The organism is Pseudomonas sp. BIGb0176, from assembly GCF_024810175.1.
GTDB classification, from domain to species: domain Bacteria; phylum Pseudomonadota; class Gammaproteobacteria; order Pseudomonadales; family Pseudomonadaceae; genus Aquipseudomonas; species Aquipseudomonas protegens.
Genome location: NZ_JANUEC010000003.1, coordinates 960,422 through 1,070,493 on the forward strand (window position 1 = coordinate 960,422; position 110,072 = coordinate 1,070,493).

A 110,072-nucleotide genomic window follows, 5' to 3' on the forward strand; every position below is an offset into this window, starting at 1 on the left:
GGGCGTGCTTGATGCCCAAGCCTTCCTGCCAGCTCTGCCCCAGGCCGCGGACCCGTTGCAGGGGTTGCAGCAGTTGCTGGGACTCGTGGCGGATTTCCTGGCGGTGCATTTCCATGCGCAGGCGGATCAGTACCTTGCGCATTTCCCGGCGTGAAGTGTTCTGCGGGACTTCAGGCAGTTTCATGGCAGGAGGCGCTCCCGATCATTGGCCAACTCTTCGAGGGTGGCGTGGAAAGGTGAGGATTCATCGAAGATCGCTGCCTTGAGGCGCAATCCGCAGAAGATCGCCGCCAGGGTGTAGAACACGCACAGGCCGATGATTCCAGCCAGGCGATAGCTGTCCCACAACAGGATCAGCACCAGTGCCGACAGCCCCACCAGCAACAGCAGGGCGAACACCAGGGCCAGCCCGGCGAACAGCAGCAGGCTCACGGTGCGTGCTTTCTGCTCCTGCAACTCGATGCCGAACAGCTCGACATGGCTGTGCAGCAGCCCCAGGACTGCCGCCCCCAGGCGCCGCGAAGACGCGCTCGGGCCGCTGCCGGACGAAGTGGATTCGCCGATAGCCATATCAGCGCCGCGTCGCCAGGAGGCCGATCAGGAAGCCCACGCCGGCAGCGATGCCCACCGATTGCCAAGGGTTGCTCTGCACATAGTCCTCGGCGGCGGTGACCGCTGCCTGGCCCCGCTGGCGCAGGGAGTCTTCGGTCAGTTGCAGGGTCTCCCGGGCCTTGAGCAGGCTGTCGTGGATCTGCTCGCGCAACTCGTCGGCCTGGTCGCCGGCCAGGGTCGCGGTGTGTTCCAGCAGACGCTCCGTGTCACTGACCAGTGCCTGAAAATCCGCCATCAGTACTTCTTGAGCCGTCTTTGCCGTTTTGCTGGCCATGGTTCCATCTCCGTTAGTTGCTTGTGTGAGCTATGAGTGTGAGCCCTGGGCGAAGGTTCACTGCAATTGTCTGGTACAGCTTTTGCTTTGTCCTGGTGCGCCAGGCCCCGGGCCTGCGCCGAAAACGAGCGAGGGTCGCGCTGTAGCCCGCGTAAACCCTGGCCAAGAAAACCATAACCTCAGGTCAGTCCTCACCCCGTGGTTTGTCGTGCCGCCCCCGGCGCGCCAAAACGGTTCACCGAATGCGTGCAATGGCGCGCCCGGGAGCCAACTTGGTGCAAGGAGCGGGGCGCCCTGCCAGGGAACGGCTGGCCGATTTCGGATCTGCCTACTCCATGGAAAATCTGCAAAGCGCTGTGGACACCCTGGTCCACGGTTCCAACACCCTGTTCATCCTGATCGGGGCGGTCATGGTCCTGGCCATGCACGCCGGCTTTGCCTTCCTCGAAGTCGGCACCGTCCGGCAGAAGAACCAGGTCAATGCGCTGTCGAAGATCCTCAGTGACTTCGCCGTCTCGACCCTGGCCTATTTCTTTATAGGCTATTGGATCTCCTACGGCGTGAGCTTCCTGCAACCGGCGGCGGTGATCAGTGCCGATCACGGCTACGGCCTGGTGAAGTTCTTCTTCCTGCTGACCTTCGCCGCGGCGATCCCGGCGATTATCTCCGGTGGCATCGCCGAGCGCGCGCGTTTTGTGCCGCAATTGTGCGCCACGGTGCTGATCGTGGCCTTTGTCTACCCGTTTTTCGAAGGGCTGGTGTGGAACGGCAACTTCGGGGTGCAGGCCTGGTTGCAGCAGCGCTTTGGTGCCGGCTTCCATGACTTTGCCGGCTCGGTGGTGGTGCACGCCATGGGAGGCTGGCTGGCCCTGGCCGCGGTGCTGTTGCTGGGGCCGCGCAATGGCCGCTACCGCGACGGCAAGCTGGTGGCGTTCGCGCCGTCGAGCATTCCGTTCCTGGCCCTGGGGTCGTGGATCCTGATTGTCGGCTGGTTCGGCTTCAACGTCATGAGCGCCCAGACCTTGCAGGGCGTCAGCGGGCTGGTGGCGGTGAACTCGCTGATGGCCATGGTGGGCGGTACGGTGGCGGCGCTGATCGTCGGCCGCAACGACCCGGGCTTCCTGCATAACGGCCCGCTGGCCGGGCTGGTGGCGATCTGCGCCGGCTCGGACCTGATGCACCCGGTGGGCGCCTTGATCACCGGCGCCATTGCCGGAGCGCTGTTCGTCTGGTGCTTCATCGCCGCGCAGAGTCAATGGAAGATCGACGACGTGCTCGGGGTCTGGCCGTTGCATGGCCTGTGCGGTGTATGGGGCGGCATTGCCTGCGGGATCTTTGGCCAGAGTGCCCTGGGCGGCCTGGGTGGGGTCAGCCTGGTCAGCCAGTTGATCGGCACCGGCCTCGGGGTGGCGGTGGCGCTGCTGGGCGGCCTGGCCGTGTATGGGGTGATCAAGGCGGTCTGCGGGCTGCGCCTGACCCAGGAACAGGAGTACTACGGCGCCGACCTGTCGCTGCACAAGATCGGCGCGGTGAGCCAGGACTGAGACGACGCCCCTGCTATTGATGACCCTGGGCGCTCGCCGCCCGGGGTTTGGTCTGGGTGGCTTCAACCGGCTTGCAGGCGTGCTTCGCAAGCCTCGATGGCCGCCTGCGGGCCGGACACCAGCACCCGGTCGCCGGCTTGCAGGCGCGGGCTGGGGTTCAGCGGCAGGTCGTTGCCATTGCGTTGCACCCCGCGTATATCCACGCCCAGTGCCTCCAGGCCCAACTCCTGCAATGGCCGGTTGCAGGCGTAGGCATCGGCGTCGAGGCTGACGGCGTGCATCTGCACCGCCGGCGGTTCGCGGTTGTCCTGGGCGCTGTTCTGGGTGCCGTGATAGAAGCCGTGCAACAGTTGGTAGCGGCTGTGGCGCACTTCATCCACGGTGCGCTGCACTCGCTGCTCCGGCAGGCCGAGCATGATCAGGGCATGGGAGGCGAGCATCAGGCTCGACTCCAGCAGTTCGGGCACCACTTCGTTGGCGCCGGCGGCCTTGAGTTCCGCCAACTGGCTGTCATCGCGGGTGCGCACCAGGATCGGCACCGTGCGGTCCAGGCGGCGCGCCGCCTTGAGCACCGTCAGCGCGATATCGCTCTTGTCCACTGCGATCACCAGCAGCCGCGCCCGTTCCAGGCCGACTGCGGCCAGGAGGTCGCCGCGCCGGCAGTCGCCGTAGTGCACGCAGCTTTCTCCCGCAGACGCTTCCTGGACCCGCACCGGATCATCGTCCAGGGCGATGTAGCGCAGTTGCTCGTGGCGCAGGAAGCGGCCAATGGACTGGCCGACGCGGCCATACCCGCAAATCAGTACATGGCCTTGCAGCTCGGCGTTCTGCGCGCTGATTTCCTCCAGTTGCGCGGCCTGGTTGGGCTTGCGGTGCAGGCGGGCGGTGATGACCGGCGCCGCTCGCAGCAACAGCGGGGTTACCAGCATCGAGCAGAAGGTGGCGGCCAGCAGCAGGCTGCTGATGTCGGGCGGGATCATCTGGCTGAGCTGCATCTGCGCCATCAGGGCGAAGCAGAATTCACCGCCCTGGGCCAGGGCCAGGCCGCTGCGCCAGGCGGTTTCGCCATCGCTGCCGCGCAGCTTGAGCAGGGTCGCCACCACCGAACCCTTGATCAGCAGCAGGGCCAGGGTCAGGCCGGTGATCAGCAGGGCATGGTCGATGAACAGTTGCAGGTCGATGAGCATGCCGATGCTGACGAAGAACAGCCCCAGCAGAATGTCGCGGAACGGGCGGATGTCGGCCTCGATCTGATGCCGGTAATGGCTTTCCCCCAGCAGCATGCCGGCGAGGAAGGCCCCCAGGGCCGGTGACAGGCCCAGCAGGTGGGTGAGCCAGGCGGTGAGCAGGACGATCACCAGGGCCAGCAGCACAAAGAGTTCGGCGGAGTGCGAAGCGGCCACTTCATGGAACAGCCGCGGCAACAGCCAGCGGCTGGCCAGCAGCAGGCCGACGAACAGCACCACGGTCTTGCCCAGGGTCGCCGGCAGGGCCCAGTACCAGGCGTGCTCGCTGCTGCCGGCGAAGACCGGCACCAGGGTCAGCAACAGCACCGCCACCACGTCCTGGAACAGCAGCACGCCAATGGCGTTCTGCCCGTGGCTGCTGAAGATCTCGCCAAGGCTGGTCAGTTCCTTGCTGACGATGGCGGTGGAGGACAGGGCCAGCCCGGTACCGAGCATCAGCGCTGCGGTCAGGGGCATGCCGAACAGGGCCAGGAGGACCCCGAGGATCAAGCCGGTGCACAGCACTTGCAGGCTGCCCAGGCCAAACACCACGTGGCGCAGGGCAAGCATCTTCGACAAGGAGAACTCCAGGCCCAGGGAGAACAGCAGGAATACCACCCCCAGTTCCGCCAGGTCGGGCAGGTCCTCACTGTCGTTGACCCAGTCCAGTGCGGTGGGGCCGACCATCAGGCCCACCGACAGATAGCCCAGCACCGGGGGCAGGCTCAGGCGCCGGAACAACGCAATCACCACCAGCGAGGAGGCAAGAATGATCAGCAGATTGGCAAACAACGGGCATCTCCGGACAGGGGGCGGGCAAGGCAAAGCCTAGAGGCAAAAAAAGGCGCGAGGATTACCCGGGCCGCAGAGAGTGACGCTGATTCAGGTCATTGTTTGTCGAGAATGTCTCATATTCATGAGCCTTCGCTATGCTCAGAAATTGTCGATAAAGGCGGTGCCCGGGTGACGGGGTTATCCACAGGACCCTGCCAGTGAGGTGTCGGAGAGGTGTATGGAGCGTCTGTATTCACTGCAAGGGTTGCGGGGCGCCGCGGTGTTGGGCGTGGTGCTGTTCCACATGATGTCGGTGGAAATCAAGTATTCGGGCGGTGACATCCTGCTGCCGGTCATGCTGAATTTCTTCCAGCTCGGGGTCGACCTGTTCTTTGTCATCAGCGGCTTCGTGATGGTCATCGTCAGTCGTGGGCGCTTTCAGAAAACCGTCGAGACCCAGCGCTTCCTGTTCAACCGCCTGTCCCGGATTTACCCCACCTACTGGCTGTATTTCTTCATCACCCTGGGGGTGTATCTGTGGCAGCCGGCGCTGGTGAACAGCTCCCACGGCGGCTCCAACCTGTGGATGTCCTTCCTGCTGCTGCCCAATGACCGGGTGCTGCTGGTGATGGTGGCCTGGTCGCTGCTGTTCGAGCTGTGGTTCTACCTGATGTTCACCCTGTTCCTGTTCTTCAAGGAAAAGCGCCTGCCGCTGATCCTGCTGCTGTGGGCGGTGGCGCTGGTGCTGTTCAACCTGCTGCAGAACTGGCAGGACTATTCCCCGGCGCTGAAGATCATCCTCCATCCCTACGCCCTGGAGTTCATTGCCGGCAGTGCCCTGGCGCTGTTCTTCTACGGACCCCATAGCGCCAGGGTGCCGACGGCGCTGGTCTGGGTCGCGCTGGCGGCGGCTCTGCTGGTGGGGTTTCCGCTGATCTACGCCTACCAGCTGTTCTTCACCGAGGGCTTGCCGAGGATGCTCGCGGTGGGCCTGACCTTCGGTACCCTGACCCTGTCCCTGGCCTTGCTGGAGCGGCGGCAACTGATCCGTATGCCAGGGTTTCTTACAGCCACCGGTGATATGTCCTACACCATCTATCTATCCCACTTACTGGTGCTGGGGGTCGTCGGCCGGGCCTGGCAGGTGATCGGCGCCTGGCCCGAGAGCTATGTGGATAACCTGGCCTTCATCGTGCTGATGATGACGGCGGTGGTCTGCTATGGCTGGGTTGGCTATCACTTTTATGAAAAGCCGATCCTCGATCGTGCCACGGCCTACTGCAAGCGCCGGTTCAGTACCGCCCCCCGTCGCAAACACTACGATCCGGTGTAGTCGTCCGGTCCTTCCTGCTTACTCGGGTAGCCATCGATGCCGAAAGTGCTCAACGCAAACCTCGACGCGCTGAAAGTCCTGCTGGCGGTGATGGTGGTGGCGCTGCACTGCAAGCTGCTGGGGGGCAATTACACCTGGGTCGGCTACTTGCTGTGCAACGGCCTGTTCCGGGTGGCGGTGCCGACGTTCTTCATCATCAACGGCTACTACCTCTTCCAGACCCTGGAGAGCGGCCACTCCTTCGCCCAGTGGTTCAAGCGCGGCCTTCTGCTCTACCTGTTCTGGATGCTGGTCTACAGCCCGCAGTACATCGACCCGAGCACGATCGCCAGCCTGGGCGGGGTGCTGGGGGTCGTGAAGAAGCTGCTGATCGGCTATTTCCACCTCTGGTACCTGGTGGGCATGCTCGGCGGCGCAGCGATGCTGCTGGTGCTGCGTCGCTGGCGTTCAAGTGCGCTGATCGGCCTGGCCCTGACGGCGTTCCTCATCGGTCTGGGCCTGCAGTACGCGCGGGTCTACTACGAACTGCCCAACGGCTTTCTCCAGCACTTCAATCAGAACGACTACACCGCGCGCAATTTCCTGTTCATGGGCTTCCCGTTCATGGCCATCGGCTTTCTTTGTGCCCGGCATCGCTTGGCAGAGCGGCTCAGCCGGCGCGGGGTGTGCTGCTGGCTAGTGCTGGGGTTGGGGCTGATCCTGGCCGAGGCGGCGCTGAACTTCGCCCTGCGCGCCGATGTAGAGCAGAATTTCGACTTCCTCGCCTCGTTGCTGGTTATTGCCCCGGCCCTGTTCCTGTTGCCCCAGGTGTACTTCCGGGCCTCCCGGAGCAACTTCGCGGCCAAGCTGTCTTCGGCGGTGTATTACGTGCATCCCTGGTTCATCTTCGGCGCCTTGTCCCTGGGCATGGCCTATGGCAACGGCATGGCCGGGCTGGTCCTGCTGCTGGCCTTTGGCGTTGCGCCGCTGTTGATCATGGCCAGTCGCCGGGTCCGTTTCATTCTCTGAGGGCGCTTGGTCGACGGCTTTTTCTCTCGGGCCTAGAATAGGCACCTGTTCTTTTTTGGTTGCCCAGTCATGCCCCCTGAATGCCAATTGTTCGGCACCCTTGGATGCCACCTGTGCGAACTGGCCGAGGCCGAGCTGATGCCCCTGGTGGAGCACGGCCTGATGGTCGAACTGGTGGATATCGCCGACAGCCAGCAACTGTTCGACAGCTACGGCCTGCGCATCCCGGTACTGCGCCGGGTGGATACCGGCGCCGAGCTGGGCTGGCCCTTCGACGCCGAGCAAGTGGTGGCCTTCCTGCGCTGATGCACCAGGGGGGGGCGGGCAGGGTTTCCGCCCGTCGCTCATCGTGCGAATTCATTGGCGAGAGCTCTCGATTGGTTTACTGTATGCATATACAGCTATCGAGGAGTCTCGCCATGTCTCTCACTTTCCTGACCGGTACCGAACGCTCGCAACCGATGCCAGCCCGCTTTGCGCCGCTGGGTGACAGCGAGCCTGCCGCGTTGGCCGATGGTCCCAGCGGCAGCGGTTTTTCCCTCGACCGGACCCTGGGCCTGGGCGCGCCGCAGATCCATGGCCTGCTGGTGGACGATGACAACCTGCTGGGGTTCGGCATCTACCCCGGTGACCGGTTGATCGTCGACCGCTCGGCCACTCCGGCGGTCGACCAGTACCTGGTGGTTCGGGCCCAGGGCGCCAGCGAATACTCGCTGCGCCTGCTGGCGCCCGATCCTCGTGGCGGCTTGCTGCTCAAGGCGGCGCGCCCTTCAATCCCCTCCATCGTTCTGGATGACCTGGGCTCGATCGAGATCTGGGGCGTGGTGTTGTGGGTGGTCAGTTATGTGGGGCGCAAGCAGCCCTGATGAGTGTGGTGGACGCTTCAAACCGTTAAAGGAATAGATGATGGTCAATGTCGAACAACTGAAAAACAGCGTGAACAGCATGCCCACCGATGTGGTGCGTGAAGCGGTGCTTGAGCTGCGCCTGGACGGGTTGGTCACCGAAGGCAAGACGCCCTTCAACAAGCTGCACTTCAACACCTGCTTTGCCGAGATCGAAGCCTTGTTCCAGCGTGCGGGCTACCACCGGCAACTGGACGTGGTGGGTTACCAGGGGCTGTTGTACGCCCTCTACGATCCGGGCCGCTGGGAGGCGGTGGATGTATTGCGCTGGCTCAAGGAGTTCACCGAGGCCGCGGCCCAGGCCAAGCAGTCCTGCGCCTGAAACCTCGGAAACTGTTCCTAGGTTCCTTGTGGCGGCTGTTGGATAATGCCGCCCTGCATTGATCCTTCGAGCTTTTTGTATGTCATCCGCACCTTTTTCCGCTGCACAGCATCAGGCCAGTACCCTGTACCTGCCCCCGGGCTCCTGGGCGACGGTGCTGGATTGCCTGTGTGATCACTTCAAGGCCATCAGCCGCGAGCAGTGGCTGGACCGTATCGCCCGTGGCCGGGTGCTGGACGGGCAGGGCCAGCCCATCAGTCTGGAGCTGGCCTATCGCGAAGGCTTGAGGATTCACTACTTTCGCGAGGTGCCGGATGAAAAGGTGATTCCGGTCGAGGAAACCATCCTCTACGCCGATGAGCATCTGGTGGTGGCGGACAAGCCGCACTTTCTGCCGGTGACCCCGGCAGGAGAGTACGTCGAGCAGACGTTGCTGCGGCGCTTGATCCGGCGCCTGGGCAACCCGCACCTGGTGCCCCTGCATCGTATCGACCGGCATACGGCTGGGCTGGTGCTGTTCTCCGCGAACCCAGACAGTCGCTCGGCCTATCAGTCGCTGTTTCCCACCCGCAAGATAGAAAAACGCTACGAGGCGATTGCCGCTGCCTTGCCGCAGTTGAACTTCCCGCTGCTGCGCAAGAGCCGGCTGGTGGACGGTGAGCCCTTCTTCCGCATGCAAGAAGCGCAGGGGCCAAGCAATACCGAAACAGCCATCGAGGTCAGGGAGAAACACGGCGAGCTGTGGCGTTACGCCCTGTACCCGGTCACGGGCAAGAAGCACCAACTGCGGGTGCATATGAATGCCCTGGGAGCGGCGATCTGCAACGATCCCTTTTATCCCGAGGTGCTCAAGGACATCGAGGACGACTATGCCCGGCCGCTGAAGCTGCTGGCCCAGGGGCTGCGTTTCATCGACCCGTTGAGCGGGCAGGAACGCGAGTTCGAGAGCCGCATCAGCCTGCAGTGGTGAATACCCAGGCGCAGAAACAATAAAACCCGCACCAGGCGGGTTTTATTGTTTTCAGGTCGACAACCGTCAGGCTTACAGCTCTTTGACGGTACGGACCTGATCCTTGTTGATGCGAGTCTGCTTGCCGTCCAGCTGTTCAAACTCGTAGAAACCGGAATCCTTGTCGTATTTAGGGGTATCGACGGCCTGGATTTCGCGACCGTCATTCAAGGTGATCACTGTCGGCGAGGCGCAACCGGCGAGAGTGGCCAGGCCCAGTGCGAGCATGAGAGTGGCGAGGGTCCGTTGAGTCATTGTGTGTCTCCGAAATGAGTACTTTTGAGTGCTGGTCTTCAGACGTATACAACGTCTGCAAGTTCCTTGGCCAGGGACATTCTGCCACGTTGCCGGGCAGATCGCAGGCGTTCGCCGCGGCAGATTAGCCGAGTTCGCAGCAGCGTCTACCCACTGGGGGCTATTGCCGAGGCCACAGCGGCGGCAGGCCGGAGCGCTGTGATATAACAACGGGCTGTTTCTCCTACCTTTGGATCGAGCCTATGAAAGCCAAGGCTGATGTACCTTTTGCGCCGCTGAACATTGCGGTACTGACTGTCAGTGATACCCGCACCCTGGAAACCGACACCTCCGGGCAGGTCTTTGTCGAGCGCCTGGGCGCCGCCGGCCATCGTCTGGCGGCACGGGTGCTGCTCAAGGACGATCTGTACAAGATCCGCGCCCAGGTCGCGACCTGGATTGCCGACGACGTGGTGCAGGTGGTGCTGATCACCGGCGGTACCGGCTTCACTGGCCGTGACAGCACCCCGGAAGCCGTGGCCTGCCTGCTGGACAAGCAGGTCGACGGCTTTGGCGAACTGTTCCGGCAGATATCGGTCGCCGATATCGGCACCTCCACTGTGCAGTCCCGGGCACTGGCAGGGCTGGCCAATGGCACCCTGGTGTGCTGCCTGCCGGGTTCCACCAATGCGGTGCGCACCGGCTGGGACGGCATCCTCGCCGAACAGCTGGATTCGCGGCACCGGCCGTGCAATTTCGTTCCTCACCTGAAACAGGCGGCACCCTGTGAATCCCGCGGGTAAGCCGGGCAAGCAGGGCGCCCTGATGCCGGTGGAAGAGGCATTGGAGCGCCTGTTGGCGATGGCCGGTTCGGCCCCCATCCTCGAGCGTGAGCGCTTGCCGTTGGCGGCGACTCAGGGCCGGGTGCTGGCCGAGGCGCTGATCTCCAGCCTGGACCTGCCGCCCTGGCCCAACAGCGCCATGGACGGTTACGCCCTGCGCCTGGAGGACTGGCGGGGGGAACCCCTGCCGGTCAGTCAGCGGATCTTTGCCGGTCAGGCGCCTGAGCCACTGCAGCCCGGGACCTGCGCGCGGATTTTCACCGGTGCGCCGGTGCCGGCCGGGGCGGACTGCGTCGAGATGCAGGAAAACGCCCAGGTCCAGGACGATCAGCGCGTGCTGTTTAGCGAACCTCTGCAACTGGGGCAGAACATTCGCCCTCAGGGCCAGGAAACTACGGTGGGCGAGCAGGTGCTCGCGGCTGGCACTCGCCTGGGGCCGATCGAGCAAGGCCTGGCTGCCTCCCTGGGCTGCGCCGAGCTTGAAGTGGTGCGCCGGGTCCGGGTGGCGGTGCTGTCCACCGGTGACGAATTGGTGGAACCTGGCCAGCCCCTGGGGCCGGGCCAGATCTACAACAGTAACCGGGTGGTGCTGTGCAGTTGGTTGCAGCGCCTGGGCTGTGAGGTGCTGGATGCGGGAATCCTCCCTGACGATCTGGCCGCGACCCGCCAGCGCCTGGCGGAACTGGGGGAGGTCGACCTGATCCTGTCCACCGGTGGTGTCTCGGTGGGAGAGGCGGACTTCCTGGGCATCGCTCTGCGCGAAGAGGGCGAGCTGGCCCTGTGGAAGCTGGCGATCAAGCCCGGCAAGCCGTTGACCTTCGGCCATTTTCGGGGTGTGCCGGTGATTGGCCTGCCCGGCAATCCGGCATCGACCCTGGTGACCTTCGCCCTGCTGGCGCGCCCCTACCTGTTGCGTCGCCAGGGCGTGCAGCAGGTGCAGCCCCTGAGCTTCCAGGTGCCGGCGGGTTTTGCCTGGCCCCAGCCCGGCAATCGCCGCGAATACCTGCGGGGGCGCCTGGAGAACGGGCAGGCGATTATCTACCGCAACCAGAGCTCGGGCGTGTTGCGCAGTGCGGCCTGGGCCGAAGGGCTGGTGGAGGTGCTTGAAGGGCGGACCCTGGTGCAGGGCGATCGGGTCAACTTCATTCCCCTGAGTGAAGTGCTGGATTGACCCCGGCAGCGCGGGCCCGACTGCCACCGGCCCGCGCCGAGCGGTTTAGCGCAGCAGCAACAGCAGCAACAGGCCGAAGCGGCTGTGCAAACCCCAGGTCACCAGGCCCGCCAGCAGTGCAGCGGCCAGTACCGCTCTGGCCAGGCGCTTGAGCCACGACAGGTGCCGACAATGACGCGGCAGCGGCTGCGAGGAGAGAGGCAGGTCGAGCTCCCGGGGGGAGCGGGCGGCCACCCAGGGCTGGCCCTCCAGATGCTTGAGCGGTGATCGCGCTTTCGGATAAAACTCCTTGTCTTTCATGACGGTGCACTTCCTTGTATGAGGCGTCAGTGCCTGACATGCACAGTCACTGATTGGCCCCGCAGGGTCAATTCAGGTGATTCTCTTTCTTCGGTCAGAAAATTCACTTTAGGCCTGGGGGCTCGGTTCAGGCATAGGGGCTGTCCCAATAGCGCTTGTACATGCCGAGCTTTCTTTTCAGGCCCAGGGGCAGGTAGCGCTCCTGCTGGCTGAGTTTGTAGGCGAAGAGCTTCACCGCGTTGCGCAGCAGCGACCCGGGCCATTGCCCCAGGCGCCCGGGGCCGAGGAAGCGCAGTTCGGACTGGACGTAGCGCAGGCCTTCGCCACCGGCGCCACCGAAGGCCTGGCGGATCCAGGGTTCCCGGGCATGGAATACGCCAATGTCGAAGTAGCGGCGGAACTCTTCCTTGAGGCTGTAGTTATGGGAGTGGCGGCAGCAGGCGCTGCCTTCATAGGCAACCTTCCAGCCGGCCAGCAGCATCTTCGCGCCCACATACATGTCTTCGGACAGGATCACGTGGTTGGGAAAGCCGCCGACCTGCATCAGCGCTTCGCGCCGGTAGGCGGAAAACGAGTTGGACATGAAGGCGGTCTTGATCCCCTGTGCCGGCACATCGGCCAGGCTTTTCACCTGGGAAGTCGGCGGGTAGTTGAACAACCGCGCATGGCTGGCCAGGGGGCTGGCATCGAGGTGCGGCAACTGGCGACCGCATACTGCTCCCACTTGCGGGTCGGCGAAGGGCGCGACGATGCGGGCGAGACCTTCGGCATCCTCCAGGTAGGCATCCTGGGTCATGAACACATAGAGGTCGTAATCGGCGTTGCGCTCCACCATCAGTTGCCGGGTGCCGCCGTGGTTGAAGTCGCGGCTGTCGATGCGCAGCACATTGGCGCAGCGTGCCAGCGCCAGCTCGTAGGTGCCGTCGCTGGAGCTGGAGTCGACGATCAGGGTATCGAAGGGCGCGCTCTGGATTTCCAGGGAATCCAGCAGCCGCGTCAGGTCCTGGCAACCGTTGTAGGTGGGAATCACACAGGCCACGCGCAGTGTCGACATTGTCCAAGCCTCCGGTTCAGGTCAGGTTCTGGCGCCAGGGCCGCAGCCAGGCCGCGAGGATCAGCAACAGCAGCAGGCCGCAGGCACTGCTCAGGCCCAGTTGCCACCAGATCGAGGTCAGCGGATGCAGGAACAGCGCCGCCAGGGCCATGCCACCCAGGCCGATCAGCCAATGACTGCGCCAAGGCACCAGCCCCAGCAACTGCTGGCGGCGCATCAGCAGCAGGCCGGTGAGGATCACCCCGCAGATTGCCGCCAGGGCGATGCCGATCAAACCGAGGAAATACGGCAGCGCCGCCAGCAGCAGGGCATTGAGCAGGCTGCCGGCCAGTTCGCAATTGAGCGGCATGCGGGTGTCGCCGGCGGCATAGGCGTAGCGCGCCAGCAGGGCGTTCCAGGCGCCGAACATCAGCGGTACCGAGAACCAGGCCAAGAGCTCCGGCAAGGGGCTGTCCGCCGCTTGATTGGGCAGCAGCAGGTGCACCAGCGCGGCGGCGGCGCCAATCAGCCCGACCACCGCAGGAATGGTCAGCAGGGTGGCGCTGCTCAGGCCTTTGCGCAGCAGGTCCAGGCGCTGTTCGCCGGAGCTGCCGCTCATCAGCCCGAGCAGCACCTGGTTGAGGCTCATCAGGGCGATCAGCGGCAGGTTGATCAGCTTGCGTGCCAGGTTGATCCAGGTAACCGCCCCTTCACCCAGCAATGAGGCCGCCATGCGCTCCAGCAGGGCCAGGCCCTGGCTGGCGAGGTTGCTGCTCAGCAGCGGGCCGATGCGTTGCAGCAACTCGCGCCCGGCCCCGGGCGCGGCCTGCATGCGCCAGGGCCGCCAGCCATCGCGCAGCAGGCTCGGCAACAGCACCGTTGGCATCAGCAGGCTGCCGAGCACACAGGCCGCGGCCAGCCCGGTGGGGGTGGCGGCATGGTGCAGGCTCGCCAGGTAGATCACTGGCGGCAGGTTGAACAGCAGCGAGCCCAGGCCCGCCAGGACAAAGCGGGCGCGAGCCTGCAGAGGGACGCAGAACAGGCCGTGGAGAATCAACCCCGGCGCGCACCAGGCCAGCCAGTGCAGGCCGCCGCTGGCCAGGGCATAACCGTCGCTGCCCAGGCCGGGGCCGATCAGGCGTACCCATAGCGGCGCGCCGAGGCTCAGCAGCAGCGCCAGCAGCAGCCCACACAGCAATAGGCGGGGGGCCAGGGCACTGAGCCAGGCCTGTTGCTCCCCGGCCGAGCGCTGCTGGTACAGCGGCAGCGCGGCGGCGCTCAGCAGGCCCGCAGCCAGGGCCATGCGCAGGGCCTCGGGCAGGAACATCGCCACCAGGAAACCATCGCTCTGGCCACCGGCGCCCCAGGCCGCCACCAGCAGCCATTCCCGGGCAAAGCCGGCGGCCAGCCCGGTCAGGGTGGCCAGGGTCAACCACAGCGTCGCGCCGAACATGGGCCGGGCTTAGTGGAACAAAGTGAACAGGCCTTTGCCGCCCACTTTGTAGTTGAGGTTGCGGCAGCGCTCGCCCTTGATCGCCGCGTCCGGCCCGCTGACGATGGCGTAGGGCGGTACCGGCTTGGACACCACGGTCTGCCCGCCGACCACCGCGCCTTCGCCGATCTCGGCGCCAAACGACAGCAGGGCGCGGCTGGCGATCCAGGCGTAGTCATGGATGTAGATCGGCCCGCCTACCGCCCAGAATTCCGGCTCCTTGAGGTCGTGGCCACCGGCGATGATCAGCACATGGGAGGCGATGGTCACATGGTCGCCAATGATCAGCCCGCCCCGGGCGTCCAACTGGCAGTGCCAGGCCACGGTACTGTCCTGGCCGATGCGCAGGCTGTCGACACCCAGCACCTCGGTATTGCGCCACACCGTGGAGCCCTTGCCGATCTTCGCGCCGCCAAGGCGCAGCCAGAACAGGCGCAGGGTGTGGCTGGGGATCTTGCAGATGAGGATGTTGTAGATCTGCTCCCAGACCCGAAGCATGCGGTCGCGCAGGGTCGGCCAGTTGATTCCGTACATGGGAATCAGCGCCCCCTTGAGTTCGCGGCCCAGCAGTTTGTAGAAGCGCCGGGGCAGGGGCGGCTCGATCTTCGATTCGATGTTCAGGTAGCTGATGTAGGTCAGCACGTTGCCCTTGAGCGGTTGCTCGAACACGACATCGTTCTCCAGCATCCACTGATAGGCCGCCTCCAGTTCTGCAAGGCTCACCCCCATTTTCTGCGCATAGTCAGGCAAGGCCTGTTTCAGGTTCTGCGAGTGGAAGAGGCGATGTTTCATGGCTGGATTCCTGAGGGTGGGGAGTCTGGAGTAACCCTGGGCGCCGCAGCGCCGGCCTTGAGTCGCAGGCGTCTGGCTTCATGCAGGTTCAGGCCCAGCAGCAGCCAGAACAGGGCGATCAACACCTGGGTGAAGCTGAAGTAATGGTCGAACAGGCCGCTGATCAGTGCGGCGCTGAGGCCGGCGCCGCTGCCCAGCCAGAGGGCGTTGTCCCGATTCAACTGGATGGCCACCCCGGGAACCCGGGTTTCCCGCCACCAGCTCCAGATCACCGCGACGAACAGCAGCATGCCGGGCACGCCGATCTTGTAGATGTAGTTCAGCCACAGGTTGGAAATCCCCCACAGGCCGGTGCCGGGCACGGGTGGGTCGACCTTGAAGCCGATGCCGAAGGGGAACATCGCCATGGCGGCGGGGAAATGCGAGTACTCGTCGACCCGCACGCTGGTGCTGGCATCGTTGGAGGTGAACAGGGTCAGCAGGCGGTCCTGCAAGGGCGGATAGGACATCAGCAGCAAGGCCCCGAGAACGAAGCCACCCATCAGCATGCGCCCGGTGTAGGGCACCCGCTGGCGGGCCATCCAGATCAGCACGATCAGCAGGCTGAGCAGGGCTCCGCGAGAACCGGAGAGCAGCAGCCCGGCGGCCCCCAGCAAGGCCACCGCCAGGCCGAGGTTACGCTGCCAGCCGCTGCGGGTCAGGCCGAAACAGAAGGCCAGGGGCAGCAGCAGGGCCATGGCGCCGCCGGTGACGTTGGGGTGCATCCACGGCGAGCCCATGCGATTGGCCAGGGCGCTGAGGCTGTCGCCCAGTACCGCGATGCCGCCGTAGCCGAGCTTTTCGAGGATCGGGGTCATGGCCGTGGCGCTGCCGTTCTTCAGAAACACCGGGATCGACAGCAGCAGGAGCAGCAGGGTCCCCAGCAACAGGCCACAGACCAGTTGCTCCCGGGCCTTGGCTTGCTGCAACAGGCGCCGCACCAGAAACAGCGCCGAGAGGTTGAGCAACCAGCGGACCCAGTTCACCGGGCCATTGCCATCGGCGTTCACCGTCACCTGGCCGATGATGAAGGGCAGGGCACTGAAGGCCATCAGGGCCAGCAGCAGCTTCTCGGTACGCAGCAGCCTGGGCGGCCGGGGCAGGTTGGAGAACAGCCCCTGGGCCAGGATGCTGGCCCAGACCAACAGCAGCAGGGCTTCGGAGACGGTGGTGCGCAGGCCGATCTGCACCGTCGAATAGGGCAGGAAGGTCGCCAGTACCGCGAACAGCAGCAGCCCGCGCATGGGCTGGCGGACCACGGTCACCGCCGCTGCGATGCCGACCATCAGCACCAGCACCTTGAGCGCTGGCAGCAACCAGATCAGCACGCCGAAAACCAGGCCGAAGATCAGCGCCAGCGGCAGGGCGATGGGCATTACTTGAGCTCCTCGAGCAATTCATTGAAGCGCTGGCGATAGGCATCCTCGGCGTAGCCGGCCGCCCAGGCCTTGAGGGGGGTGGGGTCTTCCGGCGGGGCGCTGGCCAGTTGCACCATCAACTGGCTCAGCGCGGCGCTGTCGGTGGGCGAGAAGCGCGGGCTGCCCGCCGGGGTGATCTCGTCCAGGGCCGAGCCGCTGGCCACCGCCACCGGAGTGCCGACACTCAGGGCCTCGATCACCGGCAGGCCGAAGCCCTCGGCGTAGGAGGGCTGCCACAGGCGCTGGGCCTGGCGGTACACCCCATGCAACTGGCTGTCGCTGAGGTCGCTGAGAAAGTGCAGGCCATGCACGGCGCGCAGCTCGCTGGGCAGGTGTTCCGGTGCGCCGATCAGCACCAGTTCCGGTACATCCGGGGATTGCTGGCGTGCGGCCTGCCAGGCAGCGACGAACCAGGGAATGTTCTTGCGCGGCTCGCGGGTGCCCACCGCCAGCCAGTAGCGCTCGGGCAGTTGCAGGTCGCGGATGTCGGCGGGTTCGCCCTGGAAACCGGTAACCAGGTTGGGCAGCACCCGGACCTTGTCCCGGGCCTGGGGAAAGAGCTTCACCAGTTCGTCGGCGGTGTACTGCGAAGGTGTCCAGATGCGGTCCGCCTGCTTCACCGAGTGGCCGATGGAGAGCTTGTCGGTGAGGCCATAGACCCGCTCCTTGAGCCGCGAGCCATGGCTGTTGGTCAGGGTCAGTTGGAACAGGTCATGCAGTTGCAATACATAGCGCAGGTTCTTAGGTTTCCTGCCCAGGGGCAGGCCCATGTTGAAGTTGCAGATGTACAGCTCCACCTCGGCCTCACGCAGGGCCCCGGGCAGAAAACCGCCCTCGAAGCGCAGCCGGTTCGGCAGGCGATGCACCCCCTGCAGTGGTGCGCCCCACCTGGGGCAATGCACCCGGCGGCGCAGCGGATGGTCTTCCGGGGCGACGCCGAACAATTGCAGGCTGACCTGCGGATTGGCGCGCAGGGCGTCTTCCAGTGCCAGGTTCTGCCGGCCGATACCACTGTTGCTGTAGCCCGCGGCGGGGCGGTAATCCAGACCTATGCGCATACGGACACTTCTTCTTTGTCAGAGGGGAGTTGGTGATAGACCGCTTCCAGCTGGGCCGCGGCGGCGCTCCAGTCATGGTGGGCCAGCACGTAGTCGCGCCCGGCGGCGCCGATGCGTTGCAGGCGCTCGGGGTCGGCCAGGGCCTGGGCGAGAATCTGCGCCAGGGCCCCGGGGTCTTCGCTGCCCAGGTAATGCTGGCCGTTCTCTACCTGCAGCCCGGAGCTGCCCTGGGCCGTGGTGACTACCGGCAGGCCGGCGGCCATGGCCTCCAGGACCTTGAGCTTGGAACCGCCGCCCTGGCGCAGCGGGGCGAAGAACAGCGCCGAGCGCCGTTGCAGGTCCCGCAGGTCGGGGACAAAACCCTGCCACTCGATGCGCGGGTCGGTCCAGCGCTGGCGGAAACTGTCCGGCAGGGCGTAGCCGCAGATGGCGAAGTGCACCTCGGGGTTGATGGCCCACAGGCGCGGCAGTATCTCTTCCAGGGCCCATTGCACCGCATCCAGGTTGGGGCTGTATTCGTAGTTGCCGATAAACAGCAGGCGCTGGCTGCCAAGGTCCGGTTGCACTGCGGCGTAATGCCCGCAGTCCACGCCGTTGACCACCACCGCGGCCGGTTTGCCACTCAGCCGGGCCAGGGTCAGGGCGTCCTGTTCGGTCACCGCGATGACCCGGGCCGCCTGCTGGAACACCCGGCGTTCCCAGCGCCGGTAGCGCCATTGGTCGTAACGGGTAAAGGGTTTCGACCAAGCCGGCAGGCGGTCGTAGCTGGCGGCACCGAGGGCCGACTCGACGTTGTGTTCGGTGAGGATGAACGGGCGCTGCAATTGCTTGAGCGGCTGTTCGAAGGGCTGGAAGCTGTAGCTGTGCTCGATCTGGATCACGTCCCAGGGTTCCTCCAACAGCTCGCGAAAACGCTGTTGCAGCGGCGCGGCCAAACCGTTGACGTCGGCCAGCATGGGGTAGGGCGCGAACAGCACCGAGAACAGGGTCTTGAGGCTGCGCAACGGCCGCCGCGGCAGCACGATCAGGCGTTCCAGCCAGGGCTCCAGGGCCGCGCGGGTGGCGTCGTCCAACGGGGTTTTCGATTGCACCAGCAAGGTGATGCGGTGCCCGCGGGCGGCCAGGGCCCGCAGCAGGTGGTATTGCCGGGTCTTGCCGCCGCTGGTGGCGGGCCAGGGCAGGTAGGGCAGGGTCCAGAGGATTTTCATGCTCACCACACCAACAGTTGCAGGCTGGTTTTCAACGGCACGCTCAGGCCCGCTTGCCCGCTCAGCTCGGTGCGGGTGCCGGTCAGCGGATCATGCAGCGTGGCCGCGTTGAGCCCGGGAACCTGCAGGCTGGCGCCGCTGGCGCTCCAGAACATCCAGACGTGGGAGCCGTCGGGCCGGGTCCAGGCGATGCTGTACAAGTCGCTCGGGGCGTTGCTCAGGCCGGGGGGATCAGCCGGGGCCAGGCTCGGCCCGGTGGTGTCGAGAAAATACTTGAGGGCGTTGTAGACCGGCTTGGGTTCGCCGGCCAGGTCCACCAGCCCGTAGGACTGGTCGCGGTTGCTGGCGCGGGCATCCAGGTCGCTGAGGTTGAACAGGAAGATCCGCTGGTAGTCCATGGCCGCCATCAGGGCCAGGCGGCGCAGGGTGTAGTCGGCCTGGCCGTTGACGCCGATCATCGCCTGCATTTCCCGGGCTCCGCTGGTGTAGCTCGACCAGCCCCACTCGGTGGCCCAGACCTGTTGCACGCCCTGGCTGTGCAGCGCGTTGTTGAGGAAGTTGCCGCGTACGAGGAAATCCTGGGCCGCGGCATCGTCGCCTTCCGGGAGCTCGGAATAGGGGTGGTAGGCGGCAATCAGGTTTTCCGTGCCCAGGCCCTGTTGCAGCAGGTCTTCGAGCATCAGCCCCGGGGTGCTGCGCATCTGGCTGTAGTAGGCCATGCCCGCGGTCGCTACAGGCTTGTCGGGAATCGCCGCGCGAATGGCGCTGGTGGTGGTCGTGAGCAACTGGTCGTAGGCGTCGGGGTCTTCCTTGGGCAGCCAGACGATGTTGGGTTCGTTCCACACCTGCCAGGTGTTCACCTGGGGATAACGCTGGGCGAGCATTTTCATGCGCTGGGCGAAGACGTTGAAGTCCTTGGGCGGGTACTGGTCGGAAGGGGGTGAGCCGCTGGGCACGTTGGCGGCGAAGGGCGCCGAACCCACCATGTAGGCCAGGACCCGGTACTGGCGGCCCTGCATGGCGTTCATCGCGGCGTCCAGGGTGTCCAGCTGCAGGTCATTCTCGCTGGGTTCGATCATGGCCCAGTGAATGGCCAGGCGGACCCAGCTCAGGCCCAGGGCATCGAGCCGGTCCATTTGCTTCTGGTAGACGCCGGGGGTGAAGTACTGGAACTGCGCGTTGACCCCGAGAAAATCCTTCCACACCACCGCTCGCGGCGCGCGCAGGGTGGTATCCGCCAGGGCGTTCCAGGACAGGCAGGCGAGCACTAGCAGGGCAATCGCCGAGCTACGTCGCATAGGCATGGGCCGGGCCTCCACAGGCATCGCTGAACACCCGGGCAAAGCGCTCGGCGGTATGGCTCCAGACCCGCCGGGAGCCGATCACCGCGGCGTGCTCGGCCCAGCGCTCCACCCGTTCCGGGCTGGCGCACAAGTGGCTGAGTTCGGCGGCCAGGGCGGCGACGTTGCCCTGGGGAAAGATCACGCCGTTGTCCTGGGCCACCTCTTCGGCGAAGGAGCGGGCGTCGGAGGTGATGGCGCCGCGGCCGCAGGCCACCGCCCAGGACAAGGCGCCGCTGGTCCCCCGCAGCGTGCCCAGGAGCTTGAGCTTGCTCGACTCGCGGTAGGGCAGGACCATCACGTGGTGGGCCTGGATCACCTTAGGAATGTCCGTGGCCGGCAGGTCCAGTTGCCAGTCGATGCTGTCCTGCAGGTTCAGGCGCTGGATGTGCTGGCGCAACTGGTCGAGGTAGCTGCCGGCGCTGCCGAAGGCCATTTCCGGTTCACTGCCCCCGGCCAGGGTCAGGCGCATGCGCTCGCGCATTGCTGGTTGCTGGGCGAAGGCCATGGCCAGTGCATCCAGCAGATCCTCGATGCCCTTGCCGCGGTAGATGAAGCCGAAATACAGCAGCCTCAACGGGCTCAGCGGCGGCAGCGGCCGGGCGGGGATGGCCAGGTTGCCGTGGGGGATCACCACCATCTGCTCCGCACGCAACCCCATGCGCTGGCGCAGGCAGGCGCCGCCGGCGTGGGTCAGGGTGATCAGCCGGGTGAGGCTGCGGGCCAGCTGCTTTTCTTCGTGCAGGCACAAGGGGTCGGTCAGTACCGTGGCGATCTGTGGCAGCGGTGAGGGCAGCCGCGTGGCCAGGGACAGCGGCCAGGGCAGGCTGGCCCGGCGCCAGACCAGGCGTTCGGGGTCGTGCACCGTGGCGCTCAGCGGCAGGCTGGGGAAACGCTCGCGCAACGCCTTGAGGGCATGAAACTCCGCCAGCCGGCCACCGCCCAGCTCGGCGTGCACCAGGTCGATCCCCTGCCAGTCACTGTGCGCCACCCGCTCGATGGCGCGTTGCGGGTCGTTGCCCAGCCCGGCCAGGGGCGTGCTGACTTTCAGCCCCAGGCCTTCCAGCGCGGCGCGCAGGTGCGCGGCGTAGTCGGCAATGCCGTTCTGCTCGGGAGGCATGGGTGCCAGCAGGGCAATGTGCATCAGTGGGGGCTCCTGATCCGCGCCAGGAAGTTCAGCACGTTCTCCGGGATGCCGAAGCGCCGGCGGTTGATGATGATGCCGTCGACCCGCTTGAAGGCGGTGGTGAGAATCGACAGGGCGTTTTGCAGCACGGGCACCGTGGTGGTTTCGGCTTCGACGATCAGGGCGATCAGGTCGGCCTCGCGCAGGCTGACGAAGGCTTCCTGGTTGGAGAAGAAGCCCGAGGCTTCCAGCAGGACGATTTCGCCGGGCACCGCGTTGGGTGCGCCATTGACCCGCACCACGTGCCCGCGCTCCTGGAGCAGGTCGCGCAGGTGCGCGGTGACGAAGCTCACGCCTTCGCCGCGGCGTGCCGAGGTCAGGCCGATCGCCAGCCCCTGCAGCGCCACCTGCTTGAGGGGCAGGATGCCGTACAGGCGGTAGAGGCTGGCGGTGAAGGCGCTGTTGCGTTGCGGCAGGTGGCTGTCGAGGTCCTGCAGGCTGGTCCAGACCTTGACCCCGAAGCGCTCCTCGATCTGGTCGCCGTCATGGATGCGCTGGTCCAGCAGATAGAAGAAGTACAGCGCCAGCAGGCCCACCGCCAGGCTCAGGGGGATGGCGGCGAGCAGCATGCTCAGGCTCTTGGGAAAGACCCGGCTGGGTTTGAAGGTGGCTTCTTCGATCACCGCGATGTTGCTGATCTGGCTCTGGTCCAGCTCGCGGTCGATGCGGGCTTTCTCGGTGCTGTCGCTGTACAGCGCGAAGCTTTTCTCCGCCGCGCTCAGTTCCCGTTGCAGGCGTGCCAGTTCAGGTTCCACGGCCAGCGCCTGGCGCCGTTCCTGTTCGAGCTTGAGCAACTGGGTTTCCTGCTGGGCGGCCTGGGTCTGCAGGCGGCTGAGGCTGGCCTGCTGGTCGGCGAAGCTGTTCTGCAGGCGGGTATAGACCGGGTTCGGGGCCAGGTTTTCGCTGCGTTGCACAGTGCCGCTTTCCGATTTCAGCAAGGCTTGCAGGTTGGCGATTGCCGCATCCATGGCGCGGACCGGAGGGGCGCCTTCCTTGAAGGTGCGGAGCATTTCCTGACGCTCGATCTGCTTAGCGTTGATCCGCTGCTGCAGGTCCTGGCGGTCCGGGTTGAGGCTCATCTGGCGGCCGATGCTGATTTCTTTCTTCATGCTGTTGAGCTGCTTCTGGATGGTCTCCAGGCCGCTGCGAGTGGACGCCACTGCTCGGGTGGTATTGAGGTGTTCGCCCTTGAGGTTGTTGAGGTTGCGCGAGATATCGTTCAGGCGCTCCTCGATGCTCACCGCCCCCAGTTGGTTCAGGTAGTCGGCGATCTGCTTCTTGTAGCCGAGGATGCGCTGGTTGGTGGCGCCACTTTCGGTTTCATAGAAGGCGTACAGGCTTTTGCGCCCGAGGGTTTGCGCGCGTTCCTGCTGGTACTGCTCGATCCAGCTCTTGACCACTGTCTGGGCCACTTTGGGGTCGTTCCAGGTAAAGCTCACTTCCATCACCGAGGAGCCTGCGGCGTGGGTCACGCTGAAGCTTTTCAACATGCGTTCGGTCAGGCGTTCCACCGGGGTCTGCTTCTCCACCAGGCCCACCAGTTGCAGGGCCCCGCGCAGCAGGTCGACGATGCCTTCCACCGCGCCTTTCACTGCGTTCTTGAGGGTGGCCAGGGCACCACTTGGTTGGGGCTGGCGGGACAGGTCGTCGAGGTACTTTTCCGCCACTTTGCGGGCGATGGGCTCGCCGCCGAGGATGCGCTCCTCATCGATGATCGGATCACGCTGGGCGCTGGGAATCACCACAGCCTGGCGATCGGCGATCTCGATCGGCAGGGTGCTGGTGTCGCGTCCGGGCTTGACCAGCAGCAGGGCGGTGGATTCGAAGCGGTTGGGCAGCAAGAAAGCCCCCAGCAGGATGATGACGAAGGTCACCAGGACGGTGATCTTGACCTCGCGCTTGAAGATGAAGAACAACCGCAGCAGATCGCGAAAGGAACGGATATTGATCATGAGTGCTGTCCTTGGCGATCAGTTGGCCGACTGGCGATTGATTTCGTAACTCGCCCCGATGCCGATCGACTTGGTGAACGGAATCAACTGGTTGAGGTACACATCCACCCATTCAATGCCGTTGCCGACGCTGGACTTGGGCACGAACACCACGTCGCCGCGTTGCAGCAGCACCGGCGCGGCTCCGGCGTTGCCGGCGATCATGAATTTTCGGTAGTCGAAAAAGTAGGTCTTGTAGCGACCGTCCTCGCCCTCGCGCAGCAGGGCGATATTGCGGCTGTCGCCCACCGACAGCAGGCCGCCAGCGCCGACGATCGCCTGCTCCAGGGTGGTGGTCACGGTCACCGGCAGGGACGCCGGGTTGCGTACCGAGCCGCCGACGAACACGGTGTTGCCCGGTGCCTGGTTGATGTTCACGGTCAGTGCCGAGTCCTGGTAGATGTTCTTCAGCTTGTTTTCCAGGACCTGGGTCAGTTGCTGCGGAGTCAGCCCCGCGGCCTTGACCTGCCCGGCATAGGGATAGGCGAAGGTGCCATCGTTGAGCACGGTGAACAGCGTGAGTTCGTAGATCGAGTTGGCGGTGAAGGCCGAGATCGATGGCGCCTCACCAGTGTTGCGGACGATGCGCAGGGTGTCCCCCGGGCGAATCCGCTGGGGCGGCAACGGCTGGCCGGCCAGGGCATCACCGGCCCGATGGGCGGCCTCCAGGTCCTGGCTGGGCGGCAGTTCCACCTTTGCCGGAATGGAGCAGGCGCAGAGCATGAGAACACTGGAAATCAGCAGGAGTCTTTTCATCGAGCGGTCTTCCTGGCGTGCATAGTCACAACTCCCTGTCGGGCCAGATTGCTGCTTGGAGCGTCAGTTCAGGTCTTGGCGGCTTCGGCGGGAGCCCGCCCGTAAATGTCGTTGAAGCGCACAATGTCGTCTTCGCCGAGGTACTCCCCGCTCTGTACTTCGATCATCACCAGGTCGATCACCCCGGGATTGACCAGGCGGTGAGTGCGGCCGGGCTTGATGAAGGTCGACTCGTTGGTATTGAGCAGGAATTCGTCCTCGCCATTGGTGACCAGGGCCATGCCGCTGACCACGATCCAGTGTTCGCTGCGGTGGTGGTGCATCTGCAGCGACAGCGAGGCATTGGGCTTGACCATGATGCGTTTGATCTTGAAGCGCGGCCCTTCCTCGAGCACGGTGTAGGTGCCCCAGGGACGGGTCACGGTGCGGTGCAGCTTGTAGGCGTCGTGGCCCAGGCGCTTGAGTTCCTGGGCGATCAGCTTGACGTCCTGGCTGCGGTTGCCGTCGGCCACCAGCAGGGCGTCCGGAGTGTCGATGATGATCAGGTTGTTCAGCCCGACCCCGCCCACCAGGCGCTTGCGCGAGTCGATATAGCAGTTGCTGACATCGTGCAGCACGGTCTCGCCGTTGCACTGGTTGCCATGTTCGTCCGCCGGGGTCAGCTCGCGCACTGCCTGCCAGGAGCCGATGTCGCTCCAGCCCAGCTGGCAGGGCACCACGGCGACTTTCTTCGAGCGCTCCATCACCGCGTAGTCGATGGAGATGTCCGGGGCCTGGGCAAAGCTGTCGCCATCCAGCTCCACTTGCAGTTCGTGCTTGCCCTCCTTGCGGTGGCTCTGCTCCAGGCAGTGTTCGACGGCGCTGACCACCTCGGGCACGAACTCGCGCAGTTCCTGCAGGATCACGTCGGCACGCATGCAGAACATCCCGCCGTTCCACAGGTGCAGGCCGCCATCGACATAACGCTGGGCGGTGGCGGCGTCGGGTTTTTCGACGAAGCGGCTGACCTGGAAGCTGTCCTTGTTCAGGCCCTGGCCTTTCTCGATATAGCCAAAGCCGGTCTCGGCGTGGGTGGGCACCAGGCCGAAGGTCACCAGCCAGCCTTGCTCGGCCAATTGCCGGGCGCTGTCCACGGCGTTGGCGAAAGCCTGCACATCCTTGATCAGGTGGTCGGCGGGCAGCACCAGCAGCTGTGCATCATCGCCATACAGGCGGCTCACGTGCAGGGCGGCGGCAGCGATGGCCGGTGCGGTGTTGCGCCCGAACGGCTCAAGGATGAAGTCCAGCTCCACCCTGGCCTTGTTCAGCAGGCGATAGTCGTCGAGGGTGCGAAAGAACACCTCGCGGTTGGTCACCGTCAACAGGCGGCCGACGTCCTTGAGCGCGGTGGCGCGCACGAAGGTTTTCTGCAGCAGGCTTTCGCCGTCTGGCAGGCGCATGAAGGGCTTGGGCATCGCCTCGCGGGATACCGGCCACAGGCGGGTGCCGGCGCCGCCAGCAATGATGCAGGGAATGAGTGTGCTCATTCAGAAGGCCTCGCGGGTCATGATCACGGACGGAACAGTGCGGAAGAGGATGTACAGGTCGAACCAGACCGACCAGTTTTCAATGTATTCCAGGTCGAACTCGACACGTTTCTCGATTTTTTCCAGGGTATCGGTTTCGCCCCGATAGCCGTTGATCTGCGCCAGGCCGGTGATCCCCGGCTTGACCCGGTGGCGCGAGGTGTACTCCTTGACCGCTTCTTCGAAGAGAATGCCGGCGGCCTTGGTCGCGGTGGCATGGGGGCGCGGCCCGACCATGGACATGCTGCCGCCGAACACATTGAACAGCTGGGGTAGTTCATCGAGGCTGGTCTTGCGAATGAAGCGCCCGACCCGGGTGATGCGCGGGTCGCCCCGGGTGGTCTGCTTTTCGGCATGGGCGTCGGCCATGTGCTGGTGCATCGAGCGGAACTTGTAGACCTCGATCAGCCGGTTGTTGTAGCCGTAGCGCTTCTGCTTGAACAGCACCGGGCCGCTGGAGTCCAGCTTGATCGCCAGTGCCACCAGCAGCATCACCGGCGACAGCAGCACCAGGGCGATGCTCGACAGCACCATGTCTTCCAGGCGCTTGAAGAACGGCGACCAGCCCCGCAACGGCACTTCGGAGGCGTTGAACATCGGCAGGTTGGCGACTTCGGTGATGCGGTTGTGGGCGTGCCGGAAGGCCACCATGTCGGGCACCAGCAGCACGTTCACCGGCAGCCTTCGCAGCTCGCGGATGACATAGGCCATGCGGTTTTCCGCCGACCAGGGCAGCGCCACCAGGACCTGGGTAACCTTTTCCTCGCGGATCAGCCGTTCCAGGTCGCTGGAGTTGCCCAGCAGCGGCAGGTTGCACAGGGTCTTGGGCAGGCGGCCGATGCGGTCGTCGATGAAACCGGTCACTCCGGAGCGGATGTCCTGATGCTGGGCCAGGTATTCGGCCAGGCGCTGGCCGTTTTCCGTGGCGCCGAGAATCACCGCGTTCTGCAGGAACACGCCGCGCTGCATCAACTGCTGGAACAGGGTCAGCAGCACCAGGCGCTCGATGCCGAACAGCACGAAGCTGCCGGCAAACCAGCCGAACAGCTCGGGGTTGCCGATGGTGTTGAACATCTGCATCGAGTGATGCATGAACAGCAGCACGCAAAAGGACGAGGCCCAGGCGAAGAGGGTCAGCTGGAAGCGCAGCTGGTTGCTGAAGATGGATTCGGCGTACACCCCCAGGGCCTGGAAGATCAGCACGCTGATGAGGGCGAAGAACACCAGCAGGGTCAGGTCGCTTTTCAAGGCTTCCTGGCTGTTGTTGGACAGCAGGATCAGCAACAGCCCGGGAAGGATTGCAGTCAGCCCATGAACCACACGGATGCCGAACAGGAAGTACTCGACCATGCTGGGGCGAGTCAGTAACAGGCTGTCTACAGGTTGCAACCGCATAAGATCAATTCCCTCGACCTAAGGCACACCGGTTGACTGGAGAGATCGCGAGGAAGTTCGCAATGTTTGCGACTTCCCATCGTCTGGTCCCGGCACCGAAAAAAGCCACGTCCCTTCATCCCCAGGCGTGGTCGGCATTCAAGTGGGAAAACCGTGCCCTCTGCGTATTCAGGTGGGGCCCCCGGCGCCGGTCAAGGTGATGACCTGCACTTCCTCATCTAAACGACAGGGGTCAGTAAAGCTCATGAAACAACGACCCGCTAATTGAAAGCCGGACCGTGCCGGACGAATCCCTGCCTCCCTGCGGCTAAGCTGCCGGATTGCCGGGGGGCCATGGCCAGACTGCTTCCGGCAAAAAAATAAATTCCGACGACAGACTTTTTCGGCGGGCGGCAGGGTCAACATCCTTCATGGAATCCATAACCGGAGTCAGGGCTGATGAGTGAGCGCAAGGCATTGTTGATACTGCACGGCAAACAGGCCCTCAACGAGGAGGTGCGCGCGGCCGTCGAGGCCCGGCGCGCCGCCGGCTGGGACTTGCAGGTGCGCCTGACCTGGGAGGCGGGGGATGCCCAGCGCCTGGTGCAGGAGGCATTGGCTGCCGGCCATACCCGGCTGATTGCCGGCGGCGGCGACGGCACCCTGCGGGACATCGCCGAAGCCCTGGCCAATGCCGACGCCCCGGCCAGCCTGGTGCTGTTGCCGCTGGGCACGGCCAACGACTTTGCCCGGGCTGCCGGCGTGCCGCTGACCCCGGCGGCGGCCCTGGACCTGCTGGATGTGCCGGCGCGGGCGATCGACCTGGGGGAGGTCGGCGGGCAGATGTTCCTCAACATGGCCACGGGCGGCTTTGGCAGCCAGGTCACCGCCAACACCTCGGAGGATTTGAAGAAGGTCCTGGGGGGCGCGGCCTACCTGTTCACCGGTCTGTCACGTTTTGCCGAGCTGAGCGCGGCCTATGGCGAGTTGCAGGGGCCGGGTTTCCACTGGCATGGCGAACTTCTGGCCCTGGGCATCGGCAACGGCCGTCAAGCGGGCGGCGGGCACGAGTTGTGCCCGGGGGCCCTGGCCGATGACGGCTTGCTGGATATCAGCATCCTGCCGGCGCCCCAGGAACTGGTCGGCACGCTGAAGAACCTGCTGGCGGGCGGGTTGGGGATCGACAATCTGTTTGTCCGGGCACGCCTGCCCTGGGTCGAGATCAAGGCGTCCCGAGGCCTGGACATCAACCTCGACGGCGAGCCGCTGCAGGGCGATACCTTGCGTTTCACCGCCCGTCCTGGCGCGTTGCGGGTGCATCTGCCCGAGGATTCGCCGCTGCTGGGAGGCGCCCGCTGAGTCAGTCGTCGAGGCTGATGATGCGTTCGCGCACGGCGAACAGCACCAGCCCGGCAACGTCGAAGATCTGCAGGCGCTTCATGATCTGCGAGCGGTGGGTTTCCACGGTCTTGATGCTCAGGCCCAGGCCCAGGGCGATCTCCCGGGTGGATTTGCCGCGCACGATCAGCCGCAGGATTTCCAGCTGGCGGGCCGTCAGGTTGTGGTTCTGCTCCGGTGGCGGAGGTTGCTTCTGAGCCCGGGTCAGGGCCTGGTTGATCACCGTGTGGGCGATGGCCGGGCTCAGGTAGCGTTCATTGTTGCGCAGGGCCTGGAGGGCGTGCTCGAGTTCTGTGGCGGTGGTGTCCTTGAGCAGGTAGCCGTGGGCGCCGCATTCCAGGGCCTGCATGATCAGGGCCGGGTCGGTGTGCATCGACAGGATCAGCACCTTGCTCTGCGGGTGGAGCGCCTTGAGCCGGCGCAGGGCGTCGAGGCCGCCGGTGTGTTTCATCGACAGGTCCAGCAGGATGATGTCCGGATGCAGCCTTTCGACCATTTCCAGCAGGAACGAGCCGTCATCCGCTTCACCGATCACCGCGTATCCGGGAATGTCCATGACCAGGGCACGCACGCCAGCCCTGATGAGCGAGTGGTCATCCACCAAGAGTAAATTACAGGTCAATGTAAAACCTTATTCGTGCTGGCCCGCTCCAGAGTGCGAGGGGCCCAGGGAAAGAGTGCTTCGATCTGTGTGCCTTGGTCGGCCTCGCTGGTGACCTTCAACAGGCCGCCCAACTGACTGATTCGTTCCTGCATTCCGGCCATGCCGCGCTGGCCCTGGGCGCCCGGGTCGCTGGCCGGTGCGAAACCCTGGCCATCATCGCTGATGAACAGCGACAGGCCTTCGGGCAGTCGTTGCAGGCGTACCAGCAGGTTTTTCGCCTGGGCGTGGCGCAGGATGTTGGTTACTGCTTCCTGGGTGATGCGAAACGCTGCGACGGCCATTTCCTCGGGAATGCCCGCCAGGCGCTGGTGGCACTCCAGGCTCCAGTGCACCGAGGTGTTTTCCAGGGTCTTGAGCAGGTGGGCGCGCAGGCTGGCTTCCAGCCCGAGGCTGGCCAGTTGCCGCGGGTTGAGGATGGCGGAGACGTCCCGCACCTTGGCCAGGGTCTCTTCCAGGGTGGTGCCCAGCACCGCGCAATGTTCTTGCAGTTCGTCCGGCAGGCGGCGCTTGAGCCAGTCGGTCTGCAGCTTGGCGGCGGTCAGCAGTTGGCCGATGTCGTCATGCAGTTCACGGCTCAGACGGTGCCGTTCGTTTTCCTTGACCTCCAGCAGGCGTTCGGCGAGTTCCTGGGGCTGGAAGCGGATGGATTTGCGCGAATAACCGTATTGCATCCAGATGCAGGCCAGCGCCGCCACGTTGATGACCAGCAACCCCAGAGGCAGAGGCCGGCCCAGCCAGTAGACCAGCACACTGGCCAGGGTCGAGCAGGAGCACAGCAACAGGCTGAGCCAGCGCAGGTGATCACGGGAGGGGGGCCAAGAGAAGAATGACTTGAGGCTGGCGTACATAGCGGATGGAGCCAATGGATGTTCGCTGCGAAGAGCCCGGTCAAGTATGGATGACGAGGCTTGTTTGGGAAACGGTGCTCTTTGAATACCCGGTTTCAATCAACGCTGTCTGTTCGTGTTGTACAGGCTGAGTAGTAACTGCCGCCATTGGAATCAATGTGCCATTAACTGTGTCCGTTTATGCGCCGCATAATACCACCGAAGATACCGTCGGTCGCGTTTATACGCTCAGTCATATAGGACTTCAGAGTCAGGAACTGGAGGGTAGCGGTACGTCGGTACCATTGGCGCCACGTGCGCCCGAACATCGCGCAAAGTGTGCTGGGGAGCGGGTTTGCCCGCATGCACAGCGCGTTGAACAGCAAGTCCCGGTGACCTTGCTAGTTGGCTTTATGGAGTGATTGATGTCGCTCTTGGGTATGAATTAATCAATAACGACCGGGTGCTTGGCAGTTGGCCCGATATTTTGTCGATGTTGTGCAGTAGGGCGGTGATTGGCGAGAGTTTTATCCGCTGCCCCGCCGGATAAATACAACTTCAGTGGCTGCAAGATGGATATGTGCAGTTACAGTTTTGTCCCACTTGCTCTGTCAGTTCTTCGATCAGCATGACTTGTTCGCTGTCGTCCAGATTGAGCTGGCCGTTGCGTGGGTCGATCAGTTCCAGTTGCCAGGCCATCAGCGTCAGGCAGCTCTTCAAGGCGTCGAGGATCGGATCGTTGAGGTCCAGGGGATGGGGGGTGCGCTTGAGCACGCCATGAATATGCAGGGAGAATTCGGCCAGCGGGCTGACTGCGTGGCGGGCCGCGGCCTGGGCCAGGCTCAGCAGGCTGGCGAGCAGGCAGTTGATGGCTTCTTCATCGTTTCTGATCAGGTGCAGGTGGCTCAGGCAGTCTTCCGATCTGGCCAGCAGGGCCTGGGCTTCAAGCAGGAACTCGGGCAGCGGTGTGGCGCACTCGTGGCCGTCCTTTAGCATGCTTATCTCCATGACTGCGTGTCCGATGGCTTGATAGGGCGTTGGCTGAACGGTTTGCAAGTTGGACGCGATAGGTGCAGCTGGATTGACGTTATAGCTGAATGCTTGCCTGCGGTCGCAGCCTGCCGAGCGAGTCGAGTGGCCTCGAACCCGGTCCGTGCGCGCATGCCGGCCACAGCAAGGCGGCGCAAGCGCGCTGGGGCAGGATGAGCGAGGGTAGTGGGGCTTGAAAGGGGGCCAAGCCACCTTTCTGCGATCAAAAACAAAAGCCTGACTCCGTTCATGCAATGAGAATGGCGTCACATTAATGGCTATTGGATATCGCGAATATCAGGCTGGTCCTGATTGTTGATAGGGGATTCCCCTAGGCACGGGAACCTTGCACCGAAATAGAGGTCTGGCCGGCGCAGAGGGTGGTGCTGAATTGACCGCGCCAGTAAAGCATGATGTTAATGTGACATCAACGGCTTTGTGTGGCAATTTGCATGCGGGTCAAGATACGGCAGACCCGGCCGATATCTGTCTTTAGTGAATTCATCAGAACAAGCCCAGGAGTCATTAATGGCCGGCATTCTCGACACGGTAGATCAACGCACGCAACTGGTGGGTGAGAATCGCCTGGAAATCCTCATGTTCCGCCTGGCCGGCCGGCAACTGTTCGCGATCAACGTGTTCAAGGTCCAGGAAGTGCTGCAACTGCCGAAGCTGACGCTGATGCCTCAGCGCCATCCCTTTGTCTGTGGGGTGGTCAATCTGCGCGGGCAGACCCTGCCGGTCATCGATCTGTCCCAGGCCATTGGCATGCGCCCGCTGGTCCCGGGCCCCAACAGCACCATCATCGTTACCGAGTACAACCGCTCGGTGCAGGCGTTCCTGGTCGGTGGCGTGGACCGCATCGTCAACATGAACTGGGAAGCCATCATGCCGCCGCCCACCAGCGCCGGGCGCCAGCATTACCTGACCGCCATCAGCAAGGTCGATGACCAGTTGGTGGAAATCATCGACGTGGAAAAGGTCCTGGCGGAAATCGTGCCCTACAACGCCAAGGTTTCCCGGGACAAGCTGGAAGATCCGGTGTTGGAGCGTGCCCGTGGCCGCGAAGTGCTGCTAGTGGACGACTCCAACGTGGCCCTCTCGCAATTGCGCGACACCCTCGGCCAGCTCGGGGTCAAGATGCACATCGCCAGTGATGGCCTCAAGGCCCTGAACATGCTCAAGGCCTGGGCCGACACCGACGTGGTGATGACCGACAAGCTGCTGATGGTGTTCACCGATGCGGAAATGCCGGAAATGGACGGCTACCGCCTGACCACCGAGATCCGCAACGATCCGCGTTTGCGCGGGCTTTATGTGGTGCTGCACACGTCCTTGTCCGGCAGCTTCAACGAATCGATGGTGAAGAAGGTCGGTTGCGACAACTTCCTGTCCAAGTTCCAGCCGGACAAGCTGGTGGACGTGGTCCGCCAACGGCTGATGCTGGACGAAGCCGACGCCTGACACGGGCCTTGCGCCGGCGCTCCTTTGTTTCGGCTAAATGCTGGTATAGGGTGAGCGCTTTTGCCCATACAGGGAGCTGGACATGCGTCTTAGCGCGCTTTACCGATACCCGTTGAAATCCGCCAGGGGCGAGACCCTGCAACAGATCGGCCTGGACAAGCTCGGGCTGCAAGGGGATCGCCGCTGGATGCTGGTGGATGAGGCCAGCGGGCGTTTCCTGACCCAGCGCGCCGTAGCGCGGATGAGTCAGCTGTCGGCCTTGTGGAATGACCAGGGTGGCCTGACCCTGAGCGCCCCAGGCCACTCCACCCTTGAAGTAGCGCTGCCGGGTGCGGATGCACCGTTGCGCGGCGTGACCATCTGGCAGGACACCTTGCGGGTTCCCGATGCGGGGGACGAAGCCGCGGCCTGGGTCAGCGAATTCATCGGCAAGCCCAGCCGCCTGGTGCAGGTTCCTGCGCAGCGGGCACGGAGCACCGCCGCCGGTTATGGCAGGGACGATGACCAGGTGGCCTTCGCCGATGGTTTTCCCCTGCTGCTGATTGGCCAGGCCTCCCTGGATGACCTGGTCGCTCGCGTGGGCCGGCCCCTGGAGATGCTGCGGTTTCGACCGAACCTGGTGGTCGAGGGCAGTGCGGCCTTTGCCGAGGACGACTGGAAACGCGTGCGTATCGGCGATGTCGAGTTCCGTGTGGTCAAGCCATGCTCGCGCTGCATTCTCACCACCATCGATCCGCAGACCGGCGAGCGCAGTGCCGACCGCGAACCTCTGGCCACCTTGCAGAAGTACCGGGCCCAGGCCGATGGGGCGATGTTCGGCCAGAACCTGGTCAATGATGGCAACGGTCGCTTGCAGGTAGGGATGGCGGTGACGGTCATCGAATAACCGGTGCCACCTCGAAAAATGCCCGTCTCCTGGGAGACGGGCATTTTTTATTCCGGGGTAACGCCGCGATGCTCGATCAGCCGCGGTATTCGCACAGGTAGGCGGTGTCCACTGCGACTTTGAGCTGGAACTTGCTGTTGGCCGGAACGTTGAACTGGCTACCGGCCGGGAAGGTTTCCCAGTCTGCGCTGTCTGGCAGGCGCACGGTAAGGGCGCCGGAGACCACGTGCATGATTTCCCGTTGTGCGGTGCCGAACTCGTATTCGCCCGGGGCCATGACGCCAATGGTGGCTGGGCCTTCGGCCGTGCCGAAGGCAATCGACTTGACGGTGCCGTCGAAGTACTCGTTGACTTTAAACATGGGCGATTCCTCAAGAAAGGGTCAAAAAGGGCGGCCAGTATGCACAAGGCCTTCAGGGCCGTCACCTGCCGCCGTCAAGGAAGAATCAGCGGTAATAAGCGTGCTGTATTGCGCGCATCTTCCAGGGCTCGATGCTGCTGGCCGGTAAACTGCATGCCGGCCAGTTGCAGGGCTGCATTGAGCCCCAGGGGCCGCTCCAGGCGCCGGGCCTTGGCGAAGCGCTGCTTGAGGTTCATGTGCGGCACCTCATTGAGCAGGCTGTGCAGCTGTTGGTTGTGCCATTCCAGCTGCAACTGCTTGCGGTCGTAGTCGCCCCAGCTGGCCCAGCCATCCAGGCGCGGCTGATGCTGGCCGAGCCAGCGCTCGAACAGGCCCCAGACCTCGCTCAGGGGCGCGGCGCTGTCGATATTGGCCTGGGTGATGTGGGTCAGTTCGCGGCAGAACGGCGTCAGCATGGGGCGCCGCAAGGGGCGGACGAAACGCTGGAAGTGGTCCTGTTCCCGGCCCTGACGGTTGACCAGGGTGGCGCCGATCTCAATGATTTCCATCTCGCTCACCGGCCAGCCCCCTTCATCCGTCGTGGCTTCCAGATCTATTACCAGCCAGTGGGGCATCACGAATTCCAGCCTTGAAACATCCTGAAGAGGCTTGAGCGTAGCCAAAGCCGAGGCATCCGCCTAGGGGGACGGCTGCTTGAGCGCATCGAGGGGGCATCGTCCCGACCGATGCCCCGTCTGCCTGGATCTGCTGGAAGGTGCCCGGGCTACTCCACCTCCACCAGTACCTGGCGGTTTTTCACCTGGTCCCCGAGGTTGACCTGGACCCGGGTGATCACTCCGTCGATCCCGGCCTTGAGCGGGTGCTCCATCTTCATCGCCTCCAGCACCAGCAGCAATTGGCCCTTGCTTACGTGCATGCCCTCACTGACCAGTACATCGACGATCGCCCCGTCCATGGGCGCCTTGAGCGTACCGCTGGAGGCAGTGTTCTGGCCCTGGGCCGGGGCATGGGTACGATCCACCAGGTGCAGGCTGCCCTTGGCGTTGCTCAGCCACAGCTCCCCGCCCTCCAGCCGATAGGCGCACGGGCGGCGAATGCCGTTGATCTCCAGGCTGGCCCGCCGGCCATCGGCGCTGCGCACCTTGAGCTCCAGCAGCCCATCGCCCTGGCGCACCTGCACAGCGCCCGAGGGCAGTGCGTTCAGGTGCAGCGACCATTGTCGGTCCTGCACCCCGAGCCGGTAGTCCAGGGGCACCCCGGCGTTGTTGCTCCAGGCATTGAGCGCCGGGCCATGGGCGCTGGCGCTGTGGTGGTGGAACAGCGCAGCGGCGATGGCCAGTTCCTCGGCAGTGGGCTCCTGGGGTTGCAGGCTCGGGTCCTGGGCAAAATGCTCGGCAATGAAGGCGGTGCTGAAGTGGCCGCTGGCGAACACCTGGTGGCGCAGCAGGTTGGCCAGCAGCCGGCGGTTGCTTTCCAGCCCCAGCAGCACGCAATCCTCGACGCCACGCAGCAGCTTGCGCCGCGCCTCTTCGCGGGTAGCACCGTGGGCGATCAGCTTGCCCAGCATCGGGTCGTAGAACGGGCTGATCCATTGGCCTTCCTGCAAGCCATGGTCGGTGCGGATCCCTGGTGCCGGCTCCCAGCGCAGGATCTGGCCGGTCTGCGGCAGGAAGTTCTGTGCCGGGTCCTCGGCATACAGCCGCACTTCAATGGCGTGGCCGTCGAGGCGCACCTGCTCCTGGCCCAGGGGCAGCGGCTCGCCGGCCGCCACTTGCAGTTGCAGGGCCACCAGGTCCAGGCCCGTTACCAGTTCGGTGACCGGGTGCTCCACCTGCAGCCGGGTATTCATTTCCAGGAAATAGAACTGCCCGCTCGCATCCAGGAGGAATTCCACGGTACCGGCGCCCACATAGTTCACCGCCCGCCCGGCCTTGAGCGCTGCCTCGCCCATGGCCTGGCGCAGCTCCGGGGTCATGACCGGGCAGGGCGCCTCTTCGATGACCTTCTGATGGCGGCGCTGGATCGAGCAATCCCGCTCACCCAGGTAGATCAACTGGCCATGCTCGTCGCCGAACAGCTGCACCTCCACGTGCCGCGGCTCGATCAGCGCCTGCTCCAGGATCAGTTCGTCGCTGCCGAAGGCGTGCAGGGCTTCGGAGCGGGCCGTGCGGATCTGCTCCAGCAACTGGCCGGCTTGGTGTACCAGGCGCATGCCACGCCCGCCACCGCCGGCGCTGGCCTTGATCATCAGCGGATAGCCGATGCGCTGGGCTTCGCGCTGCAAGGTGGCGTCGTCCTGTTCCGCCCCCTGATAGCCCTGGATGCACGGCACGCCGGCTTCGAGCATGGCGATCTTCGAGCGACGCTTGCTGCCCATCAGCTCGATGGCGGCAGCGCTGGGGCCGATGAACACCAGGCCGGCGCTTTCACAGGCGGCGGCGAACTCGGCATTTTCCGAAAGAAAGCCGTAGCCCGGGTGAATGGCGTCGGCACCGGTGCGCCGTGCCGCTTCCAGCAGCGCGGCGCCGTCGAGGTAGGACTGCTGTATCGCGGACGGGCCGATATGCACCGCTTCGTCAGCCAGTTGCACATGCAGGGCCTCGGCATCGGCATCGCTGAACACGGCCACGGTGCGATAGCCCAGGGCCTGGGCGGTACGCTGGATGCGGCAGGCGATTTCGCCACGGTTGGCGATCAGGATCTTGTTGAAATTGGGCATACAGGCTCCCGGGAATCGGTGGGGGGCGTTCGCCGGCAAGCCGGCTCCTACAAGGGCTCAGTTGGCCCAGGCCGGTTTGCGTTTCTGCACGAAGGCCAGGGTGCCCTCGACCCCTTCCTCACCCAGGACTGCATTGGCGAAGTCGTTGGCGGCCTGGTCCAGCAATGGCCCCTGCGGTTGGTCGACACTCGCCAGGAGCAAGGCCTTGGTCGCCGCGTTGGCCCCCGGGGCGCAGCGCAGCACCAGGGAAAGCTGCTGCTCCAGGCGTTCCTGCAGGGCCTTGGCATCGTTCTCGACAAAGTGCACCAGGCCCATGCGCTGGGCTTGGGCGCCATCGAAACGGGCGGCGGTCAGGGCCAGGCGCCGGGCCTGGGCCAGGCCGATGCGCTGCACCACGAACGGGGCAATTTGCGCGGGCAGCAGGCCCAGGCTGGTTTCCGGCATGCCGAACTGGGCCGAGTGCTCGGCGATGGCGATGTCGCTGACACAGGCCAGGCCGAAACCGCCCCCCAGCACCGCGCCCTGCAGCACACACACCAGCACCTGGGGCAGGTGCTGCGCTTCTTCCAGCAGGGCGCCGAAGGCCCGGTTCAGTTCACGGTAGGCGGCGCTGCCATGGGCACGGGCGCCGGCCATGTCCTTGAGGTCGCCACCGGCACAGAAGTGCTCGCCGGTGCCGCGCAGCACCAGGGCACGGATGCTGCGCCGGTCACGGACCGCGGCCATCACCGTGCGCAGTTCGGCGACCATCTGCAGGCTCATGGCATTGCGGTTTTGCGGGCGATTGAGGCTGATGAACAGTACGCCGTTGCGCGGCTCCAGCAGCAGGGTCTGGCAGGCAGGGAGCGGGTTCATTTCTTTTTCCCCGGCAGGATGCCCATGAGCTTGCAGATGATCCCCAGCATGATCTCGTCGGCACCGCCGCCGATGGACACCAGGCGCACATCGCGATAGGCCCGGGCCACCGGGTTGTCCCACATGAAGCCCATGCCGCCCCAGTATTGCAGGCAACTGTCGCTGACCTCGCGGCCCAGGCGCCCGGCCTTGAGCTTGGCCATGGAAGCCAGCCGGGTCACGTCCTGGCCGCGTACATACTGCTCGGTGGCCTGGTAGACCAGGGCCCGCAGGCACTCGATCTCGGTGGACAGCTCGGCCAGGCGGAAGTGGATCACCTGGTTGTCGATCAGCGGGCTGCCGAAGGTCTTGCGCTCCTTGCAGTACTCGATGGTGCTGTCCACGCAGTACTCCAGGCCCTTGATCATGTTCGCCGCGCCGAACAGCCGTTCCTCCTGGAACTGCAGCATCTGCATCATGAAACCGGCGCCTTCGTGGCCGATGCGGTTGCGTTGAGGCACCCGCACATTGTCGAAGAACACCTGGGCGGTTTCCGAGCTGCGCATGCCGAGCTTGTCCAGATGCGAGCTGAGGCTGATGCCCGGGGTGTTCATCGGCACCATGATCAGCGACTTGTTGACGTGGGGCTTGTCGTCCGAAGTGTTGGCCAGCAGGCAGATGAAGTCGGCGCTGGGGGAGTTGGTGATCCACATCTTGCTGCCGTTGATCACGTAGTCGTCGCCGTCCTTGCGGGCGTGGGTCTTGAGCCCGGCCACATCGGAACCGGCGCCGACTTCGGAGACGCCGATGCAGCCGACCTGCTCGCCCGTGATGGCCGGCCGCAGAAACTCGTCGCGCAGTTCATCGGAGCCGAAGCGCGCCAGGGCCGGGGTGCACATGTCGGTCTGCACGCCGATGGACATGGGAATGCCACCGCAATGGATGGTGCCGAACTCCTCGGCGGCGACGATGGAGTAGCTGTAGTCCAGACCCATGCCGCCGAATTTTTCCGGCTTGGAGATGCCCAGCAGCCCCAGCTCGCCGGCTTTGCGGAAAATATCGTGGATGGGAAAGCGCCCGGCCTTTTCCCATTCCTCGACGTGGGGGTTGATCTCGCGGTCTACAAATTGGCGCACCGTGCGCCGCAGTTCTTCGTGTTCCTGGGTGAAGATCATTGTTGTTCTCCTCAAGTGGGGTCAGACCGCGAAATGTCCTATCAAAACCGCGCCACGCCAAAGCTGTTGGGCGCCAGCTCGCGCACCTGCGCCTCATGGCAGATGTCCAGCAGGTAGCCCAGCAGAGTGCGGGTATCGCGCGGGTCGATCAGCCCGTCGTCCCACAGGTTGGCGCTGCCGTAGAGCGCCGTGGACTGGCTGTCGAGCTTCTGCGCGGTGACCTGTTCCAGCATGTCGAGCATCTTCGGGTCGGCTTCCTGGCCGTTCTTCGCATGCTTGGCCTCGGTGACGATGCGCAGCACCTTGCCGGCCTGGGCGCCGCCCATCACCGCGGTGCGGCTGTTGGGCCAGGCGAAGATGAAGCGCGGGTCCAGGCCACGGCCGCACATCGCATAGTTGCCGGCGCCGTAGGAGCCACCGACCACGATGGTCAGCTTCGGCACTCGGGCATTGGCCACTGCCTGGATCATCTTCGCCCCGTGCTTGATCACCCCCTGCTGCTCGGATTCGGTGCCCACCATGAAGCCGGTGGTGTTGTGGAAGAACAGCAGCGGGGTCTGGCTCTGGTCACAGAGCTGGATGAATTGCGCGGCCTTGCTCGCGCCCTGGGGCGTGATCGGGCCGTTGTTGCCGATAAAGCCGCAGGGCCGGCCCTGGATCTGCAAGTGGCCGCAGAGGGTCTGGGCATCGAACTCGCCCTTGAACTCCAGGAACTGCGAGCCGTCTGCCAGGCGGGCGATGATTTCCCGGGCGTCGTAGGGCTTCTTCGGATCGTCGGGAATCAGCCCGAGCAACTCGTCGATGGGGTACAGCGGCTCGTTCCAGGTCCTGGCGGGCTGCACTGGCAGTCGGGCGTTCCACGGCAACAGGCTGACGATCTCGCGGACGATGCGGATGCCGTCGGCGTCGTTTTCCGCCAGGTATTCGGCGGTGCCGGCCACCTGGGCGTGCATCTCGGCGCCCCCCAGTTCTTCATCGGTGGCCACTTCACCGGTGGCTGCCTTGAGCAGCGGCGGGCCGGCGAGAAACAGCTTGGCCTCGCCACGCACCACCACCACGTAGTCCGAGAGCCCGGGCTGGTAGGCGCCGCCGGCGGTGGCCGAGCCGTGGACCACGGTGATCTGCGGCAGGCCCATGGCCGACATCCGCGCCTGATTGGCGAAGCTGCGTGCACCTTCGACGAAGATTTCCGCGGCGTAGTTGAGGTTGGCGCCACCGCTTTGCGCCAGGGTCACCACTGGCAGTTTGTTCTCCATGGCGATCTGTTGCAGGCGCAGGGATTTCTTCAGGCCGCTGGGGGAGATGGTCCCGCCCTTGATCGCGCAGTTGTTGGCCACCACCAGCATGCGCACGCCGCACACATAGCCGATGCCGGCAATCAAGCCGCCGCCGGCCTGGGTACCGTCCTTGTCGTCGTGCAGCTTGTAGCCGGCGAGGCTGGCCAGCTCGAGAAACGGCGCGCCCGGGTCCAGCAGCAGGTTGAGGCGTTCGCGGGGCAGCAGTTGGCCGCGCCGGTCGAACTTGGCCTTGGCTTCGGCGGCCTTGGCCAGCAGGTTCTGTTGCAGTTCCTGCAACTGTTGCAGGCCCGCCAGCATGGCTGCGCGGTTTTGTGCGAACTGCGGGCCGTGGGGGTCGAGTTGGGACTGGATCACCGGCATGGCTTATTCCTCGCCCTTGAGTACGTCGGGCAGGTAGGCGCGATGGAAGCCGTTGTAGGACTCGCTGTTGCGTGCCTTGCCCAGGGGCCAGGCACGACTGCCCAGGCTGGCGGCGCCGTCGATGCGCAGGGTGCTGCCGCTGATGAAGGCCGCGCCGGGGCTGAGCAAGAAAACGATGGCGGCGCTGACTTCCGATTCGCTGCCGATGCGCTTGAGCGGCACGTGTTCACGCAGGGTAGGGATCACTGCCTTGAACGCGCCTTCATAGGTGTCCATGCCGCTGGAGGCGATCCAGCCCGGCGCCACCGCGTTGACCCGCACCCCGGCGTGCCCCCATTCATAGGCGGCGGTCTTGGTGAAATTGTCCATTCCCGAGCGCGCCGCACCGGAGTGGCCCATGCCGGGCATGCCGCCCCACATGTCGGCGAGCATGTTGACGATGCTGCCGCCGTGGCGGCTCATGGACTGGTTGAACACTTCCCGGGCCATGAGGAAGCCGCCCACCAGATTGGTACGCAGCACGGTTTCGAAACCCTTCTGGTTGATCGAGGCCAGGGGCGCCGGGTACTGGCCGCCGGCATTGTTCACCAGGCCATGGATCGGACCAAAGCGCTCCATCAGCCGGGCCACCAGGGCCTTGACCGCTTCCTCGTCGCGGATGTCGCAGGCCTGCCAGTCGGCCTTGCCGCCGTCCTCGGCAATTTCGCCGGCGACCTTCTGCAGTTTTTCCGCCTTGCGCCCCACCAGCAGCACCTGGGCCCCCAGGGCCGCCAGTTCGTGGGCAGTGCAGCGGCCGATACCGCTGCCGCCGCCGGTGACGATGATGGTCTGGCCGGCGAACAATTGCGCTTTGAAAATCGAGTCGTACACCACGGCAGCTCCTTTAATTGACGGCGTCGGCGATGCTCTGCGGCACCGGGATCTGGATTTCCAGCAACTGCTGGGCAAAGGCCTTGCCTTGCGGGTCGATGCGCAGGCTGGCGACGCCGCCGCCGCCCAGGGCGTTCTCCAGCAGGAAGTTGAGGCTATGGGTGCCCGGCAGGTACCAACGCTGGACCCGGCCATGCACCGGGTCCAGCACATGGCCCATCCAGTCCACCAGCACCTCGGGGGTCAGGGCTTCGGCGATCCACGGCAGGTAGTCGGGGTGGCGCGCCATGACCCCGATATTGCTGTGGTTGCCCTTGTCGCCGGAGCGTGCCACCGCCAGCTTCACCAGCGCCACGCTGGCATCGGCGCGGCCGCGGGGGGCGGGCAGGGAATGGGGGGCGGGCAGGGCTGCCGGGTCCAGGCGGTCGGTGTGCGGCAGGGCGCAAGGGTGACGCTGGCCGGCAAGGTCGATCTCCAGCCGGCAGGCGTCCTTGTCCAGCAGGAAGGAGAACAGGCGGATCACCGGGTACACCGTCGGCCGGCCACCGACGATGCCGGTGAGCCCCGGGGCCATGCCGGTGGCGGCCTGGGCGATTTCCCGGGAGAACAGCACCAGCGCCGCCTTGTTCGGGTGGCGCACCGCCAGCTTGATCACCACCTCGCGGCTGTCCTGGCGCTGGCCGTGGGGGCCGTAGGTGGCCTCGCTACCCAGCAGTTCGATGTTCACTTCGCTGTAGGGCCCCCAGCCGCGCTGGGCGAACATCTCGCTGGTCTTGTCGATGATCGCCTGGCTGACCCGGTGCGCCTTGGCGACCGCGTCGATCCCGGCCATCAGGCAACTGGCGGTGCAGCGGAAGCCGTCCGGGTAGGTGGCGCTGACCTTGTACTGGTGGCTGGGGGGCAGGCCCCTGGCACCCTGTACATGAACCCTTTCCGGGCCCTGTTGCCGCAGTTCCACCTGAGAGAAATCGCACACCACATCCGGAAGCAGATAAGCCCTGGGGTTGCCAATTTCGTACAGCAGTTGTTCGCCCACCGTCAGCGGGCTCACCAGCCCTCCGGTACCGGGTGCCTTGCCGACCACAAACTGGCCGTCAGCGCCGACCTCGACGATGGGAAAGCCGATATGTTCGTAGTCCGGCACCTGGCGCCAGTCGGTGAAATTGCCGCCGGTGCACTGCGCGCCACATTCGATGATGTGCCCGGCCAGGGCGGCCTGGGCCAGGCGGTCGTAATCCTGCCAGGACCAGTTGAACTCGTGGACCAGGGCGGCGCTGACCACCGCGCTGTCGACGCCGCGGCCGGTGATCACGATATCCGCCCCCAGGCGCAGCGCTTCGACGATGCCGGGGGCACCGAGGTAGGCATTGGTGGAGACGCACATTGGCGGCAGTGGCGCGCCGCTGAACATCTCCACAATGGCGGCGTCGCTCAACTGCTTGAACTGCGGTTGCAGGTCGTCCCCCAGCAGCACGGCGATCTTCAGCGTCACCCCGGCCTGTTCGCAGGCGGCCTGCAAGGCACTGGCACAGGCCTGCGGGTTGACCCCGCCGGCGTTGCTGATGACCCGGATGCCCTGTTCGCGGATCGAGCCCAGCAAGGGTTTGAGCACCTCGACGAAATCCGTGGCGTAGCCCGCCGTCGGGTCCTTCATGCGCGCCCCGGCCATGATCGACAGGGTGATCTCTGCCAGATAGTCGAACACCAGGTAGTCCAGGCGGCCGCCTTGCACCAACTGCGCTGCGGCGCTGCTGGTGTCGCCCCAGAAGGCACTGGCGCAGCCGATTCTTACGGTCTTGGTCATGACAGGGCTCTCGAATGAAGAACTGCGAGGAGGCTACCAAGCAAGCGCTTGGTTTGTAAATACGTTGGCCTATTCTTCTGGCCAAGCGCTTGCTTGGTAACCGGCAGAGGCTTAAATTGCGCGCGCCGCGCCCGGATTTGCCGGGTTACGCTGAGCTATTGATGACGTGAAGGTAGGAGAACACCGGTGGACGAGCAAAAAGCCCTGCAGGTAGTACGCGAGCTGATCGCCAGTGGCCAGGTGACCGACCCCGAGAGCGCCCGGGGCAAGCTGCTGCAAACCGCAGCGCACCTGTTTCGCAACAAGGGTTACGAGCGCACCACCGTGCGTGACCTGGCCAGCGCGGTGGGCATCCAGTCGGGCAGCATCTTTCATCACTTCAAGAGCAAGGACGACATCCTGCGGGCGGTGATGCAGGAAACCATCCACTACAACACCGCCTTGATGCGCGCTGAACTGGCCGAGGCCGGCAGCGTGCGCGAACGGGTGCTGGCGCTGATCCGCTGTGAACTGCAGTCGATCATGGGCGGCAGCGGTGAAGCCATGGCGGTGCTGGTGTACGAGTGGCGCTCACTGTCCCCGGAAGGCCAGGCAGCCGTCCTGGCGCTGCGCGATATCTACGAACAGATCTGGCTGCAGGTGCTGGGGGAGGCCAAGGAGGCGGGGTTCATCAAGGGCGATGTGTTCATTACCCGGCGCTTTCTCACCGGCGCCCTGTCCTGGACCACCACCTGGTTTCGTGCCGAGGGCAGCATGACCCTGGAACAGCTGGCCCAGGAGGCCCTGCTGCTGGTGCTCAAGGATCATTGAGCGGCTGGCTAATTGTGCGTGGCAACATTGTCGAAGTGGCTGAAAACGCCTAGCTTTAGCTCATTCATTTTCATTTCCTTGAGGTGTGTTGCCTTGATGTCCTTGCCGCTGCGGTCAGCCTTGCGAATGCTCTTGCTGGCGCTGGCAACACTTTGGGTCTGTCCGGCCTCCTCGGCGCAGCTGGTGCGGGTCGCGGCGGCGCATTTCCCGCCTTATACCGTCCGTCCAGAAACCGGTGCCGACACCGGTTTGCTGCCGCAACTGGTGGAAGCCCTCAACCAGTCCCAGAGCGACTATCAGTTCGTCCTGGTGCCCACCTCGATTCCCCGGCGTTTCCGCGATTTCGAGCAGGGCCGGGTGGACCTGGCGATCTTCGAGAACCCGGCCTGGGGCTGGCAGAACATTGCCCACACCAGTGTCGACATGGGCCTGGAAGACGCGGAAATTTTCGTCGCCCAGCGTCAGGGCGGGCGCCAGCAGGACTATTTCGCCAACCTGAAGGGCAAGCGCCTGGCCCTGTTCAGCGGTTATCACTACGCCTTCGCCCAGTTCAACGCCGACCCCAAGTTCCTGGCCGACACCTACAACGCCACCCTGACCTATTCCCACGACAGCAACCTGCTGATGGTCCTGCGGGGCAGGGCGGACATCGCCCTGGTGACCCGCTCCTACCTCAGCGACTTCCTGGCGCGCAATGCCGAAAGCACGGAGCAGTTGCTGGTTTCCGAACGCATCGATCAGGTCTACCACCATTACGCCCTGATCCGGCCCAAGGCGCCGATCACGGCCGAAGACTTTTCCGGGCTCCTGCAAAAACTGCGGGACAACGGCCAGATGCACAAGATCTTCGATCCCTATCGCATTGTGGTGATGAGCGTGCCCCACGCCTGACATCACGCAGCGACCGGCCCGGCCCGCGACGGGCTAAATTTCCGGCGGCGGCCCACGTCACTTGGTTGAATGCCCAACCGACGGTGAGCGCTGCCATGTCCTCTGTTGATCCGCTGAATGTTGCAGCCCTGCCCACTAGCCAGCTCACGGGAATCGATGAGGTCATCGCCCGCCAAAGGCTGTTCGAGTCTCTGCGGGGCCGGGGGCAGGCGCCCGTGCCGGTGGATGCCCAGGCAGCCGAGGCGGCGCGCCAGGATCGGCTGGCTTTCTGGCTGTCGGCCCAGGTACATGCCCTGTATCTGGACCCGCCAGGTGCGCAGCGGCCGGCGCCAGGCGCCCACGCGCCGCCCTGTGCTGCGCATGACCGTTGTCGGTTCTGCCAGCAGGAGTTCGATCTGTTGCATAAACGTGCAGCGTTACTGGTGCTTGGCCGCAGTGGCCTGCTTGAGGTGTAGGCACCCTTCAAGCCGGGTCATGCAGGGCGCCAGTCAGCGACGGGCGAAGGTATCGGGGCGGTTGCCCGAGACTTTGCGGCAATGCACCAGGGCATCGCGAATCATGAAGTTGACCAGGGTCGGCGATACCCCCAGCTCCTTGGCGATGTCCTTTTGCGGGACGCCATGCAGGCGGTACATCTCGAAGGCGTAGCGCGTGCGGCTGGGCAGCTCGGTCAGGGCTTCGGCGATGTTTTCCAGGGTGGAAAAGTTCATGTGGGAGGTTTCAGGTGAAGCGCCATGAATAACCACATTCAAGCCTTCCTCTTCAGTACCCGAGTACTTCTGTTCCAGCGCCTGCTTGCGGTAGTGGTCGATGGCCAGGTTGCGCACGATCTGGAACAGGTAACTGAGCTGGGCCTTGAACGAGGAGGTGATCTGCGGCGCCGACTGCAGGCGGAAAAACGCATCTTGAACCACGTCTTCAGCCCGGGATCGGCAGCCGGTAATGCGGGCTGCAATCTTCACCAGGATCAGACGGTTGTCGACAAAAGCCTGGAGTAACGGTGAATCGCACCTGCTTGTGGATACTTGTTCCGTCATGGAAATCACCTTGTTGCAAAGAGGTTAGTGGGACGTCAGAAAAATCTGACCCGTCCTACACATCGAGCGACAAATTAGGCTGAATGATAATGATTGTCAATTGAGAAAAAGAACTAATGCTCTCTGTCAGTGCAGATTGCGAACGGCTGCTCGTCAGTGGGCTGGATCAGGCCTTGAAGGGCAGGATGCGGACTAATTATTTCAAGACGTCATCCGTTCTCATTGGAGAAAGATTCCGGGTAGCAGACCCGGCCACGGCGCCCTCCGGATGCCCACGACTTTCTTATAACTATTTGATTTATAGATAGTTATTAAAGTTATGGGAGAGCAGGGCCCGCTCTCCATTGCAAGCACAATCCTGGCAGGAAACCCCATGACGGACGCGTTCGAACTCCCCAGCACCCTGGCCCAAGCCCTTCAACGCCGGGCAGTCCTGGCACCTGATCAAGTGGCGTTGCGCTTTCTCGCCGAAGAGCAGGATCAGAGCGTGGTCCTCAGTTACCGGGACCTGGACCTTCGTGCGCGCACCATTGCTGCGGCTCTGCAAGCCAACGCCGAATTCGGCGATCGCGCGGTATTGCTGTTTCCCAGCGGCCCGGACTACGTCGCGGCGTTCTTCGGTTGCCTGTACGCCGGGGTGATCGCGGTGCCGGCCTATCCGCCGGAGTCCACCCGTCGTCATCACCAGGAGCGCCTGATTTCCATCATGGCCGACGCCGAGCCACGGTTGCTGCTGACCAGCGCCGGGCTGCGGGATTCACTGTTGCAGATGGACGAACTCAAGGTCGCGGGCGCGCCGCAACTGCTGTGTGTGGACACCCTGCAAGCCGGGCTGGCCGAAGACTGGCAGGCCGTGGCGCTGCAGGGCGACGACATCGCCTTCCTGCAATACACCTCGGGCTCCACCGCGCTGCCCAAGGGCGTGCAGGTCAGCCATGGCAACCTGGTGGCCAACGAACTGCTGATCCGTCGCGGCTTCGGTATCGACCTCAACCCGGACGACGTGATCGTCAGCTGGCTGCCGCTGTACCACGACATGGGCTTGATTGGCGGCCTGCTGCAACCGATTTTCAGCGGCGTGCCCTGTGTGCTGATGTCACCGGCCTACTTCCTGGCGCGGCCCGTACGCTGGCTGGAAGCGATCAGCGAATACGGCGGCACCATCAGCGGCGGCCCGGATTTCGCCTACCGCCTGTGCAGCGAACGGGTCAGCGAGTCGGCCCTGGAGCGCCTCGACCTCAGCGGCTGGCGCGTGGCCTATTCGGGGTCCGAGCCGATCCGCCTGGACACCCTGGAGCGTTTCGCCGAGAAGTTCAGCGCCTGCGGTTTCAGCCATGAAAACTTCCTCGCCTCCTACGGCCTGGCCGAAGCCACCCTGTTCGTGGCCGGTGGCGTGCGCGGCCAGGGCATCCCGGCCCTGCACCTGGACGACCAGGCCCTGGCGCAGAACCGCGCCGAGCCGGGGCAGGGCAGCGCGATGATGAGCTGCGGCTTCAGCCAGCCGGAACACGCCGTGCTGGTGATGGATCCGCAGCAACTGGGCGAATTGCCTGACAACCGTATTGGCGAAGTCTGGGCCGCCGGGCCGAGCATTGCCCATGGCTACTGGCGCAATCCTGAAGCCACCGCCAAGACCTTCGTCCAGCATGCCGGTCGTACCTGGTTGCGCACCGGTGACCTGGGCTTTATCCGCGATGGCGAGCTGTTCATCACCGGGCGCCTGAAGGACCTGCTGATCGTGCGCGGGCACAACCTCTACCCCCAGGACATCGAAAAGACCATCGAGCGCGAGGTGGAAGTGGTACGCAAGGGCCGGGTGGCGGCGTTTGCGGTCACCGAGCAGGGCCAGGAAGGCATCGGCATCGCCGCGGAAATCAGCCGCAGCGTGCAGAAGATCCTGCCCCCCGAGGCGCTGATCAAGGCCATCCGCCAGGCGGTGGCCGAAGCCTGCCAGGAAGCGCCGAGCGTGGTGGTGCTGCTCAACCCCGGGGCCCTGCCGAAAACCTCCAGCGGCAAGTTGCAGCGTTCCGCCTGCCGCACCCGGCTGGCCGATGGCAGCCTGGATTACTACGCGCTGTTCCCGCAGGCCGGCAGCGCAACGGCTGACGCCGCAGACAGCGCCGGTGACGCGCTGCAAACCCTGATTGGGCGCATCTGGCAGGAGCAACTGCAATGCGCTTCAGTGGCCGCCGACGATCACTTCTTCCTCCTGGGGGGCAACTCGATTGCCGCTACCCAGGTGATCGCCCGCCTGCGTGAAGAGCTGGGGCTGGAACTGGGCTTGCGCCTGCTGTTCGAGGCTCCGACCCTGGGTGCCTTCAGCGCTGCCGTGGCGCGCCAGCAGCAGGACGGCGGCGTGGCCCAGGGCAGTATCAATGCCCTGTCGCGCCAGCAGCCGCTGCCCCAATCCCTGGCGCAGAACCGCCTGTGGATCACCTGGCAACTGGACCCGCAGAGCAGCGCCTACAACATTCCCGGCGGCCTGCGCTTGCGTGGCGAGCTGGATGAAGAGGCCCTGCGCGCCAGCTTCCAGCAACTGATCCAGCGCCACGAAGCGCTGCGCACGCGCTTCTTCGAGCGTGACGGCCAGGCCCTGCAACAGGTGGATGCCGCCGGCGAATTCAACCTGCAGGTGATCGATATCAGCGACCTGCCACCGGCCGAGCGTGAAGCCCGGGCGCGGCAGATCCGCGAAGACGAGGCCCGGACCCAGTTCGATCTGGAGAAGGGGCCGCTGTACTGGGCGACCCTGGTGCGCCTGGATGACGAAGAACACCAACTGCTGCTGACCCTGCACCACATCATCGCCGACGGCTGGTCGCTGAATGTGCTGATCGACGAGTTCTCGCGGCTCTATGCCGCCGCGGCCCAGGGCCAGAGCCTGGAGCTGGCGCCCCTGGCCCTGCAATACGCCGACTACGGCAGCTGGCAGCGCCAGTGGCTGGCCCAGGGCGAAGGCCAGCGCCAGCTGGACTACTGGAAACAGCAGTTGGCGGACGAAGCCCCGGTGTTGAACCTCGCCACCGACCACCCGCGCTCGGCCCAGGTCCGCCACAGCGCCGCGCGCCATGACCTGCGCCTGAGCGCGAGCCTCAGTGAAGCCGTGCGCCAGACCGCCCAGGCTCGGCAGGCCACGCCGTTCATGCTGTTGCTGGCGGCGTTCCAGACCCTGCTGCACCGCTACAGCGGGCAGAGCGATATCCGCATCGGTGTGCCCAACGCCAACCGCCCGCGCCTGGAGACCCAGGGCCTGCTGGGCTTTTTCATCAACACCCAGGTATTGCGCGGGCAGTTGGATTCGCGCCAGTCCTTCGCCGACCTGCTGCAGCAGACCCGCCGCACCGCCCTGGAGGCCCAGGCTCACCAGGACCTGCCTTTCGAACAATTGCTCGAAGCCTTCCCCGAAGCCCGTGAGCAGGGCCTGTTCCAGGTCATGTTCAACCACCAGCAGCGCGACCTCGGCGCCTTGCGCCGCCTGCCGGGGCTGCTGGCCGAAGAGCTGCCGTGGCACAGCCGCGAGGCCAAGTTCGACCTGCAACTGCACAGCGAAGAGGACCGCAACGGCCGCCTGAGCCTGGCCTTCGACTACGCCGACGAGCTGTTCGACGCGGCCAGCATCGAGCGTCTGGCCGGGCATTTCATCAGCCTGCTGGAGCATGCCTGCCTGCAACCGGACTGCGCCCTGGGCGACTTGCCGTTGCTCGGCAACGCCGAAGCGGCGCAACTGCAGCAATGGAGCGTGGCCCCCTGCGCGCCGGCCGAGCAGTGGCTGCCGGAGCGCCTGCACGAACAACTGCGCCAGAGCCCGGAACGCACCGCGCTGGTCTGGGACGGCGGGCAACTGGGCTTTGCCGAACTGCACGCCCAGGCCAACCGCCTGGCCCACTACCTGCGGGACAAGGGCGTCGGGCCGGACGTGTGCGTGGCCATCGCCGCCGAACGTTCGCCGCAACTGCTGATCGGCCTTCTGGCAATCATCAAGGCCGGTGGCGCCTACGTGCCCCTGGACCCGGACTACCCTGCCGAACGCCTGGCCTACATGCTCGAAGACAGCGGCGTGGGCCTGCTGCTGACCCAGACCCATCTGCTGGGCCGGATGCCCGAAGCCCCGGGTGTCAGCGCCATCGCCATGGACAGCCTCAAGCTCGACAGCTGGCCGAGCCACGCGCCGGGCCTGCACCTGCACGGCGAACACCTGGCCTACGTGATCTACACCTCCGGTTCCACCGGCCAGCCCAAGGGCGTCGGCAACACCCATCGCGCGCTGATGGAGCGCCTGCAATGGATGCAGGACAGCTACCAGTTGCAGGCCGACGATGTGCTGATGCAGAAGGCTCCCATCAGCTTCGACGTGTCGGTGTGGGAATGCTTCTGGCCACTGATTACCGGCTGCCGGCTGCTGATCGCCGCTCCCGGCGAGCACCGCGATCCCCATCGCATCGCCCAGCTGGTGCAGGAGTACGGCGTCACCACGCTGCACTTCGTGCCGCCGCTGTTGCAGTTGTTTGTCGATGAGCCGCTGAGCGCCGAATGCCACAGCCTGCGTCGGGTGTTCTCCGGTGGCGAAGCCCTGCCGGCCGAGCTGCGCAATCGCCTGTTGCAGCAGTTGCCCAATGCGCAACTGCACAACCGCTACGGCCCGACCGAAACCGCGATCAACGTCACCCATTGGCAGTGTTCAGTCGATGACGGCGAGCGTTCGCCCATTGGCCGGCCCCTGGGCAACGTGGTGTGCCGGGTGCTGGACGCGGACCTCAATCCGTTGCCGGCGGGAGTTCCGGGTGAGCTGTGCATCAGCGGCCAGGGCCTGGCCCGGGGTTACCTGGGGCGCCCGGCGCTGACCGCCGAACGCTTTGTGGTGGACCCGCTGAGCGCGGAGGGCGCGCGCCTGTACCGCACCGGGGATCGGGTGCGCTGGTGCGCCGACGGCGTGCTGGAATACCTCGGTCGCCTCGACCAGCAGGTCAAGCTGCGGGGCTTTCGGGTCGAGCCGCAGGAAATCGAAGCGCGGCTGCTGGCCCAGGACGGCGTGGCCCAGGCCGCGGTGCTAGTGCGCGACACCCTGGCCGGCCCGCAGTTGATCGGCTACTACACGCCCAATGCGCACGATGAAGATGAACAGCAGCAAAGCGCCCGGCTGAAAACTGCCCTGGCCGCCGAGCTGCCGGAATACATGGTGCCGGCGCAACTGGTGCGTCTGGACGCCATGCCCCTGAGCCCCAGTGGCAAGCTCGACCGCCGGGCCCTGCCGGAGCCGCAATGGCAGGTGCGCGAGCACGTCGAACCGAGCACCGAACTGGAACAGCAGATCGCGGCTATATGGCGCGAAGTGCTGGGCCAGCCACGCATCGGCCTCAAGGACGATTTCTTCGCCCTGGGCGGGCATTCGCTGTTGGCCACCCAGATCATTTCCCGCACCCGCCAGGCCTGCGACGTCGAGCTGCCACTGCGGGCGCTGTTCGAAGCCAGCGAACTGGGGGCCTTTGCCGAACAGGTGCTGCTGATCCAGGAGTCCGGTGCGCGCAACCAGCAGCCGCCGATTGCCCGGGTCGACCGCAGCCAGCCGGTGCCGCTGTCCTATTCCCAGCAGCGCATGTGGTTCCTCTGGCAGATGGAGCCCGACAGCCCGGCCTACAACGTCGGTGGCATGGCGCGGCTGTCTGGCGTGCTCGACGTGGGCCGCTTCGAGGCGGCGTTGCAGGCGCTGATCCTGCGTCACGAAACCCTGCGCACCACCTTCCCCAGCGTCAACGGCGTGGCCCGCCAGCAGGTGCATGCCGACAGCGGCCTGCGCATGGCCTGGAAGGACTTCTCGGCCCTGGCCCCGGATGCCCGGCAACAACGCCTGCAACAACTGGCGGACAGCGAAGCGCACCAGCCCTTCGACCTGGAGACCGGCCCCTTGCTGCGCGCCTGCCTGGTCAAGGCCGGCGAGCAGGAGCATTACTTCGTCCTGACCCTGCACCACATCGTCACCGAAGGCTGGGCCATGGATATCTTCGCCCGCGAGCTGGGCGCGCTGTACGAAGCCTTCCTCGACGACCGCGAATCGCCCCTGGAACCCTTGCCGGTGCAGTACCTGGACTACAGCGTGTGGCAGCGCCAGTGGCTGGAATCCGGCGAGCGCCAGCGCCAGCTGGACTACTGGACCGGGCAACTGGGCCGCGAACACCCCTTGCTGGAACTGCCCAGCGACCGGCCACGGCCCGCGGTGCAAAGCCACCAGGGCGAGCTGTACCGCTTCGACTTGAGCGACGAGCTGGCGGCCCGGGTGCGCGCCTTCAATGCCGAGCACGGCCTGACCCTGTTCATGACCATGACCGCCGCGTTGTCGCTGCTGCTGTACCGCTACAGCGGCCAGAGCGACCTGCGCATCGGTGCGCCGGTGGCCAACCGCATCCGCCCGGAAAGCGAAGGGCTGATCGGCGCCTTCCTCAATACCCAGGTGCTGCGTTGCCAGCTCGACGGGCAGATGAGCGTCGGTCAGTTGCTGGAGCAGGTACGCCACACCGTGATCGAGGGCCAGTCCCACCAGGACCTGCCGTTCGATCATCTGGTGGAAGCCTTGCAACCGCCGCGCAGCACCGCCTACAACCCGCTGTTCCAGGTGATGTGCAACGTCCAGCGCTGGGAATTCCAGCAAAGCCGGCAACTGGCGGGCATGACCGTGGAATACCTGGTCAACGATGCCCGGGCCACCAAGTTCGACCTCAACCTGGAAGTCACCGACCTGGACCAACGCCTGGGCTGCTGCCTGACCTACAGCACCGACCTGTTCGACGAGCCGCGCATTGCGCGCATGGCCGGCCACTGGCGCAATCTGCTGCAGGCCCTGATCGACGACCCGCAACGGCGCCTGTGCGAATTGCCACTGCTGCAGGCCGATGAACAGCAGCACCTACTGGACAGTTTGAGCGTCGAGCCCGGCGAGCAACGCCTGGATCAGTGCATCCATCATCTGTTCAGCGAACAGGCCCTGGCCCGCAAGGACGCACCGGCCCTGACCTTCGCCGGGCAGACCCTGAGCTACAGCGAGCTGGACAGCCGCGCCAACCGCCTGGCCTGGATGCTTCGTGAGCGTGGCGTGGGCCCGCAGGTGCGGGTTGGCCTGGCCCTGGAGCGTTCCCTGGAAATGGTCGTCGGCCTGCTGGCGATCCTCAAGGCCGGCGGCGCCTACGTGCCCCTGGACCCGGAATACCCCCTGGATCGCCTGCACTACATGATCGAAGACAGCGGCATCGGCCTGCTGCTCAGCGATGCGCGGATGTTCGCCGCCCTGGGCGAGCTGCCGGCCGGAGTCGGCCGCTGGTGCCTGGAAGAGGACGGTGCGCTGCTGGCCGACTACCCGGCCAGCGAGTTGCCCTTCATCAGCCTGCCCCAGCATCAGGCGTACCTGATCTACACCTCCGGTTCCACCGGCCAGCCCAAGGGCGTGGTGGTGTCCCACGGGGAAATCGCCATGCACTGCCAGGCGGTGATCCGCCGCTTCGGCATGCGCCCGGACGACTGCGAGCTGCACTTCTATTCCATCAACTTCGACGCCGCCACCGAGCGCTTGCTGGTGCCGCTGCTCAGCGGCGCCCAGGTGGTACTGCGGGCCCAGGGCCAGTGGGACGCCGAAGAGATCTGCCAACTGATCCGTCAGCACCGCATCAGCATCCTCGGTTTCACCCCCAGCTACGGCAGCCAGTTGGCCCAGCATCTGGCGACCCAGCAGCAGACCCTGCCGGTGCGCATGTGCATCACCGGCGGCGAGGCCCTGACCGGCGAACACCTGCAGCGCATCCGTGCGGCCTTCCAGCCGAACCTGTTCTTCAACGCCTACGGCCCCACCGAAACCGTGGTCATGCCCCTGGCCAGCCTGGCGCCGCAGCAGTTGGCCGAAGGCGTGGCCAGCGTGCCCATCGGCAGCATCGTCGGGGCCCGGGTGGCCTATATACTCGATGCCGATCTGGCGCTGGTGCCCCAAGGCGCGACCGGCGAGCTGTATGTCGGCGGCGCCGGCCTGGCCCAGGGTTATCACCGTCGCCCGGGGATGAGTGCCGAGCGTTTTGTCGCCGATCCGTTCGCCACCGATGGCGGGCGCCTGTACCGCACCGGGGACCTGGTGCGCCAGTGCGCCGACGGCCAGGTGGAATACATCGGCCGGGTGGACCATCAGGTGAAGATTCGCGGCTTCCGCATCGAGCTGGGGGAAATCGAAACCCGCCTGCTGGATCATCCGGCCGTGCGTGAAGCGGTGGTACTGGCCTTGGATACCCCGGCCGGCAAGCAGCTGGCTGGTTACCTGGTGACCGAGGTGGCCGAGCACAACGAGGTGCAGCAGGCCAACCTGCGTGAAGCCCTCAAGCAGCAGCTGAAAACCCAGCTGCCGGACTACATGGTGCCGACCCACCTGATCCTGCTCGGCAGCATGCCGTTGACCGCCAACGGCAAGCTCGATCGCCGAGCCCTGCCGATGCCCGATCCGGAGCTCAATCGCCAGCAGTACGTGGCGCCGAGCAATGAGCTGGAACAGACCCTGGCCGGGGTCTGGGGCGAAGTGCTGAACGTGCAGCAAGTGGGCCTCAACGACAATTTCTTCGAACTGGGGGGCGACTCGATCCTGTCGATCCAGGTGGTCAGCCGCGCCCGCCAGCTGGGGATCCACTTCACCCCGCGCGATTTGTTCCAGCACCAGACGGTGCAAACCCTGGCACGGGTCGCCAGCCACACTCAGCGCGTCAGCGCCGAGCAGGGCCAGCTCAGTGGCGAAGCGCCGCTGACGCCGATCCAGCACTGGTTCTTCGACAGCCGCATTCCCCAGCCGCAGCACTGGAACCAGGCGCTGCTGCTGGAGCCGCTGGGTGTCCTTGATGCCCAGTTGCTGGAGCAAGCCCTGCTGGCGCTAGTGGAGCAGCACGACGCCCTGCGCCTGCGCTTCAACCAGGCGGGCGGGCAGTGGCGCGCCGAGTACCTGCCGTTGTCCGATGCTCCCTTGTTGTGGCAGGTGCGGGTGCCGTCCATGGACACCTGCGAGGCGCTGTTCGCCGATGCCCAGCGCAGCCTCGACCTGGAACACGGGCCGCTGTTGCGGGCGGTGCTGGTGGACGGCCCTGAAGGCGAGCAACGCCTGTTGCTGGCCATCCACCACCTGGTGGTGGACGGCGTGTCCTGGCGCGTGTTGCTGGAAGATTTGCAAATCGCCTATCGTCAGTTGCAAGCCGGAAAGGCCCTGAACCTGCCGGCCAAGACCAGCGCCCTGCGGGACTGGTCGAGCCGCCTGCTGGCCTATGCCGGCAGCGAATCCCTGCGTGAAGAACTCGGCTGGTGGCAGCAGCAACTGGCCGGCCCGGCCGCGCAACTGCCAGGCTTGAATGCCGCTGGCAGCCAGCAGCATCAGCAGGCCCGCAGCCACAGCGTGACCCTGGATGCCGAGCGCACCCGGCAACTGCTGCAACAGGCCCCAGCGGCCTACCGCACCCAGGTCAACGACCTGCTGCTGACCGCCCTGGCCCGGGTGCTGTGCCGCTGGAGCGGGCAGCCTTCGGCCCTGGTGCAACTGGAAGGCCACGGCCGCGAGGCGCTGTTCGACGAGATCGACCTGACCCGCACCGTCGGCTGGTTCACCAGCGCCTATCCGCTGCGCCTGACCCCGTTGCAGGTGGAAGAAGCGGCCGGGCAGGGCGCCTCGATCAAGGCCATCAAGGAACAACTGCGGGCCGTGCCGCACAAGGGCCTGGGTTACGGCGTGCTGCGCTACCTGGCGGACGACGCCTGCCGCGAGGCCCTGGCGGCGTTGCCGCTGGCGCCGGTGACCTTCAACTACCTGGGGCAGTTCGACCAGAGCTTCGGCGCCGACGCACTGCTGCGTCCGCTGGATGAATCCGTCGGCCCGGCCCACGCACCGGAAGCACCGTTGCCCAACGAACTGAGCATCGACAGCCAGGTGTATGGCGGCGAGCTGGTGCTGCGCTGGACCTACAGCAGCGAACGTTTCGACGCCGAGCTGATCGGCGAGCTGGCGGACGCCTACCTGGGCGAGCTGCACAGCCTGATCGCCCATTGCCTGAAGGACGATGCCGGTGGCCTGACGCCGTCGGACTTCCCCCTGGCGCGCCTGACCCAGACCCAGCTCGATGGCCTGCCGGTGCCGGCTGTGCAGATCGAGGATGTCTACCCGCTGACCCCGATGCAGGAAGGCATGCTGCTGCACACCCTGCTGGAGCCGGGCACCGGCCTCTACTACATGCAGGACCGCTACCGCATCAACAGCGAACTGGACCCGGAGCGTTTCGCCCAGGCCTGGCAGGCGGTGGTGGCGCGCCACGAAGCCTTGCGCGCGTCTTTTTGCTGGAACGTCGGCGAAGACATGCTGCAAGTTATCCACAAGCCGGGCCGCACCCCGATCGAATTCCTCGACTGGAGCGCGGTACCCGAGGCCGAGCAGGAAGCCAAGCTGCAAACCCTGCATAAACAGGAGCGCGAGGCCGGTTTCGATCTGCTCAACCAGGCGCCGTTCCACCTGCGGCTGATCCGCGTCGGTGCGGCCCGTTACTGGTTCATGATGAGCAACCACCACATCCTCATCGATGCCTGGTGCCGCTCCTTGCTGATGAACGACTTCTTCGAGATCTATACCGCCCTGGGCGAAGGCCGCGAGGCACAGCTGGCGGTGCCGCCGCGGTACCGCGACTACATCGGCTGGTTGCAGCACCAGAGCCTGTCCGAGGCGCGGCAGTGGTGGCGACAGAACCTTGAGGGCTTTGAACGCACCACGCCGATCCCCAGCGACCGGCCGTTCCTGCGGGAACACGCCGGTGACAGCGGCGGCATGATCGTCGGCGACTGCTACACCCGCCTGGATGCCCGGGATGGTGCGCAACTGCGGGAACTGGCGCAGCAGCACCAGCTCACCATCAACACCTTCGCCCAGGCGGCCTGGGCCCTGGTGCTGCGGCGCATGAGCGGCGATCGCGACGTACTGTTCGGCGTTACCGTGGCCGGGCGCCCGGTGGAAATGCCGGAGATGCAACGCACCGTCGGCCTGTTCATCAACAGTATTGCCCTGCGGGTCAAGCTGCCCCAGGACGGTGAGCGCTGCAGCGTGCGCCAGTGGCTCAGCGGCTTGCTCGACAGCAACATGCAGCTGCGCGAATACGAGTACCTGCCGCTGGTGGCGATCCAGGAAACCAGCGAACTGCCCAAGGGCCAGCCGCTGTTCGACAGCCTGTTCGTGTTCGAGAACGCGCCGGTGGAAGTCTCGGTGCTGGACCGTGCCCAGAGCCTGAACGCCAGTTCGGATTCCGGCCGCACCCACACCAACTTCCCGATTACTGCCGTGTGCTACCCGGGGGATGACCTGGGCCTGCACCTGTCCTACGACCAGCGCTACTTCAAGCAGGCGACCATCGAGCGCATGCTCGGCGAGTTCAAGCGCCTGCTGCTGGCGCTGATGCAGGGCTTTCATGGCGACATGGCCGAACTGGCGCTGCTAGGTGAAGAGGAGCAGGACTTCCTGCTGGCCGGCTGCAACCAGAGCCAGCATGAGTACCCGCTGGAGCGCAGCTACGTGGAGCTGTTTGAAGCCCAGGTGGCGGCCCATCCGCAACGCATCGCCGCCAGTTGCCTGGACCGGCGCTACAGCTACGCTGAGTTGAACCGCTACAGCAACCGCTTGGGTCATGCCTTGATCGCCAACGGCGTGGGCTTTGATCAGCCGGTGGCCTTGCTGGCCGAGCGCGGCCTGGAACTGCTGGGCATGATCATCGGCAGCTTCAAGGCCGGGGCCGGCTACCTGCCCCTGGACCCGGGCCTGCCGGGCCAGCGCCTGGGCCGTATCATCGAGCTCAGCCGCACGCCGATCCTGGTCTGCACCGCGGTCTGCCGCGAACAGGCCCAGGCCCTGCTGGACGAGTTCGGCTGTGCCGGGCGTCCGCGGCTGCTGGTCTGGGAAGAGCTGCAAGCCGCCGGGCATGCCGAGAGCAACCCGGGCCGCTACAGCGCGCCGGACAACCTGGCCTACGTGATCTACACCTCCGGTTCCACCGGCCTGCCCAAGGGCGTGATGGTGGAGCAGCGCGGCATGCTCAACAACCAACTGAGCAAGGTGCCGTACCTGCAACTGAGCGAAGCCGACGTGATCGCCCAGACGGCGTCCCAGAGTTTCGATATTTCGGTCTGGCAGTTCCTTGCCGCGCCGCTGTTCGGTGCCCGGGTCGACATTGTGCCCAACACCATCGCTCACGATCCCCAGGGCCTGTTGGCTCATGTCGAGGAGCAGGGCATCACGGTGCTGGAGAGCGTGCCGTCGCTGATCCAGGGCATGCTCGTCCAGGACGCCATCGCCCTCGCTGGCCTGCGCTGGATGCTGCCCACCGGCGAGGCCATGCCGCCCGAGCTGGCGTACCAGTGGCTGCTGCGTTATCCACAGATCGGCCTGGTCAACGCCTACGGCCCGGCGGAGTGCTCCGATGACGTGGCCTTCTTCCGTGTCGATATGGCCTCGACCCGTGGCGCCTACCTGCCCATCGGCACGCCCACCGACAACAACCAGTTGTACCTGATGGACGAAGCCCTGGAGCTGGTGCCCCTGGGAGCGGTGGGTGAATTGTGCGTGGCTGGCACCGGTGTTGGCCGTGGCTACGTCAGCGACCCGTTGCGTACCGCGCTGGCCTTCGTGCCCCATCCGTTCGGTGCTGCGGGCGAACGCCTGTACCGCACCGGCGACCTGGCACGCCGGCGCAGCGACGGCGTACTGGAATACGTTGGCCGGATCGACCATCAGGTGAAGATCCGCGGCTACCGCATCGAACTGGGGGAGATCGAAGCGCGCCTGCATGAACAGCCGGAACTGCGCGATGCCGCCGTGGGCGTGCAGGAGGGCGTCAACGGCAAGCACCTGGTTGGGTACCTGGTGGCCAGTGACACGAACCTGAGCCCGAGCGAATGCCTGGAGCGGATCAAGCCGCGGCTGCGCGCCGAACTGCCGGAATACATGGTGCCGCTGCACTGGCTATGGCTGGAACGCATGCCCCTCAACGCCAACGGCAAGCTCGATCGCAAGGCCCTGCCGGCCCTGGAGATCGGCCAGCTGCAGAGCCAGGACTATCAAGCGCCGGGCAATGAACTGGAGCAAACCCTGGCGGACATCTGGGCCGAGGTGCTCAAGGTCGAACGGGTGGGCGTGCGCGACAACTTCTTCGAGTTGGGCGGGCATTCCCTGCTGGCGACCCAGATCGCCTCACGGGTGCAGAAAACCCTGCAACGCAACGTGCCGCTGCGGGCCATGTTCGAATGCAGCACGGTGCAGGAGCTGGCCGCCTACATCGATGGCCTGGGGGCCAATGAAATCAGCGAGGAGAAGGTCGACCGGCTGAGTGATCTGATGGCCGAGCTGGAGGGGCTGTGATCGACGGATGAGCGGTGGGGCGTTGTTCGCGCAGCAGGAGGACCGACATCTGGCGTAGGAGCCGGCTTGCCGGCGAAGAGGCCCGCAAGCCTTGCATCGTCCTGGCCGACGCCTTCGCTGGCAAACCAGCTCCTACGGGCGAAGAGGCCCGCAGGTCCTCTGCTATGATCGCGCCCGGCCCAGGTCCAAGCACCTGCGCCGGGCGTTTTCATTCAAGGACCGGAACCATGGCAGAACAGCTTTACTGGCGCGACATCGAAGATTCCCTGGGCAACTGGAGTGGCCTCGGTGTCGAGGTCGAACCGGGCTCCACGGACAGACCGCCGTTGTACCTGCGCACCGGCGCCAATGCCCGGATCAAGCTGATGCACCACGACATGCCGTTGTTCTGGGCCACCCTGGCCCGGGACCACGGCGGCGTCTGGCTGGTGCGCAACCCGCTGGCGGACGGCGCCGCATGCCGGCTGCTGGCACCCATCGACTCACCCACCGTGGAGCAGCACGCCGCCCTGGCGCCCGAGCTGCGGATCAAGGCCTGGAGCCGCTATTTCGTCAGCCGTCTCAGTGAAAGCGCCCGGCACTTCCTCACCCCCGGTTTCTGGTTGGCCCAGGGCCTGCTGCCGGAGCCCTCCAGCACCGCGAGCGGCCTGGACAACTGGCGCTTCACCTCGGTGATCGACCCTTTGACCCATGTGCCCAACTGGCACCTGTACGGCGAGGATTTTCTCGACAACCTGCAACCCCAGACCCTGGAGTGGATCGACTGGTGGCATGGCGGCGGCAAGCTCATCGGCCTGCACCGTGTCGACCCTGAGGCCGGGCGCCTGAAGTGGTGGCGCAAGAAGGCCCGCGAAGGCAGCCTGCCGCCGATCCTGCTGTGGTACGTCGGCGGGTTGGCGTCCTACGTGGTGATCGACGGCCATTACCGTTTGCAGGCGGCCATCGCGGAAAACCTCGCGCCATCTTTCATCGTCCTCAGCGCCACCCGCGAGCGCGGCTTCGCACCGAGCCTGGAGCATCAGCAACGGGTCATGGATTCACTGCGCAAGCGCGGCGACGCGGTGCCGCGCAACCCGGCCCTGAGCACCGAGAACCTCAACCGGGTGCTGATCCAGGCGTTCGATGACCGGCCGCAGTACCGCAGCGCTACCCCGGCCTGGGCCGGCAATGAGCCGGAGTCGCAGTGGTGCGACGAGGTGCGTCAGTGCCTGGGCGGGCAAGGGTTGGCAGACGAAGTAGACGCGGTCATTGGCCGCCATGGGTAAGGCGCTGGCCGCCTTCGCTGGCAAGCCAGCTCCTACAGGCGAATGCGCCCTCCAGCCCTCTGCTATAGTCGCGCCTGCCCGCCGCAGGGCCGGTCATTGATCAAGGATTAGGGACAATCGTGGAACAGATTTTCTGGCGTGATATCGAGGATTTGGCCGGCCACTGGAACGGCCTCGGCGTGGACGTCAAACGCCCGGCCAGCGGCAAGCCCAACCTGTGCCTGCTCAGTGGCAACAACAGCCGTATGCAGTTGGTGCTCGGCGACCAGACCCTGCTCTGGGGCACCATGTCCCGCTGCCTGTATGGCGTATGGCTGGTGCGCAATCACCTGCCGGAGCAACTGCCGCAAACCCTGGTGGGCCCCATCGACTCGCCTCAGGTGGAACAACAGGCGCGCCTCGACCCGGCGCTGCGCCTCAAGGCCTGGAGCCGCTTCTTCGTCGAGCAACTGATGCAGCACCAGCCGGACTTCTTTTACCCCGGCTACTGGCTGGTGCGGGCCCTGCGCCCGGCATCGCAGAAACCGATGCGGCCGCTGCTCAGCGGCACCGAAGCCTGGTACTTCAAGGGCGGTGAAGATGCCCTGAGCCATATGCCGCAGTGGGCGATCTATGGTCGCAACATCCTCGACAACCAACAGGCCGGTACGGCGCGCTGGGTCGGGTTGGGGGAGTACGGTGGCGCAGTAGTCGGCCTGCATGCCGTGGACCCGCATTCCGGGCGCTTGAAGTGGTGGCGCAAAAAAGCCCGCGAAGGCAGCTTGCCGCCGATCCTGCTGTGGTATGTCACCGGTCTGAGCTGCTATCTGATTCTCGATGGCCATTACCGCCTGCAGGCGGCCATCGATGAAAACCTGCCGCCGGAGTTTCTGGTGCTCAGCTCGCCGCGGCTCTACCGCTATCGCCCCAACCCGCAAGAGCAGCAGAAGGTGCTGGGGGCGCTGCAAGTGCAAATCCAGCGCAAAAAACTGGACACCGGGCGCTTCAACCAGTTGCTGATCAGCACGTTCGACGACCGGCCGTATCACGGCTTCGGCAGCCAGTCCTGGGCGGGGATTGCCTCGGAGCAGGCGTGGATCGACCAGGTCAGCGGCATTCTCAAGGAGCGCGGTGACCTGAGCGACCTGGAGGAAATCCTCGAACGCGAAGCGCCGGAAGAGTACCGCTGATCGCCACCCCCGGATTTGCCGCGGCGCTGGGGGATTTGCAACGACGAACGTTGATTTTCATGACCGGCAAACTGGATAATGATAACAATTACCATTAGCGTGCCGGTCTCGATGCACAGTCCCGTAGACACCAAAGCCATAGTTGCCAACCTCTATAGCGAGAATTACCGCTGGTTGCGTGCCTGGCTGTATCGCCGATTGCAGTGCCCGCAGGATGCCGCGGATCTGACTCAGGACACCTTCGTGCGCACGCTGACCGCCGGCCAACTGGCCGATCTCAACGAACCGCGGGCCTTTCTCGCCACGGTGGCCAGGCGCTTGTTGAGCAACCTGTTCCGGCGCCGTGCCTTGGAGCAGCAGTACCTGCTGGAACTGGCGCGGATGCCGCAGGCCTTCAGCCCCTCCGAAGAGGAGCTGGCGCTGGTGCGCGAAGCGCTGGAACTGATCGACCGGCTGCTCGAAGGTCTACCGCAACGGGTGCGCCATGCTTTTATCCTGCATCGCCTTGAAGGCCTGGCGCAGCCGCAGATCGCCGAGCGCCTGGGAGTTTCTCTGGCGACCGTCGAGCGCGACCTGCGGCGAGCCTTCCTGCATTGCCTCAGCGAGCGCGCCGCATGAGCCGTACCGCCAGCGACCAGGCCAATCGCGCCGCCGTGGACTGGTTGCTGAAGCTGGAATCCAGCAGCCAGGGAGATGCCGTGCAGCAAGCCTTTGCCCACTGGCTGGCGCAGAGCGGCGAACACGCCGCTGCCTGGCAGCGGGTCAACGCCGTGCTCAGCCAGCCCTTGCAGCAACTGCAGAGCAGCGAGCAACTGCAGGCGGCCAGCCGGGCCTTGCGATCGCTGCCTTCGCCAGCGCGGCGCAAAGTGCTGGGCGGCGGGCTGGCGTTGCTGGTGCTGGGAGGCGGTGCTGCCGGGCTGGTTAACCGCGTGTTGCCCTTGGGTCAGGTGCTGGCCGACCTGGATACTGCCACCGGCCAGCGTCAGTCCATGATCCTGGCCGATGGCAGTCGGCTCCACCTGAACGCCCGCAGCGCCGTGGATATCCGCTTCGATGCCGGGCAGCGGCGCATCGTCCTGCGTGAAGGCACGGTGCAGGTCGACGTCGCCGCCGACCCGGCGCGGCCGTTTATCGTCGAAAGCCGCGAGGGGCGGGTGCAGGCCCTGGGCACCCGTTTCATGGTCAGCCGCAACGATCTCGGCAGTCTGGTTTCCGTGCAGCAACACAGCGTGCTGCTGACCACCGCCCAGGGGCGCCAGCAGCGGGTCGAGGCCGGTGAAGCCTTTGCTTTCGGCGCTCAAGGCATCGAGCGTCAGGCACCGTCGTTGCGTACCCGGGTGGACTGGCTCGACGGCCGCATCGATGTGCGCAACGAGCCCCTGGGCGAATTGATCGAGCTGCTGCGGCCCTACCGCAGCGGCCTGTTGCGCATCAGCCCGGAAGCGGCGCGGGTCCGGGTCTATGGGGTGTTCCCCTTGGATGACAGCGATCAGGTGCTGCGCTCCCTCGGCGAAACCCTGCCGATCCAGGTGACTCGCTATGGCTTCTGGCTGACCCGTATCGAGCTGCGCTGATTGTTAAAAAAGCCAGGAACAGTGAGGGGGTTCGGTTTTTCCCGTGTCCTGGTTATGGAAAGCCAACCTAATAACGAGCCCTTTCCATGTCCCAGATTATTTTCCGTCCCAGCTTGCTGGCGATGGCTGTCGTTCTGAGTTACGCCGCTCTGCCCACTGTCGCCCATGCCGCGACCGACCCGCAGCAGGCTCAGGCCACCCGAGCGTTCGATCTGCCCGCCGGTGACCTGGGTGAGACCTTGAGCCGCATCGCCCGGGACAGCGGCCGGGTGCTGTCGGTGGCCCCGCAGTTGCTCAGCGGCAAGCGCGCCAGTCGGGTCAGTGGCCAACTGACTCCCGAGCAGGCTGTGCAGCAGGCCCTGGTGGGCAGCGGCCTGGGCCTGACCACCACCCCCAGTGGCACCTGGAGCCTGTACCTGTTGCCCACGGGGTCGGCGTTGCAACTGCAGCCGACCCATATTCAGGGCCAGGATCAGGAGCAGGCCTGGGGGCCAGTGGATGGCTACGTGGCTACTCGCAGCGCCACCGCGACCAAGACCGATACGCCGATCCTGGAAATTCCTCAGACCATCAACGTGGTCACTGCCGATCAGGTGCAGACCCAGGGCGCGCGCAACCTGACCCAGGTCCTGCGCTACACGCCGGGACTGAGCGTCAACGGCTACACCGACCGCAATACCATTGCCGACGAGATCACCAGCCGCGGTTTCGCCCCGACCCCGCTGTACCTGGACGGCGCCTACCTGCCCTATGCCGGCAGCCTGGGCGGGGCGCCGCAAATCGATCCCTACACCCTGGAGCGCGTCGAGGTACTCAAGGGGCCGTCGTCGGTGCTCTATGGACAGAACCAGCCCGGTGGCCTGGTCAATCTAGTGTCCAAACGCCCCAGCAGTACGCCGCAACATCAGGTCAAGTTCGGCCTGGGCAGCTACAACCGGGTCTATGGCGCCCTGGACAGCAGCGGCCCACTGGATGATCAGGGAGAGTTCTCCTATCGCCTGATCGGCGTGGCGAAAAAGGGCAACGAACAGGTGGCTCACACCAACAGCCAGCGCACCCTGCTGGCGCCGAGCCTGACCTGGAGCCCAAGCGACGCCACGCGCCTGACGCTGTTTGCGCAGATCCAGCGCGACGACGGGCTGGCCGACTACCAGGCGTTGCCGAAAATCGGCACCCTCGAACGCGGCCCCGATGGGCGCAAGATCGACCGCGATTTCTTCAATGGCGATTCGCGCTACAACGACTACAAGCGCGACCAGTACATCCTTGGCTACGAGTTGAGCCAGGCCCTCAACGACGACCTGAAATTCCGTTCCACCGCGCGCTACATCGACGTGCGCGACCGCTACAAGGGCTTTTACCTGCGTGGCTTCGTCACCGATGCTGGCGGTGTGACCGACTACACTCGAGCTACCCGCACCAAGCTCGACTGGCAGCAGCACAACACAGCCTACACCCTGGACAACAACCTGGAGTACCGCTTCAACACCGGTGCCCTGGAGCACACCACCCTGGCGGGCGTGGACTATCGCCATTTCAATCGCAAGTACACCGGCTACAACGCCTACGGGGTCTTGCCGGTAGACCTGTACGGCAAGAACAACTACGACACCAGCAGCGTCACCCCCGAACTGACCACGCGCTGGGACAACACCGTCAGCCAGACCGGCGTCTACGTCCAGGACCAGATCAAGCTTGACCAATGGATACTGACCCTCGGCGGCCGCCAGGACTGGGCCGAAGTGGAAAACAAGGACCTGCTGGCCCGCAGCATCGTTGAACAGCGGGACCACAAGTTCACCGGTCGGGTGGGCCTGACCTACGTGACCGATTTCGGTCTGGCGCCCTATGTCAGCTACTCCCAGTCCTTCCTGCCGACCGTGGGCACCAGCGCCCCGGAGCGCGGTGCCAAGGCCTTCAAGCCGACCGAGGGCGAGCAGTATGAAGTGGGGGTGAAGTACCAGCCCGTGGACAAGACGCTGATGACCGCGTCGGTGTTTCAGGTGAAGCAGAAGAACGCCCTGACCAACGACATCGACTACCCCGAATACAACGCGCAGCAGGGCGAGATTCGTTCCCGGGGCATCGAGCTGGAAATCAAGTCCAGCCTGGACAACATCGATGTGATGGCTGCCGCCACCTACATCGATTCCTTCTATACCAAGGCCAATGACTCCACCAAGGGCAACCGTAATGAAGCCCAAGCGCCGGTCTCGGCCAGTGCCTGGGTCGACTACCACTTCACCCAGGCGGCGCTCAGCGGCCTGACCTTTGGCGTGGGCGCGCGCTACACCGGCAGGAAGCCGGGGGACTCGGGCAGCACCTTCAGCACACCAGCCTATGTGGTGTACGACACCACCGTCAGCTATGACCTGGGCAAGCTCGACCCGAGCCTGCGCGGGCTGAAAAGCAGCCTCAACGTGCAGAACCTGTTTGACCGGGAATACGTCTCCGACTGCAACTACAACTTCGGCTGCTACTACGGCCAGGAGCGGGTGGCTTCGGTGGAAATGAGCTACGACTGGTAACGCAGGGCCAGGGGAGCAGATGGCCGTGAAGGCGCCTGCTGCCCTGGAACGTAGTGGCTCCGAATGTTGAGGAACAACGTCTGATAGTCAGGCGGTTCGCTTTCTTTTGTAAGGCAAATCCGAGAAACTGCGGGCCGCTTGAATGCGCCTGGTGGGCGGGCTAGGGTTCCGGAGCCATCGCTCAATCGATGGCTCGGATGTGCAAGTCCGGTCATGTCGGCGCATCGTTGTCAAAAGCAGTTCGGGGTTTTTTGCCCGTTGTTTCTGCGTTATGGCAGCCGTGCGTGGGAGACTTTCGAGTCTGCCGGGTTCCGATATGCCCGGTCTTGCACACCTGCGTACGGCTGCCACCCTATTCGTGTGCAAGCGAACGGTGACGGCTCCTTTGAGTTCATATCGGAGTTACACCATGAAAAAGCTCGTCCCCGATCCACCCACGTCCTATCGCGATCCCGCCCTCAAGGCCGCCAACGCCACCCTGCGCGTGGCCCTGGCCCGGCAACCGCTGGACCCCGCGGTGTTCCAGCTCACGACCCAAGCCAAACCCGTTTCCCCCGACTCGCTGTTCAGCGTGCGCGAAGGCGTCAGCGCCGAAGAGGCCTTGGTGCATGTGGCGCTGCTGCTCAAATGCGCCGAAGAGGTCTGCGATGAAATCACCCAGCAGGGCAGCGGCCTGGAGCGCGGGCTGATCTGGTCCATGGTGCATTCCGTGGAAATGGCCAGGGCCGTGGTGGAGGCCTTGCTCGACGGTCAGCGCGGGCCTTGAATCCGGGCATCTCCTGATACGTTTTGTCGGACGGGTCCGATTGACTGGGCTTTTTTCACGGCACAGTCTGTCGGACCTTTTTCGTCATTTCCTGCAGGAGCTAGCCCATGCCTTTCGCCACCATCGATGGACAACCGTTGCACTACCTCGACCAGGGCCAGGGGCCGGTGGTGTTCCTGGCCGGCAGTTATTTGTGGGACACCGGCATGTGGGCGCCGCAGATCGAGGCGCTGTCGGCGCAGTATCGGGTGATCGCGGTGGACCTGTGGGGCCATGGCCAGTCCGGGGCGCTGCCTGAGGGCACCGCGTCGCTGGATGATGTGGCGCGGCAGATGCTGGCCTTGCTCGACCATTTGCAGATCGAGCGCGTAACCCTGGTGGGCTTGTCGGTGGGGGGCATGTGGGGCGCGCGCCTGGCCCTGGCGGCGCCGCAGCGTATCGACGGCCTGGTGCTGATGGACACTTACCTGGGCGCCGAGCCTGCGCCGACCCGGCAGTATTACTTTTCCCTGTTCCAGCAGATCGAGGACAGCGGCCTGATCGCCGAGCCGCTGCTGGACATCGTGGTGCCGATCTTCTTCCGTCCGGGGATCGATCGGCAGTCGGCGCTGTTCCAGGATTTTCGTGCCAGCCTCGCGGCACTGCCTGCCGAGCGCCTGCGCCAGAGCGTGATTCCCATGGGGCGCATCACTTTCAGCCGAGCGGATGTGCTGGATCAGCTGGAGCGCCTGGATGGGCAGAACACCTTGCTGCTGTGTGGTGATCAGGACCAGCCGCGGCCGCCTGCGGAAACTGTTGAGATGGCTGAGCGCATTGGCTGCCCTTATCAACTGATTCCCGAGGCGGGGCATATTTCCAGCCGGGAAAACCCGGAGTTCGTGACCCGGGCCTTGTTGGCGTTTTTACAGCGCAACGGCTGAAGCCTGACTCTCTTGCCGTAGGAGCTGGCTTGCCAACGAAGAGGCCTGCAAGCCAGGCGCCCGCCTGACGGACGCCTTCGCCGGCAAGCCGGCTCCTACGGGGGAGGGGGCGGGGTTATTTCGGGCCGAGGATCTGGGTCAGTTTGCCCGGGGCCGGGGCGCCTTGCTGCTGTTGCAACTCGCCCTTGTCGTCGAGGTAGAAGATCGCCGGGGTCGCCGACAGCTCCAGCTCTTCCATCAGTTTCATGTTGGCGTCGAGCTTGGCCTGCACCGCTGCGGGAATGCTGGCCAGGGGTTTCAGGGCGCTGCCCTTGCCGGCCTTTTCGTGATCCTGCAGGGCCTGCTGCGGGTCCTTGGCGGCCAGCAGGGCGGCGGATTTGCCCGGGCTGTCTTCGCGGATGATGCCCACCATGATATGCCGCAACTGCACTTTGCCAGCCTTGACCCAGGGCCGCGCCTGTTCCCAGAACATGTTGCAGTAGGGGCAGTTGGGGTCGCTGAACAGGTAGACGATGCGTGGTGCATCGGCCTTGCCGTCGGCGATCCAGTTGCTCTTTTCCAGGTTGCCCCAGACTTCCTTGGCCATGGGCGCGTAGACCAGTTTCTGCAAGGGTTCGGCGCTCAGGTCCTTGCCGTCGGCATCGTAGAGGTTGCCCAGCAGCACGTGCTTGCCGTCAGGGGTGAGGTACAGGGTCATGCCGCGGTTCTGGTACTGCGCGGCGTAGCCCTTGAGGCCGTCCGGGGCGTCGAAGCTGCCGATGATCTTGGCACCTTTTTCTTCGATCTTGCGGATGGGCGCAGGCAGTTCCTCGGCCTGTAGCAGCGGAGCGTTGAGCAACGCCGCGCCCAAAGACAGGCTCAGCAAGTGGCGGATGAAGGGCATGGCAGTTTCCTTGAAGGGGCTACCGAGGTCGGGTGGGCGCCGTCGAAGTTTTCCAGGGCTCGGGCCAGGCTGGCTTCCGAGAGTTCCCCCAGGTGGCTGCCCAGCAGGCGGCCATCGGCGCTATAGAACAGCGTAGTCGGCAGGGCCATGGAGCCCACGGCCTTGCCCAGGCGGCCACTGCCGTCGAACAGCACGTTGTTCAGGTTCAGGTCCTGGGTGGCCAGGAAGGTGCTGACGCTTTGCATGCTTTCGGCCTGGTTGACGAACAGGAAGGTCAGGTCCGGGCGTTGCTGCTGGGCTCTCTCCAGCACTGGCATCTCCCGCCGGCACGGTGGGCACCAGGTGGCCCAGAGGTTGATCACCAGCGGGCCACCCTGGTAGTCGGTGAGTTGCACGGTTTCGCCGGCGGCGTTGCGCAGGGCCACTTCCGGCAGGCGCGTGCCCTGGTCGTAGAGGGTCAGGGCCAGGGTCGCCAGCAGCCAGAAGGCCAGGCCGCTGGCCACCCCGGCACCCAATGGGCGGCGCAGCGCCGGGCGTTTCCAGCCCCAGGCCAGGGCCGCCAGGAGCATGACGATCACCCCCGGCCAGGCCAGGAAGCCGCCGTCGCGCAGGTCGATGATCATCCACAGGTCGTGCTGGTAGTGCTTCCAGTAAGCGAGCACGAAACTGACCCGGGCGGCGAGCATGCCCAAAAGGAACAGGCTGAACAGCACGGATTCGGGGTTGTCACCGCCGCGCTTGGCCACGCGCCAGCCCACCAGGGTGGCCAGGGCCAGGGCACTGATCAGCAGCAGGTGGTTGAGGGCGATGGCAAAGGTGCCGATGGTAAAGGTCAGCATCAACGGGCTTCCCGGGTCTGGGTCCAGCGTTGCAGGAAGGCGTTGGCATCCACTTCGCCGGTGATGCGCTGGCTGCGGCGTTCACTGCCGTCCGGGCCGATCCACAGCATGCTCGGTGGCCCCGGCACCTTGTAGCGGCTCAGGAGTTCGCGGCCGTCGGCGTTGTCCAGGGTCACGTCCAGGCGCAGCAGGCGCACATCCTTCAGGGCCTCCAGCACCTGAGGCTGGCCGAACACGGTTTTCTCCATGATCTTGCAGGACACGCACCAGTCGGCGTAGTAGTCCAGCAGCACCCACTGGCCCTGGGCCCGGGCGCTGTCCAGGGCGCCTTGCAGCTCGGCGGGGGACTTCACCGTGGTGAAGGCATCATGGGCCGTGACGCTATTGGCCACAGGGCCACCGCTGTAGACCTTAAGCGGCCGCCACAGGTCGTCGCCGCCACCGGCGGCACCCACCAGCAGCATGCCGCCCCAGGCCGCGAACAGCAGCGCGCCGGCACCGAACAGGTGCAGCAAGCGGCCGGCAATCGCCCGTTGCTGCCAGGCGCAGTAGGCCACCACCAGGGCCAGGGCGCCCCACAGCCCCATCCACAGGCCGGGGTTCAGTACCGGACGCAGCATGTAGATGGCGGTGCCCAGGAACAGGATGCCGAATACACCCTTGAACAGGTTCATCCACGGGCCGGGCTTGGGCAGGAAGCGGTTGCCCAGGGTCACCAGCAGCAACAGCGGCAGGCCGATGCCCAGGCCCAGGGCGAACAGGGCCAGGCCGCCAAACAGCGCGTTGCCGGTCTGGGCGATGTACAGCAGGCCGCCGGCCAGTGGCGCGGTCATGCACGGGCCCACCAACAGGGCCGACAGCGCGCCGAGAATGCCGCAGCCAATCAGGCTACCGCCCTGGCGCTGGCGGCTGGCGCCTTCCAGGCGGTCGCGCAGCAGGGCCGGCATCTGCAGTTCGAAGAAGCCGAACATCGGCAGCGACAGCAGCACGAACAGCGCGGCGAAGCTGCCCAGGACCCAGGGTTGTTGCAGCCAGGCTTGCAGGTTGCTGCCCAAAAGGGCGGCGATTACCCCCATGCCGGCATACACCAGGGCCATGCACAGCACATAGCTTGAGGCCAGGGCCAGGCCCCGGCGCGGGCTGGCGCCGCTGCCCACTACCATGCCGGCCAGAATCGGCAGCATCGGCAGCGAGCAGGGGGCGAAGGCCAGCAGCAGGCCGAAACCGAAGAAGGCCAGCAGGCCCAGGCCCCAGGATTTTTGTTGCAGGTCATTGGCCAGCAACTGGTCCTGGGCCGAGCCATTGCTGGTGGGCGCGACGTTGCTGGCGGCCACTGCCGGCGCACCGCCCAGGTCCACTTCCAGGGTTTGCGGCGGGTAGCACAGGCCGGCGTCGGCGCAGCCTTGCCAGCCCAGCTTGACCTTGCCGCTGGCGGCGGCCGGCAGCTTCACTTCCAGGCCCTGGCGATACACCGTCTGCTGGCCGAAGAATTCGTCGCTGTGGTCTTCACCGGCCGGCAGGGTGGGTTGCAGCTCTGGCGCCACGCCGTCGAATTTCAGGCGCTTCTGATACAGGTAGTAGCCGTCGGCGATCTGCCAGAACAGCTGGGTTTCCCCTGAAGGCAGGCGCTCGGAGGTGAAGACGAAGGCCTTGCCCACCGGCAGGAAGTCGGGCTTGACCTCGAACGGGTTGTTGCCGGCGTGCGCCAGTGTGGTGAAGAGCATGAACAACAGGAGAAACAATCGACGCATGGCCAAGCCTTAAACCGGTGCAAGTTGCGAGCACAATGGCCGGTCCTGATTAACCGATGATTAACCATACTTGGCTTGTGGCCAGGAAACGGCGGGCATAATGTCCGCTTAATCCGCAGCCCGCTTAATCAACGCCTTTGTACAGGACCGACCATGCACGTACTTGTCTGTGAAGATGATGAGCTGATTGCCAGCGGGATAGTCGCCGGCCTCACGGCCCAGGGCCTGACGGTCGAGCATGTGGCCACCGCTTCGGCAGCGCGGGCCATGCTCGGCGTGGCCGATTTCGACGTGATGGTACTGGATCTTGGCCTGCCGGATGAAGACGGTTTGAAGCTGCTCAAGCAGCAGCGCCAGCAGGGCCTGGAGATTCCGGTGCTGATCCTCACCGCCCGCGACTCGGTGACCGACCGGGTCGATGGCTTGCAGGCCGGTGCCGACGATTACCTGCTCAAGCCCTTCGACCTGCGGGAACTGGCGGCGCGCCTGCACACCCTGTTGCGCCGGGTGGCGGGGCGCAGCGTCAACCTGATCGAGCACGGGCGCTTGACCTATGACCCGAGCACCCGGGAAACCCTGCTCGGCGGCCAACCGGTGGACCTCTCGCGGCGCGAGCAATCCCTGCTCCAGGCGCTGCTGCACAACCGTGGCCGGGTGCTGTCCAGCGAGCAACTCAAGGACAGCGTCTACGGTTTCAACGATGAGCTGGAGAGCAACGCGCTGAATGTGCACATCCATCACCTGCGGCGCAAACTCGGCAACGGCATCGTCGAAACCGTGCGCGGCCTCGGCTATCGCCTGGGCCCGGCCGACGGTGAGGAGAACCGCTAAGTGAGAAGCCTGCGCCTGCGCCTGAGCATGACCCTGGGCGCTGCCTTCATCCTGATCTGGGCCTTGGCCGCGGCCTGGATGCTCAGTGACCTGCGCAACCAGATGATGTTTTCCCTGGACCAGCGCCTGGTCGCCTCGGCGCGCATGGTCGCCGGGCTGCTGGAGCAGATGCCGGCGCTGCCGTCCCATGGCCCGAGCAACCAGATCAACAGCGCGGCCCTGACCATCCCCGGCGGCATGGCCTGCCAGGTCAGTTCCCTGCGCGGGCAGATCCTGGCCCGCAGCCACAGCACTCCGGAGCACCCGCTGGAAGCCGAGAAGCTGGGCTTTCACGACCAGATGATCGACGGCGCGCCCTGGCGCACCTTCACCCTGGTGCGCGGCGACATGCGCATCACCACCGCGGATCGCCAGGTCGAGCGCGAAGCCCTGAACATGTCGGTGCTGCTGGCGGCTTCGGTGCCGGTGGGCGTGGCCTTGCTCGGCTGCCTGTGGCTGCTGTGGCTGGGCATCGGCCAGAGCCTGGCCCCGCTGAACCGGATTCGTGACGCGCTGATGCGCCGCAGCGCCGACTCCCTGGAACCGTTGCAGATCCAGCCCATGCCCAGCGAGCTGCGGCCGCTGCTGGAAACCCAGAACCAGCTGTTCCAGCGCATCGCCAAGACCATCGAGCGCGAGCGCCGGCTGACCGGTGACGCAGCCCACGAACTGCGCAGCCCGCTGACCGCAATCAAGACCCACCTGCAAGTGGCGCGCATGACCGAAGGTGCGGCCCGGGACCAGTCCCTGGCCCGAGCCGAAGAAGGGGCCGACCGCATGCACCGGACCCTGGAGCAACTGCTGTTGCTGGCCCGGGTCGAGGGTAGCCTGTCGTTCGATGACGGTGTGCACTGTAACGCCGAGCAGGTGGCGCGCCTGGCGATCCAGGACGCCGCCGTGGGCGCTCGGGCCCGGGTCAAGCTGCATATGCACGGCAAGGCCGGCGAGGCTGCGATGGAAATGCCCTCGACCCTGGCCATCGCTGCCTTGCGCAACTTGCTGGACAACGCACTGCGCCACACCCCTGAAGAATGCCCGGTGGAGCTGAACCTGGAGACAGTCGGCGCCCGGGTGCGTTTCCAGGTCCGCGACCATGGTTCGGGCATTCCCGCGCAAGACTTGCAGCACCTGACCCAGCGCTTCTGGCGCGACAGCCAGAGCAGTGGCTGTGGCCTGGGCCTGGCGATTGTCCAGGCCATCGTCCAGCGTTGCGGTTGCGAGCTGAATTTCGATAGCCGCCCCGATGGCCTGCGAGTCGAGCTGACCCTGCCTGCCCACCGCGCCTGACCCATCACCGTCCACTGTAGGAGCTGGCTTGCCAGCGAAGGGGCCCTTGAGACCGCCTTCGCCAGCAAGCTGGCTCCTACGGGGCGGCATGTGCAATTTCCTCGCCCCGGGGTGTAAATCCCCACCGCGCTGAAGCGTTTTTAGAACAGGAAAACCTGTCAGTGCGCGCCCGCGCTTGGGCTGCGCATCCGGCCGGTGGCCGTTTTGCTCAAATTGCAGCGTGAGGGTTCGAGACATGTCAGCCGTTACCAGCCTGATGGAAGATTCGCCGGTGGGCCTTGGCGCCGCCCCGCAAGAGACGCTTTACCAGTTCGACGAGTCGCCCCTGCTGGCCCGCCAGAGCCGCCAGGAATCCAATGCCCGCAGTTATCCACGGCGCATTCCCCTGGCCCTGAAGCGGGCCAGCGGCATTCACGTCGAAGACGTCGAGGGCCGGCGTTTCATCGATTGCCTGGCCGGTGCCGGGACTTTGGCCCTGGGCCACAATCACCCGGTGGTGATCGCCGCGATCCAGCAGGTGCTGGCCGATGAGTTGCCGCTGTTGACCCTGGACCTGACCACCCCGGTCAAGGACCAGTTCGTCCAGGACCTGTTCGGCCTGTTGCCCGAGGCCCTGGCTGGCGAGGCCAGGATCCAGTTCTGCGGTCCCACCGGCACCGATGCCGTGGAAGCCGCGCTGAAGCTCGTGCGCACCGCCACCGGACGCAGCACCGTGCTGTCGTTCCAGGGCGGTTACCACGGCATGAGCCAGGGCGCGCTGAGCCTGATGGGCAGCCTGGGGCCCAAGCGCGCCCTGGCCGGGCTGCTGAACAACGGCGTGCAGTTCCTGCCGTTCCCCTATGACTACCGCTGCCCGTTCGGGCTGGGGGGCGCCGAAGGGGTCAAGGTCAACCTGCATTACCTGGAAAACCTGCTCACCGATCCGGAAGCCGGGGTGGCCCTGCCAGCGGCAGTGATTGTCGAGGCGGTGCAGGGCGAGGGCGGGGTGATCCCGGCCGACCTGGAATGGCTGCAAGGTGTGCGCCGCATCACCGAGAAGGCCGGGGTGGCATTGATCGTCGATGAAATCCAGAGCGGCTTCGGTCGCACCGGCAAGATGTTCGCCTTTGAGCACGCGGGGATCATTCCCGATGTGGTGGTGATGTCCAAGGCCATCGGCGGCAGCCTGCCGCTGGCGGTGATGGTCTATCGCGACTGGCTCGACACCTGGCAGCCGGGTGCCCACGCCGGCACCTTCCGCGGCAATCAGATGGCCATGGCCACCGGTTCCGCGGTGATGCGCTACCTCAAGGAACACCGGGTGCCCGAGCACGCGGCGGCCATGGGCGAGCGCTTGCGCGAGCACCTGCTGATCCTGCAGCGCGACTTCCCGCAACTGGGGGATATCCGTGGTCGTGGCCTGATGCTCGGGGTGGAGCTGGTGGACCCGGCCGGCGTGCCGGATGCCCAGGGCCATCCACCCCAGCATGCGCGCCTGGCACCGCTGGTGCAGCGCGAATGCCTCAAGCGCGGGCTGATCCTGGAGCTGGGCGGGCGCCACGGCGCCGTGGTGCGTTTCCTGCCGCCGCTGGTAATCACCGCAGCGCAGATCGACCAGGTGGCCCAGATCTTCAGCAAAGCCGTAGCGGCGGCAGTGGCCAGCCTCTAATTTTTTGCCCCGCCGTTTCGTTCCTTCTACACAACCGCCGTGCGCTGAGCGCGGCGAACCTTATCAGTGATGGAGACAAGCAATGACTTCAGTATTCGACCGTGAGGACATCCTGTTCCAGGTGGTGGTCAACCATGAAGAGCAATACTCGATCTGGCCCGACTACAAGGCCGTGCCCAAGGGCTGGCGCACTGTGGGCAAGAGCGGTTTCAAGAAGGACTGCCTGGCCTACATCGAAGAAGTCTGGACCGACATGCGCCCCCTGAGCCTGCGCCAGAAGATGGACCAGCAGGCCGTCGCCGGCTGACCTGTAGCCGCTGCCGAGCCTGCGAGGCTGCGCAAAGGGCCGCAGGACCTTCAGCGATCTCAAGAGCAGCGCCTCCTACGGAGCCGTGCGCCGCCTGCGGCAGCGGCTACAAAGATCCCGGATCAAGATTGTTCTGTAGCCGCTGCTGAGCCATGGCGAAGCTGCGCAAAGGGCCGCAGGACCTTCAGCGATCTCAAAAGCAGCGCCTCCTGCGGAGCCATTCGCAGCCTGCGGCAGCGGCTACAAAGATCCCGGATCAAGATTGTTCTGTAGCCGCTGCTGAGCCGTGGCGAAGCTGCGAAAAGGGCCGCAGGACCTTCAGCGATCTCAAGAGCAGCGTCTCCTGCACAGCCGTTCGCAGCCTGCGGCAGCGGCTACAGAGGCGCTGCCTTCTTGAGCTTGGCGGTTTTTCACGCCGGGCGATCAGCCCCCGCGCTTGACGGCCTGCAGGGTGTAGCTCAGCGGCAGGCGCCATGGCGCTTCCTTGAGTCGCCATTCGCCGCGTTCATCCACCACCATCTGCCCGGGCAGGGCTTCCCAGGGGATGCTCTGGTGCTCCACCAGTCCCGTGATGTCCAGGCCCTGGGCCAGCAAGGCGCTGATGATCTCTCCCAGGCCGTGGTTCCATTCGTGGGTCATGGTGGCCTTGAGGGGGCTGTCGGTTTCCACGTAGGTATTTTCGTCGTCCCAGACCAGAGGCTCGCGGGTTTCGAAGTAGGGCAGTTCCACCCGCAATGAGTCGTGGTGATCTTCGTTGATGGCCCAGAGCATCGGGTGGCCTTCGCGGATGAACAGCCGGCCCCCGGGCTTGAGCAGGGCGCCGACGGTCTGCGCCCAGCGCTCGATGCTCGGCAGCCAGCACAGGGCGCCGATGCCGGTGTAGACCAGATCGAAGTTGCCTTGGGGCAGTACCTCGGCGGCCAGGAACACGTCGGACTCGTGGTAGTCGATAGGCGTATTGCAGCGTCGGGCCAGGGTCCGGGCTTCCGCCAGGGACGCCGGGGAAAAATCCACGCCGCTCATCTGCGCGCCGAGGCGGGCCAGGGACAGGGTGTCGGTGCCGATATGGCATTGCAGATGCACCCCGCGCAGGCCTCGGATATCCCCCAGCAAGGGCCGGTCGAACTGCACCACGTCGGACAGATAGCCGGCTTCGTCGACAAAACGCTGCACCGCGTAGTCCGCCGAGGCGGCATGCAGGGGCGCGCGTTCGTCCCAGTTGGTCTTGTTGAGGTTTACGTAGTCGCTCATGGCGCGGGCTTCTTCTCTGGGCTTTTGGCGAAGCGCAGACTAGCACCGGAAAATGCGCGCGATCTTGAGGGAATATGTAAGCGGCCCCGGCCCCTGACCCCGACTGTAGCCGCTGCTGAGCCATGGCGAAGCTGCGCCAAGGTCCGAAGGACCTTCAGCGATCTCAAGAGCAGCGTCTCCTGCACAGCCGTTCGCAGCCTGCGGCAGCGGCTACAGGCTCAGGGCCTGGGTGACTTTCTGTAGGTTGCCTTCCAGTTCGGCGAGCGGGTCGGCGCTGTCGGTTTCCAGCACCAGTAGCTGGCTGCCGCCGGCGCTGATGGCGGCTTTCAGTGCATCGGATGGCTGGCGGTGGTGCAGGACCAGGGCCACATCGTTGTCCTTGAGCCGGGCTTGCAGCTTTTTCAGGGCCTCGGGGGTCCATTCGTTGTCGGCCCGGGCGTCCACTTCCAGCAGTTCCAGGTTCAGGCCACTGACCAGGTACCCGAAGTGCTCGGAGAGGCTCAGCACGCTGAGGTTGTCGGCCTCGGCCAGGCGCGCTTCGCTGTCGGCGCTGAGTTTCAGCAGGCGCTGTTTGAGGCCTGCCAGGTTGCTTTCGATCTGCGGTTTGGCTTCGGGCGCCAGCCGCGCGAGGTCCGCCGCCAACACGTCGGCCATGCGCCCCAGGTTGTTGCTGGACAGCCAGGGCTGGGCGTTGAGCCCGTCGCTCTTGCCCGGTTGCAGGGCCACGCCGGGCAGGGCGCCGTCCACCGGGCGTGCAGCGTCGATCTCGACGATGCGGATGTTGCTGCGCCGGGCGTTGGGGTACAGCGGGTCGTCCGGCCAGATCGAGCGCAGGCCGATCACTGCGTCGGCATTGAGTGCCAGCTTGGCCAGGGCCGGAGCGCCACGCCCGGTGAAATAGGCCGTCTGCCGCGAGCCCGGCAGGTTGGCCGGGGCGGCCCGTTCCAGCTTGATGTCGGTACCCTGCAGCAGGATCTGCCCCAGGCCGAAAGTCACCGGCAGGGAAGCCAGCACCGTCGGTGATTTGCTTGAGGTGGCGCTGTGCAGCGCGGTGTTGCCCATGCCGTGGTTGGCGACCACGCGCATCGGTTCGAAGTGGTCGCGCTCGGCCAGGGCCGGAGTACTGATCAGGCCGCCGAGGGCCAGGGCCAGGGTCAGGCGACGCAGTGACAGGTGAGGCAATGAACTGTGCATTTATCCGATATTCCCTTTCAGGCTGGGGACAGTGCCGCGAGCGATGGCGGCCAGGGCGAAGGCGACACCGGCCACCAGGATGATCGCGGCGCCGGAGGGCACCGGCAGGTCGAAGACGATGGGTAGCAGGATGCCGCACAGGGTGCTGACGGTGGCGATGCTCACCGAGATCCAGAAGAAGCCCTTGAGCGACTGGCTCAGCAGGCGTGCCGCGGCGGCCGGAATCACCAGCAGGGCGCCTACCAGGATGGCGCCGATGACTTTGACTGCGGCCACGGTGATCAGGGTCACCAGGATCACGAACAGGTAGTCCAGGGTCTTCACCGCTACGCCGCGTACCGCCGCCAGCTGCGGGTTGAAGCTGGCCAGCATGATGCGGTTGTACAACGGCAGGCTCAGGCCCAGCACCAGGGCGCCGACGATCAGCAGCACCAAGAGGTCGCTGCCGTTGACCGTGAGCACCGAGCCGAACAGCACGTTTTCCAGGATGTGCACGTTGATCTTGCCGGCGAGGATCAGCAGCAGGCTGGCGCCCAGGGCCAGGGACACCGAAAGGAACACGCCGATCAGGGTGTCCGGGGCCAGGCCGGTGCGGTTGCGCAGGTAGTTGAGCAGGATGCCGAACAGCAGGCAGTAGCCGAACAGGCTGCCGTAGGGGCCGGTGTAGGGTTCGCCCAGGAGGATGCCGATGGCCACCCCGGTCAGCGCCGCGTGGCCCACGGCTTCGGAGAAGAAGGCGAAGCGTTTGACCACCACCAGGGTACCCAGGCCGCCCAGCACCGGGCCGATCAGCAGCCCGGCCAGCAGGGCGTTGACCACGAACCCGTAGGCCAGGGCTTCGGGCAGGTAGCCGGCCGAAGCCCAGCCCTGGACCATCAGGCGAAAAGCTTCATAGGTCATCAGGCGGCGCTCCCGGCGGCTCGTGGATGGGTGGAGAACAGGCTGAGCAGGCGCTCCGGGGTCAGGGTCTGCTGCGCCGGGCCGTCGAACAGCACCCGACGGTTGAGGCCGGTGACCCGGTCCGCCAGGCGGCCCACGGCCTCCAGGTCGTGCTCGATCCACAACAGGGTGATGCCGCTCTGGCGCCAGTCGTGGAGCAGTCGTTCGAAGACCTGGATGCCGGCCTCGTCCAGGGCCGACATCGGTTCATCCAGTACCAGCAGTTGCGGTGCCGGGATCAGGCCCTGGGCCAGCAGTACCCGCTGGCGTTCACCGCCGGACAGGGCGCCCATGCGCCGCTTGCGCTTGTCCTGCATGCCGACTCGTTCCAGGGCCTCGCCAATGGCTTGGGCGTAGTGCCGGCTGAGGCCGAGAAAGGCCGGGCGGCGCTGGCACATGGCGGCCATGAAGTCGTCCACGGTCATGGGCAGGCCGCGGTCGAACTCCAGGGCCTGGGGCACGTAGCCGATGGTGCCGGGGGCATCCGGCCACTGCAGGCGCAACTGGCCCTGGTGCGGCATCTGCCCCAGCAGGGTCTTGATCAGCGAACTCTTGCCGCCGCCGTTGGGGCCCACCAGTGCGTGCACGCTGCCGGGCTGCACCTGGAAGGTCACCCGGTCGAGGATGGTGGTGCGGCCCAGGGTCAGGCTGACCTGGTCGAACTCGATGGCCGGGCCCCGCAGCAGGGTCTCGATGGCGGTCATGCCCCGGCCTCCTGGATGGCCCGGACCACGGTGTCGAGGTTGCCTGTCATTTCCTTCTCGTATTTCTCGGCGCTGTAGTCGCCGTAGGAAATGTGCGACAGCGGGTAGAGCTTGACCCCGGATTCGCGCTGGATGGTGTCGACGTAGGTGGAGGGGAAGTCCATCTCCGAGAAAATCACCTTGACGTCCAGCTCGCGCAGTTGGTCGATGGTCTTCTTCAACTGGCTGGGGCTGGGTTCGATGCCGTGGGCCGGCTCCACCACCGCGGTGACTTGCAGGCCGAACTCGCGCAGCAGGTAGTCGTAGGCAGCATGCACCGTGGCCACCCGCAGGTCGGCATTGGGCGCCTGTGTCAGCTTGGCCAGGGCGTCGGCGCGCATCTGCCGCAGGCGCTTGCCGTAGGCGCGGGCGTTCTGGGTGTAGGTCTTGGCGTTGGCCGGGTCCATCTTGCCCAGCTCCCGGGCGATGTTGTTGACCTGGGCGATGGAGGCGCTGATGGAGAGGAAGGTGTGCGGGTTGACCACTTTGCCGGCGCCTCGCGCGGCCACCCCGGTGGCGGCCAGCAGCGGCACGTTTTCGTTGGCTTCGATCACCGGGATGTCCGGGCGCTCGCTGGCGGCGATCATGCGGTCGGCGAAGTCATCGTGGCCCACGCCGTTGAGCACTATCACGTCCAGGGTGCCGATGCGCTTGATGTCCTCGGCCCGGGGTTCGTAGGCGTGGGGGTTGAAGCCGGCGGGAATCAGCGGCACCACCTCGGCCTTGTCACCGACGATATTGGCCACGTAGCTGTAGTAGGGGTGCAGGGTGATGCCGATGCGCAGGCGCTTGGCCGGGTCGGCGCTGGCCAGGGGGCTGAGCATCAGGGCCAGCAGACTGACCAGCAGCACCTGCAGAAAGGGGCGGCGTTGAGATGAAATAGGCATGGGCAAGCGGTCTTCTCTCGGGTGAATGCGAATGATCAGTGGCGATGCTGGCGGGTCACTCCGGCATCGAATTGCGCCACCACCTGTTGCCAGCCGGCGGCGGCCAGTGGTTCGTCGCCCAGGTCAGCGGGCAGGGCGGCGGAAGGGGCGCGGTTGAGCCAGATATCCACCTGGGTGTCATCTTCGGCGTCGATGCGCATCAGAAAGGAGCCGGCCACTTGCGGGTTCTGGCTCAGGCCCAGGTAGGCCTGGTTCTGCACCGTCCAGATATGGCCACCGCGGCTCACCGAGCTGGCGTCCTGGGCGAAGGGCGCGAAGCCTTCGCCGGCCAGTTCCTCGGGGGTCGGCAGGTCCTGGCTTTCGGCGCGCAGCAGGTGGATTTCGTCGAGGGTCACCCGCAGGTCGGCATAGATGCCCTGCTCGCCGGCGCTGAGGTCGCGGCGCGCGTCCAGCTGGTGGCTGGCGACACTGCCGGTCGCGGTTTCTTCGCCGCGCCACAGCACCACGGTGGCAGCCACACTCAGAATCAGTGCACACAGCAACAGCACATAGAGGGTTTCATGGCCGGCGCCGGCGGGGCGCACGACCTGGGTGGTGGCAGGAGTCATGGGGCCTCGATATCCGCTTGGTCGATCTCGACCACGTGGCCGGGGCCCGCATCGAAGAGTACGTAGAACTCGCTGGAAGGTTTCTTGAAGGTCAGGGTCGAGTCGGCCCCCAGCTTGCCCGGCACCAGGATGGTTTCGTCGTAGCCGATCACGTCCAGGGTCACCCCCGGGGCGCCGCTGCCATCGGAAAAACCACCGGTGCAGCGGATCTGCTCGGCGTCTATGGCCTTGCACTCGCACATCGGGTTGTGGGCCAGGGCGCTGTGGCTGAAGGCGCCGCCCAGCAACAACAGGGCCAGGGCGCCAAGGCGCCGTGGGGATACTGCGCAACTCATCGTTTGCCTCCTTGTTTTTCGAGCCAGGCCACGGTGGCGGGTGACGCCTGGCTCAGGGGAATGGATGCCTGGTGCATGCTGCCGTCCCAGCCTTCCATGGTGATCCACAGCTCGGAATCGGCCTTGGTCTTTTCCGGGATGGGCAGGCTGGCGCCCATGCGGTACGGGCTGCCGAAGAAGATCACCCCGGCGGCCCGCAGGCTGCGGGGCTTGCCGATGCGCAGGTAGGTGGCCTTGACCGGCTCGATGCAGGCCTGGCACAGGGCGGCGTTGAAGCTTTTCAGGTAACCGGCGGGGCCATCGCTGCGTGGCGCTTCGTTGCGCATTTCCGCCAGGCGCAGGCTCCAGGGGCCGACCTGGATTTCGCCGATCTCCCGTTCACCCAGGCCGCTTTCGCCGCGAAACAGGGCAACGTCGGCGAAGTATTTGGGCATGAAGCCCAGGGGAATCAGCAACAGCAGGATGTTCAGGTGAAAGCGCCACTTGTGCCAGAGCCGGCTCAGGTTCGAAGGCGCGGCGGCGGTGCTGGTCTGGCTCACAGGGTGCTCTCCGAGGTTTCGGCGCTCATGGCCGGGGCGGGTGCCTGGGCGGGTTTGCTGGCGGGGCGCGCACGGGCGGCCTTTTCTTCGCGCTTGAGGGCGTTGGCGGTGGCCAGGGCGGTGCGCTTGGTCCAGATCAGCAGGCCGCTGAGGACCATCATGCTCAGCACCAGGCCGAAGAAGAACCAGATCAGCTTGATCCAGAGGCCGCCGAAATCACCGGTGTGCAACGGGCGCATGGATTCGGTGACGAACTCCAGGGTGTTGCGGTCCGCCAGCAGGTGCGAGGTGTCCAGGGAGCCGGTATAGGGGTTGATGTTGGCCGTCTGGTACATCAGCGGATACCAGCCGCGGCCGCCGACATACAGGTGGCTGTAGGCGTTGCTCGGCAGGCTGACGAAGCTGATGTCGAAGCCGGGGATTTTCTGTGTGGCAATGCCGATGGCCTGGTCCAGGCCGATCATCGGCGCCGGGCTGCCATCGCCCGTGGTCGGCACTTGCTCGCGGGCGATCACCGGGACCACGGGTTCGCTGGAGATACTGATGTGGTTGTCCGAGAGAATCGCTTCGATCATGAACCAGGTGCCGGTGATGGAGATCACCGCGATGAACCAGATCGACCAGATGCCGCTCAGGCGATGGAAATCACCCCAGAAGATCCGTGCACCGTGGCGCAGGCGCAGGGTCGGCTTGAGAAAGCCTTTCCAGAACTTCTTGTAGACCACCAGCCCGGTGATCAGCGACACCAGCATGGGCAGGCCCAGCAAGGACACCAGGTACCAGCCCCAGCTGTAGCCGTTGGTGAAGGGCACCAGCCACCAGCCGTGCAGGGCGCGGGTGAAGCCCTGGAAATCGAACTGCGGGCTAGTGCCCTGGATCACCCCGGTGTAGGGGTTGACGTAGAGCGTCGGCGAGCGGCCGTCCGGGTAGCTGACACTGACACTCAGGGCGAAGTGGCTTTCATCCGGGGTGACGATGGTGTCCACCCGGGTCTGGGGTTCGGCACGCTTGATGGCCTGGACGATCTGGTCGTAATTCAGCGGTTGTGCGTCATCGCTGGGCTTGCTGGCGCGCACGTCGGGGTTGGCCAGCCACACGATCTCCTGGCTGACCACCGCCAGGGTGCCGGTGACGCAGACAATCAGCACAAAGAACCAGATGGGCAGGGCCAGCCAGCTGTGCACCAGAAACCAGATTTTTGAACGGGACTTCTTCGACATTGAATGGGCGTCTTGATTCGAGGAATGGAGCGGCACTGGAACCCGGGACCGGGCCCGGGACAAAAAGCGCCGGGCATAGCCTGGGCCAACGCGGCCTGCTGCATCTAATTAAGACGAATGAGAATCGTAAATCCCGAAAGGCGATATGAAAGTAAATGTTACGAAGCTGCGAAACCCTCGTGAAAGCCGCTGCTTGACTGGTTTGGTCAATGCCCATGGCCCCGTAGGAGCGGGCTTGCCCGCGAACGGGTCCGCGAGACGCCTTCGCCGGCAAGCCGGCTCCTACAGGGGCAGGCTCAGCCGGCCTGTTGCTGGAACATTTCCCGGGCCCGTCGGCCGATTTCCTCGGCGCTCAATTCCTCCTTGCGGCTGGCGAGGAACCACACATGCCCGAAAGGGTCGCGCAGGCTGCCGCTGCGATCGCCGTAGAACTGGTCCTTGACCGCCGACACTTCGGTGCCGCCCGCGGCGATCGCCTGGGCAAAGCGGCTGTCGACATCTTCCACATACAGGTGCAGCCCGACCGACGTCTTGTGGGCTTCCGGGCTGCCCATCGGGGTTTGTTCGCAAGGGCTGCCGAGCATGATGGCCGAACCGCCGATGCGCAGTTCGGCATGGCCGACCCTGCCGTCGGGCATGTCCAGGCGCATGATCTGCACCGCGTCGAAGGCCTTCTTGTAGAACTCGATGGCCTCGGCGGCGCGCTGGATGCCCAGGTAGGGGGTGACGCCGCTGAAACCTTCGGGAATGGGATTGACGCTCATCAGGGTTTCTCCTTGATCTTGTTGTTGGGGGCGACGCTGACGCCGCGTGGAGCAGGCTTCACTCTATACCCGGGCCCTTGCTTGCCCGGCACGGGCCGACGAGGTGTCGTCCAGGCAACACTGGCCTACTGTTGGCCCATCAACAGCGTTCCAGCAATCTGCCCGGCAGAGGGCCTGATGCCGGGGCGAAATACCCACCCAAGTCCTTGAATTCATGGGGGCAGGCTTTAGGCACAGAAGCTGCAATGAGCGGCAGTCACCTTCATTCGCCCGAGAGCGCCGTATGCCTGCATTGCCTGAATCTGCCGTTTATCCCCTGCACACTCCCGCTGCCCATGTGATCCGCGATGGCGCCGAAGCCCTGGCCGTGGCCCGGCAAGTGGCCGCGATCCTGCTGGAGCAGGACGCCGAGCGCGACCGTACCCGGGAAGTACCGGCGCAGGTGGTCGACCTGTACTCCAACAGTGGCTTGTGGGGCATCAGCGTGCCTCGCGAATTCGGCGGCGCCCAGGTGTCCTATGCGGTGCTGGCCGAGGTCATCGCGATCATTTCCGCTGCCGACCCGTCCCTGGGGCAGATCCCGCAGAACCACTACTGCCTGCTGGAAGACATCCGCCTGCAGGGCACGCCGGAGCAACAGGCGCACTTTTTCGCCCTGGCCCTGCAAGGCCATCGCTTTGCCAATGCGTTGTCGGAAACCGGCGGCAAGAACGTCCAGGACATCCAGGCCACTGTCCGCCGCTCGGGTGACGGTTATGTGATCAATGGCCGCAAGGGCTACTGCACCGGTTCGCTGTATGCCCATTGGCTGGCAGTGCTGGCCCTGGACGAGCAGGGCAGGGGCCAGCTGGCCTTCGTGCCCCGGGGCAGCGAGGGGCTGGCGGTGATCGACGACTGGGACAGCATCGGCCAGCGCACCACCTCCAGTGGCACCGTACTGGCCCAGGACCTCAAGGTGCCGGCCTTCAACCTGTTTCCCACCTACCGTTCCTACGAAAGCCCGACCCTGGCCGGGCCCTTCGCCCAGCTGACCACGGCCGCCATTGACGCCGGGATTGCCCGGGCGGCGCTGCGCGACACCATCGCCTTCGTGCGTGAGCATGCCCGGCCGTGGATCGATGCCGGGGTGGAGAAGGCCAGTGAAGACCCGCTGACCATCATCCAGGTGGGGGCCCTGGACATTCGCCTGGAAGCCGCCGAGGCCCTGCTGGAACGGGCCGGCCTGGCCCTGGACGCGGCCCGCCCGGCACCCGATGAAGACAATGTGGCCCGGGCCTCCCTGGCGGTGGCCAAGGCCAAGGTGCTGACCACTGAAATCGCCATCGAGGCCAGCAACAAACTGTTCGAACTGGGGGGCACCCGTTCCACCCTCAAGCGCCACAACTTCGACCGCCACTGGCGCAACGCCCGGGTGCATACCCTGCACGACCCGGTGCGCTGGAAATACCACGTGGTGGGCAACTGGCTGCTCAACGACATCAAGCCACCGCGCCATGACTGGTCCTGAACCATGGCCGAACTGTTCAAGAACATTTACTGGGCCGATATCGCCCAGGCCTGCGTCGATACCCTGAGCATGCTCGGCGCGGCCCTGGGTTTTACCGTGCTGCTGGGGCTGCCCCTGGGCGTGCTGCTGTTTCTCACCGGCAAGCGCCAGTTGCATGAAGCGGTGGGCCTGTATCGGGTGCTGTCGGTGCTGGTCAACATGCTGCGCTCCTTGCCCTTCATCATCTTGCTGATCGTGCTGATTCCCCTGACCACCTTGCTGGTGGGCACCTCGCTTGGCGTGCCGGGCACCATCCCGCCGCTGGTGGTGGGCTGCACGCCGTTCTTTGCCCGGCTGGTGGAAACCGCCCTGCGGGAAGTGGACCGCGGGGTGGTGGAAGCGACCCAGGCCATGGGCGGCAGCACCTGGCAGATCATTCGCCACACCTTGCTGCCCGAAGCCCGGGGCGGTCTGCTGGCGGCGGTCACGGTGACCGCCATCGTGCTGGTGGACTACACCGCCATGGCCGGGGTGATCGGTGGCGGCGGCCTGGGCGACCTGGCCATCCGCTACGGCTACCAGCGTTTCCAGACCGATGTGATGGTGGTCACCGTGGTCCTGCTGCTGGTGCTGGTGCAGGCCCTGCAGATGATCGGTGACCGCCTGGTGGCGCACTACAGCCGCCGTTGAAGCGATTTCTTCGAACCCAACCCGAAACACGGCCCCACGTGCGCCCCACGACGGCTGCCTGCCTCTGCCTTAGGAGCAACCCATGAAGAAGACCCTGGCCGTATTGGCCGCCGTACTGTCCCTGAGCGTCAACGCCAACGAAAAGCTGCTGGTGGGCGCGACCCCGGTGCCCCACGCCGAGATCCTCGAATTCGTCAAACCGCAACTGGCCAAGGAAGGCGTGGACCTGCAGATCAAGGTGTTCACCGACTTCATCCAGCCCAACCAGCAGCTGGCGCTGAAGAACCTCGACGCCAACTACTACCAGTACCGGCCGTTCCTCGATGACTTCAACAAGACCCGGCACACCGACCTGGTGCCCGTGGTGGGGGTGCACATCGAACCGTTCGGCGCCTACTCCACCAGGATCAAGAGCATCGCCGAGCTCAAGGACGGGGCCAGTGTGTCGATTCCCAACGACCCGGTGAACACCGGCCGGGCCCTGGTGCTGCTGGATGAAGCGGGGCTGATCAAGCTCAAGGACCCGAGCAACACCCTGGCCACCCAGCGCGACATTGTCGAGAACCCCAAGCACCTGAAGATCCGTGAACTGGAAGGCGCCTTGCTGGCCCGCTCGGTAAGCCAGGTGGACCTGGCGTTTGTCTTCGCCAACTACGCCCTAGAAGCCGGGATCGATACCAACAGCGCCTTGATCGTGGAGAAGGGCAAGGACCTGTACATCGAATTTCTGGTGGCGCGCCCGGACAACATCAACGACCCGCGGATCCAGAAACTGGCCAAGGCGCTGAACTCCGATGCCGTGCGCCAGTTCATCCTGACCCGCTACAAAGGCCAGATCGCCCCCGGCTTCTGAGCATCTGCCCCCTTGTAGGAGCTGGCTTGCCAGCGAAGGCGGGCCCGCGAGATCGCCTTCGCCGGCAAGCAGGCTCCCACAGGGCGAGGCGGGTCAGGTGCGCTGTTGCGCCTGCTCCCGGTATTGCTGCTGGGTGTCGTCCAGCAGCACCTCCCTGAGCGGCACCGCCCCTACGGCCAGGGCTTTCTCGATGCTCAGGTCGTCGCCACGGGCCGCCAGCAGGGCTTGCAGCCGCTGGAACTCGCCGCACCAGATGGTCTCGATGTCTTTGTCGCGCTGGGTATCGCGCTGGGCGCTGAGGGCTACCGCGCGTACCTGCAACCGGCCGTTGTCGGCATTGCCGCCCACCTCCACGCCATACCCCGGAGTGGCGCCCTTGCGCAGCACCACCCTGCCGTCCTGGGCCCAAGCGGTGGCCATGCCCTCGCGAACTTCGTAGCCCAGGCTGGCCAGCCCTTCGAGTACCGCCTGGCGGCGGGCCAGGGCGGCGCGTTGTTGCAGCTCGGCTTCGATCAGCGCACTGAAACGGGCAATCAGCCCGTCCACTGGCGCCATATGGGCCAGGCTGCATTGGCCGGCCTGGGCCAGCTCGTTCTCGGCGGTTGCGGGGCACAAGGTCGCCACTTCGCTGGCCAGTTCCTCAAGGCGCGCCAGGCGCGCGCGGCGCTCCTGGCTGTCGCGGGTGGCCTGGGCCAGCTCCAGCACCAGGCTGTCCAGCAGCAGGTTGCGCTGCTGCACGCGGGTTTCTGCATCTATCTGGCGCAACTTGGCCAGGTAGGGTTCGGCGCTGGCCTGATCATCGAGGGTCAGCAACTGGGCAATGTGCTGCTCGATGCGTTCCAGTCTGGGTTCCGCTTGCTCATGGGCGGCGCGCCACTGCGCCAGGGTCTGGGTTGGGGTTTCGCCTTGCAGGCGCCGGGCCAGTTGCTGCTGGGCCTCGCTCAGGCCCTGTTCTTCGACTGCCGCCCCCAGGCTGGCGAAACCCTGGGCCAGGATCGACTCCACAGCCGGCACCGGCTGCCCATCGGCAATCGCCCGCAACGGCTCCAGCAATTGGGCTGCGAGCGGCTTGCCTTGCAGGGCGCCCAGCAGGGTGGCGGCGTTTTCCCGCTGGCGGCGGGCCAGTTGGCGCTGTTGCGTGGCTTGCTGCACCGCGCGGTTTTCCCGTTGTTGCAGATCGTCCTTGAGGAACTCGATCTCGATCGGCACCTGCTTTTGCAGGTCCTGCAGGCGATCGGCCTCGATCAATTGGCGCAACTGTTTGAACCGCTCGTGGGTGGCGGCCCGCTCCTGTTCGGTCAGTTGCCCCAGGCGCTGGGCCTGTTCTTCCCAGCGGGCAATCGCCTGTTCCAGGCGCCGCAGGTGACCGGCGCAGATCTCCAGGATTTCTTCACGGGTGACGATACGCACCACTTTCGGGCCGCTCATGGGGTTTGCTCCGTGTCTGCCAGGGCTTGGGGCTGCGTCACCGAATCGGCACCGGCCAGCGGCTGCAGGGCCTGCTCGATGGCGGCCTGCAGGCGAGCGCGCTCGCTTTGCGGGTCGTGGTACCAGGCCTGCGACGAGACCCGGTGCAGGTGGGGAATGGCCCGGCGCAGCACCGAAGGGCGCCAGATTTCCCGGGAGCGAGCGCGGGCCAGGAGGCCGTGGCGCGGGGTATCGCATTCGATGCCCAGGGCATAGAGCCCGGTATCGGGATGCTCGATGGCAAAGTCCAGGCCGAAGGCATCCCCTTCGTTGGCGCTGACCGGGCTCCAGCCCAGGGTGCGGATGAACGCCGCCACCGCCTGGGTGAAACCGTCGCTGTGGGCGTTGTGCTGGACCTTTGCATCCTGGCGCTCGGTGACCAGGCGCCCCAGCAGGCTGTGGCCGCTGGCAAACTCCCCGGCCGACAGGGCGCGGGCGTACTCCAGGTAGCCTTGCAGGTAGTCTCGCGGACTGGCGGGTGGGCGCTGGGTGGTGAGCATGTCGGAGATATCGGCAATCGGCATCGAGGTGATCATCACCACTTTGCGCCGGGCCCGGGTCACCGCCACATTGAGCCGGCGCTCGCCGCCGGTCTGCCCCAGGACCCCGAAGTTGCGGCGGAAGCTGCCCTGGCTGTTACGCCCGAAGGTCGAGGAGAACACGATGATGTCGCGCTCATCGCCCTGGACGTTCTCGACGTTCTTGACGAATACCGACATGTCCTCGCCGTCCTCGCTGCGTTCGCGCTCCTGGCTGTAGGCCGCACGAAACAGCGGGTCCTGCTCGGCGCGCAGCTCCAGGCGCTCCTCGATCAGGTCGGCCTGCTTGCGGTTGAAGGTCACCACGCCCACCGAGGGCCGTTCGGCGTAGGGCGTTTGCCACAGCTCGGCCAGGTAGTCGACCACCCGCTCGGCCTCGTCGGGGTTGACCTGCTGCTGGTAGACGCCGTCCACGCGGATCAGCTCCAACGGCTTGATGGCGAGGATATTGGCCTGGGGGTGACGCACCGGAATGCTCAACCGGTTGCCATAGAACGAGGCGTTGGAAAAACCAATCAGCTCGCGGTAGGCCGAACGGTAGTGGATCTGCAGAGTAGTGGCGGGCAGCGCGCTGCGGGCCAGTTGCAGCAGGTCCGGGCAGTCCTTGATTTCGCGACGGTTCCAGGTGTCTTCGAAGGCCTCCCGTTGCTCTTCGTCAGCGTCGGCGTCCGGCTGGTCGCCATCGAAGAGTTCGGCCTCGTCGCTTTCCACCCGGCTGGAGAAGAAGGCGGTGGGCGGCATCTGCTTCTCGTCGCCACTGACCACTGTGACTCGGCCCCGGTACAGGGTCGGCAGGGCGAACTCCACCGGCATCTGCGAGGCTTCGTCGTAGATCACGATATCGAACAGTCCGGGCTTGAGCGGCAGCACCCGGCTGGCCACGTCCGGGTTCATCAGCCACACCGGGCGCAGGCTCATCAGCCCCAGGCCGGCGCCCATTTCCATGAACTCGCGCAAGCGTCGCGAACGACGCCCGGTGAGGCGGGTGACGTCCTCCCACTGTTTGTGGGTGCCCAGGCGCGACAGCTCGATGCCTTCACTGAGCAGTTGGCGGTTGAGGCTGCGCATCTGGGTGTCGGCTTCCCCGAGGCTGGCGATCTTCGCCGCGGTTTCGCTGTGCTCCAGCATCAGTTCGGGTTGGCGTTGTTCGATCTGGCGCTTCCAGCCCAGCCGCGCTTCACGGTTGAGCATGCGCCGGACCACAGCTTCCAGTTGCTCGGCGGGAATCCCATCGAGCGTCGCTTGGTAGTCCCGCAGTACCCCCAGCAACTCCAGGTCTACCGGCGTCAGCTGGCTGGCCCGGGCGCGGAACGCCTGGTAGGCGCTCAGGGTCGGCAAGGCGTCGCGCAGGCGGTTGAGGGCCGACTGATTGCCCTGGTTGTGCTCCACGCGCTGGCGCAGTTGGCCCAGCAGCTCGGGTTGCAGCCACTGATCCAGGCGCTGCAGGGCATTCAGGCTGTCCTGGCGCACGCTGTGGCGGATAAACGCGGCGTCGTAGCCGGCCAGCAGGCTGTCCAGGGAGCGCCGCTCGCCGGTCAGTACCACCGCATCCAACTGCTCCACCCGGGGGGCTTGCGCCAGGGTCATGGCCAGGGCGCGCATTTCTTGCAGTTGCCCGAGGTCCTGGCGTACCTGCGGCAGCAGGCCCGGGCCGCAATCGCTGGCGATTTGTGCAAGGCTCAGTTGCTGATGCAGGTGTTGCAACTGGTTGCGCAATGGCCGCCACTGGCTTTCCAACTGGGCCGCCGCCAGCAGTTCCGGCAGGCGCTGCGGCTGGGCCGCGGCGCCCTGTTCGGCGAGGAAGGCCAGCAACTGGCGCTGGCGGATCAGGCGCAGCGGGTTGAGCCGCGCCAGCCAGGAGCGACCCTGGATAACGGCGCGGGCGCGTTGCTGCAGGGTGCGCAGTTGGGCCGCGGGCAGGGCGCTGAGGCCCGGCGCCAGGTCGGCCTGGTAAGCTGTGGCGTCGCACTGTTCCAGTTGTTGAGCCAGTGCCTGCAGGGCCTGGATCAGCCCGTCGCCTTCTGCGGCCTGGCCGTTGCTGCCACGAAACAGCGGGAGCCAGCGTGCCAGCCGTTGGCGACGCTCATCGTCCAGGCCCAGCAGGCTGTGCAGGTGCTGGTCGAGCCAGGCGCGGTAGGGCGCCGGGTCGTCGACTTCGAAGTCGGCCGGGTGTGCCTGCAGGGTTTCCAGGCGCTGCTCCTCGCAGCTCAGCAGGCGCTCGAAGCCCTGGTTGAACGCTTGCACCGTGGCGGCGTCGGTGGGGAAGGGCTGGAGCTGGGCCAGGGCGCTGTGTTCATAGCGGGCCGGCAGCCACAGGCGGATCAGCGGCGCGCAGGCCTCTTCCAGGCGGGTCAGGCTGGCGATGTCCAGGGCCGCCAGGTGCTGGCGCAATACCGGGACATCCAGGGCCGCTGGCCCCTGTTCCAGGCCGATCAGCTCGCCGATCAACTGGCGGTAGCTCAAGCCACAGTGTTCATCGATGCGGTGCAGGCTCTGGTGGAAGCGATCCAGTTCGCCCTCCAGGGCTTCGATGCGTGCCGCCAGGCGTTCACGCTGGTGCAGCCAGGGTTGCTGGACGGCATCGTCCTTGAACAGGGCCTCAAGCTGTTCGCGGACACTGCGGATCACCGGTTCGCGGTCACGGTTGATGTCGTTGAGCATCACCACCCGGTTGCCCAGGCCTTCGGCCACCAGGCGCTTGTGCACCACTTCCAGGGCGGCGTGCTTCTGGCAGACGATCAGCAAGCTGCGCTGGCGGCCGATGGCGTCGGCCACCATGTTGACGATGGTCTGGCTCTTGCCGGTGCCGGGCGGGCCTTCCACCAGCAACCCGGGGGCGTGACGGGCCTGGAGCACCGCGGCTTCCTGGGAAGGGTCGCTGGCCACGGTAAAGAAGCGCTGCAGTTCAGGCGGGAGCGGGGTGGCCTGGCTTTCGCTGCTGTCTGGTTCCGTCGGACTCAGGCGCAGGGCGGTTTCCAGGCCGGTGCCGCCGGGAGGCAGGGCCTTGAGCTGGCGCAGGTCCTCGCCAATGGCCTGGCCCATGAAGGCCACATGGAACAGCACGGCGGCACAGGCCAGTTGATCCTGGTAGGGCTGCACTTCGGTGCTCGGCGGCGGCAGGCTGCCGAGCACTCGGGAGCTGGCCGTGGCCAGCATGCCGAAGGCGTCCATGACATCGGCGGCCTTGAGCGCCGAGCGCCCCAGCAGTTCGTCGGCGGCCTTGCGCCAGAGCTTGGCGGCATCGATGCCCAGCAAGGTGTCGAGCCCCGGGTTGAGGCGCACCTCTTCACGCTCGCTGTCGAAGACCAGGGCCACCTTGCCGCGGCTGCCGACTTCCAGCAGCAGCTTGACCGGCCACAGCAGCAACGGCGCGATGCGAGTGCGAGTGGTGCCACGCGCGTCCCGGGTCAGGAGGAAGGGGAAGCCCAGGTACAGGCCATCGATCCCGGTGTCGCGCTTGTACAGCGAACTCTGGCGGTACAGGCTGTTGAGCCGTGCATCCAGCTGCGGGTTTTCGGCGAAGCACGCCGGGTCGAGGCTGATGGGCTGGGCGTTGCGCGCCACCAGGTGATCCAGCAGCGCCGGGGCCGGGCTGCGCTCACTGTGCAATTCGTTGAGGTCGACCCGGGCGGTGGTCTTGCCGATGCTCATGCGCACCAGCGGGCCGCGCAGCACCACGCTGGCGACCTTCTTCTCGAAGAAGTCGAGGATCTGCGACACGTAGTGCTGCTTTTGCGGCTCCAGCCACTGCTCTGCGCCGATGGCCAGCAGCACCAGGGCCCTGGCCAGGGGCATGCGGCGTTCCAGGCGGAACTGCTCGGCCCATTCATCGACGCTCGGCACGCCACAACGGGCAAAGCCGCTGATGCGCTCGTCGACTTCACGGTACAAGGCCGGGCGCGGCAGCCCCAGCAGGGCACGCGCACTGGCCGCATCGAAGCTCAGGACCACGGCTTCGCGGGCCAGGGTGGCGGCTTCTTCGAGGATTGCGTCCACCGAGCGGAACTGCCCGATGGCGGCGCTGAGCAGCACGATCAGGTCTTCTTCGCTGATGGAGCGGCGGTCCGCCAGGGACAGGATGCCGTTGTGCTCGCTGTCCGGCAGCAGGCGCTGGCGTTCTTCCCACTGTGCGGCCAGACGGGCGCGGGAGCTGGAGAGCAGGTAGATGCGCAGTTGCTCCTCGTCCAGTTCGATGGCCTGGTGCTGGGCGCGCTGGCGTACCTGTTCGGCCCGCAGCTTGAGCCGCGACAGCCAGTGCTCGGTCTCCAGGCGTTCCAGCAGGTCCGGGGCCGGGCCGCTGATCAAGCGGTAACCGTCCAGGGGATGCTCCAGCAACCAGCCGGGGGTGACGATCTCGCCGCGCTGGATCAGGGGCATTTCCGGGTTCAGCAGTTTCAAGGCGAGCATCAGCCGGGTGTCATCGTCCAGCCCTTCGTGCTGGGCCACCTGGCGCAGGCCCGCCAGCTGCCGTGCGGGCAAACCGGCCTGTTCGGCCCAGGTGACGATCACCCCGCGCAGCAGATGATCCAGGGCCTGGGGCCAGTGTTCGACTTCGGCGGCAGCCAGGGCGAACGGCCCTGGCCGGCGAAAGCGCCGGCTGCCCAGGGCGATGCTGGCGCCTTCCTCGGCGTCCTCTTCACTGGCGACCGAGGCCGGGACGCTGGGGCTTTCGCCCTGGAGCCAGGCCTGCACCTGAGGCCATTGCCAGCGCTGGTGGCGGTCCCGGGCCAGCAGGCCGCGCAGCAGCAGTTCCAGGCGCGGGTCGAGGTCATCCGGCAGCAGCACGCCGTTGGCCAGAATGTGAATCAGGTAGGCGTTGGCATTGATGCCGGCGAAGCATTCTCCCTGGGTCAGCTGTTCCAGCAGGATCATCCCCAGGCTCCACCAGTCGGAGGCCGCGGCCACGCCCCCGGCAATGGCTTCGGGGGCCATGTAGCGGCTGGTTTCCAGGGGCGAGACGATGTCCAGGTCGAACTCCGACAGCCGCGCCGAACCGAAGCCGCTGATCACCAGGTCCAGGGGCTCGCGGCTGCGCACCAGCAAGGTGGCCGGGCGCAGGTCGCGGTGGCGCAGGCCGGCTTCGCTGAAGGCATGCAGGGCCTGGCCCAGTTCACGGACGATGTGCTGCACCGCGGCCCTGTCGCTGACCACGATCCCCAGGTCGGCCAGGGTGCCGCCGGTGAGTTCCTCGGCCACTTCGAAGGCGCGCTCGTCCCAGCGGCCGGTGAGGATGATTTCCGGCACGTGTTCCCGGGGCAGGCGCTTGAGGGCTTCGTACACCGACGGGTCGGGTTCGGCGCCGGCCTGGTACAGGGTCAGCACCGCCTGGTGCGCGGTTTCCCGGTGCTCGGCGATAAAGCGCTCGCGCACGCCGCCGCTGCTGATCTGGCGCAGGAGGCGCCAGCCTTCGATCACGGTTTCACTGTCGGCGGCTGGGGGCGCTGCGGGTGGCTGTTGCTCCGGGGCGAGCGGGTCGGCGCCGCAGACCAGGCACATCAAGTCGCCGTCCGCCATGGCATGACCGTTGCCGCATAGCAGGGGCGAGCCGCTGTCCGCCTCGACCGGGGGCTGCGGCTCAAGCGCTTCGAGGGTGATGACCGGTTGTGGGCGCCAGCCTTCGGGATGAATCGCTTCGGCGGAAAGTTCCCAGCCGCAGGCCCGGTTGTCTACCTGGCCTTCACAGAAAATTTCGGCCAGTGGGCGTTCAGTCTGGCAATTGGGGCAAAAACGTATCATCGGTAGCGGTTCCGGTTAACGGCGGCGTGAGGTGTGGGCGCTGATCTGGAGTTGGTGGCCCTGGTCGTGCAGCAGGTCGCGCAGACGCAGCACGTCGTCACGCCGGGGAATTCCAGCCATCCAGACACTGCCGTCGTCGTCGAACATCACATCCAGCGCGCGGTCTTCGTGGTGCAGCGGGCGCTGGTAGGTGGACAGACGCCGGCGGCCCAGCTCGGTCAAGAAGATCAGGCGCTGGTTGTCGCTGCCCCGTAGGACCAGCGTTTGCGCCTGTTGTTGCTCGAAGGGGTCGCAGATCAATGCATCCAGCAGGCCTTCGGCTTGTTGCAATAGCGGTTGCAGGGTTTCCAGGGAGTGGCCGCTGTAGACCAGGATGTCGACCCCGGTGCGCTCGCGCAGGCCTCGAAGCAGGGCCAGCAGCGCCTCGGGCTGGTCGAAGGGCTCGCCGCCGGACAGGGTGATGCCTTCGGCCCGGGCCAGCCAGGGTTGCAGGTCGTCCAGCACCTGGGCCAACGGCAAGGGGTGCTTGCCCGGCCCCCAGGTGTCCGCGGAAATGCAGCCTGCACAGCGGATGCTGCACCCCTGGAACCACAGGCCCAGGCGTTGCCCCGGCCCCAGGGTGGTGACCGGGAAGTGCACCCGCGACAGGCTGATGTTCACGAGGCGCGGGCAAGCAGTTGCAGGCCGCCGGCCTGCAGTTGGCGGATTTCGAAGGATTGGCCGGGCTGCGCATCCTGGTCGAACAGGGCCCGGGCCAGGGGGTTGAGCAGGTGCGCCTCCAACTGGTTGCGAATGCCCCGGCCACCGTTGGACAGGTCCTGCAGGCACAGCTGGCGCAGGTTGTGCAGCGAGTCGTCATCGAGCTGCACATGCAGGGCCTGGGCCGCCAGGTCGGCGAGGATATTGCCGACCATCTGCTGGAAGATCTGCTCGGCGATGTCCGGGCGGATGAAGTCGAAGACGATGATGTTCTCGCCGATCCGGTTGAGGATTTCCGGGCGGTTGAGCACCAGTTTGAAATAGCGCTCGATCTCGCCCTGGACCTTGCCTTGCACCGCTTCGAAGGCTTCGCCGGGCTGGACGTTGGCGACTCGCTCGCCGTTGTCGCCCTGGCGGTAGATGCCCAGGTTGGAGGTGAAGACGATCAGCGCCTCGGAGAAGTACACCCGGTCGCCCCGGCCTGAGGTAAGCACACCGTCATCAAGGATCTGCAGGAACTTGTCGAGGATCCGCGGGTGAGCCTTTTCGATCTCGTCGAACAGCACCACGCTGAAGGGTTTTTCGCGGATCGCGTTGGTCAGTTCGCCGCCCACGTCGTAGCCGACATAGCCGGGTGGCGCGCCTACCAGGCGCTGGTCCGCGTGTTCGGCGCTGAATTCCGACATATCGAAGCGGATGTACGCGCTTTCATCGCCAAACAGCAGGCTGGTGATGGTCTTGGCCAGTTCGGTCTTGCCGACCCCGGTGGGCCCGGCAAGAAAGGCCACGCCCCGGGGCCGGTTGCCCTTGCGGCTGGCGCCGACCCCGGTCATGGCGCGCTTGACGATATCCAGCATGTGGGTCACGGCGTGGCCCTGGCCCTTGACCCGCTGGCGAATGAAGCCGTCGGCCTGGCGGATGCGCTGGCGGTCGATCTTCAGCCAGGGGTCTTCGGTAACCCCGACTTTATAGCGGCGTACGGCATCGCCGATGCGTTCCATGGCCAGGCCTTCGACCCGGGCCAACTGGACGATCGCGTTGAGGTCGAGCAGCAGCAGGCCCTCGGTGTTTTCGACGAAGGCCCGCACCGCGCTGTCGCGGCTTTCTTCGCTGGCCTCCTGGGCGCCGGGCAGGCCGCGCAACAGTGCCGGAGCCAGGGCCTGGCGGGCCTGCTGGTCGGGTTTGGACACGGGAATGGGCCGCAGGCGTGGGTTGTCGATCAGCATCCAGTCGGGCAGGTCGCCTTCCTTTTCCACCACCCAGAGAATGCTGTTGAAGAACGGCGTGCGCTGTTCCCCCGCCGGGCGGCTGCGGGCCTGGTGGGACAGCACCAGGGCCTGGGTGAACAGCTGGTGTTCTGCGGCGCTCAGGGCGTCGTTGCGGATCACCAGGCGTGAAGCGAAATCGACAATCAGGGCCAGGGGGGCGCCTTGGCGCTCCACCAGGCGCGGCAAGGTGGCCGCCAGCAGATCGAGGCCTGCCGGCGCCGCTCCTTCCACCGGGGTCAGGCCCAGCTCGCGCAGCAGGTTATCGGCCTGGGCCGGCTCGCTGCCCGGAGGCAGCAGCACGCGCAGGCCGCCAAGGGGGTCCCAGCTCAGCACATGGGCATAGCCCGCCGCCAGCAGTTCGTCGCGCAGGTTGAGGTTGAAAGGCTGGGGGGTAATGACCCCGGGGGCGACCTCACTGGCTTGCAGGTCGCGGACGTTGCCGGACAGGACGAATTGGCTTTTCAGGGGTAGAAAGCGCAGCAGATCGCGCAGCCAGCGTGGCTTTTCGAAGGAGGCAGTCCTTGGCATGGAAGCGGAGCTCGTCGTAGGAAGCAGGACGCGACATTAGCATAGGGACGTTTTTACTTACGATGCTCCACAGGTTTTCTTACCTGTCAGCGCTGAGCGGGAATCCGGCTTGCGAGGGAAGATGCCCGTGAGATCGCCTTCGCCGGCAAGCCGGCTCCTACGGGTATGAAGGCGATGTGGCTGTAGGAGCTGGCTTGCCAGCGAAGAGGCCCGAGAGTCAGCCTTCGCCGGCAAGCCGGTTCCTGCGAGGGAAGCCGGCTACGGGGTGTCGGTGGCGGCGTCGGGCTCCAGCAGGCGGGCGCCCGGGCCGGCGTCTCCCAGGGCATCTCCATAGTTGCGCAGCGGGCACCCTTCCATGGACAGGCAGCCACAGCCAATGCACTGGTTCAGCCGCTCGCGCAGCAGGCTCAGTTGGCGGATGCGTTCGTCCAGTTCGCGGCTCCACTGTTCCGACAGGCGCTGCCAGTCCGCGGCAGTAGGCGCGCGGTCGGCGGGCAGGGTCGCCAGGGCCTGGCCGATCTCTGCCAGGGGAATGCCCAGGCGCTGGGCCACCTTGATCAGCGACACCCGGCGCAGCTCTGAACGTGGGTAGCGGCGCTGGTTGCCCGCGTTGCGATGGCTGTGGATCAGGCCCTTGGTTTCGTAGAAATGCAGCGCGGTGACGGCTACGCCACTGCGGGCCGACAGTTGGCCGACGCTCAGCTCTTTATGACGGGAGTCGGGTTCGATCATCAGTGGACCTCGGGAGGAAAAATACGCTTGACCTTGACTTAACTAGAGGTTTTACCCTGCGGCGCATTCAACAGCAATATTCTGTTTGCCCCCAGTGGAGAGTGATCCATGAGCGCCTTTGAAAAGACCCGCAGCTTTACTCAATTGATCGAGTTCGAGATCGAGCCCCATCAGCAACAGGCCCTGGTATCGGCCCTGGCCGAGCAGACCGAGCGCTTGGCCCAGGGCTATGGCGGTTTTCTGAGTGCCAGCGTGCAGGCCAGCGACGATGGCCGGCGGGTGCTCAATTACCTGCAATGGCAATCCCGGGAAGCCGGCGAAGCGGCGTTCCGGCGCTTCGAGAACGGCGAGCAGGATTTCTGGCAGTTGATCCTCGCCCACCAGGCCAAGACCGTGACCTTCGGTTCATTCCAAGTGCGCAGCAGCATCGCCCGTAGCCACGACAATGCCTTGCACTGCGACCTGCCGGGCTAGATCGACAGTTGCAGGGTGCGCTCGTTGGGCGCATCGATGGGGCGCCGCTTGTTCACCGCCAGTTCGCCGATCTTGATCAGCCGGGTCCGGGTGACGTTGCGGCTCAGGCCCAGCAGGTTGGCGGTGTGCACCTGGTTGTAGTGGCTGAAGCGGTAGGCCGCGCGCAGCAAGGCATCCTCGACCTTTTCGTGCAGGGCCCCGGCCTGTTCGGCGAAGAGTTTTTCAAAGGCCCGTTCCAGCAGGGCCTCGGCAGAGTCGTCGTGGCTCGGGTGGCTGTCGTCGGCGCGTTCGATGCGCATGTTGGACAGGCGCAGGTCGTCGCGCTGGATCACCCCGTTGCGGCAGATCAGCAGGGTGTGGTGGATGACGTTTTCCAACTCGCGGATGTTGCCCGGCCAACTGTAGCTCTTGAGCTTGTGCTCGGCCTCGGGGCTGATGCTGATGCTGCCGTAGCCCAGGCGCTGGCTGTAGGCCTCGATGAAGTGCCGGGTCAGCGGCAGGATGTCGCCGGGGCGCTCGCGCAGCGGGCTCAGTTCCAGGCTGACCACGTCCAGGCGGTAATACAGGTCTTCGCGAAAATGCCCGGCGTTGATGGCCTTTTCCAGTTGCACGTTGGTGGCGGCCAGTACGCGCACATCGATGGGAATGCTCTTGCGCGAACCCAGGCGCACCACTTCGCGCTCCTGCAGCACCCGCAGCAGCTTGACCTGGATGGCCATGGGCAGGTCGCCGATCTCGTCGAGGAACAGGGTGCCGCCGTCGGCCTCTTCGAACCACCCGGCCTTGGCGCTGAGGGCACCGGTAAAGGCGCCTTTCTCATGGCCGAACAGTTCCGCCTCCACCAGGGATTCGGAGAAGGCACCGCAGTTCACCGCCACGAACGGTCGGTTGCGCCGGGCACTGAGGTTGTGGATATGGCGCGCCACCAGCTCCTTGCCGGTCCCGGTTTCGCCAATGATCAGCACGCTGGCTTCGCTCGGTGCCACCTGTTGCAGGTGCGCCAGCAGGGCCTGGGATTTCGGGTCCTCGAACACCTGGGCGGTGGCGCGGATCGAGGTCGCCAGGGCGGGCGAAGGGGGTAGGGTCAGAAGCTGCATCGGCACTCTCCGTCGAACAGAAGGCTAGGAGTAGAAAGTCGGGGTTGGCAGGGACTGGTTCAGCGCCCAGTCGCCCAGCTCATGAAGCTTGTAGTCCAGCGGGTCGTGCAGGGTCTGGGTGCGCAGGTTGCGCCAGTGCCGGTCCAGGCCCAGGGAGGCGTGGGTCGAGCGCGCGCCGGTGACTTCGAACAGGCGGCTGCACAGCTCCAGGCCCTGGCGGCTGGCGGCGACCTTGGCGGTGGCGATGGCCGTGGCCAGGTGCCCGCGCTCTTCGGCGCTGAGGGCCGGGCCCTTGGCCCAGGCCTGGTCCAGCAGCGCGGCGGCCCGCTCCACCAGCAGGCGGATGCCTTCCAGGGCGACCCAGAATTCGCCGTAGTGGCTGAGTATGTAGGGGTCCTGGCGCACGTCCTGGGCGCTGGACTTATGCCAGACCCGGGTTTCGCCGAGGGTGTACTGCCGGGCTTCTTCGAAGGCGCCTTCGGCGATGCCGAGGAACATGTGGGTGAAGGTCAGTTGGGCGATCAGCGGGCGCAGGCAGGCGAATGGTGTGCTCAGCGGGCCGGGGTCCAGCAGCAGTTCCGACTCCTCCACCCGTACCCGTTCGAAGGTGGCGCTGCCGCTATCGGTCTGGCGCTGGCCGATGTTGTTCCAGTCGTGGTGCAGGGTGATGCCGCTGCGGCCGCTGGGGATCGCGGCGATCAGCAACTTGCCGCCATTGCTTTCATCCACTGCCGAGGCAATGAGCATTTCCGAGTCGCTGGCACCGGAGCAGAAGCTCTTCTTGCCGGAAAACTCGCGCCAGCCCCCCAGGTTCCGGACCACGGTGCGGGTGTCCAGTGGGTTCAGGGCGTTGCCCCAGAACCAGTTTTTGCGTGCGGTCTGTTCGAACCAGGGTTGCCACTGTTCGGGTTTGGCGAACAGGCGCACGGTGGCCAGCATCAGGTGGTGGAAGCCGAAGACATGGGCGATGGAGCTGTCGACCCGGGCGAATTCGCGGACGATGTTCAGCGTCTCGCTCCAGGGCGCGCCGAGCCCGCCGAACTGGCTGGGAATGCTCAGGGCCAGCAGGCCGCTTTGGCGCAGCGCGTCACGCTCGGCCTTGGGGGTGCCGCCGCGCTCGTCGCGTTCGACGGCGGTCAGGGCAAACTCGGCGGCCAGTTGGCGGGCGGTCTGCAGGGGGGACAACAGGGCGCTTTGCGGTTTGGCAGTCACGCGGTGTTCCTCGTTCGTGGCCGTTGTGGCGGCCGGGAAAAGGTGCTGCGAGCTGCAGGAACTGGCTTGCCAGCGAAGCGGGCCGGAAGATCGCCTTCGCCGGCAAGCCGGCTCCTGCAACAGCATTGGGGATTTCAGCGGCTGTTGGGCAACACGTCGTTGGCGATCATTTCGCCGAACGGCCCGGTGAGGTTGGTGACACCGCGGCCGGCCAGGCTGGCATAGGGCTCCGGCAGCAGCGGGAACACCAGCTCGGCGAAGCGATAGGCTTCTTCCAGGTGCGGGTAGCCGGAGAAAATGAAGCTCTCGATTCCCAGGTCCGCGTACTCCTTGATGCGCTCGGCCACTTGCTGCGGGTTGCCCACCAGGGCGGTACCGGCGCCACCGCGCACCAGGCCGACCCCGGCCCAGAGGTTGGGGGCGATCTGCAACTGGTCGCGGCGCCCGCCGTGCAGCGCTGCCATGCGCCGCTGGCCTTCGGAGTCGAAGCGGGAAAAGGACTGCTGGGCGGCGGCGATGGTGTCGTCGCTGATGTGCTCGATCAGCTTGTCCGCGGCTTTCCAGGCTTCGTCCTCGGTCTCACGCACGATCACATGCAGGCGGATGCCGAACTTCACCGTGCGGCCCTTGCGCGCTGCACGTTCGCGTACGTCGGCCAGTTTCTGCGCCACCGCCGCCGGTGGCTCGCCCCAGGTCAGGTAGACATCCACCTGGTCCGCCGCCAGTTCATGAGCGGCCTCGGAGGAACCGCCGAAGTACAGCGGCGGGTAGGGTTTCTGCACGGGCGGGTAGAGCGCCTTGGCGTTCTGCACATGCAGGTGCTTGCCTTCGAAGTCCACGGCTTCGCCTTGCAGCACCCGACGCCAGATCTGCAGGAATTCGTCAGTGACTTCATAGCGTTCGCTGTGGCTGAGGAAGCTGCCGTCGCCGCGGTTTTCGTCCGGATCGCCGCCGGTGACCACGTTGATCAGCAGGCGGCCGTTGGACAGCCGATCCAGGGTCGCGGCCATGCGCGCGGAAACCGTGGGGGAGATGATCCCCGGGCGGATCGCCACCAGGTAGCGCAGGCGTTCGGTCAGGGGCACCAGGGCCGAGGCGATCACCCAGGAGTCTTCGCAGGAGCGCCCGGTGGGAATCAGCACACCGTGATAGCCCAGGCTGTCCGCGGCCTGCGCCACTTGCTTGAGGTAGTTGAGGGTGACCGGGCGCGCGCCCTGGGCAGTGCCGAGGAAATGGCCGTCGCCGTGGGTCGGAAGAAACCAGAACACATCCATGACAGCTCCTCAGGCGATTTTCAGCAGGTGGGTCGGGTGGGCGCGAAACAGCGGCGCGGCCCGTTCGGCGGCGAGCTGGATGCGCGCTTTGAGCAGGTCGCTGGTGATCTGGTAATTGCTGAAGTCGGCCTCGGTGGCGTACACGCCGATCGGCAAGGTCAGGGCCTGGAAGAAACTGAACAGTGGGCGTAGCTGGTGATCCAGAACCAGGGCATGGCGTTCGCTGCCACCCGTCGCGGCCAGCAGCACCGGGGTATCGATCAGGGCATTGAGATCGATCAGGTCGAACAGGTGCTTGAGCAGGCCGGGATAGGAACCGCGATACACCGGGGCGGCGACGATCAGCAGGTCGGCGTTCTCGATGGCCTGGAGTTCGGCTTCAACCTCGGCCGGCAGTTCCTGGCGCGACAGGGCGGCACCCACCGGGCGGGCGATATCCCCCAGTTCGATCAGGTGGGCGTTGAAGGACAGGTGCCCGGACAGTTCAGCCAGCAGGGCCTGGGTCAGCACCAGGGTGCGCGATGGGCGCCAGGTTCCACCGGAAAGGGCTACGACGTTCAAGGGGCGGGACATGATCAGTTCCTTTTTAAACAGTGGCTCAACGAGCAGTGGCAGGTCCCGGGCTCTGGAGCAAGAGCTGTACCAAAGACTTGCAGCCCTTGTACGGCGCGGTTTTGCGCTGATCTGCAGTTGCCGGGTGCTGTTGCCCAACCGCTGTTTTGTTGATCGGCTGTTGCCTGGCCAACAGTTGCTCTGGCAACAGTTGGCGGGCGAGATGGGACTGTTATAAAGGCTTGTTGTTATTCCTTAAAAGAGCTTGTTTTCATATTTATAGAGCTTTATTGAATATAAGGGTGAGCAGCGCCCTGGCCTTGGAACGATCGATAGCCACTATCGAGCAGGGTGATTTTTGCCGCTGATGGCGCGCGAGTAGCCTGTGTCCATTGTTCGCAACCCGCCCCAGGTGCTCGCCATGAAGGCTTTCTCTGCTGTCTTGCTGTTGTTGGTTTCCAGTGTGCTGGCCGGTTGTGCCAGCCCCGGTGCACCGGAGTTGCGGCCCTATACCGCGCAGGAAACCCGGGAGCTGGCTATGGAGGCGTTGAACCGGCGCGGTTTGTCCTTCGATGAATACCAGCAGAAAAAGGCCGAGTTGCTGGGCCGCCCGGCGAGCTTCGACAGCCAGGGTGAAATGAGTGCACAGCGCAATATCAGTCGCCATCAACCTGCCAGTTGAGAAGAACTGTACTGGTCCAAGTTTTCAGCAACTGTCCATGGGTTTCAGCCTGAGGCTGGGTTAGGGTCGAGGCCTGATCGACCTGCCCCGGACCTTGCCCCCATGAGCCTTTCCCCTGACCTGCTGTTGGCCTTCGCCCTGTTTGCCCTGGTCACTTCCATCACGCCCGGTCCCAACAACACTATGTTGCTGGCCTCGGGGGTGAACTTCGGCTTCAACCGTTCCATTCCCCACATCCTCGGCATCAGCTGCGGCTTCTTTGTCCTGGTGCTGGCGGTCGGCCTGGGCCTGGGCGCGGTGTTCGAGGCCTACCCGCTGCTGTACAGCGTGCTGCGCTACGTTGGCGCAGCGTACCTTCTGTACCTGGCGTGGAAGATTGCCCGTTCCGGGCCGCTGTCCGATGAACAGCAGCACCACGGCCGGCCGCTGGGCTATTGGGGCGCCGCGGCGTTCCAGTGGGTCAATCCCAAGGCCTGGGTCATGGCAGTGGGGGCCATCAGTACCTACACCCCATTGCAGGGCTACTTCACCAATGTGCTGGTGATTGCCGCGGTGTTCGCGCTGATCAATGCGCCCACGGTGAGCCTCTGGGCTGCGTGCGGCAGCCTGCTGCGCAATGTGTTGCGCAACCCGCGCTGGTTGCGCCTGTTCAATCTGTTGATGGCCGCCTTGCTGGTGCTTTCCCTGGCACCGCTGTTGTTCGAAAAGATGAGTTGAACGGCGCTTCATGGCGCTGCCTCGAGCCTGTAAGCTGCGATGCAGGAGCGTTCCTACGCACTTTTAAACGAAGATGTTCTTCTTTAACTGCATCCGATCGGGTATTGCTCAAGGCCAGCATTTGCCGCGCCGCCTATGCACAGCGCGTGGCTGCTTCGCCTTTTTGCCAGCATATGCCGACCCTGGAACAAGCTCTGCGGGTTTTCAGTCATGAACAAGCGTCCTCTTTATTTCGACTACGCCGCCACCACGCCGGTGGATGAGCGAGTCATTCAGGTCATGCTGGAGTGCCTGGGTTTCAACGCCCATTTCGGCAATCCGGCGTCCAGTTCACACGCCTTTGGCCGGGAAGCGCGGGGTTACGTCGAGCGCGCCCGGCAACAAGTGGCACAACTGGTCGGCGCGCAGCCCGAGCAGATTGTCTGGACCTCCGGCGCTACCGAATCCAACAACCTGGCCCTCAAGGGGGTGATGCAGGCCCGGGGCGTGAGCGGCGGCCATGTCATCACCAGCCAGATCGAACACAAGGCGGTGCTCGACACCGCCCGGCAACTGCAGGAGGCCGGGGTCGCAGTGACCTACCTGGTGCCGGATGCCGATGGCCTGATCACCGCGCAAGCGGTCAGCGAAGCCCTGCGCGACGACACCTTCCTGGTGTCGCTGATGCTGGTGAACAACGAACTGGGCACCCTCAACGACATTCCGGCCATTGGCCAGGTGGTGCGTGAGCGTGGCGCCCTGTTGCATGTGGATGCCGCCCAGGGTGCGGGCAAGGTGGCCATCGATCTGGCCCGGTGGCCGGTGGACCTGATGTCGTTCTCGGCCCATAAGCTATATGGCCCCAAGGGCATCGGCGCGCTGTATGTCGGGCCGCGGGCGCAGCAACACGTGCAGGCGCAGATTCATGGCGGCGGCCATGAGGGCGGCTTGCGCTCCGGAACCCTGGCCACCCACCAGATCGCGGCCATGGGCGCCGCCTTCGCCCTGGCCGGCGAACTGTTCGAGGAAGAAACCGCCGCCATCGTGCGTCTGCGCGGGCGCCTGCTGGAGCAACTGGCGGGTATCGCCGGCCTGCGCTTGAATGGCAGTGTCACCCAGCGCATTCCCCACACCCTGAGCCTGACCTTCACCGAGGGAGGTTTTGATGGGGCGGCGTTGGGCGCGGCCCTGGCCTTTTCCGCGACTTCGGCCTGCAACTCGGCAAGCAATGCGCCTTCCCATGTATTGCTGGCGCTGGGGCATGATGCCGGGCAGGCCGCGCGGACCATCCGCTTGAGCCTCGGGCGTTTCACCTGCGAACAGGATGTGGATCGCGCCGCTCAACTGATCCAGGCGGCGACCGCCTCAGCCCCTGCGTTCTGGGCCACAACACAACCTTGAGGGTCGAGTGACTTCGATCTTCCATAACAATGATTAAGCCGGTTAAGGAGACACAATGAGTACCCAGCCTTCGACCAATGGAGTGGTCCCCCAGCGCTTGGCGCATGTCCGTCAGCTGATGAGCCGCGAAGGCATTCACGCCTTGCTGGTGCCCTCGGCCGACCCGCACCTGTCGGAATACCTGCCGGGCTACTGGCAAGGGCGCCAGTGGCTATCGGGGTTTCATGGGTCGGTCGGGACCTTGATCGTGACCGCTGACTTTGCCGGCGTATGGGCCGACAGCCGTTACTGGGAGCAGGCCACCAAGGAACTCAAGGGCAGCGGCATCGAACTGGTGAAGTTGCAACCGGGCCAGCCCGGGCCCCTGGACTGGCTGGCCGAGCAGACCCCGCAAGGTGCGGTGGTGGCGGTGGACGGCGCGGTCATGGCCTTGGCTTCGGCCCGTACCCTGGGCAGCAAGCTGCAGGAACGCGGGGCCAGCCTGCGTACCGATATCGACCTGCTACAGGAAGCCTGGAACGACCGTCCGTCATTGCCCGATCAACCGGTCTATCAGCATCTGCCGCCCCAGGCCACCCAGAGCCGGGTCGAGAAGCTTGCGGCGTTGCGCGCAACCCTCAAGGAGCGCGGCGCCGACTGGCATTTCATCGCTACCCTCGATGACATTGCCTGGCTGTTCAACCTGCGCGGCGCCGATGTGTCCTTCAACCCGGTGTTTGTCTCCTTTGCCCTGATCAGCCAGCAGCAGGCGACCTTGTTCGTGGCCTTGAGCAAGGTCGATGAGGCATTGCGCGCGCAACTGGAGGTGGATGGCGTCAGCCTGCGCGACTATTCAGAGGTGTCCGCGGCCTTGCAGGCAGTGCCGGAAGGCGTAGCGTTGCAGATCGACCCGGCGCGCGTCACCGCGGGCTTGCTGGAGCACCTGAACCCCGGGGTGAAGCTGCTGGAGGGGCTCAACCCCACCACCCTGGCCAAGTCGCGCAAGAGCCTGGCGGACGCCGAGCACATTCGCCAGGCCATGGAGCAGGATGGTGCGGCGCTCTGCGAATTCTTCGCCTGGCTGGACAGCGCCCTGGGGCGTGAGCGCATTACCGAGCTGACCATTGATGAGCGCCTGACGGCCGCCCGTGAGCAGCGCCCGGGTTATGTCTCGCTAAGCTTCAATACCATTGCAGCGTTCAACGCCAACGGCGCCATGCCCCATTACCACGCCACGCCCGAAGAGCATGCGGTGATCGAGGGTGATGGCCTGTTGCTGATCGATTCCGGCGGCCAGTACCTGGGGGGCACCACCGATATCACGCGCATGGTGCCGGTGGGGACGCCGAGTGCCGAGCAGAAGCGCGATTGCACCCGGGTGCTCAAGGGCGTTATCGCGCTGTCCCGGGCGCAGTTTCCGCGGGGCATTCTGTCGCCGTTGCTGGATGCCATCGCCCGGGCGCCGATCTGGGCCGAGGGTGTGGACTACGGGCACGGCACCGGGCATGGCGTCGGTTATTTTCTCAACGTTCACGAAGGCCCGCAGGTGATTGCCTATCAGGCCGCAGCGACGCCGCAGACTGCGATGCAACCGGGGATGATCACTTCGATCGAACCCGGGACCTACCGCCCTGGCCGCTGGGGCGTACGAATCGAGAACCTGGCGCTCAACCGTGAGGCGGGCAAGACCGAGTTCGGTGAGTTTCTGAACTTCGAAACCCTCACCCTGTGCCCGATCGATACCCGTTGCCTGGAGCCATCGCTGCTCACCGAGGATGAGCGCGAATGGTTCAACGGCTATCACGCTGAAGTCCGCCGGCGCCTCAGCCCGCTGCTGGAGGGCCCGGCCCTGGAGTGGTTGCAGGTTCGTACTGCGGCTATCTGAGGAAAGATGTCACCCGCGCAAGGCGGGTGACGTCACGCGATGGGTTCCTGGCAATGGCGCGGCCGCTGCCAGGGACAGGGCAGGTTACGGCGCGTTCAAGGCTTCGCGGACGAAATCCAGGCGGTCCTGGCCAAAGAACAGTTCGTCTCCCACGAACATGCTGGGCGCGCCGAACACCCCTTTTTGCAACGCCTGTTCGGTCTTGTCCTTGAGGGCGGCCTTGACCTCTTCGTCATTGCTCAGGTCGAGGATCTGCTGCGGGTCGAAGCCACCTTGCTCCAGGACCTGGGTGATGGTGGCCGGGTCGTTGAGGTTGCGTTTGTCCACCCAGAGCGCATGGAACAGGCAGTCGAGGAATTCGCCGAAACGTTCCGGCAGGCGCAGTTGAACCCCGGTGGTGGCGCGCATCAGCAGCAGGGTATTGATGGGAAAGTGCGGATTGAAGTTGAGCTCCACCCCATAGCGCCGGGCAAAGCGCGCCAGGTCGTGCAGCATGTACCGGCCCTTGGCGGGAACACTGATGGGGGAAGCGTTGCCGGTGGTCTTGAAGACCCCGCCCAGCAGCATGGGCTGATACACCAGCTGGCTATCGGTTTCGGCGCAGATTTTTGGCAGTTGGGTATAGGCCAGGTATGAGGTCGGGCTGCCCAGGTCGAAGAAGAACTCCACCTTTTTGCTCATGTTTCAGACTCCTTGATTGTTGTTATTGGAGAAGGCCTTACCAGCGTTCGTTCCACGGGCGCAGGTCCAGCTCGAAGGTCCAGGCGTCCCGGGGCTGGCTGTGCAGGTACCAGTAGTTTTCGGCGATATGCTCGGGGTTGAGGATGCCGTCCTGGTCCTTGAGGGCGTATTTTTCGGGAAAGCTGGTACGGATGAAATCGGTGTCGATGGCACCGTCGACGATGACATGGCCGACATGGATGTTCAGGGGGCCCAGTTCCCGCGCCATGCTCTGGGCCAGGGCGCGAATGCCGTGCTTGGCCCCGGCGAAGGCGGCAAAGCCGGCGGCACCGCGTACGCCTGCGGTGGCGCCGGTGAACAGAATAGTGCCGCGTTGGCGTTTGGCCATGCGCTTGGCCACTTCCCGGGCATTGAGAAAGCCCGAAAAGCAGGCCATTTCCCAGATCTTGAAATACTTGCGTGCGGTTTCTTCAAGAATGCTGCAGGGCACATTGGCGCCAATATTGAAGACAAAGGCCTCGATAGGGCCGATCTGGGTTTCGATCTGCTCGATCAGCGCGATCACGTCTTCCTCTTTGCGTGCATCACAGCCAAAACCATGGGCCTGGCCGCCGGACTGCTGGATGGCGTCCACCAGGGGTTGCAGTTTGTCCGCGCTGCGGCGGGTCATGCAGGCAATAAAGCCTTCGGCTGCGAAACGCTTGGCAATAGCACCGCCGGTCGCGTCGCCGGCACCCACTACCAGTACGACTTTGTTCTTGTTCAAGGTTGCAGTCATGGGAGGTTCGCTCTTTGGTAAACGATCGTTAACTAAACGAACGTTATGCTATGATTTTTCCGTCGTCAAGAAAACTTGGGAGCCCGTCAGGGAATGCGTTATTCAGCCAGTCACAAGCAGGAAACCCGCGAGCGTCTGCTGCAAAGCAGCGCGGCGCAGGCCAAGAACGAAGGTTTTTCCACTGTGGGGGTGGATGCCTTGATGAAAGCCATTGGCCTGAGTGGCGGGGCTTTCTATAGCCACTTCACCTCCAAGGACGAATTGTTCAGCTCGATTGTCGAGCGCGAGTTGAGCCAGAGTCTGGCGCGCCTGGGCGGGGAGGGGCAGCAGAATCAGGAGAAGTTGCGTCGCTGCCTGAAGCAGTACTTGAGCGTGGCGCATCTGCAACAGCCGGGTGCTGGCTGCGCACTGCCGGCATTGGGTGCGGAGATTGCCCGGGGGAGCCTAGAGGTGCGGCAGGAGGCGCAGGACTGGATTTGCCGCTTGCATCAGGCTTGGGCGCAGACTCTGGGCAGCGAGAGCCTGGCCTGGTCGATCCTGTCCCAGTGCGTTGGCGCGTTGGTGGTAGCGCGAATGCTGGTGAACCCAGCCATTCAGCATCAGGTGCTGGCGTCCAGCCATGAGCAGATCATCGGGCAGCTGGAGCGGCTGCCCGCAAGTTGACCGGCAAGGCTATTTGCAGATGACGATCATGCTGCGGCTGGTGTAGCCGGCAGGGTTCAGGCCGAAGGGGTAGTCGCCTGGGTCTTCCACGGCATCACCGGACTTGGCGATGACCTTGTAGCCTTTGGGGCCGCAGGACTCAGTCGCCTTGGTGTAGCACTTTTCCCAGGAAGAAGATAAACCCGAGCAGTTGATGTGGAGTCCTTTCTTGCCCCGTTTGACTTCGGTTTTCGCGGTCGCCGCGCAGCCTGCAATTGCAAGTACGGCCAACAGTATCAAAAATCGTTTCATCCCCGTCCTTATCGCTAGCCCCGGATCTGGCGTCCGAGTGTGACTGCATTACCTGTCGTCTTTTGCGTGTGCGATATCCCTGTCCGGCAACTCCCTGGGCGACGTTGAGTAGCCGGCTAAACATGGCCTAAATGAGCACTAATTACCAGAGTTGAATCTCAATCAACTGCAACTATTGGTTTGGTCTCGCGGCGCATGGTCATGGTGGCGCCTACGGAAGCCAGGATGATGCAGGCGATTGCCGTCCACTGGGACAGGGACAGGTACTCGTGGAGGAACAACAGGCCGGAAAGCGCGCCGAAAGCGGGCTCGATACTCATCAGGGTGCCGAAGGTCCGGGCTGGCATGCGAGTCAGGGCAACCATCTCCAGGCTATAGGGGAGGGCTGTGGACAAGATAGCGACTCCCAGGGCAACCGGGATCAGGGAGGGAGTCAGTAGTGCGGCGCCGGCATGGACTATGCCTATGGGTGCAACAAAGAGAGCAGCAATCATGACGCCCAGGGCGGCGGTCTGAATGCCGTTCTCGGCTCCGGCCTTCTGTCCGAAGAGTATGTACAGCGCCCAGCAGACCCCGGCCCCCAGTGCATAGCCTGCACCGACCAGGTCGATGGCTGTTTCTGTGGCTCCGGTGGGAATAAGCAGTAGCAGCCCGACGATCGCCAGAGCGATCCACAGGAAGTCTATGGCCTTGCGTGACGCATAGATGGCTACTGCGAGGGGGCCTGTGAACTCGAGGGCGACGGCGATGCCCAGAGGGACACTCCTGAGGGACATATAGAAGAGGAAGTTCATGCCGCCCAGGGCCATGCCGTAGATGATCACGGTGCGCAGGGTGTTGGTGGTGAACTTGGCGCGCCAGGGTCTTAATAGAAGCAGCATGATGATGCTGGCGAAAATCAGCCGCAGGGTTGTGGTTCCTTGTGCGCCAACGATTGGGAACATGCTCTTGGCCAGTGAGGCTCCTGATTGAATCGAGGCCATGGCAATAAGCAGCAGCCCCACCGGAAACAGGGTCGAGGCAAGGCTGCGCGGTTGGTCATTCATGCAAGGGGTCATCCAGAGTGTTGGGGGAGGGGCACCTAGAACATGATGCTCAACTAATCACGGATGAGCAATATAGTGCGCATGGTCTTTTTTACGCCTCTATATAGAAGCTGCGAATGGGCTGTTTTGCGGCTGATCATAGAAAATGCAAATTAAGTCTTGACGGCAGATTCTACAGGTCTATAATTCGCCCCACTTCCGGCGCAGTCGAAACGGAAAACTCCTTGAGATTCAATGAGTTACGCAGTTTTCGACAGCGGTTACGCTTCAGTTCATCGAAGCCAGAAGCAGTTGGTAAGGCAGTCAGTTTTCGCCTTATTAACGATTCGATCCTCTCGGTCGAAAGCGGTTGAAAAGAGGTGTTGACAGCAGCGTGTAACGCTGTAGAATTCGCCTCCCGCTAACGAGAGATCGGAAGCGCAAGTGGTTGAAGTTAAAAAGGAAACTTTGAAA

The 110,072-nt window shown here is 65.1% G+C and carries 92 protein-coding genes (1 of these 92 cut by a window edge); 36 read left to right on the forward strand and 56 right to left on the reverse strand.

Features of this window, described 5'->3' with window-relative positions; genetic code table 11:
- The 3 genes in view from M2395_RS22590 to M2395_RS22600 are tightly spaced (at most 1 nt apart) and all read right to left on the reverse strand, a layout consistent with a single transcriptional unit that may run on beyond the window.
- Positions 1 to 184, reverse strand: the 5' portion of a protein-coding gene (locus tag M2395_RS22590) for a hypothetical protein (RefSeq protein WP_011062508.1). Its footprint begins 158 nt before the window's first position; only the first 184 of its 342 coding nucleotides appear in the window; the start codon lies at positions 182 to 184; its stop codon lies beyond the left edge, outside the window.
- Complete coding sequence (locus M2395_RS22595) at positions 181 to 570, reverse strand: phage holin family protein (RefSeq protein WP_011062507.1); 390 nt, start codon at positions 568 to 570, stop codon at positions 181 to 183. Before M2395_RS22595 ends, M2395_RS22590 begins: the two co-directional genes overlap by 4 nt.
- 1 nt (position 571) lies before the next feature.
- Positions 572 to 886 carry a YqjD family protein gene (locus M2395_RS22600; RefSeq protein WP_011062506.1) on the reverse strand — a complete coding sequence of 105 codons (315 nt, stop codon included), beginning with the start codon at positions 884 to 886 and terminating at the stop codon, positions 572 to 574.
- 335 nt (positions 887 to 1,221) lie between these two features.
- Here M2395_RS22600 and M2395_RS22605 point away from each other — a divergent pair, with 335 nt between their 5' ends.
- Entirely contained in the window at positions 1,222 to 2,430 is a 1,209-nt protein-coding gene (locus M2395_RS22605; protein WP_011062505.1) for an ammonium transporter, read from the forward strand.
- 62 nt (positions 2,431 to 2,492) lie between these two features.
- Here the strand turns inward: M2395_RS22605 and M2395_RS22610 are convergent, their stop codons facing one another.
- A complete protein-coding gene (locus M2395_RS22610; protein WP_015636520.1) occupies positions 2,493 to 4,448 on the reverse strand; it encodes a monovalent cation:proton antiporter family protein in 1,956 nt (651 codons plus the stop codon).
- A gap of 220 nt (positions 4,449 to 4,668) precedes the next feature.
- Between M2395_RS22610 and M2395_RS22615 the strand changes: the two genes are divergently transcribed.
- The 6 genes from M2395_RS22615 to M2395_RS22640 all read left to right on the forward strand — a co-directional run bounded on the left by M2395_RS22615 (position 4,669) and on the right by M2395_RS22640 (position 8,968).
- Positions 4,669 to 5,763: an acyltransferase gene (locus tag M2395_RS22615; protein ID WP_015636519.1), complete on the forward strand. Its 1,095-nt coding sequence runs from the start codon at positions 4,669 to 4,671 to the stop codon at positions 5,761 to 5,763.
- A 36-nt stretch (positions 5,764 to 5,799) separates the two neighbouring features.
- Complete coding sequence (locus tag M2395_RS22620; protein WP_053153057.1) at positions 5,800 to 6,771, forward strand: acyltransferase; 972 nt, start codon at positions 5,800 to 5,802, stop codon at positions 6,769 to 6,771.
- 69 nt (positions 6,772 to 6,840) lie between these two features.
- On the forward strand, positions 6,841 to 7,077 hold the full coding sequence (locus M2395_RS22625) for a glutaredoxin family protein (RefSeq protein WP_011062501.1): 237 nt from the start codon (positions 6,841 to 6,843) through the stop codon (positions 7,075 to 7,077).
- Between the two features lie 113 nt (positions 7,078 to 7,190).
- A complete protein-coding gene (locus M2395_RS22630) occupies positions 7,191 to 7,637 on the forward strand; it encodes a S24 family peptidase (RefSeq protein ID WP_011062500.1) in 447 nt (148 codons plus the stop codon).
- Between the two features lie 40 nt (positions 7,638 to 7,677).
- Positions 7,678 to 7,998 carry a hypothetical protein gene (locus M2395_RS22635; protein WP_011062499.1) on the forward strand — a complete coding sequence of 107 codons (321 nt, stop codon included), beginning with the start codon at positions 7,678 to 7,680 and terminating at the stop codon, positions 7,996 to 7,998.
- Between the two features lie 79 nt (positions 7,999 to 8,077).
- On the forward strand, positions 8,078 to 8,968 hold the full coding sequence (locus M2395_RS22640) for a pseudouridine synthase (RefSeq protein WP_123431287.1): 891 nt from the start codon (positions 8,078 to 8,080) through the stop codon (positions 8,966 to 8,968).
- A gap of 72 nt (positions 8,969 to 9,040) precedes the next feature.
- On the opposite strand, the gene M2395_RS22645 is transcribed toward M2395_RS22640, so the two are convergent.
- Positions 9,041 to 9,262 (reverse strand): YgdI/YgdR family lipoprotein, encoded by a 222-nt coding sequence (locus tag M2395_RS22645; protein WP_015636515.1) that lies wholly within the window; start codon positions 9,260 to 9,262, stop codon positions 9,041 to 9,043.
- 242 nt (positions 9,263 to 9,504) lie between these two features.
- On the opposite strand from M2395_RS22645, the gene moaB reads away from it, so the two are divergent.
- Complete coding sequence (gene moaB / locus M2395_RS22650; RefSeq protein ID WP_015636514.1) at positions 9,505 to 10,044, forward strand: molybdenum cofactor biosynthesis protein B; 540 nt, start codon at positions 9,505 to 9,507, stop codon at positions 10,042 to 10,044.
- A 22-nt stretch (positions 10,045 to 10,066) separates the two neighbouring features.
- Complete coding sequence (gene glp, locus M2395_RS22655; RefSeq protein WP_015636513.1) at positions 10,067 to 11,254, forward strand: gephyrin-like molybdotransferase Glp; 1,188 nt, start codon at positions 10,067 to 10,069, stop codon at positions 11,252 to 11,254.
- A 45-nt stretch (positions 11,255 to 11,299) separates the two neighbouring features.
- Here the strand turns inward: glp and M2395_RS22660 are convergent, their stop codons facing one another.
- From M2395_RS22660 to M2395_RS22720, 13 genes are all read right to left on the reverse strand, one after another.
- Complete coding sequence (locus tag M2395_RS22660) at positions 11,300 to 11,554, reverse strand: hypothetical protein (RefSeq protein WP_123431286.1); 255 nt, start codon at positions 11,552 to 11,554, stop codon at positions 11,300 to 11,302.
- Between the two features lie 127 nt (positions 11,555 to 11,681).
- A complete protein-coding gene (locus tag M2395_RS22665; protein ID WP_123431285.1) occupies positions 11,682 to 12,608 on the reverse strand; it encodes a glycosyltransferase family 2 protein in 927 nt (308 codons plus the stop codon).
- Between the two features lie 16 nt (positions 12,609 to 12,624).
- Positions 12,625 to 14,040: a lipid II flippase MurJ gene (locus tag M2395_RS22670; protein ID WP_123431284.1), complete on the reverse strand. Its 1,416-nt coding sequence runs from the start codon at positions 14,038 to 14,040 to the stop codon at positions 12,625 to 12,627.
- A gap of 9 nt (positions 14,041 to 14,049) precedes the next feature.
- A complete protein-coding gene (locus M2395_RS22675) occupies positions 14,050 to 14,871 on the reverse strand; it encodes an acyltransferase (protein ID WP_015636510.1) in 822 nt (273 codons plus the stop codon).
- On the reverse strand, positions 14,868 to 16,286 hold the full coding sequence (locus M2395_RS22680) for an O-antigen ligase (protein WP_015636509.1): 1,419 nt from the start codon (positions 16,284 to 16,286) through the stop codon (positions 14,868 to 14,870). The genes M2395_RS22675 and M2395_RS22680 overlap by 4 nt, the downstream gene beginning before the upstream one ends.
- Positions 16,286 to 17,386 (reverse strand): glycosyltransferase family 1 protein, encoded by a 1,101-nt coding sequence (locus M2395_RS22685; RefSeq protein WP_123431283.1) that lies wholly within the window; start codon positions 17,384 to 17,386, stop codon positions 16,286 to 16,288. The genes M2395_RS22680 and M2395_RS22685 overlap by 1 nt, the downstream gene beginning before the upstream one ends.
- Positions 17,377 to 18,594, reverse strand: a complete 1,218-nt coding sequence (locus tag M2395_RS22690; protein WP_015636507.1) for a glycosyltransferase family 4 protein — start codon at positions 18,592 to 18,594, stop codon at positions 17,377 to 17,379. Before M2395_RS22690 ends, M2395_RS22685 begins: the two co-directional genes overlap by 10 nt.
- Positions 18,595 to 18,596: 2 nt before the next feature.
- A complete protein-coding gene (locus tag M2395_RS22695; protein WP_065365491.1) occupies positions 18,597 to 19,892 on the reverse strand; it encodes a cellulase family glycosylhydrolase in 1,296 nt (431 codons plus the stop codon).
- Positions 19,882 to 21,078, reverse strand: a complete 1,197-nt coding sequence (locus tag M2395_RS22700) for a glycosyltransferase (protein WP_011062487.1) — start codon at positions 21,076 to 21,078, stop codon at positions 19,882 to 19,884. Before M2395_RS22700 ends, M2395_RS22695 begins: the two co-directional genes overlap by 11 nt.
- On the reverse strand, positions 21,078 to 23,072 hold the full coding sequence (locus M2395_RS22705) for a lipopolysaccharide biosynthesis protein (RefSeq protein ID WP_123431282.1): 1,995 nt from the start codon (positions 23,070 to 23,072) through the stop codon (positions 21,078 to 21,080). The genes M2395_RS22700 and M2395_RS22705 overlap by 1 nt, the downstream gene beginning before the upstream one ends.
- Before the next feature lie 18 nt (positions 23,073 to 23,090).
- A complete protein-coding gene (locus M2395_RS22710) occupies positions 23,091 to 23,867 on the reverse strand; it encodes a polysaccharide biosynthesis/export family protein (RefSeq protein ID WP_011062485.1) in 777 nt (258 codons plus the stop codon).
- A 68-nt stretch (positions 23,868 to 23,935) separates the two neighbouring features.
- Positions 23,936 to 25,393 (reverse strand): mannose-1-phosphate guanylyltransferase/mannose-6-phosphate isomerase, encoded by a 1,458-nt coding sequence (locus M2395_RS22715; RefSeq protein WP_011062484.1) that lies wholly within the window; start codon positions 25,391 to 25,393, stop codon positions 23,936 to 23,938.
- Positions 25,394 to 26,827, reverse strand: coding sequence for an undecaprenyl-phosphate glucose phosphotransferase (locus M2395_RS22720; RefSeq protein WP_011062483.1), 1,434 nt, complete (start codon positions 26,825 to 26,827; stop codon positions 25,394 to 25,396).
- A 438-nt stretch (positions 26,828 to 27,265) separates the two neighbouring features.
- Between M2395_RS22720 and yegS the strand changes: the two genes are divergently transcribed.
- Entirely contained in the window at positions 27,266 to 28,165 is a 900-nt protein-coding gene (gene yegS / locus M2395_RS22725; RefSeq protein WP_011062482.1) for a lipid kinase YegS, read from the forward strand.
- Position 28,166: 1 nt separating this feature from the next.
- On the opposite strand, the gene M2395_RS22730 is transcribed toward yegS, so the two are convergent.
- The 3 genes from M2395_RS22730 to M2395_RS22740 form a co-directional block, all read right to left on the reverse strand.
- Positions 28,167 to 28,826 (reverse strand): response regulator transcription factor, encoded by a 660-nt coding sequence (locus M2395_RS22730; RefSeq protein ID WP_011062481.1) that lies wholly within the window; start codon positions 28,824 to 28,826, stop codon positions 28,167 to 28,169.
- Positions 28,823 to 29,716 (reverse strand): sensor histidine kinase, encoded by an 894-nt coding sequence (locus M2395_RS22735; protein WP_011062480.1) that lies wholly within the window; start codon positions 29,714 to 29,716, stop codon positions 28,823 to 28,825. Before M2395_RS22735 ends, M2395_RS22730 begins: the two co-directional genes overlap by 4 nt.
- A 537-nt stretch (positions 29,717 to 30,253) precedes the next feature.
- Positions 30,254 to 30,691, reverse strand: a complete 438-nt coding sequence (locus M2395_RS22740) for a hypothetical protein (protein WP_015636500.1) — start codon at positions 30,689 to 30,691, stop codon at positions 30,254 to 30,256.
- 561 nt (positions 30,692 to 31,252) lie between these two features.
- Between M2395_RS22740 and M2395_RS22745 the strand changes: the two genes are divergently transcribed.
- Entirely contained in the window at positions 31,253 to 32,188 is a 936-nt protein-coding gene (locus M2395_RS22745) for a chemotaxis protein CheV (protein ID WP_011062478.1), read from the forward strand.
- Between the two features lie 82 nt (positions 32,189 to 32,270).
- Positions 32,271 to 33,074 carry an MOSC domain-containing protein gene (locus M2395_RS22750; protein ID WP_011062477.1) on the forward strand — a complete coding sequence of 268 codons (804 nt, stop codon included), beginning with the start codon at positions 32,271 to 32,273 and terminating at the stop codon, positions 33,072 to 33,074.
- A 76-nt stretch (positions 33,075 to 33,150) separates the two neighbouring features.
- Here M2395_RS22750 and M2395_RS22755 read toward each other — a convergent pair whose 3' ends face one another.
- The 8 genes from M2395_RS22755 to M2395_RS22790 form a co-directional block, all read right to left on the reverse strand.
- On the reverse strand, positions 33,151 to 33,435 hold the full coding sequence (locus M2395_RS22755) for a pyrimidine/purine nucleoside phosphorylase (protein ID WP_011062476.1): 285 nt from the start codon (positions 33,433 to 33,435) through the stop codon (positions 33,151 to 33,153).
- A 74-nt stretch (positions 33,436 to 33,509) separates the two neighbouring features.
- Complete coding sequence (locus M2395_RS22760; RefSeq protein ID WP_015636499.1) at positions 33,510 to 34,049, reverse strand: exonuclease domain-containing protein; 540 nt, start codon at positions 34,047 to 34,049, stop codon at positions 33,510 to 33,512.
- A 149-nt stretch (positions 34,050 to 34,198) separates the two neighbouring features.
- Complete coding sequence (locus M2395_RS22765; RefSeq protein WP_123431281.1) at positions 34,199 to 36,154, reverse strand: acetyl/propionyl/methylcrotonyl-CoA carboxylase subunit alpha; 1,956 nt, start codon at positions 36,152 to 36,154, stop codon at positions 34,199 to 34,201.
- Positions 36,155 to 36,211: 57 nt separating this feature from the next.
- The gene (locus M2395_RS22770) at positions 36,212 to 37,009 is read right to left on the reverse strand and encodes an enoyl-CoA hydratase/isomerase family protein (protein ID WP_077934577.1); all 798 of its coding nucleotides are present in this window, start codon (positions 37,007 to 37,009) and stop codon (positions 36,212 to 36,214) included.
- Positions 37,006 to 38,163, reverse strand: a complete 1,158-nt coding sequence (gene atuD, locus M2395_RS22775) for a citronellyl-CoA dehydrogenase (RefSeq protein ID WP_077934576.1) — start codon at positions 38,161 to 38,163, stop codon at positions 37,006 to 37,008. The genes M2395_RS22770 and atuD overlap by 4 nt, the downstream gene beginning before the upstream one ends.
- 41 nt (positions 38,164 to 38,204) lie before the next feature.
- Positions 38,205 to 39,821 (reverse strand): geranyl-CoA carboxylase subunit beta, encoded by a 1,617-nt coding sequence (gene atuC / locus M2395_RS22780; protein WP_072450595.1) that lies wholly within the window; start codon positions 39,819 to 39,821, stop codon positions 38,205 to 38,207.
- 3 nt (positions 39,822 to 39,824) lie between these two features.
- The gene (locus tag M2395_RS22785) at positions 39,825 to 40,694 is read right to left on the reverse strand and encodes an SDR family oxidoreductase (protein WP_019095082.1); all 870 of its coding nucleotides are present in this window, start codon (positions 40,692 to 40,694) and stop codon (positions 39,825 to 39,827) included.
- Positions 40,695 to 40,704: 10 nt separating this feature from the next.
- Complete coding sequence (locus M2395_RS22790; protein WP_053153022.1) at positions 40,705 to 42,495, reverse strand: acyclic terpene utilization AtuA family protein; 1,791 nt, start codon at positions 42,493 to 42,495, stop codon at positions 40,705 to 40,707.
- A 186-nt stretch (positions 42,496 to 42,681) separates the two neighbouring features.
- Here M2395_RS22790 and M2395_RS22795 point away from each other — a divergent pair, with 186 nt between their 5' ends.
- From M2395_RS22795 to M2395_RS22805, 3 genes are all read left to right on the forward strand, one after another.
- Complete coding sequence (locus M2395_RS22795) at positions 42,682 to 43,305, forward strand: TetR/AcrR family transcriptional regulator (RefSeq protein WP_015636493.1); 624 nt, start codon at positions 42,682 to 42,684, stop codon at positions 43,303 to 43,305.
- Positions 43,306 to 43,401: 96 nt separating this feature from the next.
- Positions 43,402 to 44,196 carry an ABC transporter substrate-binding protein gene (locus M2395_RS22800; protein WP_019095084.1) on the forward strand — a complete coding sequence of 265 codons (795 nt, stop codon included), beginning with the start codon at positions 43,402 to 43,404 and terminating at the stop codon, positions 44,194 to 44,196.
- Positions 44,197 to 44,291: 95 nt separating this feature from the next.
- Entirely contained in the window at positions 44,292 to 44,651 is a 360-nt protein-coding gene (locus M2395_RS22805; RefSeq protein WP_019095085.1) for a hypothetical protein, read from the forward strand.
- 33 nt (positions 44,652 to 44,684) lie between these two features.
- On the opposite strand, the gene M2395_RS22810 is transcribed toward M2395_RS22805, so the two are convergent.
- The gene (locus M2395_RS22810; protein WP_011062465.1) at positions 44,685 to 45,233 is read right to left on the reverse strand and encodes an RNA polymerase factor sigma-70; all 549 of its coding nucleotides are present in this window, start codon (positions 45,231 to 45,233) and stop codon (positions 44,685 to 44,687) included.
- Positions 45,234 to 45,606: 373 nt separating this feature from the next.
- Here M2395_RS22810 and M2395_RS22815 point away from each other — a divergent pair, with 373 nt between their 5' ends.
- The 8 genes from M2395_RS22815 (at position 45,607) to M2395_RS22850 (ending at position 66,845) form a co-directional block, all read left to right on the forward strand.
- Positions 45,607 to 58,623: a non-ribosomal peptide synthetase gene (locus tag M2395_RS22815; protein ID WP_123431280.1), complete on the forward strand. Its 13,017-nt coding sequence runs from the start codon at positions 45,607 to 45,609 to the stop codon at positions 58,621 to 58,623.
- 227 nt (positions 58,624 to 58,850) lie between these two features.
- On the forward strand, positions 58,851 to 59,888 hold the full coding sequence (locus M2395_RS22820; RefSeq protein ID WP_123431279.1) for a ParB/Srx family N-terminal domain-containing protein: 1,038 nt from the start codon (positions 58,851 to 58,853) through the stop codon (positions 59,886 to 59,888).
- Between the two features lie 119 nt (positions 59,889 to 60,007).
- On the forward strand, positions 60,008 to 61,057 hold the full coding sequence (locus M2395_RS22825) for a hypothetical protein (protein ID WP_053153012.1): 1,050 nt from the start codon (positions 60,008 to 60,010) through the stop codon (positions 61,055 to 61,057).
- A 111-nt stretch (positions 61,058 to 61,168) separates the two neighbouring features.
- Complete coding sequence (locus M2395_RS22830; RefSeq protein ID WP_041752437.1) at positions 61,169 to 61,675, forward strand: sigma-70 family RNA polymerase sigma factor; 507 nt, start codon at positions 61,169 to 61,171, stop codon at positions 61,673 to 61,675.
- A complete protein-coding gene (locus tag M2395_RS22835; protein ID WP_015636488.1) occupies positions 61,672 to 62,631 on the forward strand; it encodes a FecR domain-containing protein in 960 nt (319 codons plus the stop codon). Before M2395_RS22830 ends, M2395_RS22835 begins: the two co-directional genes overlap by 4 nt.
- An 86-nt stretch (positions 62,632 to 62,717) precedes the next feature.
- Positions 62,718 to 65,159, forward strand: coding sequence for a TonB-dependent siderophore receptor (locus tag M2395_RS22840; RefSeq protein WP_015636487.1), 2,442 nt, complete (start codon positions 62,718 to 62,720; stop codon positions 65,157 to 65,159).
- 409 nt (positions 65,160 to 65,568) lie between these two features.
- Positions 65,569 to 65,925, forward strand: coding sequence for a DUF6124 family protein (locus M2395_RS22845; protein ID WP_041752435.1), 357 nt, complete (start codon positions 65,569 to 65,571; stop codon positions 65,923 to 65,925).
- A 107-nt stretch (positions 65,926 to 66,032) separates the two neighbouring features.
- The gene (locus M2395_RS22850; protein WP_123431278.1) at positions 66,033 to 66,845 is read left to right on the forward strand and encodes an alpha/beta fold hydrolase; all 813 of its coding nucleotides are present in this window, start codon (positions 66,033 to 66,035) and stop codon (positions 66,843 to 66,845) included.
- A gap of 115 nt (positions 66,846 to 66,960) precedes the next feature.
- Here M2395_RS22850 and dsbG read toward each other — a convergent pair whose 3' ends face one another.
- From dsbG to dsbD, 3 genes are read right to left on the reverse strand one after another with little or no spacing between them, the layout of a single operon-like run.
- Positions 66,961 to 67,728, reverse strand: a complete 768-nt coding sequence (dsbG, locus tag M2395_RS22855) for a thiol:disulfide interchange protein DsbG (RefSeq protein ID WP_011062459.1) — start codon at positions 67,726 to 67,728, stop codon at positions 66,961 to 66,963.
- The gene (locus tag M2395_RS22860; RefSeq protein WP_011062458.1) at positions 67,704 to 68,567 is read right to left on the reverse strand and encodes a TlpA disulfide reductase family protein; all 864 of its coding nucleotides are present in this window, start codon (positions 68,565 to 68,567) and stop codon (positions 67,704 to 67,706) included. The genes dsbG and M2395_RS22860 overlap by 25 nt, the downstream gene beginning before the upstream one ends.
- On the reverse strand, positions 68,567 to 70,318 hold the full coding sequence (gene dsbD, locus M2395_RS22865) for a protein-disulfide reductase DsbD (RefSeq protein WP_123431277.1): 1,752 nt from the start codon (positions 70,316 to 70,318) through the stop codon (positions 68,567 to 68,569). The genes M2395_RS22860 and dsbD overlap by 1 nt, the downstream gene beginning before the upstream one ends.
- Positions 70,319 to 70,471: 153 nt before the next feature.
- On the opposite strand from dsbD, the gene M2395_RS22870 reads away from it, so the two are divergent.
- The 4 genes from M2395_RS22870 to M2395_RS22885 all read left to right on the forward strand — a co-directional run bounded on the left by M2395_RS22870 (position 70,472) and on the right by M2395_RS22885 (position 74,430).
- The gene (locus tag M2395_RS22870) at positions 70,472 to 71,149 is read left to right on the forward strand and encodes a response regulator (protein WP_011062456.1); all 678 of its coding nucleotides are present in this window, start codon (positions 70,472 to 70,474) and stop codon (positions 71,147 to 71,149) included.
- The gene (locus tag M2395_RS22875; RefSeq protein ID WP_123431276.1) at positions 71,150 to 72,475 is read left to right on the forward strand and encodes an ATP-binding protein; all 1,326 of its coding nucleotides are present in this window, start codon (positions 71,150 to 71,152) and stop codon (positions 72,473 to 72,475) included.
- Between the two features lie 235 nt (positions 72,476 to 72,710).
- On the forward strand, positions 72,711 to 74,123 hold the full coding sequence (locus M2395_RS22880) for an aspartate aminotransferase family protein (RefSeq protein WP_123431275.1): 1,413 nt from the start codon (positions 72,711 to 72,713) through the stop codon (positions 74,121 to 74,123).
- Positions 74,124 to 74,205: 82 nt separating this feature from the next.
- Positions 74,206 to 74,430 (forward strand): MbtH family protein, encoded by a 225-nt coding sequence (locus M2395_RS22885; protein WP_123431274.1) that lies wholly within the window; start codon positions 74,206 to 74,208, stop codon positions 74,428 to 74,430.
- Positions 74,431 to 74,853: 423 nt separating this feature from the next.
- On the opposite strand, the gene M2395_RS22890 is transcribed toward M2395_RS22885, so the two are convergent.
- From M2395_RS22890 to M2395_RS22935, 10 genes are all read right to left on the reverse strand, one after another.
- Positions 74,854 to 75,681 carry a bifunctional 2-polyprenyl-6-hydroxyphenol methylase/3-demethylubiquinol 3-O-methyltransferase UbiG gene (locus tag M2395_RS22890; protein WP_123431273.1) on the reverse strand — a complete coding sequence of 276 codons (828 nt, stop codon included), beginning with the start codon at positions 75,679 to 75,681 and terminating at the stop codon, positions 74,854 to 74,856.
- Positions 75,682 to 75,891: 210 nt separating this feature from the next.
- A complete protein-coding gene (locus M2395_RS22895) occupies positions 75,892 to 76,875 on the reverse strand; it encodes a metal ABC transporter solute-binding protein, Zn/Mn family (RefSeq protein WP_011062451.1) in 984 nt (327 codons plus the stop codon).
- Positions 76,876 to 77,775 carry a metal ABC transporter permease gene (locus M2395_RS22900; protein ID WP_015636482.1) on the reverse strand — a complete coding sequence of 300 codons (900 nt, stop codon included), beginning with the start codon at positions 77,773 to 77,775 and terminating at the stop codon, positions 76,876 to 76,878.
- A complete protein-coding gene (locus M2395_RS22905; RefSeq protein ID WP_065365502.1) occupies positions 77,775 to 78,518 on the reverse strand; it encodes a metal ABC transporter ATP-binding protein in 744 nt (247 codons plus the stop codon). Before M2395_RS22905 ends, M2395_RS22900 begins: the two co-directional genes overlap by 1 nt.
- Entirely contained in the window at positions 78,515 to 79,444 is a 930-nt protein-coding gene (locus M2395_RS22910; RefSeq protein ID WP_123431272.1) for a metal ABC transporter substrate-binding protein, read from the reverse strand. The genes M2395_RS22905 and M2395_RS22910 overlap by 4 nt, the downstream gene beginning before the upstream one ends.
- 35 nt (positions 79,445 to 79,479) lie before the next feature.
- Positions 79,480 to 80,052, reverse strand: coding sequence for a DUF6162 family protein (locus M2395_RS22915; RefSeq protein WP_015636479.1), 573 nt, complete (start codon positions 80,050 to 80,052; stop codon positions 79,480 to 79,482).
- Positions 80,049 to 80,387 (reverse strand): hypothetical protein, encoded by a 339-nt coding sequence (locus M2395_RS22920; RefSeq protein WP_015636478.1) that lies wholly within the window; start codon positions 80,385 to 80,387, stop codon positions 80,049 to 80,051. Before M2395_RS22920 ends, M2395_RS22915 begins: the two co-directional genes overlap by 4 nt.
- Positions 80,384 to 80,926, reverse strand: coding sequence for a hypothetical protein (locus M2395_RS22925; protein ID WP_011062445.1), 543 nt, complete (start codon positions 80,924 to 80,926; stop codon positions 80,384 to 80,386). The genes M2395_RS22920 and M2395_RS22925 overlap by 4 nt, the downstream gene beginning before the upstream one ends.
- Entirely contained in the window at positions 80,923 to 82,146 is a 1,224-nt protein-coding gene (locus M2395_RS22930) for a PepSY domain-containing protein (RefSeq protein ID WP_053159635.1), read from the reverse strand. The genes M2395_RS22925 and M2395_RS22930 overlap by 4 nt, the downstream gene beginning before the upstream one ends.
- 296 nt (positions 82,147 to 82,442) lie before the next feature.
- Complete coding sequence (locus M2395_RS22935; RefSeq protein WP_011062443.1) at positions 82,443 to 82,910, reverse strand: VOC family protein; 468 nt, start codon at positions 82,908 to 82,910, stop codon at positions 82,443 to 82,445.
- 283 nt (positions 82,911 to 83,193) lie between these two features.
- Here M2395_RS22935 and M2395_RS22940 point away from each other — a divergent pair, with 283 nt between their 5' ends.
- The 3 genes from M2395_RS22940 (at position 83,194) to M2395_RS22950 (ending at position 85,939) form a co-directional block, all read left to right on the forward strand.
- On the forward strand, positions 83,194 to 84,417 hold the full coding sequence (locus tag M2395_RS22940; RefSeq protein ID WP_047337435.1) for an SfnB family sulfur acquisition oxidoreductase: 1,224 nt from the start codon (positions 83,194 to 83,196) through the stop codon (positions 84,415 to 84,417).
- 3 nt (positions 84,418 to 84,420) lie between these two features.
- The gene (locus tag M2395_RS22945; RefSeq protein WP_123431271.1) at positions 84,421 to 85,086 is read left to right on the forward strand and encodes a methionine ABC transporter permease; all 666 of its coding nucleotides are present in this window, start codon (positions 84,421 to 84,423) and stop codon (positions 85,084 to 85,086) included.
- 82 nt (positions 85,087 to 85,168) lie between these two features.
- Positions 85,169 to 85,939: a MetQ/NlpA family ABC transporter substrate-binding protein gene (locus M2395_RS22950; RefSeq protein WP_011062440.1), complete on the forward strand. Its 771-nt coding sequence runs from the start codon at positions 85,169 to 85,171 to the stop codon at positions 85,937 to 85,939.
- Between the two features lie 93 nt (positions 85,940 to 86,032).
- Here M2395_RS22950 and M2395_RS22955 read toward each other — a convergent pair whose 3' ends face one another.
- From M2395_RS22955 to soxR, 5 genes are all read right to left on the reverse strand, one after another.
- Positions 86,033 to 87,367, reverse strand: a complete 1,335-nt coding sequence (locus M2395_RS22955; protein ID WP_123431270.1) for a hypothetical protein — start codon at positions 87,365 to 87,367, stop codon at positions 86,033 to 86,035.
- Positions 87,364 to 93,681: an AAA domain-containing protein gene (locus M2395_RS22960; RefSeq protein ID WP_123431269.1), complete on the reverse strand. Its 6,318-nt coding sequence runs from the start codon at positions 93,679 to 93,681 to the stop codon at positions 87,364 to 87,366. Before M2395_RS22960 ends, M2395_RS22955 begins: the two co-directional genes overlap by 4 nt.
- 15 nt (positions 93,682 to 93,696) lie before the next feature.
- Entirely contained in the window at positions 93,697 to 94,341 is a 645-nt protein-coding gene (locus M2395_RS22965; RefSeq protein ID WP_019092947.1) for a 4Fe-4S cluster-binding domain-containing protein, read from the reverse strand.
- Positions 94,338 to 96,176: an AAA family ATPase gene (locus M2395_RS22970; protein WP_123431268.1), complete on the reverse strand. Its 1,839-nt coding sequence runs from the start codon at positions 96,174 to 96,176 to the stop codon at positions 94,338 to 94,340. Before M2395_RS22970 ends, M2395_RS22965 begins: the two co-directional genes overlap by 4 nt.
- A gap of 258 nt (positions 96,177 to 96,434) precedes the next feature.
- Positions 96,435 to 96,908, reverse strand: coding sequence for a redox-sensitive transcriptional activator SoxR (soxR, locus tag M2395_RS22975; RefSeq protein WP_065365507.1), 474 nt, complete (start codon positions 96,906 to 96,908; stop codon positions 96,435 to 96,437).
- Between the two features lie 108 nt (positions 96,909 to 97,016).
- Here soxR and M2395_RS22980 point away from each other — a divergent pair, with 108 nt between their 5' ends.
- Complete coding sequence (locus M2395_RS22980; RefSeq protein ID WP_011062435.1) at positions 97,017 to 97,382, forward strand: antibiotic biosynthesis monooxygenase; 366 nt, start codon at positions 97,017 to 97,019, stop codon at positions 97,380 to 97,382.
- Here M2395_RS22980 and M2395_RS22985 read toward each other — a convergent pair.
- From M2395_RS22985 to msuE, 4 genes are all read right to left on the reverse strand, one after another.
- On the reverse strand, positions 97,379 to 98,479 hold the full coding sequence (locus M2395_RS22985; RefSeq protein WP_011062434.1) for a sigma-54-dependent Fis family transcriptional regulator: 1,101 nt from the start codon (positions 98,477 to 98,479) through the stop codon (positions 97,379 to 97,381). The two genes, M2395_RS22980 and M2395_RS22985, sit on opposite strands and share 4 nt — an antisense overlap.
- Positions 98,480 to 98,503: 24 nt before the next feature.
- On the reverse strand, positions 98,504 to 99,691 hold the full coding sequence (locus tag M2395_RS22990) for an acyl-CoA dehydrogenase family protein (RefSeq protein ID WP_011062433.1): 1,188 nt from the start codon (positions 99,689 to 99,691) through the stop codon (positions 98,504 to 98,506).
- Between the two features lie 134 nt (positions 99,692 to 99,825).
- Complete coding sequence (gene ssuD, locus M2395_RS22995) at positions 99,826 to 100,965, reverse strand: FMNH2-dependent alkanesulfonate monooxygenase (protein WP_011062432.1); 1,140 nt, start codon at positions 100,963 to 100,965, stop codon at positions 99,826 to 99,828.
- 9 nt (positions 100,966 to 100,974) lie between these two features.
- Positions 100,975 to 101,538 (reverse strand): FMN reductase, encoded by a 564-nt coding sequence (gene msuE, locus M2395_RS23000; protein WP_015636469.1) that lies wholly within the window; start codon positions 101,536 to 101,538, stop codon positions 100,975 to 100,977.
- Positions 101,539 to 101,938: 400 nt separating this feature from the next.
- Here msuE and M2395_RS23005 point away from each other — a divergent pair, with 400 nt between their 5' ends.
- The 4 genes from M2395_RS23005 (at position 101,939) to M2395_RS23020 (ending at position 106,160) form a co-directional block, all read left to right on the forward strand.
- A complete protein-coding gene (locus tag M2395_RS23005) occupies positions 101,939 to 102,199 on the forward strand; it encodes a hypothetical protein (RefSeq protein ID WP_019092950.1) in 261 nt (86 codons plus the stop codon).
- Positions 102,200 to 102,301: 102 nt separating this feature from the next.
- The gene (locus M2395_RS23010) at positions 102,302 to 102,916 is read left to right on the forward strand and encodes a LysE family translocator (protein WP_015636467.1); all 615 of its coding nucleotides are present in this window, start codon (positions 102,302 to 102,304) and stop codon (positions 102,914 to 102,916) included.
- Between the two features lie 210 nt (positions 102,917 to 103,126).
- Positions 103,127 to 104,296 carry a cysteine desulfurase family protein gene (locus tag M2395_RS23015; protein ID WP_053159622.1) on the forward strand — a complete coding sequence of 390 codons (1,170 nt, stop codon included), beginning with the start codon at positions 103,127 to 103,129 and terminating at the stop codon, positions 104,294 to 104,296.
- 55 nt (positions 104,297 to 104,351) lie between these two features.
- Complete coding sequence (locus M2395_RS23020) at positions 104,352 to 106,160, forward strand: aminopeptidase P family protein (protein ID WP_053159620.1); 1,809 nt, start codon at positions 104,352 to 104,354, stop codon at positions 106,158 to 106,160.
- A gap of 84 nt (positions 106,161 to 106,244) precedes the next feature.
- Here M2395_RS23020 and M2395_RS23025 read toward each other — a convergent pair whose 3' ends face one another.
- Together M2395_RS23025 and M2395_RS23030 are read right to left on the reverse strand one after the other, a co-directional pair.
- Positions 106,245 to 106,841, reverse strand: coding sequence for a 2-hydroxychromene-2-carboxylate isomerase (locus M2395_RS23025; RefSeq protein WP_053159618.1), 597 nt, complete (start codon positions 106,839 to 106,841; stop codon positions 106,245 to 106,247).
- 37 nt (positions 106,842 to 106,878) lie between these two features.
- The gene (locus M2395_RS23030; protein WP_019092954.1) at positions 106,879 to 107,619 is read right to left on the reverse strand and encodes an SDR family oxidoreductase; all 741 of its coding nucleotides are present in this window, start codon (positions 107,617 to 107,619) and stop codon (positions 106,879 to 106,881) included.
- A gap of 93 nt (positions 107,620 to 107,712) precedes the next feature.
- On the opposite strand from M2395_RS23030, the gene M2395_RS23035 reads away from it, so the two are divergent.
- Positions 107,713 to 108,282 carry a TetR/AcrR family transcriptional regulator gene (locus M2395_RS23035; protein WP_011062424.1) on the forward strand — a complete coding sequence of 190 codons (570 nt, stop codon included), beginning with the start codon at positions 107,713 to 107,715 and terminating at the stop codon, positions 108,280 to 108,282.
- 9 nt (positions 108,283 to 108,291) lie between these two features.
- Here the strand turns inward: M2395_RS23035 and M2395_RS23040 are convergent, their stop codons facing one another.
- Entirely contained in the window at positions 108,292 to 108,573 is a 282-nt protein-coding gene (locus M2395_RS23040; protein WP_011062423.1) for a hypothetical protein, read from the reverse strand.
- A 158-nt stretch (positions 108,574 to 108,731) separates the two neighbouring features.
- Positions 108,732 to 109,619, reverse strand: a complete 888-nt coding sequence (rhtA, locus tag M2395_RS23045; RefSeq protein ID WP_019092955.1) for a threonine/homoserine exporter RhtA — start codon at positions 109,617 to 109,619, stop codon at positions 108,732 to 108,734.
- Between the last annotated feature and the right edge of the window lie 453 nt (positions 109,620 to 110,072).

Excerpts from the sequence above, each read along its gene's own strand:
- M2395_RS22915 (WP_015636479.1), bottom strand. The coding sequence starts at position 80,052 with ATGACTCCTGCCACCACCCAGGTCGTGCGCCCCGCCGGCGCCGGCCAT.
- M2395_RS22830 (WP_041752437.1), top strand. The coding sequence starts at position 61,169 with ATGCACAGTCCCGTAGACACCAAAGCCATAGTTGCCAACCTCTATAGC.
- M2395_RS22970 (WP_123431268.1), bottom strand. The coding sequence starts at position 96,176 with ATGCCAAGGACTGCCTCCTTCGAAAAGCCACGCTGGCTGCGCGATCTG.
- M2395_RS22760 (WP_015636499.1), bottom strand. The coding sequence starts at position 34,049 with ATGCCCCACTGGCTGGTAATAGATCTGGAAGCCACGACGGATGAAGGG.
- M2395_RS22600 (WP_011062506.1), bottom strand. The coding sequence starts at position 886 with ATGGCCAGCAAAACGGCAAAGACGGCTCAAGAAGTACTGATGGCGGAT.
- M2395_RS22810 (WP_011062465.1), bottom strand. The coding sequence starts at position 45,233 with ATGACGGAACAAGTATCCACAAGCAGGTGCGATTCACCGTTACTCCAG.
- M2395_RS22835 (WP_015636488.1), top strand. The coding sequence starts at position 61,672 with ATGAGCCGTACCGCCAGCGACCAGGCCAATCGCGCCGCCGTGGACTGG.
- M2395_RS22750 (WP_011062477.1), top strand. The coding sequence starts at position 32,271 with ATGCGTCTTAGCGCGCTTTACCGATACCCGTTGAAATCCGCCAGGGGC.
- M2395_RS22905 (WP_065365502.1), bottom strand. The coding sequence starts at position 78,518 with ATGACCGCCATCGAGACCCTGCTGCGGGGCCCGGCCATCGAGTTCGAC.
- M2395_RS22895 (WP_011062451.1), bottom strand. The coding sequence starts at position 76,875 with ATGCACAGTTCATTGCCTCACCTGTCACTGCGTCGCCTGACCCTGGCC.
- M2395_RS22715 (WP_011062484.1), bottom strand. The coding sequence starts at position 25,393 with ATGAGCACACTCATTCCCTGCATCATTGCTGGCGGCGCCGGCACCCGC.
- M2395_RS22840 (WP_015636487.1), top strand. The coding sequence starts at position 62,718 with ATGTCCCAGATTATTTTCCGTCCCAGCTTGCTGGCGATGGCTGTCGTT.
- M2395_RS22880 (WP_123431275.1), top strand. The coding sequence starts at position 72,711 with ATGTCAGCCGTTACCAGCCTGATGGAAGATTCGCCGGTGGGCCTTGGC.
- M2395_RS22625 (WP_011062501.1), top strand. The coding sequence starts at position 6,841 with ATGCCCCCTGAATGCCAATTGTTCGGCACCCTTGGATGCCACCTGTGC.
- rhtA (WP_019092955.1), bottom strand. The coding sequence starts at position 109,619 with ATGAATGACCAACCGCGCAGCCTTGCCTCGACCCTGTTTCCGGTGGGG.
- M2395_RS22765 (WP_123431281.1), bottom strand. The coding sequence starts at position 36,154 with ATGCCCAATTTCAACAAGATCCTGATCGCCAACCGTGGCGAAATCGCC.
- M2395_RS23010 (WP_015636467.1), top strand. The coding sequence starts at position 102,302 with ATGAGCCTTTCCCCTGACCTGCTGTTGGCCTTCGCCCTGTTTGCCCTG.
- M2395_RS22945 (WP_123431271.1), top strand. The coding sequence starts at position 84,421 with ATGGCCGAACTGTTCAAGAACATTTACTGGGCCGATATCGCCCAGGCC.
- glp (WP_015636513.1), top strand. The coding sequence starts at position 10,067 with ATGCCGGTGGAAGAGGCATTGGAGCGCCTGTTGGCGATGGCCGGTTCG.
- M2395_RS22940 (WP_047337435.1), top strand. The coding sequence starts at position 83,194 with ATGCCTGCATTGCCTGAATCTGCCGTTTATCCCCTGCACACTCCCGCT.
- M2395_RS22960 (WP_123431269.1), bottom strand. The coding sequence starts at position 93,681 with ATGATACGTTTTTGCCCCAATTGCCAGACTGAACGCCCACTGGCCGAA.
- M2395_RS22615 (WP_015636519.1), top strand. The coding sequence starts at position 4,669 with ATGGAGCGTCTGTATTCACTGCAAGGGTTGCGGGGCGCCGCGGTGTTG.
- msuE (WP_015636469.1), bottom strand. The coding sequence starts at position 101,538 with ATGTCCCGCCCCTTGAACGTCGTAGCCCTTTCCGGTGGAACCTGGCGC.
- dsbD (WP_123431277.1), bottom strand. The coding sequence starts at position 70,318 with ATGCGTCGATTGTTTCTCCTGTTGTTCATGCTCTTCACCACACTGGCG.
- M2395_RS22720 (WP_011062483.1), bottom strand. The coding sequence starts at position 26,827 with ATGCGGTTGCAACCTGTAGACAGCCTGTTACTGACTCGCCCCAGCATG.
- M2395_RS22665 (WP_123431285.1), bottom strand. The coding sequence starts at position 12,608 with ATGTCGACACTGCGCGTGGCCTGTGTGATTCCCACCTACAACGGTTGC.
- M2395_RS22800 (WP_019095084.1), top strand. The coding sequence starts at position 43,402 with ATGTCCTTGCCGCTGCGGTCAGCCTTGCGAATGCTCTTGCTGGCGCTG.
- M2395_RS22955 (WP_123431270.1), bottom strand. The coding sequence starts at position 87,367 with ATGAGCGGCCCGAAAGTGGTGCGTATCGTCACCCGTGAAGAAATCCTG.
- M2395_RS23005 (WP_019092950.1), top strand. The coding sequence starts at position 101,939 with ATGAAGGCTTTCTCTGCTGTCTTGCTGTTGTTGGTTTCCAGTGTGCTG.
- M2395_RS22910 (WP_123431272.1), bottom strand. The coding sequence starts at position 79,444 with ATGCCTATTTCATCTCAACGCCGCCCCTTTCTGCAGGTGCTGCTGGTC.
- M2395_RS23030 (WP_019092954.1), bottom strand. The coding sequence starts at position 107,619 with ATGACTGCAACCTTGAACAAGAACAAAGTCGTACTGGTAGTGGGTGCC.
- M2395_RS22695 (WP_065365491.1), bottom strand. The coding sequence starts at position 19,892 with ATGCGACGTAGCTCGGCGATTGCCCTGCTAGTGCTCGCCTGCCTGTCC.
- M2395_RS22860 (WP_011062458.1), bottom strand. The coding sequence starts at position 68,567 with ATGCTGACCTTTACCATCGGCACCTTTGCCATCGCCCTCAACCACCTG.
- M2395_RS22920 (WP_015636478.1), bottom strand. The coding sequence starts at position 80,387 with ATGAGTTGCGCAGTATCCCCACGGCGCCTTGGCGCCCTGGCCCTGTTG.
- M2395_RS22680 (WP_015636509.1), bottom strand. The coding sequence starts at position 16,286 with ATGCCCATCGCCCTGCCGCTGGCGCTGATCTTCGGCCTGGTTTTCGGC.
- M2395_RS22845 (WP_041752435.1), top strand. The coding sequence starts at position 65,569 with ATGAAAAAGCTCGTCCCCGATCCACCCACGTCCTATCGCGATCCCGCC.
- M2395_RS23040 (WP_011062423.1), bottom strand. The coding sequence starts at position 108,573 with ATGAAACGATTTTTGATACTGTTGGCCGTACTTGCAATTGCAGGCTGC.
- M2395_RS23015 (WP_053159622.1), top strand. The coding sequence starts at position 103,127 with ATGAACAAGCGTCCTCTTTATTTCGACTACGCCGCCACCACGCCGGTG.
- M2395_RS22645 (WP_015636515.1), bottom strand. The coding sequence starts at position 9,262 with ATGACTCAACGGACCCTCGCCACTCTCATGCTCGCACTGGGCCTGGCC.
- M2395_RS22935 (WP_011062443.1), bottom strand. The coding sequence starts at position 82,910 with ATGAGCGTCAATCCCATTCCCGAAGGTTTCAGCGGCGTCACCCCCTAC.
- M2395_RS22685 (WP_123431283.1), bottom strand. The coding sequence starts at position 17,386 with ATGCGCATAGGTCTGGATTACCGCCCCGCCGCGGGCTACAGCAACAGT.
- M2395_RS23035 (WP_011062424.1), top strand. The coding sequence starts at position 107,713 with ATGCGTTATTCAGCCAGTCACAAGCAGGAAACCCGCGAGCGTCTGCTG.
- M2395_RS22670 (WP_123431284.1), bottom strand. The coding sequence starts at position 14,040 with ATGTTCGGCGCGACGCTGTGGTTGACCCTGGCCACCCTGACCGGGCTG.
- M2395_RS22710 (WP_011062485.1), bottom strand. The coding sequence starts at position 23,867 with ATGAAAAGACTCCTGCTGATTTCCAGTGTTCTCATGCTCTGCGCCTGC.
- M2395_RS22980 (WP_011062435.1), top strand. The coding sequence starts at position 97,017 with ATGAGCGCCTTTGAAAAGACCCGCAGCTTTACTCAATTGATCGAGTTC.
- M2395_RS22690 (WP_015636507.1), bottom strand. The coding sequence starts at position 18,594 with ATGAAAATCCTCTGGACCCTGCCCTACCTGCCCTGGCCCGCCACCAGC.
- M2395_RS22595 (WP_011062507.1), bottom strand. The coding sequence starts at position 570 with ATGGCTATCGGCGAATCCACTTCGTCCGGCAGCGGCCCGAGCGCGTCT.
- M2395_RS23025 (WP_053159618.1), bottom strand. The coding sequence starts at position 106,841 with ATGAGCAAAAAGGTGGAGTTCTTCTTCGACCTGGGCAGCCCGACCTCA.
- M2395_RS22805 (WP_019095085.1), top strand. The coding sequence starts at position 44,292 with ATGTCCTCTGTTGATCCGCTGAATGTTGCAGCCCTGCCCACTAGCCAG.
- M2395_RS22755 (WP_011062476.1), bottom strand. The coding sequence starts at position 33,435 with ATGTTTAAAGTCAACGAGTACTTCGACGGCACCGTCAAGTCGATTGCC.
- M2395_RS22770 (WP_077934577.1), bottom strand. The coding sequence starts at position 37,009 with ATGAACCCGCTCCCTGCCTGCCAGACCCTGCTGCTGGAGCCGCGCAAC.
- M2395_RS22890 (WP_123431273.1), bottom strand. The coding sequence starts at position 75,681 with ATGAGCGACTACGTAAACCTCAACAAGACCAACTGGGACGAACGCGCG.
- M2395_RS22700 (WP_011062487.1), bottom strand. The coding sequence starts at position 21,078 with ATGCACATTGCCCTGCTGGCACCCATGCCTCCCGAGCAGAACGGCATT.
- M2395_RS22630 (WP_011062500.1), top strand. The coding sequence starts at position 7,191 with ATGTCTCTCACTTTCCTGACCGGTACCGAACGCTCGCAACCGATGCCA.
- M2395_RS22900 (WP_015636482.1), bottom strand. The coding sequence starts at position 77,775 with ATGACCTATGAAGCTTTTCGCCTGATGGTCCAGGGCTGGGCTTCGGCC.
- M2395_RS22605 (WP_011062505.1), top strand. The coding sequence starts at position 1,222 with ATGGAAAATCTGCAAAGCGCTGTGGACACCCTGGTCCACGGTTCCAAC.
- moaB (WP_015636514.1), top strand. The coding sequence starts at position 9,505 with ATGAAAGCCAAGGCTGATGTACCTTTTGCGCCGCTGAACATTGCGGTA.
- M2395_RS22820 (WP_123431279.1), top strand. The coding sequence starts at position 58,851 with ATGGCAGAACAGCTTTACTGGCGCGACATCGAAGATTCCCTGGGCAAC.
- yegS (WP_011062482.1), top strand. The coding sequence starts at position 27,266 with ATGAGTGAGCGCAAGGCATTGTTGATACTGCACGGCAAACAGGCCCTC.
- M2395_RS22850 (WP_123431278.1), top strand. The coding sequence starts at position 66,033 with ATGCCTTTCGCCACCATCGATGGACAACCGTTGCACTACCTCGACCAG.
- ssuD (WP_011062432.1), bottom strand. The coding sequence starts at position 100,965 with ATGGATGTGTTCTGGTTTCTTCCGACCCACGGCGACGGCCATTTCCTC.
- M2395_RS22675 (WP_015636510.1), bottom strand. The coding sequence starts at position 14,871 with ATGAAACATCGCCTCTTCCACTCGCAGAACCTGAAACAGGCCTTGCCT.
- atuC (WP_072450595.1), bottom strand. The coding sequence starts at position 39,821 with ATGCCGGTGATCCAGTCCCAACTCGACCCCCACGGCCCGCAGTTCGCA.
- soxR (WP_065365507.1), bottom strand. The coding sequence starts at position 96,908 with ATGATCGAACCCGACTCCCGTCATAAAGAGCTGAGCGTCGGCCAACTG.
- M2395_RS22620 (WP_053153057.1), top strand. The coding sequence starts at position 5,800 with ATGCCGAAAGTGCTCAACGCAAACCTCGACGCGCTGAAAGTCCTGCTG.
- M2395_RS22745 (WP_011062478.1), top strand. The coding sequence starts at position 31,253 with ATGGCCGGCATTCTCGACACGGTAGATCAACGCACGCAACTGGTGGGT.
- M2395_RS22985 (WP_011062434.1), bottom strand. The coding sequence starts at position 98,479 with ATGCAGCTTCTGACCCTACCCCCTTCGCCCGCCCTGGCGACCTCGATC.
- dsbG (WP_011062459.1), bottom strand. The coding sequence starts at position 67,728 with ATGCCCTTCATCCGCCACTTGCTGAGCCTGTCTTTGGGCGCGGCGTTG.
- M2395_RS22870 (WP_011062456.1), top strand. The coding sequence starts at position 70,472 with ATGCACGTACTTGTCTGTGAAGATGATGAGCTGATTGCCAGCGGGATA.
- M2395_RS22885 (WP_123431274.1), top strand. The coding sequence starts at position 74,206 with ATGACTTCAGTATTCGACCGTGAGGACATCCTGTTCCAGGTGGTGGTC.
- M2395_RS22790 (WP_053153022.1), bottom strand. The coding sequence starts at position 42,495 with ATGACCAAGACCGTAAGAATCGGCTGCGCCAGTGCCTTCTGGGGCGAC.
- M2395_RS22640 (WP_123431287.1), top strand. The coding sequence starts at position 8,078 with ATGTCATCCGCACCTTTTTCCGCTGCACAGCATCAGGCCAGTACCCTG.
- M2395_RS22815 (WP_123431280.1), top strand. The coding sequence starts at position 45,607 with ATGACGGACGCGTTCGAACTCCCCAGCACCCTGGCCCAAGCCCTTCAA.
- M2395_RS22735 (WP_011062480.1), bottom strand. The coding sequence starts at position 29,716 with ATGTACGCCAGCCTCAAGTCATTCTTCTCTTGGCCCCCCTCCCGTGAT.
- M2395_RS22660 (WP_123431286.1), bottom strand. The coding sequence starts at position 11,554 with ATGAAAGACAAGGAGTTTTATCCGAAAGCGCGATCACCGCTCAAGCAT.
- M2395_RS23020 (WP_053159620.1), top strand. The coding sequence starts at position 104,352 with ATGAGTACCCAGCCTTCGACCAATGGAGTGGTCCCCCAGCGCTTGGCG.
- M2395_RS22705 (WP_123431282.1), bottom strand. The coding sequence starts at position 23,072 with ATGATCAATATCCGTTCCTTTCGCGATCTGCTGCGGTTGTTCTTCATC.
- M2395_RS22635 (WP_011062499.1), top strand. The coding sequence starts at position 7,678 with ATGGTCAATGTCGAACAACTGAAAAACAGCGTGAACAGCATGCCCACC.
- atuD (WP_077934576.1), bottom strand. The coding sequence starts at position 38,163 with ATGATCTTCACCCAGGAACACGAAGAACTGCGGCGCACGGTGCGCCAA.
- M2395_RS22950 (WP_011062440.1), top strand. The coding sequence starts at position 85,169 with ATGAAGAAGACCCTGGCCGTATTGGCCGCCGTACTGTCCCTGAGCGTC.
- M2395_RS22930 (WP_053159635.1), bottom strand. The coding sequence starts at position 82,146 with ATGTCGAAGAAGTCCCGTTCAAAAATCTGGTTTCTGGTGCACAGCTGG.
- M2395_RS22740 (WP_015636500.1), bottom strand. The coding sequence starts at position 30,691 with ATGCTAAAGGACGGCCACGAGTGCGCCACACCGCTGCCCGAGTTCCTG.